The 115343-nt window shown below is 48.1% G+C and carries 123 protein-coding genes (1 of these 123 running past the window's edge); 48 read left to right on the top strand and 75 right to left on the bottom strand.

Annotation, left to right across the window (positions count from 1 at the left end):
- The 26 genes from Mcas_RS03445 to Mcas_RS03325 form a co-directional block, all read left to right on the top strand.
- Positions 1-50 carry the end of a universal stress protein gene (locus Mcas_RS03445; RefSeq protein WP_040334093.1) on the top strand. It extends 802 nt beyond the left edge of the window, so only the last 50 of its 852 coding nucleotides appear in the window; its start codon lies beyond the left edge, outside the window; its stop codon occupies positions 48-50.
- Between the two features lie 109 nt (positions 51-159).
- Positions 160-1068 (top strand): RpnC/YadD family protein, encoded by a 909-nt coding sequence (locus tag Mcas_RS16170; protein ID WP_052566812.1) that lies wholly within the window; start codon positions 160-162, stop codon positions 1066-1068.
- 84 nt (positions 1069-1152) lie between these two features.
- Positions 1153-1314 (top strand): hypothetical protein, encoded by a 162-nt coding sequence (locus Mcas_RS17990; RefSeq protein ID WP_156033077.1) that lies wholly within the window; start codon positions 1153-1155, stop codon positions 1312-1314.
- 98 nt (positions 1315-1412) lie between these two features.
- Complete coding sequence (locus Mcas_RS03440; RefSeq protein ID WP_156033074.1) at positions 1413-1613, top strand: hypothetical protein; 201 nt, start codon at positions 1413-1415, stop codon at positions 1611-1613.
- A 184-nt stretch (positions 1614-1797) separates the two neighbouring features.
- Complete coding sequence (locus Mcas_RS03435) at positions 1798-2682, top strand: hypothetical protein (RefSeq protein ID WP_040334091.1); 885 nt, start codon at positions 1798-1800, stop codon at positions 2680-2682.
- 9 nt (positions 2683-2691) lie between these two features.
- Positions 2692-4260: a VCBS repeat-containing protein gene (locus Mcas_RS03425; RefSeq protein ID WP_156033072.1), complete on the top strand. Its 1569-nt coding sequence runs from the start codon at positions 2692-2694 to the stop codon at positions 4258-4260.
- Positions 4261-4448: 188 nt separating this feature from the next.
- Positions 4449-4988 (top strand): RpnC/YadD family protein, encoded by a 540-nt coding sequence (locus Mcas_RS03420; protein WP_040334088.1) that lies wholly within the window; start codon positions 4449-4451, stop codon positions 4986-4988.
- 38 nt (positions 4989-5026) lie between these two features.
- Positions 5027-5284, top strand: a complete 258-nt coding sequence (locus Mcas_RS03415) for a hypothetical protein (protein ID WP_156033070.1) — start codon at positions 5027-5029, stop codon at positions 5282-5284.
- Positions 5285-5683: 399 nt separating this feature from the next.
- The gene (rplI, locus tag Mcas_RS03410) at positions 5684-6127 is read left to right on the top strand and encodes a 50S ribosomal protein L9 (RefSeq protein ID WP_040334086.1); all 444 of its coding nucleotides are present in this window, start codon (positions 5684-5686) and stop codon (positions 6125-6127) included.
- Positions 6128-6210: 83 nt separating this feature from the next.
- Positions 6211-7590, top strand: coding sequence for a replicative DNA helicase (gene dnaB / locus Mcas_RS03405; RefSeq protein WP_040334085.1), 1380 nt, complete (start codon positions 6211-6213; stop codon positions 7588-7590).
- Between the two features lie 117 nt (positions 7591-7707).
- On the top strand, positions 7708-8541 hold the full coding sequence (gene amrB, locus Mcas_RS03400) for an AmmeMemoRadiSam system protein B (RefSeq protein ID WP_040334084.1): 834 nt from the start codon (positions 7708-7710) through the stop codon (positions 8539-8541).
- A gap of 332 nt (positions 8542-8873) precedes the next feature.
- Complete coding sequence (locus Mcas_RS03395) at positions 8874-10118, top strand: beta-ketoacyl-[acyl-carrier-protein] synthase family protein (protein ID WP_040334083.1); 1245 nt, start codon at positions 8874-8876, stop codon at positions 10116-10118.
- A gap of 38 nt (positions 10119-10156) precedes the next feature.
- Complete coding sequence (locus Mcas_RS03390) at positions 10157-10405, top strand: acyl carrier protein (protein ID WP_040334082.1); 249 nt, start codon at positions 10157-10159, stop codon at positions 10403-10405.
- Positions 10402-10836 carry a 3-hydroxyacyl-ACP dehydratase FabZ gene (gene fabZ / locus Mcas_RS03385; protein WP_040334081.1) on the top strand — a complete coding sequence of 145 codons (435 nt, stop codon included), beginning with the start codon at positions 10402-10404 and terminating at the stop codon, positions 10834-10836. Before Mcas_RS03390 ends, fabZ begins: the two co-directional genes overlap by 4 nt.
- Positions 10837-10838: 2 nt before the next feature.
- Complete coding sequence (locus tag Mcas_RS03380) at positions 10839-11663, top strand: enoyl-ACP reductase FabI (protein WP_040334080.1); 825 nt, start codon at positions 10839-10841, stop codon at positions 11661-11663.
- 31 nt (positions 11664-11694) lie between these two features.
- The gene (locus Mcas_RS03375) at positions 11695-12777 is read left to right on the top strand and encodes an NAD(P)H-dependent flavin oxidoreductase (protein WP_040334079.1); all 1083 of its coding nucleotides are present in this window, start codon (positions 11695-11697) and stop codon (positions 12775-12777) included.
- 357 nt (positions 12778-13134) lie between these two features.
- Entirely contained in the window at positions 13135-13452 is a 318-nt protein-coding gene (locus Mcas_RS03370) for a nucleotidyltransferase domain-containing protein (protein WP_040334186.1), read from the top strand.
- Positions 13453-13734: 282 nt separating this feature from the next.
- Positions 13735-15180 carry a sensor histidine kinase gene (locus Mcas_RS03365; RefSeq protein ID WP_081853570.1) on the top strand — a complete coding sequence of 482 codons (1446 nt, stop codon included), beginning with the start codon at positions 13735-13737 and terminating at the stop codon, positions 15178-15180.
- A gap of 3 nt (positions 15181-15183) precedes the next feature.
- Positions 15184-16551, top strand: coding sequence for a sigma-54-dependent transcriptional regulator (locus tag Mcas_RS03360; RefSeq protein ID WP_040334078.1), 1368 nt, complete (start codon positions 15184-15186; stop codon positions 16549-16551).
- Between the two features lie 99 nt (positions 16552-16650).
- Complete coding sequence (locus Mcas_RS03355; protein WP_052566810.1) at positions 16651-19146, top strand: TIGR03960 family B12-binding radical SAM protein; 2496 nt, start codon at positions 16651-16653, stop codon at positions 19144-19146.
- A gap of 2 nt (positions 19147-19148) precedes the next feature.
- Positions 19149-20657 (top strand): Rne/Rng family ribonuclease, encoded by a 1509-nt coding sequence (locus tag Mcas_RS03350; RefSeq protein ID WP_040334077.1) that lies wholly within the window; start codon positions 19149-19151, stop codon positions 20655-20657.
- 70 nt (positions 20658-20727) lie between these two features.
- The gene (locus tag Mcas_RS03345; RefSeq protein ID WP_052566809.1) at positions 20728-21192 is read left to right on the top strand and encodes a DUF29 domain-containing protein; all 465 of its coding nucleotides are present in this window, start codon (positions 20728-20730) and stop codon (positions 21190-21192) included.
- An 83-nt stretch (positions 21193-21275) separates the two neighbouring features.
- Positions 21276-21740: a DUF29 domain-containing protein gene (locus tag Mcas_RS03340; RefSeq protein ID WP_052566808.1), complete on the top strand. Its 465-nt coding sequence runs from the start codon at positions 21276-21278 to the stop codon at positions 21738-21740.
- Positions 21741-21823: 83 nt separating this feature from the next.
- The gene (locus tag Mcas_RS03335; RefSeq protein WP_052566807.1) at positions 21824-22288 is read left to right on the top strand and encodes a DUF29 domain-containing protein; all 465 of its coding nucleotides are present in this window, start codon (positions 21824-21826) and stop codon (positions 22286-22288) included.
- Between the two features lie 83 nt (positions 22289-22371).
- Positions 22372-22836: a DUF29 domain-containing protein gene (locus Mcas_RS03330; RefSeq protein ID WP_052566806.1), complete on the top strand. Its 465-nt coding sequence runs from the start codon at positions 22372-22374 to the stop codon at positions 22834-22836.
- A gap of 219 nt (positions 22837-23055) precedes the next feature.
- Positions 23056-23520 carry a DUF29 domain-containing protein gene (locus Mcas_RS03325; protein ID WP_040334179.1) on the top strand — a complete coding sequence of 155 codons (465 nt, stop codon included), beginning with the start codon at positions 23056-23058 and terminating at the stop codon, positions 23518-23520.
- A gap of 55 nt (positions 23521-23575) precedes the next feature.
- Here the strand turns inward: Mcas_RS03325 and Mcas_RS03320 are convergent, their stop codons facing one another.
- From Mcas_RS03320 to Mcas_RS18650, 16 genes are all read right to left on the bottom strand, one after another.
- A complete protein-coding gene (locus tag Mcas_RS03320) occupies positions 23576-25096 on the bottom strand; it encodes an FHA domain-containing serine/threonine-protein kinase (RefSeq protein WP_040334076.1) in 1521 nt (506 codons plus the stop codon).
- 65 nt (positions 25097-25161) lie between these two features.
- Positions 25162-25989 (bottom strand): flagellar motor protein MotB, encoded by an 828-nt coding sequence (locus Mcas_RS03315; protein ID WP_081853569.1) that lies wholly within the window; start codon positions 25987-25989, stop codon positions 25162-25164.
- A complete protein-coding gene (motA, locus tag Mcas_RS03310; protein WP_040334075.1) occupies positions 25986-26834 on the bottom strand; it encodes a flagellar motor stator protein MotA in 849 nt (282 codons plus the stop codon). The genes Mcas_RS03315 and motA overlap by 4 nt, the downstream gene beginning before the upstream one ends.
- Before the next feature lie 49 nt (positions 26835-26883).
- Complete coding sequence (locus Mcas_RS03305) at positions 26884-27663, bottom strand: PilZ domain-containing protein (RefSeq protein WP_040334074.1); 780 nt, start codon at positions 27661-27663, stop codon at positions 26884-26886.
- Positions 27664-27787: 124 nt separating this feature from the next.
- Positions 27788-28210, bottom strand: coding sequence for a flagellar export chaperone FliS (gene fliS, locus Mcas_RS03300; RefSeq protein WP_052566805.1), 423 nt, complete (start codon positions 28208-28210; stop codon positions 27788-27790).
- A gap of 20 nt (positions 28211-28230) precedes the next feature.
- Positions 28231-29553, bottom strand: coding sequence for a flagellar filament capping protein FliD (gene fliD / locus Mcas_RS03295; protein ID WP_040334073.1), 1323 nt, complete (start codon positions 29551-29553; stop codon positions 28231-28233).
- 2 nt (positions 29554-29555) lie between these two features.
- Complete coding sequence (locus tag Mcas_RS03290; RefSeq protein WP_040334072.1) at positions 29556-29990, bottom strand: flagellar protein FlaG; 435 nt, start codon at positions 29988-29990, stop codon at positions 29556-29558.
- A 106-nt stretch (positions 29991-30096) separates the two neighbouring features.
- Entirely contained in the window at positions 30097-31119 is a 1023-nt protein-coding gene (locus tag Mcas_RS03285; protein ID WP_040334071.1) for a flagellin N-terminal helical domain-containing protein, read from the bottom strand.
- Positions 31107-31256 (bottom strand): hypothetical protein, encoded by a 150-nt coding sequence (locus Mcas_RS17985; RefSeq protein WP_156033068.1) that lies wholly within the window; start codon positions 31254-31256, stop codon positions 31107-31109. The genes Mcas_RS03285 and Mcas_RS17985 overlap by 13 nt, the downstream gene beginning before the upstream one ends.
- Positions 31257-31381: 125 nt before the next feature.
- Positions 31382-32551, bottom strand: a complete 1170-nt coding sequence (locus tag Mcas_RS03280) for a glycosyltransferase family protein (RefSeq protein ID WP_040334070.1) — start codon at positions 32549-32551, stop codon at positions 31382-31384.
- A 19-nt stretch (positions 32552-32570) separates the two neighbouring features.
- A complete protein-coding gene (locus Mcas_RS03275; protein ID WP_040334069.1) occupies positions 32571-33134 on the bottom strand; it encodes a hypothetical protein in 564 nt (187 codons plus the stop codon).
- Positions 33135-33382: 248 nt separating this feature from the next.
- Positions 33383-34138 (bottom strand): glycosyltransferase family 2 protein, encoded by a 756-nt coding sequence (locus Mcas_RS03270; RefSeq protein WP_040334068.1) that lies wholly within the window; start codon positions 34136-34138, stop codon positions 33383-33385.
- Positions 34135-35127, bottom strand: a complete 993-nt coding sequence (locus Mcas_RS03265) for a class I SAM-dependent methyltransferase (RefSeq protein WP_162176245.1) — start codon at positions 35125-35127, stop codon at positions 34135-34137. The genes Mcas_RS03270 and Mcas_RS03265 overlap by 4 nt, the downstream gene beginning before the upstream one ends.
- 14 nt (positions 35128-35141) lie before the next feature.
- On the bottom strand, positions 35142-35423 hold the full coding sequence (locus Mcas_RS03260; RefSeq protein WP_040334067.1) for an acylphosphatase: 282 nt from the start codon (positions 35421-35423) through the stop codon (positions 35142-35144).
- A gap of 49 nt (positions 35424-35472) precedes the next feature.
- Positions 35473-35757: a hypothetical protein gene (locus Mcas_RS03255; RefSeq protein ID WP_040334066.1), complete on the bottom strand. Its 285-nt coding sequence runs from the start codon at positions 35755-35757 to the stop codon at positions 35473-35475.
- 38 nt (positions 35758-35795) lie between these two features.
- The gene (locus Mcas_RS18650; protein ID WP_052566803.1) at positions 35796-36599 is read right to left on the bottom strand and encodes a TM2 domain-containing protein; all 804 of its coding nucleotides are present in this window, start codon (positions 36597-36599) and stop codon (positions 35796-35798) included.
- A 102-nt stretch (positions 36600-36701) separates the two neighbouring features.
- Here Mcas_RS18650 and Mcas_RS03235 point away from each other — a divergent pair, with 102 nt between their 5' ends.
- Both Mcas_RS03235 and Mcas_RS03230 read left to right on the top strand, forming a co-directional pair.
- On the top strand, positions 36702-37418 hold the full coding sequence (locus Mcas_RS03235; protein WP_040334065.1) for an LA_3696 family protein: 717 nt from the start codon (positions 36702-36704) through the stop codon (positions 37416-37418).
- 154 nt (positions 37419-37572) lie between these two features.
- Positions 37573-37794: a type II toxin-antitoxin system HicB family antitoxin gene (locus Mcas_RS03230; RefSeq protein WP_040334064.1), complete on the top strand. Its 222-nt coding sequence runs from the start codon at positions 37573-37575 to the stop codon at positions 37792-37794.
- A gap of 81 nt (positions 37795-37875) precedes the next feature.
- Here Mcas_RS03230 and Mcas_RS03225 read toward each other — a convergent pair whose 3' ends face one another.
- The 5 genes from Mcas_RS03225 to Mcas_RS03205 form a co-directional block, all read right to left on the bottom strand.
- Positions 37876-38856 carry a sulfite exporter TauE/SafE family protein gene (locus Mcas_RS03225; protein WP_040334063.1) on the bottom strand — a complete coding sequence of 327 codons (981 nt, stop codon included), beginning with the start codon at positions 38854-38856 and terminating at the stop codon, positions 37876-37878.
- 135 nt (positions 38857-38991) lie between these two features.
- Complete coding sequence (locus Mcas_RS18645; RefSeq protein WP_200873620.1) at positions 38992-40290, bottom strand: VWA domain-containing protein; 1299 nt, start codon at positions 40288-40290, stop codon at positions 38992-38994.
- A 66-nt stretch (positions 40291-40356) separates the two neighbouring features.
- On the bottom strand, positions 40357-40512 hold the full coding sequence (locus Mcas_RS18585; protein ID WP_164468331.1) for a hypothetical protein: 156 nt from the start codon (positions 40510-40512) through the stop codon (positions 40357-40359).
- A gap of 77 nt (positions 40513-40589) precedes the next feature.
- Complete coding sequence (locus Mcas_RS18640; RefSeq protein ID WP_040334062.1) at positions 40590-40850, bottom strand: nucleotide-binding protein; 261 nt, start codon at positions 40848-40850, stop codon at positions 40590-40592.
- 20 nt (positions 40851-40870) lie between these two features.
- On the bottom strand, positions 40871-42439 hold the full coding sequence (locus Mcas_RS03205) for an HDOD domain-containing protein (RefSeq protein WP_162176244.1): 1569 nt from the start codon (positions 42437-42439) through the stop codon (positions 40871-40873).
- A gap of 143 nt (positions 42440-42582) precedes the next feature.
- Here Mcas_RS03205 and Mcas_RS03200 point away from each other — a divergent pair, with 143 nt between their 5' ends.
- Positions 42583-43116 carry a DUF4337 domain-containing protein gene (locus tag Mcas_RS03200; protein ID WP_040334060.1) on the top strand — a complete coding sequence of 178 codons (534 nt, stop codon included), beginning with the start codon at positions 42583-42585 and terminating at the stop codon, positions 43114-43116.
- 46 nt (positions 43117-43162) lie between these two features.
- Entirely contained in the window at positions 43163-43684 is a 522-nt protein-coding gene (locus Mcas_RS03195; RefSeq protein ID WP_040334059.1) for a Uma2 family endonuclease, read from the top strand.
- A gap of 45 nt (positions 43685-43729) precedes the next feature.
- Here the strand turns inward: Mcas_RS03195 and Mcas_RS03190 are convergent, their stop codons facing one another.
- From Mcas_RS03190 to Mcas_RS03165, 6 genes are all read right to left on the bottom strand, one after another.
- Positions 43730-44476 (bottom strand): SPOR domain-containing protein, encoded by a 747-nt coding sequence (locus tag Mcas_RS03190; RefSeq protein WP_040334058.1) that lies wholly within the window; start codon positions 44474-44476, stop codon positions 43730-43732.
- Positions 44473-45513, bottom strand: coding sequence for a tRNA preQ1(34) S-adenosylmethionine ribosyltransferase-isomerase QueA (gene queA, locus Mcas_RS03185; protein WP_052566802.1), 1041 nt, complete (start codon positions 45511-45513; stop codon positions 44473-44475). Before queA ends, Mcas_RS03190 begins: the two co-directional genes overlap by 4 nt.
- 53 nt (positions 45514-45566) lie before the next feature.
- Positions 45567-46124, bottom strand: coding sequence for an epoxyqueuosine reductase QueH (locus Mcas_RS03180; protein WP_040334057.1), 558 nt, complete (start codon positions 46122-46124; stop codon positions 45567-45569).
- Between the two features lie 103 nt (positions 46125-46227).
- A complete protein-coding gene (locus Mcas_RS03175; RefSeq protein ID WP_156033066.1) occupies positions 46228-47319 on the bottom strand; it encodes a ComEC/Rec2 family competence protein in 1092 nt (363 codons plus the stop codon).
- A 51-nt stretch (positions 47320-47370) separates the two neighbouring features.
- Positions 47371-47895, bottom strand: a complete 525-nt coding sequence (locus Mcas_RS03170; RefSeq protein ID WP_040334055.1) for a hypothetical protein — start codon at positions 47893-47895, stop codon at positions 47371-47373.
- The gene (locus Mcas_RS03165; protein ID WP_040334054.1) at positions 47892-48578 is read right to left on the bottom strand and encodes a hypothetical protein; all 687 of its coding nucleotides are present in this window, start codon (positions 48576-48578) and stop codon (positions 47892-47894) included. The genes Mcas_RS03170 and Mcas_RS03165 overlap by 4 nt, the downstream gene beginning before the upstream one ends.
- Positions 48579-49004: 426 nt before the next feature.
- Between Mcas_RS03165 and iolM the strand changes: the two genes are divergently transcribed.
- Together iolM and Mcas_RS03155 are read left to right on the top strand one after the other, a co-directional pair.
- A complete protein-coding gene (gene iolM, locus Mcas_RS03160; protein ID WP_052566800.1) occupies positions 49005-50171 on the top strand; it encodes a scyllo-inosose 3-dehydrogenase in 1167 nt (388 codons plus the stop codon).
- Positions 50172-50351: 180 nt separating this feature from the next.
- The gene (locus Mcas_RS03155) at positions 50352-52538 is read left to right on the top strand and encodes a GumC family protein (RefSeq protein WP_040334052.1); all 2187 of its coding nucleotides are present in this window, start codon (positions 50352-50354) and stop codon (positions 52536-52538) included.
- 45 nt (positions 52539-52583) lie between these two features.
- Here Mcas_RS03155 and Mcas_RS18635 read toward each other — a convergent pair whose 3' ends face one another.
- Both Mcas_RS18635 and Mcas_RS03145 read right to left on the bottom strand, forming a co-directional pair.
- On the bottom strand, positions 52584-53030 hold the full coding sequence (locus Mcas_RS18635; RefSeq protein WP_040334051.1) for a hypothetical protein: 447 nt from the start codon (positions 53028-53030) through the stop codon (positions 52584-52586).
- Positions 53027-53314 (bottom strand): nucleotidyltransferase domain-containing protein, encoded by a 288-nt coding sequence (locus Mcas_RS03145; RefSeq protein ID WP_040334050.1) that lies wholly within the window; start codon positions 53312-53314, stop codon positions 53027-53029. Before Mcas_RS03145 ends, Mcas_RS18635 begins: the two co-directional genes overlap by 4 nt.
- A gap of 240 nt (positions 53315-53554) precedes the next feature.
- On the opposite strand from Mcas_RS03145, the gene Mcas_RS03140 reads away from it, so the two are divergent.
- The 4 genes from Mcas_RS03140 to ppdK all read left to right on the top strand — a co-directional run bounded on the left by Mcas_RS03140 (position 53555) and on the right by ppdK (position 57091).
- The gene (locus Mcas_RS03140) at positions 53555-53749 is read left to right on the top strand and encodes a PD-(D/E)XK nuclease family transposase (RefSeq protein ID WP_052566797.1); all 195 of its coding nucleotides are present in this window, start codon (positions 53555-53557) and stop codon (positions 53747-53749) included.
- Positions 53746-53997 (top strand): hypothetical protein, encoded by a 252-nt coding sequence (locus tag Mcas_RS03135; protein ID WP_040334049.1) that lies wholly within the window; start codon positions 53746-53748, stop codon positions 53995-53997. Before Mcas_RS03140 ends, Mcas_RS03135 begins: the two co-directional genes overlap by 4 nt.
- Positions 53987-54322 (top strand): Lcl C-terminal domain-containing protein, encoded by a 336-nt coding sequence (locus tag Mcas_RS17355; RefSeq protein ID WP_081853567.1) that lies wholly within the window; start codon positions 53987-53989, stop codon positions 54320-54322. The genes Mcas_RS03135 and Mcas_RS17355 overlap by 11 nt, the downstream gene beginning before the upstream one ends.
- A gap of 114 nt (positions 54323-54436) precedes the next feature.
- Positions 54437-57091 carry a pyruvate, phosphate dikinase gene (gene ppdK / locus Mcas_RS03130; RefSeq protein ID WP_040334048.1) on the top strand — a complete coding sequence of 885 codons (2655 nt, stop codon included), beginning with the start codon at positions 54437-54439 and terminating at the stop codon, positions 57089-57091.
- 194 nt (positions 57092-57285) lie between these two features.
- Here the strand turns inward: ppdK and Mcas_RS03125 are convergent, their stop codons facing one another.
- From Mcas_RS03125 to Mcas_RS03115, 3 genes are all read right to left on the bottom strand, one after another.
- Positions 57286-58743: a menaquinone biosynthesis decarboxylase gene (locus Mcas_RS03125; RefSeq protein WP_040334047.1), complete on the bottom strand. Its 1458-nt coding sequence runs from the start codon at positions 58741-58743 to the stop codon at positions 57286-57288.
- A 212-nt stretch (positions 58744-58955) separates the two neighbouring features.
- Positions 58956-59438 carry a metallophosphoesterase gene (locus Mcas_RS03120; RefSeq protein WP_040334045.1) on the bottom strand — a complete coding sequence of 161 codons (483 nt, stop codon included), beginning with the start codon at positions 59436-59438 and terminating at the stop codon, positions 58956-58958.
- Complete coding sequence (locus Mcas_RS03115; RefSeq protein WP_040334044.1) at positions 59429-59857, bottom strand: Hsp20/alpha crystallin family protein; 429 nt, start codon at positions 59855-59857, stop codon at positions 59429-59431. The genes Mcas_RS03120 and Mcas_RS03115 overlap by 10 nt, the downstream gene beginning before the upstream one ends.
- 288 nt (positions 59858-60145) lie before the next feature.
- On the opposite strand from Mcas_RS03115, the gene Mcas_RS03110 reads away from it, so the two are divergent.
- Positions 60146-60454 (top strand): DUF8820 family protein, encoded by a 309-nt coding sequence (locus Mcas_RS03110; RefSeq protein ID WP_040334043.1) that lies wholly within the window; start codon positions 60146-60148, stop codon positions 60452-60454.
- Positions 60455-60570: 116 nt separating this feature from the next.
- Here Mcas_RS03110 and Mcas_RS03105 read toward each other — a convergent pair whose 3' ends face one another.
- The 4 genes from Mcas_RS03105 to Mcas_RS17970 all read right to left on the bottom strand — a co-directional run bounded on the left by Mcas_RS03105 (position 60571) and on the right by Mcas_RS17970 (position 63843).
- Complete coding sequence (locus Mcas_RS03105) at positions 60571-62070, bottom strand: HD domain-containing phosphohydrolase (RefSeq protein WP_040334042.1); 1500 nt, start codon at positions 62068-62070, stop codon at positions 60571-60573.
- Between the two features lie 215 nt (positions 62071-62285).
- Complete coding sequence (locus Mcas_RS03100; RefSeq protein ID WP_235203267.1) at positions 62286-63206, bottom strand: PLP-dependent cysteine synthase family protein; 921 nt, start codon at positions 63204-63206, stop codon at positions 62286-62288.
- Positions 63207-63254: 48 nt separating this feature from the next.
- Positions 63255-63662, bottom strand: a complete 408-nt coding sequence (locus Mcas_RS03095; protein ID WP_040334041.1) for an OsmC family protein — start codon at positions 63660-63662, stop codon at positions 63255-63257.
- Positions 63663-63699: 37 nt separating this feature from the next.
- Positions 63700-63843, bottom strand: a complete 144-nt coding sequence (locus tag Mcas_RS17970) for a hypothetical protein (RefSeq protein WP_156033064.1) — start codon at positions 63841-63843, stop codon at positions 63700-63702.
- A gap of 133 nt (positions 63844-63976) precedes the next feature.
- Here Mcas_RS17970 and Mcas_RS03090 point away from each other — a divergent pair, with 133 nt between their 5' ends.
- Positions 63977-64225 carry an LA_3696 family protein gene (locus Mcas_RS03090; protein WP_156033062.1) on the top strand — a complete coding sequence of 83 codons (249 nt, stop codon included), beginning with the start codon at positions 63977-63979 and terminating at the stop codon, positions 64223-64225.
- Between the two features lie 100 nt (positions 64226-64325).
- Here Mcas_RS03090 and Mcas_RS03085 read toward each other — a convergent pair whose 3' ends face one another.
- From Mcas_RS03085 to Mcas_RS17965, 8 genes are all read right to left on the bottom strand, one after another.
- On the bottom strand, positions 64326-64682 hold the full coding sequence (locus Mcas_RS03085; RefSeq protein WP_040334039.1) for an ATPase, T2SS/T4P/T4SS family: 357 nt from the start codon (positions 64680-64682) through the stop codon (positions 64326-64328).
- A 10-nt stretch (positions 64683-64692) separates the two neighbouring features.
- Positions 64693-65826, bottom strand: a complete 1134-nt coding sequence (locus tag Mcas_RS03080) for an ATP-binding protein (RefSeq protein WP_040334038.1) — start codon at positions 65824-65826, stop codon at positions 64693-64695.
- A gap of 142 nt (positions 65827-65968) precedes the next feature.
- Positions 65969-66589, bottom strand: a complete 621-nt coding sequence (locus Mcas_RS03075; RefSeq protein WP_040334037.1) for a PD-(D/E)XK nuclease family protein — start codon at positions 66587-66589, stop codon at positions 65969-65971.
- A gap of 539 nt (positions 66590-67128) precedes the next feature.
- On the bottom strand, positions 67129-67356 hold the full coding sequence (locus Mcas_RS03070) for a hypothetical protein (RefSeq protein ID WP_040334036.1): 228 nt from the start codon (positions 67354-67356) through the stop codon (positions 67129-67131).
- A gap of 291 nt (positions 67357-67647) precedes the next feature.
- Positions 67648-68223 carry a hypothetical protein gene (locus Mcas_RS03065; RefSeq protein WP_040334035.1) on the bottom strand — a complete coding sequence of 192 codons (576 nt, stop codon included), beginning with the start codon at positions 68221-68223 and terminating at the stop codon, positions 67648-67650.
- 255 nt (positions 68224-68478) lie between these two features.
- Positions 68479-68670 carry a hypothetical protein gene (locus Mcas_RS03055; protein ID WP_040334033.1) on the bottom strand — a complete coding sequence of 64 codons (192 nt, stop codon included), beginning with the start codon at positions 68668-68670 and terminating at the stop codon, positions 68479-68481.
- An 87-nt stretch (positions 68671-68757) separates the two neighbouring features.
- Positions 68758-68973: a hypothetical protein gene (locus tag Mcas_RS03050; protein WP_040334032.1), complete on the bottom strand. Its 216-nt coding sequence runs from the start codon at positions 68971-68973 to the stop codon at positions 68758-68760.
- 166 nt (positions 68974-69139) lie between these two features.
- A complete protein-coding gene (locus Mcas_RS17965; RefSeq protein ID WP_156033060.1) occupies positions 69140-69295 on the bottom strand; it encodes a hypothetical protein in 156 nt (51 codons plus the stop codon).
- A gap of 569 nt (positions 69296-69864) precedes the next feature.
- On the opposite strand from Mcas_RS17965, the gene Mcas_RS03040 reads away from it, so the two are divergent.
- A complete protein-coding gene (locus tag Mcas_RS03040; RefSeq protein WP_040334030.1) occupies positions 69865-70530 on the top strand; it encodes an NYN domain-containing protein in 666 nt (221 codons plus the stop codon).
- Here Mcas_RS03040 and Mcas_RS19130 read toward each other — a convergent pair.
- Together Mcas_RS19130 and Mcas_RS03035 are read right to left on the bottom strand one after the other, a co-directional pair.
- On the bottom strand, positions 70476-70694 hold the full coding sequence (locus Mcas_RS19130; protein ID WP_081853565.1) for a phage antirepressor N-terminal domain-containing protein: 219 nt from the start codon (positions 70692-70694) through the stop codon (positions 70476-70478). The genes Mcas_RS03040 and Mcas_RS19130 overlap by 55 nt on opposite strands.
- A 325-nt stretch (positions 70695-71019) precedes the next feature.
- The gene (locus Mcas_RS03035) at positions 71020-71406 is read right to left on the bottom strand and encodes a hypothetical protein (RefSeq protein WP_156033058.1); all 387 of its coding nucleotides are present in this window, start codon (positions 71404-71406) and stop codon (positions 71020-71022) included.
- 276 nt (positions 71407-71682) lie between these two features.
- Here Mcas_RS03035 and Mcas_RS03030 point away from each other — a divergent pair, with 276 nt between their 5' ends.
- Positions 71683-71874 carry a hypothetical protein gene (locus tag Mcas_RS03030; protein ID WP_040334028.1) on the top strand — a complete coding sequence of 64 codons (192 nt, stop codon included), beginning with the start codon at positions 71683-71685 and terminating at the stop codon, positions 71872-71874.
- Complete coding sequence (locus Mcas_RS19125; RefSeq protein WP_040334027.1) at positions 71864-72130, top strand: type II toxin-antitoxin system RelE/ParE family toxin; 267 nt, start codon at positions 71864-71866, stop codon at positions 72128-72130. The genes Mcas_RS03030 and Mcas_RS19125 overlap by 11 nt, the downstream gene beginning before the upstream one ends.
- A gap of 379 nt (positions 72131-72509) precedes the next feature.
- On the opposite strand, the gene Mcas_RS03020 is transcribed toward Mcas_RS19125, so the two are convergent.
- Positions 72510-72977 carry a CreA family protein gene (locus Mcas_RS03020; protein ID WP_040334026.1) on the bottom strand — a complete coding sequence of 156 codons (468 nt, stop codon included), beginning with the start codon at positions 72975-72977 and terminating at the stop codon, positions 72510-72512.
- Between the two features lie 131 nt (positions 72978-73108).
- Positions 73109-73975 carry an aminotransferase class IV gene (locus Mcas_RS03015; protein WP_040334025.1) on the bottom strand — a complete coding sequence of 289 codons (867 nt, stop codon included), beginning with the start codon at positions 73973-73975 and terminating at the stop codon, positions 73109-73111.
- A gap of 61 nt (positions 73976-74036) precedes the next feature.
- On the opposite strand from Mcas_RS03015, the gene Mcas_RS03010 reads away from it, so the two are divergent.
- The 3 genes from Mcas_RS03010 to ligA all read left to right on the top strand — a co-directional run bounded on the left by Mcas_RS03010 (position 74037) and on the right by ligA (position 76627).
- Positions 74037-74264, top strand: a complete 228-nt coding sequence (locus tag Mcas_RS03010) for a type II toxin-antitoxin system HicB family antitoxin (protein WP_040334024.1) — start codon at positions 74037-74039, stop codon at positions 74262-74264.
- On the top strand, positions 74257-74505 hold the full coding sequence (locus Mcas_RS03005; RefSeq protein ID WP_040334023.1) for a type II toxin-antitoxin system HicA family toxin: 249 nt from the start codon (positions 74257-74259) through the stop codon (positions 74503-74505). The genes Mcas_RS03010 and Mcas_RS03005 overlap by 8 nt, the downstream gene beginning before the upstream one ends.
- A 94-nt stretch (positions 74506-74599) precedes the next feature.
- Complete coding sequence (gene ligA, locus Mcas_RS03000) at positions 74600-76627, top strand: NAD-dependent DNA ligase LigA (protein ID WP_040334022.1); 2028 nt, start codon at positions 74600-74602, stop codon at positions 76625-76627.
- A 60-nt stretch (positions 76628-76687) separates the two neighbouring features.
- On the opposite strand, the gene Mcas_RS02995 is transcribed toward ligA, so the two are convergent.
- The 4 genes from Mcas_RS02995 to Mcas_RS02980 form a co-directional block, all read right to left on the bottom strand.
- Positions 76688-77140 carry a tetratricopeptide repeat protein gene (locus Mcas_RS02995; RefSeq protein ID WP_040334021.1) on the bottom strand — a complete coding sequence of 151 codons (453 nt, stop codon included), beginning with the start codon at positions 77138-77140 and terminating at the stop codon, positions 76688-76690.
- The gene (locus tag Mcas_RS02990) at positions 77115-78536 is read right to left on the bottom strand and encodes a tetratricopeptide repeat protein (protein ID WP_040334020.1); all 1422 of its coding nucleotides are present in this window, start codon (positions 78534-78536) and stop codon (positions 77115-77117) included. Before Mcas_RS02990 ends, Mcas_RS02995 begins: the two co-directional genes overlap by 26 nt.
- Positions 78533-79399, bottom strand: a complete 867-nt coding sequence (locus tag Mcas_RS02985) for a zinc ribbon domain-containing protein (protein WP_040334019.1) — start codon at positions 79397-79399, stop codon at positions 78533-78535. Before Mcas_RS02985 ends, Mcas_RS02990 begins: the two co-directional genes overlap by 4 nt.
- A 159-nt stretch (positions 79400-79558) precedes the next feature.
- Positions 79559-85900, bottom strand: a complete 6342-nt coding sequence (locus tag Mcas_RS02980) for an alpha-amylase C-terminal beta-sheet domain-containing protein (RefSeq protein ID WP_040334018.1) — start codon at positions 85898-85900, stop codon at positions 79559-79561.
- A gap of 174 nt (positions 85901-86074) precedes the next feature.
- Here Mcas_RS02980 and rbr point away from each other — a divergent pair, with 174 nt between their 5' ends.
- Together rbr and Mcas_RS02970 are read left to right on the top strand one after the other, a co-directional pair.
- Positions 86075-86650, top strand: coding sequence for a rubrerythrin (gene rbr / locus Mcas_RS02975; protein WP_040334017.1), 576 nt, complete (start codon positions 86075-86077; stop codon positions 86648-86650).
- Between the two features lie 19 nt (positions 86651-86669).
- Positions 86670-88574 (top strand): bifunctional acetyl-CoA hydrolase/transferase family protein/GNAT family N-acetyltransferase, encoded by a 1905-nt coding sequence (locus Mcas_RS02970; RefSeq protein ID WP_040334016.1) that lies wholly within the window; start codon positions 86670-86672, stop codon positions 88572-88574.
- On the opposite strand, the gene Mcas_RS02965 is transcribed toward Mcas_RS02970, so the two are convergent.
- The 3 genes from Mcas_RS02965 to Mcas_RS02955 form a co-directional block, all read right to left on the bottom strand.
- A complete protein-coding gene (locus Mcas_RS02965; protein ID WP_162176242.1) occupies positions 88564-88989 on the bottom strand; it encodes a response regulator transcription factor in 426 nt (141 codons plus the stop codon). The genes Mcas_RS02970 and Mcas_RS02965 overlap by 11 nt on opposite strands.
- Positions 88990-89226: 237 nt before the next feature.
- The gene (locus Mcas_RS02960) at positions 89227-90123 is read right to left on the bottom strand and encodes an RpnC/YadD family protein (protein ID WP_156033056.1); all 897 of its coding nucleotides are present in this window, start codon (positions 90121-90123) and stop codon (positions 89227-89229) included.
- A 118-nt stretch (positions 90124-90241) separates the two neighbouring features.
- Positions 90242-91294, bottom strand: coding sequence for a GGDEF domain-containing protein (locus Mcas_RS02955; protein WP_052566793.1), 1053 nt, complete (start codon positions 91292-91294; stop codon positions 90242-90244).
- Between the two features lie 222 nt (positions 91295-91516).
- Here Mcas_RS02955 and Mcas_RS02950 point away from each other — a divergent pair, with 222 nt between their 5' ends.
- Together Mcas_RS02950 and Mcas_RS02945 are read left to right on the top strand one after the other, a co-directional pair.
- The gene (locus tag Mcas_RS02950; RefSeq protein WP_200873619.1) at positions 91517-93976 is read left to right on the top strand and encodes a GAF domain-containing protein; all 2460 of its coding nucleotides are present in this window, start codon (positions 91517-91519) and stop codon (positions 93974-93976) included.
- 51 nt (positions 93977-94027) lie between these two features.
- The gene (locus Mcas_RS02945) at positions 94028-94249 is read left to right on the top strand and encodes an addiction module protein (protein ID WP_040334014.1); all 222 of its coding nucleotides are present in this window, start codon (positions 94028-94030) and stop codon (positions 94247-94249) included.
- Between the two features lie 89 nt (positions 94250-94338).
- On the opposite strand, the gene Mcas_RS02940 is transcribed toward Mcas_RS02945, so the two are convergent.
- From Mcas_RS02940 to Mcas_RS02845, 20 genes are all read right to left on the bottom strand, one after another.
- Positions 94339-96153 carry a KUP/HAK/KT family potassium transporter gene (locus Mcas_RS02940; protein ID WP_040334013.1) on the bottom strand — a complete coding sequence of 605 codons (1815 nt, stop codon included), beginning with the start codon at positions 96151-96153 and terminating at the stop codon, positions 94339-94341.
- Positions 96154-96234: 81 nt separating this feature from the next.
- Positions 96235-96903 (bottom strand): tRNA1(Val) (adenine(37)-N6)-methyltransferase, encoded by a 669-nt coding sequence (locus Mcas_RS02935; protein WP_052566787.1) that lies wholly within the window; start codon positions 96901-96903, stop codon positions 96235-96237.
- On the bottom strand, positions 96903-98600 hold the full coding sequence (locus Mcas_RS02930; RefSeq protein ID WP_040334012.1) for an AIPR family protein: 1698 nt from the start codon (positions 98598-98600) through the stop codon (positions 96903-96905). Before Mcas_RS02930 ends, Mcas_RS02935 begins: the two co-directional genes overlap by 1 nt.
- 31 nt (positions 98601-98631) lie before the next feature.
- Positions 98632-98988, bottom strand: coding sequence for a GAF domain-containing protein (locus tag Mcas_RS02925; RefSeq protein ID WP_040334011.1), 357 nt, complete (start codon positions 98986-98988; stop codon positions 98632-98634).
- A gap of 65 nt (positions 98989-99053) precedes the next feature.
- Positions 99054-100643, bottom strand: a complete 1590-nt coding sequence (locus tag Mcas_RS02920; protein ID WP_040334010.1) for an HDOD domain-containing protein — start codon at positions 100641-100643, stop codon at positions 99054-99056.
- Positions 100640-101359, bottom strand: a complete 720-nt coding sequence (locus tag Mcas_RS02915) for a hypothetical protein (protein ID WP_156033052.1) — start codon at positions 101357-101359, stop codon at positions 100640-100642. Before Mcas_RS02915 ends, Mcas_RS02920 begins: the two co-directional genes overlap by 4 nt.
- Positions 101360-101556: 197 nt before the next feature.
- Positions 101557-102573: a ketol-acid reductoisomerase gene (gene ilvC / locus Mcas_RS02910; RefSeq protein ID WP_040334008.1), complete on the bottom strand. Its 1017-nt coding sequence runs from the start codon at positions 102571-102573 to the stop codon at positions 101557-101559.
- Between the two features lie 52 nt (positions 102574-102625).
- Positions 102626-103561 carry an ACP S-malonyltransferase gene (gene fabD, locus Mcas_RS02905; RefSeq protein ID WP_040334007.1) on the bottom strand — a complete coding sequence of 312 codons (936 nt, stop codon included), beginning with the start codon at positions 103559-103561 and terminating at the stop codon, positions 102626-102628.
- On the bottom strand, positions 103561-104751 hold the full coding sequence (locus Mcas_RS02900) for an electron transfer flavoprotein subunit alpha (RefSeq protein WP_040334006.1): 1191 nt from the start codon (positions 104749-104751) through the stop codon (positions 103561-103563). The genes fabD and Mcas_RS02900 overlap by 1 nt, the downstream gene beginning before the upstream one ends.
- Before the next feature lie 451 nt (positions 104752-105202).
- Entirely contained in the window at positions 105203-105715 is a 513-nt protein-coding gene (locus Mcas_RS02895) for a CBS domain-containing protein (RefSeq protein WP_040334005.1), read from the bottom strand.
- Between the two features lie 50 nt (positions 105716-105765).
- Positions 105766-106566 (bottom strand): SCO family protein, encoded by an 801-nt coding sequence (locus Mcas_RS16160; RefSeq protein WP_052566784.1) that lies wholly within the window; start codon positions 106564-106566, stop codon positions 105766-105768.
- Positions 106567-106570: 4 nt separating this feature from the next.
- A complete protein-coding gene (locus tag Mcas_RS02885; protein ID WP_040334004.1) occupies positions 106571-108250 on the bottom strand; it encodes a cbb3-type cytochrome c oxidase subunit I in 1680 nt (559 codons plus the stop codon).
- A gap of 15 nt (positions 108251-108265) precedes the next feature.
- Positions 108266-108796 (bottom strand): cupredoxin domain-containing protein, encoded by a 531-nt coding sequence (locus tag Mcas_RS02880; RefSeq protein ID WP_040334003.1) that lies wholly within the window; start codon positions 108794-108796, stop codon positions 108266-108268.
- Complete coding sequence (locus Mcas_RS17960) at positions 108796-108969, bottom strand: hypothetical protein (RefSeq protein WP_156033050.1); 174 nt, start codon at positions 108967-108969, stop codon at positions 108796-108798. The genes Mcas_RS02880 and Mcas_RS17960 overlap by 1 nt, the downstream gene beginning before the upstream one ends.
- A 19-nt stretch (positions 108970-108988) precedes the next feature.
- Positions 108989-109750: a c-type cytochrome gene (locus tag Mcas_RS02875; protein WP_052566783.1), complete on the bottom strand. Its 762-nt coding sequence runs from the start codon at positions 109748-109750 to the stop codon at positions 108989-108991.
- A 438-nt stretch (positions 109751-110188) separates the two neighbouring features.
- Positions 110189-111589, bottom strand: a complete 1401-nt coding sequence (locus tag Mcas_RS02865; protein WP_040334001.1) for a cbb3-type cytochrome c oxidase subunit I — start codon at positions 111587-111589, stop codon at positions 110189-110191.
- A gap of 19 nt (positions 111590-111608) precedes the next feature.
- Positions 111609-112271, bottom strand: a complete 663-nt coding sequence (locus tag Mcas_RS16155) for a c-type cytochrome (protein ID WP_052566781.1) — start codon at positions 112269-112271, stop codon at positions 111609-111611.
- A gap of 680 nt (positions 112272-112951) precedes the next feature.
- Entirely contained in the window at positions 112952-113473 is a 522-nt protein-coding gene (locus tag Mcas_RS02855; RefSeq protein WP_040334000.1) for a GNAT family N-acetyltransferase, read from the bottom strand.
- A 176-nt stretch (positions 113474-113649) separates the two neighbouring features.
- A complete protein-coding gene (locus Mcas_RS16150) occupies positions 113650-114669 on the bottom strand; it encodes a D-alanine--D-alanine ligase family protein (RefSeq protein WP_052566779.1) in 1020 nt (339 codons plus the stop codon).
- Positions 114670-114856: 187 nt separating this feature from the next.
- The gene (locus Mcas_RS02845) at positions 114857-115324 is read right to left on the bottom strand and encodes a hypothetical protein (protein WP_156033048.1); all 468 of its coding nucleotides are present in this window, start codon (positions 115322-115324) and stop codon (positions 114857-114859) included.
- Positions 115325-115343 lie beyond the last annotated feature (19 nt).

The raw sequence follows: 115343 nt of genomic DNA, 5'->3' as shown, positions 1-115343 counted from the left end.
AAAGAGTGGTTGCCCTGTCCATGGGATCGGTAATCGTCTCCAAGATATAAGTTAAGAAGGGGGTGGTTTTCGACAGGGATATCCACCCCCTACGTCACTTTCTGATGTGCAAATATTAACTGTTGACAGGAACACTTCTGTGGTATTATCATAATAGTTATGCACCAGAAGTATGATATAGTATTAAAGGATATCGTTAAAGATGCGCCGCGGAGGTTTCTGAAGCTGCTGACGGGGTATGATACGGGCAAATTCATAGATATCCAGTTCCCGGATATTCAGATCAGGGAGGTTGATATCTTGATTGAGCTGCCGGATAGCAATATAGCCCACATTGAGATGCAATCGTCAAACGATAGCGATATGTTGGGGCGTATGTATCTCTACTCCGGGTTCATATACAACCAGTACAAGAAGTTACCGTTACAGATTGTCTTGTATATCGGTAATAAGCCGTTAAACATGAAAAGCAGTATGAAGTTTAAGCGAATAAAGTATTCCTACGAATTGATAGACGCCCGTACTCTTGATGGCAACCAACTCATTGACAGTGATGACCCTGATGATATTATATTGGCTATTCTGTGCAGGTTCGACGATGCCGATGTTATGATAAAGAGGATTCTTGCCAAACTCTATCGGTTACAACCCAGAAAAAGGGAGAATTATATAAGGAAATTTCTATATCTTGCCGGATTAAGAAATCTGGCCGCCAAGGTAAAACAGGAGGTACTGAACATGCCGATAACAATTGATTTGGATGAATACGAGTTCTTTAAGGATATATTTACAAAGGGTGAACTCAAAGGCAGACAGGAAGGTGAACTCAAAGGCAGACAGGAAGGCGAACTCAAAGGCAGACAGGAAGGCGAACTCAAAGGTGAACTCAAAGGCAAACTGGAAGGGATAGAAGGGATGCTTGAAATCAAGTATGGTCCGGAGGGACTGGAGCTTATGGATATGCTCAGGGGCATTGATAAGGTCGATAGACTTGATGAATTCAGGGCGCTTATCAAGAGGTCCACGTCAGTAGCCCAGTTGAGATTGTACCTGCAGGGTAACGCTTGAGCTTGCCGTTGAACAACGTCTGCCGCAGTTATAGGTTTAAATGCGACTCTAAATATAGTCCAGACTATAAGGAGGACACGTGTTATGAAGGTTAGCGATATGACAGTTGAAGAGTTTGAAAGGTCAATAGAAACCATTACGGAAATATATAGCTACGCCCAAGAGCTTGCCATTGATAAGGGATTTGAAAATCTAACCGATTCCGATATAGAGAAAATCATACATGAGTCAAGAGGTCTTTGCTGAAAAGGATAGTTCTGGATACCAATGTCCTTATATCCGCGTTGTTCTGGAAAGGCCCTCCACGGATTATATATGACATGGTACAGGAAAGGAGGGTTGTTATGATGTTTAGTCCGGATATGGGGCCTGTCCGTGCTCTTGACTTTTCTGAAACACTCGTTATATACTTGCGGTATGATGATGTCAGTAAAGAATGTGAAGAAGGAGGTTTTTTTATGCGGTTGAGAGATTATTTTCAGCCTGATATGCCGGGATATTCCAGTTTTGGCGCAAGTCTTGCTCTCTCTCTATCTATCCATTAACGCACCTTCAGCAACATTAACACCCCCAGATTTTTTCTTTTCCACGGTATTTTTGCGTTTAATTGGACTACCACTTATCAACGTCATTGTTGTATATTGTCCGGCCTTTTTCATCAACGAAGTAGCAATCAAAGGGCACTCACGCATTTTGCGTGCAAATTAAACACAGTTCGGAGGTACTAAGATGAGGTTTAGTAACACAGGTTTAAAGAAAGTAGTTGGGGTTAACGTAGCGATTGTTGCGTTGCTGTTTCTGACGTTGTCGGCATACGCAGGTTCGGTGCCAAACGTGTTCACGTCGGGGACGGTCGCCAAGTCCAGTGAGGTCAACGCAAACTTTACCTACCTGGGGGAGCGGTGCTGGGATAAGTCGGGGGGTAGTTTGTATTACAACGGTGGGAATGTTGGGATTGGAACAAGTAGTCCAAGTACTGAATTTCAAATTATAGATACAAACAATAATTTAGAAATCATGGCGGTTGTAGGTGGAGGTCCTACGTCAGGATGGCCACAGAATGGTAAGCACGTTGTGAGATTCGGATCTCAGAATAATGAGGGTGAAGGGGGACAAGTAATATTTTCTGGTTCAAGTGGTTATCAAAATTGGATGGTAGATACGTGGCAAGGCAATTTTCGTATCGCTGGGGATAATCCAAATTCACAAGCGACAGGTGATGTGCTTATAGGTAGCAAGGTGCTTATAAATCCTTCAGATATAACGGTTAGACCTGCAGGCACGCTTGATGTTAACGGTTCAATATATCAACGCGGCTCACAGTTACACGCAGATTACGTTTTCGAACCTGTTTACAAATTAGAAACAATAGAAGAGCATAAGAAATTCATGTTTGAGGAAAAGCACTTAAAGGCCATTCCAAAAGCTAAAAAGGATGAAATGGGACAAGACATTGTAGAATACGGTGTTCATGTGCGTGGTATTCTTGAAGAGTTAGAAAAAGCCCATGTATACATTGCCCAAATGAATGATACAATAAAATCTCAGCAGAAGATTATTGAAAAGTTGACTGATGAGGTTAAGACTTTCAACAGAAATTTATCAGAGAAGTGAGACGACAGGATGAGAAGAATTGTCTTAACACTAATGATAGGTCTGCTGCTAGCGTCATCAGTATGGGCAGTTAGCACGTGGGACGGCATGACGTGGGATACGGGCTATTGGGATGTTTCACCAACACCTACGCCCACCCCGACACCTACGTCTACACCGACGCCAACGCCAACTCCTACACCCACAGCGACACCGACTTCCACACCCACGGTAACTCCTACACCAACACCTACTCCAACGGCAACGCCCACTCCCACACCAACGGCTACAGCAACGCCGACACCTACTCCGTCGGCAACCCCAACACCTACACCGACTGTAACACCGACTCCAACTCCGACGGCAACAGCAACTCCTACGCCAACACCAACCCCGGTAACGCTGACAATCACAAAACAGGGCACCGGTGACGGCACTATAACAACGTCAACGGGCAGCCTCAACTGGAGTGGCAACACTGGCACGGCGCTGTATGCGCTTAACACACAGGTGATAGTCACTGCGGTGGCGGACAACGCCTCAATGTTTAACGGCTGGACGGGATGCGACGTAACCATCGGCAATCAGTGTACGGTAAATATGACGGCATCAAAGGGCATCACCGCTGAGTTCAACGGTGTATGCAAGAAGACAAAGAAGGACTTTGACGGCGACGGCAAGAGCGACGTCCTATGGCAGAACTCAAATAACGGCGACGTGGCAATCTGGCTGATGAACGGTGCTGCAAAGAAGTCCGCGGCCTTCGCTGCCAACGGGGTGCCAAAGAACTGGAAGGTCATAGCGTCGGATGATTTCGATGGCGACGGCAAGGCCGATATCATCTGGCAGAACACGGACACCGGCGACGTCTATGTCTGGCTCATGGACGGCACAAAACCAAACAGCGGGGACTACGTCTACCGTAGCATGACCTCGGAGTGGCAGATAAAGGCAATCGGTGACTTTAACGGCGATTGCAGAAACGACGTCCTCTGGCAAAACACAAGCACCAACGATGTTGTTGTCTGGCTCCTCGATGGCGTCAAGATAAAGTCCAGGGACTTCATAGTCAAGGGCGTTCCCGCCGACTGGGAGGTCAGGGGCGTTGGCGATTTCAATGGCGACGGCAAAACCGATATCCTCTGGCAGAGCAAGGACATCGGTGACGTCTATGCCTGGCTCATGGACGGTGTCAAGATACAGGGAAGCAGCGGTTTTGTGGCCAAGGGGATACCACATCAATGGCAGATCAGGTCAATTGCCGACTACGATGGCGACGGCAAGAGCGATGTACATCTCCAGGATATCGATACCGGCAAGATATACGTCTGGTTGATGGACGGCATAAAGATCAAGGGCGGTGATTTCGTCAGGCCCAAGGGCGGTGCCGATCAGTCAGCGGGTGTGTCAGTGCGTGGTTCCAGCGGTGATACCTGGGCCGTGAAGTCGGTCGGAGATTACAACGGCGATGGCATGAACGACATGCTTTGGCAGGATGGCTCAACTGGCGATGTCTACATCTGGTTTATGGACGGCACGACGATTAACTCCGGAGGTTATGCCGATCACGGCGTGCCAAACGACTGGAGTATCTACTAACAAAGAGAAAGAGAAAGAAGGGGAGCGGTTTACGGCAGGGGTGCCTCACCCCCTCCGCCCTCCCCTCAGACCCCTCCTGCAAGGGGACCAGTCCCCTTAACCCCTTTTATGGCTGTGTTGACATCTTTATCTGATGTGCAAAAATTAACTGTTGACAGGAACACTCCTTTGGTATTATCATAATAGTCATGCACCAGAAGTATGATATAGTATTGAAGGATATTGTTAAAGATGCGCCGCGGAGGTTTCTGAAGCTGCTGACGGGGTATGATACGGGCAAATTCATAGATATCCAGTTCCCCGATATTCAGATCAGGGAGGTCGATATCCTGATTGAGCTGCCGGATGGCAATATAGCCCACATTGAGATGCAATCGTCAAACGATAGTGATATGTTGGGGCGTATGTATCTCTATTCCGGGTTCATATACAACCAGTACAAGAAGTTACCGTTACAGGTTGTCTTGTATATCGGTAATAAGCCGCTAAACATGAAGAGCAGCATGGAGTTTAAGCGAATAAAGTATTCCTACGAATTGATAGACGCCCGTACTCTTGATGGCAACCAACTCATTGACAGTGATGACCCTGATGATATTATATTGGCTATTCTGTGCAGGTTCGACGATGCCGATGTTATGATAAAGAGGATTCTTGCCAAACTCTATCGGTTACAACCCAGAAAAAGGGAGAATTATATAAGGAATTTCTATATCTTGCCGGATTAAGAAATTTGGCCGCCAAGGTAAAACAGGAGGTACTGAACATGCCGATAACAATTGATTTGGATGAATACGAGTTTTTTAAGGATATATTTACAAAGGGCGAACTCAAAGGCGAACTCAAAGGCAAACTGGAAGGGATAGAAGGGATGCTTGAAATCAAGTATGGTCCGGAGGGACTGGAGCTTATGGATATGCTCAGGGGCATTGATAAGGTCGATAAACTTGATGAATTCAGGGCGCTTATCAAGAGGTCCACGTCGGTAGCCCAGTTGAGATTGTACCTGCAGGGTAACGCTTGAGCTTGCCGCTGAACAACGTCTGCCGCAGCTACAGGTTTAAATGCGATTCTGCGATGATCGTAAAGAATGTACACAAGGGGTCTTTTTTTAGTGCTCAGGAGAGATTACCTGTTGCCTGATAGACAGGAATATCTCAGTTCTGGAGCCATTCTTGCTCTCTTTCCTTTAACGTACCTTCAGCAACATTAACACCCCCGGCATTTTTTTATTTTCACTGGTTCATGGACGGTACGACAATCAACTCCTGAGGCTACGCGGCCCAGGGCATGCCAAGCAACTGGCGTATCTACGAACACGGCAAGGGAAAGAAAAATTCTCTGATGCGATAGTCCTGTCACATAGTATGGTTTTTTATGCTATACTATCAGGACTACAAAATTTCAGGAAGGAGTACGACAGATGAAGGTGATCTTAAAAGACGATATTGCCAACCTGGGCAATATGGGGTCAATTGTAAATGTAGCCAACGGCTATGCAAGGAACTATCTCTTGCCAAGAAACCTGGCAGTGGAGGCAAGCGAACGCAATTTGAAGGCCCTCAGGCACGAAAGCCGCAATATCGAAGAAAGAATCAAAAAGCTCAAGACAACGGCAGGTGACCTGGCCACCAGACTGTCATCCGTAACCATCACGCTTACGGCCAAGGCCGGTGAAGAGGGTAAGCTCTTTGGTTCGATTACCAGCAAGGACATATCGGAGGCCCTTGTGGGGGTAGGTTTTACGGTTGACAAGAGGAAGATACACCTGGACAGCCCGATAAAACGTATTGGTGAGCACGTGGTCAAGGTCAGGATTCATCCGGAGGTTTCGGCTGACCTTAAGGTTGAGGTTACGGCTGAATAGGGTAGTGTGTCACCGGCAGAGCCGAATGAATCGTTATGGAGCATTTATGATTGGGGTAACAGCGGATATCGCGTGGTGTATCTATGGCAGATGACACGGCGTTTGACAGGATACCCCCGCAGAACATAGAGGCCGAACAAGCCGTCCTGGGGGCAATACTCCTGGAGCAGGAGGCCATCTATAAGGCTATCGAGGTGATATCCGATGAGGACTTCTACAAGGACTCACACAAGCGTGTCTTCAGGGCTATGCTTGCCATACTAGACAAACACGAGCCTATTGACCTTGTCACCTTGACAGACCATCTGAAAAAAACGGGTGATATCGACAAAATAGGTGGACTGGCCTATCTTTCGACCTTGGTCAACGCAGTTGCCACCTCGGCCAACGTGGCATTTCACAGCAAGATCATACGGGAAAAGGCGCTTATGCGTGGCCTCGTCCAAGGCGCTACCACCATCATATCAACGGTATACGAACAGGGACAGGACGCCGATGACATGGTCGATATTGCCGAAAAGACCATCTTTGAGATAGCAGACAAGCGTGTGCGACAGTCCTTCACCTCCCTTGATGTTATCGTAAAGGAGAGTATCGAACTCGTAGAACATCTTTATGCAAAAAAAGAATCAATAACGGGTACTCCGTCGGGTTTTAAGGACCTTGACGAATTGACCTCCGGGTTTCAGGACAGCGACCTTATAATCATAGGTGGCAGGCCGTCGATGGGCAAGACCGCATTTTGTCTGAACATTGCCCAGTACGTGGGGGTTCACACCAAGAGACCTATTGCCATATTCAGCCTTGAGATGTCCAAGCGTTCGCTTGCGCTGAGGATGCTGTGTTCGGAGGCGATGGTGGACTCAAACAGGGTCAGGAAGGGGATTCTCCGCCGTGAGGAGTGGCCGGTATTGACAGCGGCGGCGGGCAGGCTGGCAGAGGCACCTATCTTCATAGATGACTCCTCCGATATCGGCGTGCTGGAGATGAGGTCAAAGGCTCGGAGGCTAAAGATGGAGCGAGACCTGGGCCTGGTGATCGTTGACTACCTGCAACTGGTGCGCGGCAGGGCAGGGGCGGAACGCAGGGAGCAGGAGATTTCCGAAATATCACGCTCTCTCAAAGGTCTGGCAAAGGAGCTGAATATCCCCGTCATTGCCCTCAGTCAGTTAAACAGGCTTGTGGAACAGCGAAGACCACCAATACCAACCCTGGCAGACCTCAGAGAGTCCGGCGCCATAGAGCAGGATGCCGACGTTATATTGTTTTTATACCGCGACGAGGTGTATAATAGAGACAATCAGGAGTCAAAGGGCAAGGCCGAAATACACATTGCAAAGCAGCGAAACGGTCCGGCCGGGGTAAAGGTAAATCTGACGTTTATGTCTGATTATACCCGCTTTGCCGACTATACGGATTCCCACGAGGGATACTCCGGCAATGGAGACGATAGCAGTTTTTGAGCACTAACCAGAGCTGACTGTTTGGGCATGGCATCGTGAGCCATTGCCGTGTGGTTGGCAGAGACCTCCCGGGGTGCTGGCCGGGGGGACGGAATTAATAACAAGGAGGGTTGGACAATGAAAAGGCAGGCGGCAGTGGCAGGGCACTTCTACAAGGGCATCAGTGAAGAGTTGCAGCTTCAGGTGAAGGGTTTTGTACGGGACGACGAGCAGAAGGACAAGGTCTTTGGCATTGTGAGTCCTCATGCCGGTCTGATATATTCCGGCAGGGTTGCCGGGGCGACATACTCCAGGGTCAGGTTGCCTGATAACATCATCCTGATTGGTCCTAATCACACCGGCATGGGGGAGCGGTTTGCCCTGATGTCGAGGGGGCAGTGGGAGATACCTGCACACACCTTTAGCATAAATGAGGGCATTGCGGATATGCTCCTTGAGCACTCCGTGTTTCTCAAGGACGACCCCATAGCACACTACTACGAGCACTCCCTGGAGGTGCAATTGCCGTTTATTGCGCATTTCTTGTCCACCGCACAATCCCCCGACGTCAGGATCGTACCAATTACGATGCTGCATGCCACCCTGCAGGAGTGCAACCAGGCAGGCATCACCATAGCACGGGTGATACGGATGGCAATAGCCGCAAAAATAGCAACAGACGTTGTCATCGTGGCAAGCTCCGACATGAGCCACTACGTCACCGAAGAACAGGCCCGCTACAAGGACAACCTCGCCATGGAAAAAATACTCGCCATGGACCCCGAGGGGCTGTACAAAGTGGTGCATGACGAAAACATCAGCATGTGTGGGGCCATGCCCGTAACGGTCATGCTCTATGCCTGCATGGAGCTGGGGGCCACAAGGGCAGAGCTGGTTAAGTACGAAACCTCCGCAGAGACAAGCGGCGACTACAACCACGTGGTCGGATACGCAGGCGTGCTTGTTAAGTAACTGGTGATATGCAAAAAACATATCTCTGCGATGTAATGCCCCTCATCGGAAACACAGCCTCTGTGCTTGCCGCAATTTATTGTTGACAAAGATTTGTCTTTAATGATATTCTTTTTATGCTGAAGATAAAAGTGTAAAATTCTATAGAGGTAAGTTAGTATATAAGATTGAGCATTATCAAGAACATATCCTTGCTTGAGGGATCAGACCAAGGGGATATAGAGTGACTTTCCGATGCAGGGAAATGACTTGCTCTGAAGTTCGGTGTTGTCTTTTTTTTGATATATTCACTGTGGATGCAGAAACATTAAGAGATAGGGGAAGTGGTATATATGGATAATTTAGCTAGTGCGAGGATCGTCATAACGGGCGTTGGTCTGACGGCCCCCAACGGAAACAACCTCACGGAGTTCAGGGCAAGCCTCCTGGAAGGTAAATCTGGCGTTACCGTCTTTCACGACCAGATCATGGGTGAGATATTGGCCGGGGTCTGCACTTATGACGACACGCGGTATCAGTCCAAAAAGGAACGCAGGCGTGGCACAAGGGCAGGTTCAATCGGTATCTATTGCACCCACGAGGCTATAACAGACTCCAGGCTCGACCTCAGCCTGTACGACAAATCCAGCATTGGTATCTATGTCGGCATCACGGAACACGGGTGCGCCGAAACAGTCGTGGAATGCTTTGCCATCAAGGAGTTTGACTATAACCCACGGTACGTCTCCCACAACTTCAACCCCAAGGGGATATCGAACAATCCCGCCGGCGAGATAGCCCTCAACCTCAAAATAACCGGGCCGCACTATACAATCGGTGCCGCCTGTGCCGCAGGCAACATGGGGATAATCCAGGGCCTGCAGATGCTCAGACTGGGTGAGGTCGATATCGCAATCGCCGGAGGAGTGTCGGAGACAATACACGCCTTCCCGATAATAGCCAGCTTCAAAAACGGCGGCGCCCTCGCCCACCACTCCGACCCCGCAAAGGCAAGCAGACCCTTTGACGCAGACCGAAACGGCATTGTCATCTCCGAAGGCGGCTGCATCTATATCCTCGAACGACTCGATGACGCACTCAACAGAAACGCCAAAATATACGCCGAAGTCGTGGGATATGCCATAAATACCGACGCATCCGACTATGTCGCCCCAAACTGTGTGCGACAGGCACAGTGCATGCAACTGGCACTCTATAAGGCCGGTATCCGTCCCCAGGATATAGACATAATAAACACACACGCCACCTCCACCCCACTGGGTGATGTGCAGGAGGGGATTTCCATAGACGACGTCTTCGGTATGCACAAGGACGTCCATATCACCAACACCAAGAGCTTCATTGGCCACACAATGGGTGCCGCAGGGGCACTGGAACTAGCCGGAGAACTGCCGTCCTTTGACGACGGCATGATACACCACACCCTGAACCTGGACAACCTCGACCCGGCATGCAAAATCACAAACATCGTCAGGGATAAACCAATGAAGGTCGATAATATCGAGTACATACTCAACAACGCCTTCGGAATGCTCGGTATTAATTCCACAGTAATCGTAAAGAAGTATGGTGCTTAAGCCCAAAACGAGGTAAATTAATGACAGAAGAGGTAGATATGACAAGAGAAGAAGTAAAAGGCAACTTGGTAAAGATTATCAGCGAGGTCCTCCCCGGCGAGGATGTCTCCGATATAGAAGATGATAACGTCCCCTTTGTAAACCGCGTGGAGATGGACTCTATGGACTTCCTCGATATAGTGCTCTCCCTGACAAAGGAGTACAAGATCGATATACCGGACTCCGATTTCAGCCACCTCCGGACAATGAAGGATACCCTGGACTACCTGATGCCCAAGATATCATGAACGATGTCAGGACATACATCCCGCACAGAGAACCGTTCCTGTTTGTCGATGAGATCGTTGAAATTGACGACAAAAGCATAAAAACCAAAAAGTACATCGGTAGCGGAGAATACTTTTTCAAGGGCCACTATCCCGGCTATCCCGTAATGCCGGGGGTACTGATGTGTGAGGCTATGATGCAGTCTGGCGCCATCCTCATCGCCCATTGCCAGAACAAAGACCTCCTGAGTGATGTCCCCGTTGTCTCAAAGATTAACAACGTGAAGTTTAAAAACATGGTGCTGCCTGATTCCACTATCGAAATGCACGTAGAACTTACCGATAAGATATCAAGCGCTTATTACCTCAAGGGCAAGGCATTTGTTAATTCAAAGGTGGTGGTGTCGATGGACTTTGCCTGCGCCCTGGTAAAGAAGGGAGAGAATACGTAAATATGAACTTTTTGGGACTTGAGAATAAGAAAATCATTGTATTTGGTGTGCGTAACAAGAAAAGCATTGCCTACCATACGGCGGCCCTCCTGCAACAAGAGGGTGCAGAGTGTCTATTTGTTGTCAGGGATGAGGACATTAAGGCCAAGGTGGCTGCACTCTTCCCGGGCAAGGAGATATTCACATGTAACGTGAAAGAACAAAAATCCATAGAGGACCTGTATACAAACATATCGGGTCGCTATCAGAAAATAGATGGCATGTTACATTCAATAGCGTTTGCTAATATCCCGGACAACTATGTCTCTTTCCATGAAATGAACAAGGCAGACTTCCTGGAGGCCATTGATATATCGTGTTTTTCGTTGACCAATCTTGCCAACACCTTTAAGGGTCTGTTTGCTACGGATGCCTCCGTGGTAACGCTTTCCGTGCCCTTTACGCGGATTGCCGTTGAGTGCTATGGGTACATGGCACCGGTGAAGGCTGCGCTTGAGTCGTCCGTTGTCTATCTGGCAAAGTCCTTCAGCAACTTCTCAAACGTGAGATTCAACGTGGTGGCCTCCGGATTCCTTAAAACCACATCGGCAGCCGGAATCCCGGGATTCGTCTCCAACTATATCTATTCGGAGAAGACGAATTTCAGAAAAAAGGCCCTGGAGGCAAGCGAAATAGCAGACGTAATTGTCTACCTGTTGAGCAAAAGGGCTGCCGTTATAAACGGACAGATTATCGTCTCGGATGCCGGCACGATGCTCAATCCCTATGACAAGGAAATACTTGACGCATTGATAAAAAACAAGAATCAAAGCGGTGTTAACGTATAAAGTTAATGCCTCTGCCAAGGAGTAATAAGAAATGACCTGTAAGGAACTACCATCCTTAAGAATAGGTAACATAGAGGCCAACCCGCCTATCATTCAGGGTGGAATGGGTGTGAGGGTGTCCATGTCGGGGCTTGCCTCCGCTGTTGCAAACGAGGGATGTATCGGCGTTATAGCCAGCGTGGGGATAGACTTCCCCAAAAAGAGTGACCTCACCCTCAACAAGCAGAGGTATGTTGACACCGGAGGTGAGGCGTTTCGTGCCGAAATCAGAAAGGCACGTCAGATGACAAAGGGGTTGATCGGCGTCAACATCATGTACGCAATATCAAACTATGAAAAGTTCTCCGCCATTGCAGTTGAGGAAGGTGTAGACTTGATCATCTCCGGTGCAGGGATGCCCGTGAATCTGCCCAAGTTCCTTAACGGCAAGGACGTCAAGTTGGTGCCGATAGTTTCCTCTGCGCGAGCATTTCGGCTGATCTGTGAGTTCTGGAGGAAGGACTACGACAAGCTCCCCGATGCCGTGATAGTCGAAGGAGTCAAGGCCGGTGGACATCTGGGATTTTCGTACAAGGAGGTGCTCAACGACAAGGCTCCGACCCTTGAGCAGATCGTGACAGAGGTCATAGATGTGGCCAACACTTTCGATCCGCCGATCCCCGTGGTGGCGGCAGGCGGCGTGTTTGACGGCAAGGATATAGCCAAATTCCTCAAGCTCGGTGCCTCCGGGGTACAGATGGCGAGTCGTTTTGTGTGTACGCATGAGTGCGACGCCCACGAAAACTTCAAAAAAGCCTGGATAAATGCCAAAAAAGAGGACATTACAATCATAAAGAGTCCCGTTGGGATGCCTGGTCGGGTGATCAACAGTGAGTTCGTCCAGCGTATCAAAAATGGTGAGACCATACCCTTTAGATGCACCTACAAGTGTCTCAAGAACTGCGACCCAAAGACGATCCCCTATTGCATCGCCGAAGTGCTGACAAACGCCGTTGAAGGCAACCTCGATGAGGGCTTTGCCTTTGCCGGTGAAAACGCATACCGCTGCAATGAAATCGTATCCGTTAAGGACCTGATAGCACAACTGAAACAGGAGACTTTGGCATATCTGTAAGCTGACATAGAGAAGGGGGACTCTCATCCCCCCTATGCAACCTCAACATCACGCTTGTTATTCCTTAGCTGCCGTTGCTCACATCTGCCGTAGATACCAAATAAAACATATCGCCTGATTTTGAGGCTGCATATATCCCCGTTATAACAACTGGAAAAGACGGCAAATGTCTTGTTAGACAAATGTACAACAGTTATGAGAAAATATAACCAAAGTACTTGGCTGAGAGACTGTTTACTTGATTGGTATAGACATGTTGAGAATATATTTCGGAATTTTATCGACGCGATGCAAAAACGGCGCATTGACGTAAATAAATGGTTTTTTTTGAGAAAAAAGTTAGAAAGTAAGGTTAGAATGGACATAGAAGCTCTATTAATGGAAATCACAAGGCGGATCGCCACTATGTTTGATCCGGAGCGGATAATCCTGTTTGGTTCTTATGCCGTCGGAACAGCGACATCGGACAGTGACATTGATCTCATGGTTGTTATGCGGACAAGCGAGATGCCCCACAAACGGGCAGTTTCTATAAGACGGATTCTAAGGGATATCGATATCCCCAAGGATATTGTTGTCAGGACGCCGGAGGAGTTTGAGCAGTTTAAGGACATTGTAGGTACGTTGATCTATCCCGCCGCACACAGAGGAAGGGTACTCTATGAAAGGCGATAAGCTTGATGTTGTCAGGGCATGGCTGCAGAAGGCCGAAAACGACCACGAGAGGATGCCGAAGAAGCAATCGTAATCGCTCTAAAAATAAGGGCTGTTATCTTAAATGCACTTCAAGGCAAATTATAAAAATTCCGTTTTTTACAACTGATATATAAGCGAGTATGCTGAGATTGACGAGGCAACTTGCAATGTATTTGGTGCTTGCCGCCAACGCGGGGTGTCCACACCGACATCATAACTGGCTCGCTGTGATTTCCGTTTTTTTAATGCTATAATAGTCGTATGATGTTACGGGGGTTGTCTTTCACGCCGTCGCTCAACGTTAAGTTGATAGCGATGATGCTGTCTCTGATGGCGATAATCATCACCTTGCTTGTCATCTTTAACTATCAACTGGAGCAAAGCCTCCTGATGGAGATAGAGCGCCAGACGGATGAACTCACCAAGGCCATCCAGATAGGAGTGGAGGAGGTCACAGGTTCCGGGGTTACAGATGAGGCAAGGCTTTCAAAGTACCTCAAAAAACTCAACAAGAAAGGCTTAAAGGAGATATCGATAATCAGCAACGACAGCGAAGTGCTTGCAAGCACCAATATATCGAAGGTGGGCGCACGCATTTCGCACAGGAAAAAAGAGCTCGTTATCAAGGCCGAACTCGGTGAGCACGTCACGGATGAGGGCAGGGCATATAACGTCATCATCCCGGTCATAGCCGACGGTATCCAGTACGGTTACATTCATCTGCAGATAAACAAGGACGACTTCTCCGATCTCATAAAGGCAAACACCATTAAGAGGACAATAACAACACTTGTCGTCTTTGGCATAGGGATGGGGATAATCATAATATTTTCCAGGCGCTATACGGACCCCATCAAGAGGCTGGCCGATGCCTCCCTGCGTGTCTCTGCCGGAGACCTCACACAGTCCATACCCGTGTTGAGCCGTGATGAGATCGGCAAACTCTCCGAGAGCTTTAACTACATGGTGCAGAGACTCAGGGAGAGTCGCTCCATCGAGGAACGCCTCAGAGAGGCCGAACACCTGTCTGGGTTGGGGCAGTTGTCGCGCAACATAGCGCACGAAATCCGCAATCCGTTGAATTTCATAAGCCTCAGTATCGGTTACATTGAGGACAAATACAGACCGGCAGAGACGGAGAGCGCCGCAAAGTTTGGCAGCCTCATCAGTGGCATCAAACATGAGGTACAGCGCCTTAATCAACTGGTAACCGATTTCCTGGAATACAGCAGGCCACTTAAATTCAGCATCCAGAAGGTCAGGGTCAACCCCATGCTGGAGGACGTGCTGGCCCTCGTGTGGGCCAAAGCGGAGGCAGACGGCATACAAATAATCAGGGAGTTCGACCACTGCGACGTCACGTTAGAAGTAGACCCCGCACTCTTTAAGTCCTGCATACTCAACGTCATCGTCAACGCCTTTAACGCGATGTCCGAAAGCAGGAAGGACAGTAGCACTCTGCTGCTATCCTCGGACCTGTCAGACAACGATTACCTGCTGACAATTACCGACAACGGCGTGGGATTGTCTCAGGACCTGATATCAAAGGTGTTTGAGCCTTTTTTTTCAACCAAACAGAACCATCCCGGTCTTGGTCTTCCGATGACCAGGCGGGTGATGGAGGAGCTTGGCGGGCGGGTCGAGTTTCACAGCGCAGAGGGAGAGGGATGCAGCGTCAGGTTATTTTTACCCTGCCCATGTGAATAGGTTATGGCGGTTATAGTAGTCATAGACGATGAGCCCCTGCAGCGGGACATCCTTAAAACAATCCTGGAGGATGAGGGTTATGAGGTCTACAGTGCATCATCTGCCGAAGAAGGTCTGCACATGATAACCACGCTCCTGCCCGATTTAGTGATCACGGACCTCAAGATGGGCGGCATGAGCGGCATACAACTGTTGGACGCCCTGCCCACCGGGTTGTCAAGGCCGGCGGTTATCGTGATCACTGCCTATGGGACGATTACCAGCGCCGTAGATGCCATAAAAAAAGGCGCCTTTGACTACCTCACAAAACCCCTGGACAAGGACGTCATCCTGCTGATAGTCAAAAAGGCCGTTGAACGTATAGACCTTCTGCGGGAAAACCAGAGGCTGCGTCATGAACTCTATGACAAGTTCAGCATAGAGGGCATCGTGGGCACTTCAAAGCGTATAAAGGATGTCATGGAGGTTGTCCGTAAGATAACAGCGGTAAACGTGACAGTCCTGGTATACGGCGAAAGTGGTACGGGAAAGGAGCTTATAGCCAGGGCGATTCACTACAACAGCCCCCGGCGCACGGCCCCCTTTACGGCCATTAACTGTGCCGCTCTGCCCGATAATCTCATCGAAAGCGAGTTGTTTGGTTACGAACCTGGCGCCTTCACGGGGGCAACCCACCGCAAGATTGGACTGTTTGAATCGACCTCCGGCGGGACGCTGTTTCTGGATGAGATCGGTGACATGCCCCTGATAACCCAGACAAAACTCCTGAGGGTGCTCCAGGACAAGGAGGTCAGGAGATTGGGCGGCAAGGACAGCATCAAGGTGGATGTCAGGATCATCGCCGCTACAAACAAAGACCTCGAACGGGAGATCGAAAAAGCCACCTTCAGGGACGACCTGTACTACAGGCTAAAGGTGGTCACCATACGCCTGCCTTCCCTGGCGCAGAGGAAGGATGACATCCCGCAGCTCATTCAGCATTTCCTTGACAAGTACAACAAGGAGTTTGACAGGCAGATCAGGGGCGTGGAACGCTCCGCCCTGAGGATGCTCATGGATTATCACTGGCCGGGCAACATCCGCCAACTGGGTTCCGTCGTTGAGCGGGCAGTCCTCATGGCCGACACGGAGCTTATAACCACCGATGACATCAAGGATGAGTTAAGTCTGCCAACAGCAGGCACGGCATTTAACATAGAGATTCCACAGGAGGGGATCAACTTCGAGGAACTGGAAAAAACCCTGCTAAAAAAGGCCATGGCTCAGGCAAACAACGTAGCAGCCAAGGCCGCCAGACTCCTTGGGATGAGCTACAAGACCTTCTGGTACAGGTTTGAGAAGTTTGGCCTCAATAACCCCGATAAGCAGTAGGCAGCCCGATTAAGGCATTCCTTTTAAGGAATCGGAATTTTTTTTATCTCCCCATTAACATGCTTGTCAAACAGTGTTTGGAACTGGTATAGTTAAGGAGTGAATTTTTCGCAATTCAGGAGACCGAGCAGGTACATAAACAGCGAACTTAATGCTGTATACAAGCGTGGGTTTATACGTGTGGCGCTGTGTTTCCCCGATGTCTATGAGATCGGGATGTCGCATCTCGGCCTTAAACTCCTCTACAAGATAATAAACGACCTGCCCTATGCCTCCTGTGAACGTGCCTTTGCCCCGTGGACAGACCTCGAAGAATACCTCAAGACAGAGGGCATACTGCTAACATCCCTTGAGAGTAAGACGCCCCTGCGGGAGTTTGATATCGTCGGATTCAGCCTCCAGTACGAGCTGTCGTATACGACCGTCCTTAACATGCTACACCTTGGCGGTATCCCGATAAGGGCGCAAATGCGTTCCGACACTGACCCCGTGGTCATAGCGGGCGGCCCCTGCACGGTCAATCCCTCGCCGGTGCTGCCATTTTTCGACGCCTTCGTAATAGGCGACGCCGAGGAGACCATCAGGGAGGTCATAGACGTTGGGGTCGCATACAAGAAGGACGGACACCTCAACCGGAAGGACTTCCTCAAAGGTCTCAGCGAAATAGAAGGCGTAATGGTACCGGCCTTTCCCAAGCCCTCCGTCAGACGCAGATATGTTACCAACCTTGATATTGCCGACTATCCCACGGCCCCCGTTGTGCCCTACACAGAGGTTGTCCACGACCGCATAAACATAGAGATCGCCAGGGGGTGTAGCTGTGGCTGCCGCTTCTGTCAGGCCGGGGTCATCTACAGACCCGTCAGAGAGCGTGACCCGGCAACCATCATTACCATAGCCGAGCAGGCCCTCAAAAACACCGGCTATACCGAGGTCTCTTTCACCTCACTCAGCGCCGGGGATTACACCAGACTACCCGAGGTACTGAGGCTGTTTAACAGGAAATTTTCGCACCGACGCATATCATTTTCCCTGCCCTCGCTGAGGATCAACTCGGTGACGGAGGACATCGTTATAATGACCAAGGCAGTCAAAAAAAGCGGCTTTACCATCGCCGCAGAGGCCGCCACTGCACGTCTGCGACAGGTCATAAACAAGGACTTCGAACAGGAAGATTATGACAGAACTATACACACGATATTCAGAGAGGGCTGGCTCAACCTCAAGCTCTATTTCATGATAGCCCTGCCAACGGAAAGGGACGAAGACGTTGAGGCCATCCCTGCAATGGTTTATAAGGCGCTAAAGACCGCCAACAGGTTCACAAAACACTCCGTCAACATCAACGTGGGTGTTTCGGCCTTCATACCCAAGTCGCATACGCCCTTTCAGTGGTGTCAACACGCCTCCCTGGACGAAATCATGAGAAAAAAGGACTACCTCAGACAGAACCTCAATAAAAAGGCAATCAAGTTTAAGCTCCAGGACGATCGCATGTCACTGCTTGAGGCACTGTTTGCCCGCGGGGACCAGGACATGGCTACGCTGATAGAGACGGCGTGGCAGGAGGGGGCAAGATTGGATGCCTGGTCGGACGTCTTTGACTACAACAAGTGGCTCACTGCCATGGATAAGACCGGCATAGATGGTGCGGCCATTGCCACGAGGGACTTCCACGGGGATGCCTCCACCCCCTTGCCCTGGGATACCGTGGATACCGGCGTAAGCAAGGACTACCTTTGGCGTGAACTGCAGCGGGCATTGGCCGAAAATCGAACCCCCGACTGCAAGAACACCTGTATGGCATGCGGACTTGGCTGTAAGAGCGGGGAGTATCTCTCCAAGTGTGACGGCTATGTCTTGCCCGATTCAGGGAGCAAGCCGGAGTTTCAGATGCGCCATAGCTTCTCTCCTGTAGGTGTGCGGGTCATGTTCTCCAAGGGCGGACAACTGCGATACCTTTCGCACCTGGAACTGATGTTGGCGCTCCTGAGGGGGTTGCTGCGGGCATCGGTGCCGCTGGTGTACTCAAAGGGGTTTAACCCCATGCCGGGGATTTCCTTTGGCCCTGCCTTGAGCGTTGGGGTTGCAGGGGAACGCGAGTTCTTTGACATTGAGGTCTATCCCCCGTGCGACATAGAGAAATTCACCAGGGAACTCAACATGACCTTACCGCAGGGGTTGAGCGTCTTGAAGATGTTCTTTATACCAAAGGGGGCACCGTCGCTGGGGAAGTTCGTCAACACTTACAGGTACGAAATAGCACTAAATAAAAAATTAACCAGAATCGACATAGAAAACGCCATACAATTGTTTCTGCAAACCCCTGAAAATAAATGGATGACTTCCAACCTTGTGGAGTTTGACACAGCGGACGACAAACTTGTCCTGCTCCTGAGAGACACCCCGGAGAAGGCCGTAAAGATAGCTGTTGTGGTCGAGGCGCTGTTGGGGTGCAAGATGGAGGAGGTTGAGGTGGTTAGAACGGCTATGTATGGATGGCAAGCGGGGTTGGCGGGCAAGGGGCAGGACGGCCAATTGAAAACAGGACGCCTGGTACAACCCGATGAGATCATCCCCAGGGGGCAACATTAGGGGTGTCAAGTGAGATAATCATAAACGTGACCCTCGATGAGGTACGTGTAGGGCTCCTGGAGAGGGGGCAGTTGGTGGAGTTCTACGTGGAGAGAAAGAAGGATGCAAGTCTCGTGGGCAACATCTATAAGGGCAAGGTGGTCAAGATACTGCCGGGGATGCAATCGGCCTTTATCGATATTGGTCTTGAGAAGGCGGCCTTTCTCTACGTTGATGACATAAAGACCGACGTGGAGGACTTCACGGAGTTCCTGGAAAACGGCGATGACCCCATAGAGTTGACGACGCAGCGTGGGCGTCCCGACAGACCCGATATCACCATCAACGAGCTGATACAGGAGGGGCAGGACGTCCTGCTTCAGGTGTCAAAGGACCCCATCGGGACAAAGGGTGCCCGTGGCACCTCCTACATCACCATACCGGGGAGATACCTGGTGCTGATGCCAACCATAGACCATGTAGGCATCTCCAGGCGCATCGTCAAGGCCGAAGAACGCCAGCGACTGCGCAATATTGTTGACGAACTCAAGCCCAAGGGCTACGGTCTCATCGTCAGGACTGCCAGCGAAAGCGAAGACATCGAAGAGTTAAGAAAGGACATGGAATTTCTCCTTCTCATCTGGGAAAACATCCTCAAGAAGAAGGAAAACGTCTCCTCTCCGTCGATGCTCTACAGCGACCTTGACCTGATCTACCGCAGCGTGCGCGACCTGTTAAACAACGAAGTCGAACGCCTTGTCATAGACTCCAGGGACGAGTTTGAACACATCCAGGATTTTGTCAAGCATTTTTTTCCAAAACTCTACAACAAGATAGAGTACTACGACCGACGTGAGACCATCTTTGACTTCTTTGGCATCGAACTTGACGTATACAAGGGGCTTGACAGGCGCGTCTGGTTAAAGTCCGGCGGCTACATTGTCATAGACCAGACCGAGGCCATGACCGTCATAGACGTCAACACCGGCAAGTACGTTGGCAAGGAAGACCTCGAAGACACCATACTCAAGGCCAACCTCGAGGCCGTCAAGGAGATCGCCTATCAGATCAGGTTGAGAAACCTCGGGGGCATTATCATTATTGACTTCATTGACATGGAGATACCCGAAAACAGGGAAAAACTCTACACCGCCTTTGTCGAAATCATGAAGCGGGACAGGGCCAAAAACACCATATTTAATGTCTCCGAAATCGGCCTGATCCAGATGACCAGAAAGCGCATCCGCGAGAGCCTTGGCCGGACCCTGTGTGAGACTTGTCCGATGTGTGAAGGCAAGGGTTTTGTGAAGTCCACAAAGACGGTCAGCTACGAAATATTCAGAAAGCTCCGCCGCATGCCCCTGCACAAGGGTGCCAAGGTGACCATAACGGCACACCCCATTGTCGCCGATTACCTCTCCGACGAGCAACGCCACGGGTTGGAGGAGTTTGAAGTCACCTTTGACGTTGTACTGATCATCAAGGCAGACTCCAAGTTGCAGCGAGAGAACTTCGATATATCCATAGCGTGAGAACGAAAGAAGTTCACTTGACAAATGCCTCAGATGTAATGTTACCATATCTCATATGGAGGTAATATCTATGGATACCTTGACTCATAACGATGCTCTCAGGGCTCATGACCTCTACGAGGTTGATTTTTACCAATGGGCGTTTCATAATGCCGACCTGTTGCGGCAAGGCAGATTCACGGAGATAGACCTTGAAAATATAGTAGAGGAGCTGGAGGGCATGGGCAAAAATAACAAACGAGAACTTGCAAGTCGATTAGCGGTATTAATAATGCACCTGCTAAAATGGCAGTACCAACCAAAACGGCGTAGTAGAAGTTGGCGTGAAACAATAAATAATCAAAGGAAAGATATCAAACTTTTACTTGAGGACAGTCCAAGCTTAAAATATAAGATAGAAGTCATTATAGCTAAAGGATTTATAGAAGCCAAACGCACATTTGAAGATGAAACGGGAATTAGTGCCAAGGAATTACCTGAGACCTGCCAGTACACCTTTGATCAATTGATGGATTACAGTTTCCGACCAGAGTAGTCCGTGTCAAAAACGACTTTCCTCCGCCTCTTGACAAATGCCTCATATGTAATGTTAGCATATTTAATATGGAGGTAATATATATGGATACCTTGACTCATAACGACGCTCTCAGGGCTCATGACCTATACGAGGTTGATTTTTATCAATGGGCGTTTCATAATGCCGACCTGTTGCGGCAAGGCAGATTCACGGAGATAGACCTTGAAAATATAGTAGAGGAGCTGGAGGGCATGGCCAGGAATAACAAGAGAGAGCTATTGAGTCGATTAAAGGTGCTAATAATGCACCTGCTAAAATGGCAGTACCAACCAAATCGGCGTAGTAGAAGTTGGCGTGAAACAATAAATAATCAAAGAGTAGAGATTAATTTTTTGCTTGATGACAATCCAAGCCTAAAATATAAGATAGAAGCCGTTATTGCTAAAGGATTTATAGAAGCTAAACTGTCATTTGAAGATGAAACAGGAATTAGCGCCAAGGAATTACCTGAGACCTGCCCCTATACCTTCGGACAGATAATGGAGCGTGGTTTTCGACCAGAGTAGTCCGTGTCAAAAACGACTTTCCTCCGCCTCTTGACAAATGCCTCATATGTAATGTTAGCATATTTAATATGGAGGTAATATATATGGATACCTTGACTCATAACGACGCTCTCAGGGCTCATGACCTATACGAGGTTGATTTTTATCAATGGGCGTTTCATAATGCCGACCTGTTGCGGCAAGGCAGATTCACAGAGATAGACCTTGAAAATATAGTAGAGGAGCTGGAGAGCATGGGCAAAAATAACAAACGAGAACTTGCAAGTCGATTAGCGGTGTTAATAATGCACCTGTTAAAATGGCAGTACCAACCAAAACGGCGTTGCAGAAGTTGGCGTGCAACAATGAGTAATCAACGAAAAGATATTAAACGTCTGCTTGCGGACAATCCCAGCTTAAAGCATAATATAGAAGCCGTTATAGATGAAGAATTTATAGAAGCCAAACGCACATTTGAAGATGAAACGGGAATTAGTGCCAAGGAATTACCTGAGACCTGCCAGTACACCTTTGACCAATTGATGGATTACAGTTTCCGACCAGAGTAGTCCGTGTCAAAAACGACTTTCCTCCGCCTCTTGACAAATGCCTCATATGTAATGTTAGCATATTTAATATGGAGGTAATATCTATGGATACCTTGACTCATAACGACGCTCTCAGGGCTCATGACCTATACGAGGTTGATTTTTATCAATGGGCGTTTCATAATGCCGACCTGTTGCGGCAAGGCAGATTCACGGAGATAGACCTTGAAAATATAGTAGAGGAGCTGGAGAGCATGGCCAGGAATAACAAGAGAGAGCTATTGAGTCGATTAAAGGTGTTAATAATGCACCTGCTAAAATGGCAGTACCAACCAAAACGGCGTAGTAGAAGTTGGCGTGAAACAATAAATAATCAAAGAGTAGAGATCAAACTTTTACTTGAGGACAGTCCAAGCTTGCAAAATAATATAGAAGCCGCTATAAATAAAGGATTTATATTAACCAAACGCACATTTGAAGATGAAACAGGAATTAGCGCCAAGGAATTACCTGAGACCTGCCTATACACATTTGAACAATTAATGGATTATGATTTCTGGCCCGAATAGTCCGGATCAAAAAAACTTTCCCCCCCGTGTTGCCTCACGTAAAAATCTATACGAAAGTAGTCTTAGGTGTGGTGGTGGTCTGTATTTGGCCAAGTCATGCTCGCTAATGTTTTTTTAAGGCAACGGGTATCGTTTCGTATAGATTTTAGATGAGGCAATTCGCCCCCTTGACAAGCGCCTAAGAGGTAATGCTACTATACCTGTATGGAGACTATATCTATGGAGGCTTTAACGCATAAAGACACGCTTACAGCGAGTTCTCTCTATGAGATTGATTTTTACCAATGGGCGTTCCATAATGCCGATCTGTTGCGACAAGGCAGATTCACGGAGATAGACCTTGAAAATATAGTAGAGGAGCTGGAGGGCATGGCCAGGAATAACAAGAGAGAGCTATTGAGTCGATTAAAGGTGTTAATAATGCACCTGCTAAAATGGCAGTATCAACCAAGACGACGTTGTAAAAGTTGGCGCACAACAATACGTAATCAAAGGGACGAAATTAAACATCTGCTTGGAGACAGCCCAAGCCTGAAGCATAACATAGAAATCGTTATAGCTAAAGGATTTATAGACGCTAAAGGCGGATTTGAAGATGAAACAGGCATTAGCGCCGATACATTACCTGAGACCTGTCCCTATACATTTGGGCAAATAATAGATTATAGTTTTCGCCCCGAATAATCCTCGCAACACTGCCATGGCAAGCGTGTTCACATGGCAGAAGCACGGCAGCGCATCAGAAGCTGTATTTTTTTGACACCTGCTTGAGGGCTTCGCGGAACTCATCGGCTGTTTGATATCGTTTGTCGGCCTCTTTCATGACGGCCTTGTCCACAACCTCAGCCAGTTGCGGCAAGAGGTCTGCTTTTCGCTGCATAATTGGGATGGGCGAGTCTTCGAGTATAATCTCCACGGGATGGCGCGTTCTTTGTTTGGCAGCCCCCGGAGCGTGTTTTTGTGCATCAGCCTTGGGGACGTCGATGGTGTACTTGCCGGTGAGCAGGAAGTAGAGACTGACTCCGATGGCATAGACGTCTGATGGGGGCTTGACGAACTTGTAGTTTGTTATCTGCTCGGGTGGCATAAACAACAACGAGCCGCCGAACTTTCCAGTCTGGGTGTAGTCATAGAGGGAGTTGCCGGCATCCTCGTAGGACTTTGCCAGGCCATAGTCGCTTATTTTGGCGACAAAGTCGGGGTCGTCATAGGGACGACTTAGGAGGAAGTTTGAGGGTTTGAGGTCCCTGTGTATGAACCCCCGACTGTGGAGTGAGCTTAACCCCTTGAGCAATTGAAGCGTGATCCTTACGGCAAGTGGCACTGGCAAAGGGCCACGGAATACCCTCCTCATCAACTGTGAGATGTCGCCACCTGGCAGGAACTCCGTGACAAAGAAAGGCACATTTCCCACCAGACCTTTTCCGAGATTTCTGACGAGGTTGGGATGTGCCACCATAGACTGCACCTCCATTTCACGTTCAAAGAGCTTGCGACTGTCCTCGTGTCTTACGGCATCGGCATGTATCTGCTTGATTGCACAGATGCGTCGCGTGTGATTATGCACGACCTTAAAGACAATCCCCATGGCGCCCTTGCCAAGCTCAGACAGGACGGTATAATCGCCCATCGTTTTATACGGGATGGGGGGTTTTTGCTGCTTTTGGGCACACTCATCGCAGAGGTACATCATATCGGGGAAGTCCGCAGCACAGCCATCGCTGTTGGCCGCCTCCGAGAGGTCGAGCTGACAACCAACGCATTTGAAGTTGAGTGTGACCTTAGCCTGTTCTGCCTGGAGAGTTGCGCGACGCTTTAGTTCCTGTTGTTGTTTTTGGCACTTATTGCAGGTGTAGACCATGGATTTGGATTGCTCCGGGGTGACGGTGCCCACTTCGTCTGTGACGTTTCTGCCGCAGACAGTGCACAAGACCACTGCTTGTTTTTCAGTTTCGTCCTCATCAATGTTGACCTGTATGAGCGTATTGCCTACCCTTATGAGGTCGCCATCAAACAGCTCCATTCTGTGGATGCGTTTGTCATTAACCAGGGTTCCGTTTGTGCTGTTGAGGTCTGTGATGATGCAGATGGTTGAGCGAATCTCGAGTATAAAGTGTGTACGTGACAGATAGCGGTCTGCCTCCGGACCCAGTCTCAGGTGCGCCCTCTTTGATCTGCCTACCAGGAAGGTGTCTGGTTCAGTGAAGAATAACTTTCTCCCTGCCCCTGGGCCTTCTAAAAGATTCAGCGTAACTTTCATTCACGGTATATCATGTGTGCTTATACGTTGTTGGCATACACGCTTAGTTATTGCCGACATAGTGGTTATTGGGATTTAAGTTGTGGTATTTCGTTTGTTACGTTTATTTTTTTCAGGTTGTCGCTCTTGGTTTCAGAGAAGACGAGTATGCTGATTCTTCTGTTTCTGGGGTCAGTCGGGCTTGTTTTAATGAGGAGGTCAGTTGCTGCAAAGCCTGCTACTTTGGAGAGACGGTCTGGGTTGAGGCCGTTGTTCTCTAGTTCTTTTCTTGCCGATGAGGCCCTATCGGTGGAGAGCTCCCAGTTGGTGTATTTGGTAGTGGCATAGTTGAGGGCATCGGTATGGCCCTCGACGGAGACCTTGGCATCCTGGATGTCCTTTATGTTTTCAGTGACGATTTTGATGATCGCCTTTGCGTCTGGAGTCAAGTCGGCCTTTCCCAGGGCGAACATAGGCTTTCCTCCCTCTTTATCGATCAACTGTATGCGCACGCCGTTTTCCACGACATCAACCATCACCTGGTCTTTTACGTCGGCCATCTTTTTTTCCACTTGCTCTTTTAATTTCTTCGTTAACTCATCTTTTATGGAGAAGAAGCTGCCAGATTGTCTGTCTGATGGCATAATCTCACTCTTTGGGATTTGGGTATCAAGGACGTCTGCTCCTTTGCCAAGGAAGGAGTATCCCATGCTGTCATATATGGAGAGTTGGTTAAAGTAGGATGCCAGTTTCAGGCGTTTGTCGGGGGAGACCATTGACAGCAGCCACATCAGGAGGAAGAAGGCCATCATAGCGGTGACGAAATCTGCATAGGCCACTTTCCAGGAGCCGCCATGTCCACCGCCGTGGCCGGCTTTTTTGACTTTTTTGATAATGATGCTTTGACCTTTCATTTTCTGATTGATTCCTCCAGTTCTGAGAATGTAGGTCTTTCGGAGTTGGGGATGGCTCTTCTGCCTGATTCCACGGCCATCTGCGGTGCCGCACCGCCGACAAAGGCAACCAGAGCTACACGTATGACGTGGAAGTAGACCTCTTCTTCCTTGGCCTTGAGTTCGAGGTTGCTGGCTATGGGACCAACGAATCCGTAGCACATGAGCACGCCCAGGAAGGTACCTACCAGTGCCGCCCCGATGCTATGCCCCAAGACTGAGGGGGGGCTGTCGATCTTTCCCATTGTCAGGACGACGCCCAAGACAGCCGCCACGATTCCGAATCCAGGCAGGGCATCGGCCACCTTTTGGATACTCATGGCAGGCAACATTTCTTCGTGTGAGTTAGCCTCTATATCGATATTGAGGAGTTCATCCAGTTCGTGTGTGGGCATGCTGGTGGTGATTATAACTTTGAGGTTGTCGCAGATAAAGCCGAGGGCGGTTTTGTTTGTGAAGAGGCTTTTGTACTTTGTAAAGACTGCACTTTTGCTGGGGTCTTCAACGTCCTGTTCGATAGAGATCAAGCCTTCTTTTCTGACCTTTGAAAAGATCAAGAACAGCAGGGAGAGGAGTTCCAGATAGGCTTCTTTATTGGCCGTACCTTCGCCAAATATATGTTTTAGTTTATCCAGGGTATGGAATATGACCTTCTTGGGTGTGGCTATAACAAATGCGCCAAAGGCCGATCCACCGATTATGAAGAATTCTGCCGGGTTTATCAGCAATGCCAGATTTCCGTGTTCCATCAGGTATCCGCCGATAACCGCTACAAGGACTATTGCAATGCCTACTGCTACTGTCATTTATCTTCCGTATTCATGTGTTTTAACATTCCCGTTTAAAGTTATTTTTCTATTGTATTCTGATCTCTCGTTGTCTTCTTAATATTTCTCTTTGCCGCTTTAGCGTATACTGCAAGAGTTCGTCTCTTACATCTTCTTCCATGTCGATGAAGGTTATTGCGATTTCAGAGTTAGCTATAGTTTTCAGGTCTCTTGCCCTGACCACTACACCATAGACAATAAGCCCTACAGGTGGTGAGGTTGGCAGGAGCATCTTGACTTCGACGCAGTCTCTCACGCTGTAACGTTCGTTGACATTGAGGCTCATTCCTGATGCGCTTATATTTACCTGGACTTCTTCTGCGTTCATAAGGCCTTCTCTACCGAAGGTAAGCATATCGAGTATTATACCTAGTTTGGCATTTATATCGACGAGCATTTTCCACACTGTCGGACTGACCGTATCGTCTGCGACATCTCCAGCGGATTTCCTGAGTCTTGACATATCTACGCCGACTTCGGATATTACCTTTGCACGTTTTATGTGGGCATCACCATCGATCTTTTTGACAATCACGGGCATTACATCTTCCACACGAAAGGAGTCACGTTCTTCGGCTCCAACGCTTTTCATGTAGATTTTGTTGTCTTCTACGTTGACTATTTCTGCAAAGTAACCTGAACCGCCAATCATAAAAAACACATTTTGGCCCTTGAACACATTTACCGGTACCAACTCAAGCTGTCTCACTACAATGTCTTCATCTTTTACGGACAATACCTCCGCTTTATACTGTTCATACCTCGGTTGATATTTGCAGACTATATTATCACCTACCTTAAGTGGCATGACTGTATATCATCTACTCTATTCGTTTATGCAACATCAGTATTCATTGGTTTATAGTATGCCACAACTCTCCATTGTTTGTCAACACTGATTACGCTGATCATACCACAGGGCTACTTTTTTTTTAGTGTGCCTTAGCCGCCATTTGTTGCCGTGCTATTTCTGATGCCGGCACTGTTGTTTTTATTTCGAACCATGCACTTCTGAGTGTTTTCAGCAGTTCCTGGATATGATATATCTTATCTACAGATTCGGATGCGTTTATCCGTGTAAGTTCCAGAAGTATGTACGTATAGAGGTCTTGCAGGTTTAGCGCCACTTCGCCGCCATCTTCGACGTTTAGTGAAAAGAGCAGTTCCTCTATGATCATTCTGCTTCTGTTGAGGTACTGGATTTTCTGCACCTTGTCCTTTTTGTTGATTGCCACCACTGCCTTGCTTAGGAAGCTGATTGCTCCGTCATACAGCTTGATGATGAGATCGAGCGGAGACAAACTGTTTATATCCATACTGATATAAGCAGCTTGTGCGTAGGTCGCGTTTGTCATAAAATTTCCTCCTTGCTGATTTATTTGTTAGTTGATGGCAACATATTTGCCATACTTGTGCTTTGACTCTGAAGATCCGCTATAGTTGCTTCCATAGCTGCAAATTTCTTCTGATACAACTCCCTGGTTTTTGCTAACGAGGCAGTCAAATCGAGCACATCGTCTTCAATATACCTTATCTTTTTGCTAAGGGTATTCGTTTTCTCAGGGATTAGGGACCTGACGATCTCTTGGAGTGTGGTATCGAATTCCGAGCTTAAGTTATCCATCATTGCATTGAATTCGGTTTTTTTGTCTGCCGATGTGGAATCCAGCTTGGAAGACTCCAACTCCATGACGCCATACTTGTCATGACTTATGCCAAACTGCGCAAGCGTTGAGCCGGCGTAGCTTGATGTTGTGACTCTCTGCAACTGCAGCATGATGCTTCTGGTTGTTCTATCTCCGGAGAGAGACTCTCCCTTGGCTGACAGTTCTTTCAGCTTGGACATTGCAGAGTTATAGGAGTCCACAAATGCCTTTATGTTTGTCGATTCTGACATTGCCCCAGTTTCAACCGAAAGAGCAACTTTGGTGCCGGGAGAGGCCTTTTTCAGGTTGATGGTCAACCCGCTTATCACGTCGGTTAGCGTATTTGAGCTACTGCTGATGCTCTGACCGTCAATCTTGACGATTGCATCCCGACCTTGTTGTGTAAGCGTCATACTACCAACCGAGAATTCGGCATCAAAGTCCAGCTCACCCAGACTCTTACCAGTTGGTCCGCCATCGTTGCCAACTATCGTGACCCCACCAGAGGCGCCGCTGTCCTTTGAGCTTACTACCAGTCTGTAGCCGGTACTATCTTTTATGATAGTGGCACTGGCGCCAATACCGGCACTGTTTATCGCATCTTTTATACCGGACAGTGTGTTGTTCTTGTAATTTATATCTATATCTACCGACGATGCCCCCAATCTGAGGGTAAGCGTCCCTGTCTTAAAGACTTCCTTGTCGCTGCTGTAGGCATTCGAACTGATCTTCTGGTCTTGCGCCAACTGTGTAACCTCTATGCTGTAGTTACCCGCAGAAGCCGAAACACCTGCTGTAGCCTGTAATATGGTCTCATCGGAGGAGGTCACATCAAAAGACGCTATCTTGGATGACGCCAATCCCTTTACCGCCGTGCGCAAAGCGGATACTACCGATGATATTTCACCGTAAGCACTTATTTCCGTCTGATAGTCTTCCTTTTTTTGGTTTAGCTTATCCAGCGGTTTCTGTTCGATAGCCATCAGCTTATCGATGATACCGGCCGTATCGATACCTGAAAATGCTCCGGTCGTTGTCGTCACTGTTGCCATGTCTAAACCTCCTTATGAAACAACTTATTATAGGCCTCTTCCAGACGACGCACTGACTTCTTATAGTCATCCGGCGGTATCTGCTTTAACAGCTTGCCTTCGGCATCAACCACCTTGATAATCACTTTTTCGTCCTCGTCGATCTCAAAATACGCCTTACTCTGATTTGCATCAACAGCCTTTGTGACATCAGTCTCTTTATTTACAAGTTTCTTTAAATCATTACCAGCTTCTTTTTCAACGTCAACAGTGTTACCACTGCCTTTTATGGCAACGCTGTCATTTTCATTCCATTTTACGCGCTGATCGGCGCCACCTCCAACCACGCCATTGTCCGCTTGACCGGAAATATTGCGCACCAACTCATCTCCGATACCGGAGACGTCAACCTTCATTGCCAAACCCACCGGCATTATGCTTGCTACTGCCTCAACCATATATCATCACCTCCATCTTTAAGATATTTTTTCTGGAGATTTTTTAAATAGAGAGAAGGAGAGGACAATGTCTCCCTCCCCACTCTCATAACTATCGTAACAGTTCTTACCTCAAAAGGGCAAGTATGTTCTGTTGTTGACTGTTTGCCTGTGCCAGGACAGAGATACCAGACTGCTGTAGTATCATTGCCTTTGTCATGTTCGCTGTCTCTGCCGCAAAGTCGGCATCCATGATTCGGCTGCGTGCTGAATACGTTGTCTCGATAACGTTTTCGACATTGCGTACTATAGCCTCCATCTGGTTTGCCCTTGCACCCATTCTCGCCTTCTCCGACAGAACAAAGTTGATTGCGCCATCTACTATAGCTATCGCGTTAGACGCCCTGGACGAATAACCCGATGCTGCGGTAGAATCTGCAACATAGAGTGAAGCAGTACCGGTATAGGTGATCTTTGCACTTGTAGTGTAACTCCACGTCGGAGCCGCACCTGTACTGGTTACCCATGAGGTATCACCAATACCGTCAACTGCCGATGACGTGGCTGTGTGTATGTCCTTGAGATACATCATTGCACCATCTTTACCGGTGGCCGTAAACGTATTGCCACCAATGGCATCGGTGTTGAGCGAATTAAGAACGAGCTGCACCTGGGCATCGCTGGCGGCATAACTTACGTGCAATCTTGTAGTGAACGCACCCGTACTTGTACCGGCCAAAAGCCTCTTGTCGTTAAACTTCGTCTGCTCGGTAATTCTGCCTATCTCCTCAACCAGAGCATTAACCTCTTGCTGCATGTAAGACACATCAGTGATACCATACTGACCACTCATAGCCTGGACTGCAAGCTCTCTGACACGTTGCAGGTTGTTGGTTATCTCGTCCATTGCACCCTCTGCCGTCTGGGCTATGGAGAGACCGTCGTTAGCGTTTCTCACCGATACCGTCAGACCACGCGTCTGGGTTGTCATCCTCGTTGAAATTGCCAATCCTGCCGCATCGTCCTTGGCCGAGTTGATCCTGTAACCAGATGATAACCTCTGCATTGCCTCAGTTAAGAGCGGCTGTGTCTTTCTCAGATTCCTCTGAGCGTTTAGTGACATCACGTTTGTTTGAATTACAAATGCCATTTTTTACCTCCATGTAAATTTAATAGTAACATCTTTATATAGCTTCCCGCTATTGCCTTAGATTCAGTACCTGCTCTTAGAAAAGGTCTTGCCCCTTTCTCTCTTACCCCTCCTTCCTTAATATTAGTCTTTTCCACTTTTCTCCTAATCTGCTGCATTCACTCTATTGGTTATATTTATCGGTCATCTTTTACAAAACTTTAACCATCGTTATTATTCTTTCCCCCCCGTGCAATCCAACGGTCTGCGCAGCGACAATGTATCAGATGCGTAGCTTGCCAACCATCGCAACGATATCAGAGATGGAGGTGACAGCACGCTTGTTTTCATAACCCTGGAGCACTGCCCTTTTCAGTGTCTCCTTGTCATTTATGAAGGTCACGCCCTTTTGAAAGACCTCCTTGTCATTGAGAGGATTATAGACTATCGACAGCTTGTTATAGTTGGAGGCAAACCCCAGCGTTGACAGATACGACGGCGAAATAATCACATCGGATATCATCAGCAGGTTGCTCTTGGCATCAGACTCCATTATGAAGGAACGCCCCTTGACTCGCTTGATGGCATCCATGAACAGGTCACGGATGATATCGTCCTCGGACAGCTCCCGGATGACGAACTTACGCTTTAGCAGAAACAGCGTCTTGGGTATATTTAACGCCCCCACGACTTCGATTATCTCCCTGATGCAAAAGCGCAGGCGAGGGTGATTTATCACCAGTATGGCCAGCTCCTCCTTTGGCACCTCCACGATGGGCTCAAGCAGGAAGTCCAGGTACTTGTCCTCGACGGTGTTGACAAAGTAGGCATCACTGTCGCAGTTGAGCACAAAGGCCCGTCCCGGATCAAAGCCATAACCTTTGAGAAACTCACGCTCGTACTCTTCCTTTATGATCAGGTAGTCAACCACCTTGAAAAATATGGGCGGCGTCTGGATAACAGGGAATACCTGCAGACCAATTATTGGAATGTTTTTGTCCCTGGCATAGAAGCACACGGTTGAGTAGAATATGTCACAGTCGTTGAGCGGTGGTATCTCTATGGAGGGTATCGGCAGCAGGACCATGTCGTAGGCCGAAAGGTCTATGGCCGGATAGGTGAAGCTGGAGATGTGTCCGCGGAAGTCGTCAAAGGCCGTCACCTTGTACAGCTTCAGGTCGGTCTGGGGCAGGTGCATGTCGTAGGTGAGCTTTATGAATGTATTGACCAGAGACGGGATGTGATAGTAGTTCAGGGGCTGACTGCCAACATGTATGGCCCGTATGCCCTTGTGGTCCTTCAGCACATCGCCGGCAAAATTAAACACCGACTTGCTGTACGTGATGACATCAATTGAGTGTCCCCTGGCGGCAAGGGCCTTGGCTATAAAGACCAGTCTGCCGTTGGTGGACTGCATTTCGCCCTCTCCGAGCGGTAACAGCAATTTTGACATAAATGTACAACGTCCCTTGCTAATTCGCCCTGTTGTCGATGTCGCGCATGATGTTCAGTGCGCTTTCTATATACTGCCCGGAGGTGACCTCTTTCATCTTTAACATTGTCCCTTCGATCACCTCCTGTATCTGGACATGGTTGGGCGTGTTGGTGTAGGCAAGGGGCAGGTACACGTCAAGCATCTCCTTTATGGCTGCTTCGTTTACAAAGTCATAACCGTAGTTATAGACATCGGGCAGGTCTATCGAAATCAGATAGCCGATGATGGAGGTCAGCATATCGCCATGCTGGTGCAGCACCTTGAAGATCAGCGTGTTGAGAAAGAGAAAGTCCGCATAGAATCTCTTGAGCTTCAACCCCTCACTTATATAGTAAGAGGCCTTTGTGTAGTCGCCGTCCTCGATAGTGAACCTCGCCGACATCGCAAGTATCTTGAGATAGGCGGTATTGTCGGCTATCTTGTCCTCCGGCGGTACCTGTGACAATGCCGTCTTTAACGACAACACGGCATCCCTCCTCTGGTCCTGTCTCATGTAGGCAATCGTTGTCTCTAAATTTGCCTCGTAGTCCTTCTGTACCATAATAAACCTCCTTACATATTCATCGTTTGTGACATCATTTGCATATTATAAACCCTATTCGTATCTTGTATCCTCTTTAAAAAGCATGGTAAATTAACATCATGGTTTAAAGACATGGATTCCTGCTTTCGCAGGAATGACAGTAATAGGCGTTTTCCAATTGTGTCATTCCTGGCTTGACCAGGAATCCAAGATGCGTAACAGTATAGTTACCATAGAAATATAAAGAAGATACCCGATTCTTTATTTCAGCGCACCTTCCATGAGTTGTCAAACATTGCGTAATGTCGTTTACCGGCCTTCTGCATGAGGTACTTAAAGGACGTCTGAAGGCACCCAACACCGTACCTGACGCTGCGCGGGAAGTTTATCGAGGAGGCGTCTTCAAAATACTTTGTCGGGCAGCTTATCTCACCGATTTGGAAGCCAAAGTGTACCGCCTGCACCAGGATTTCGTTGTCAAAGACAAAGTCGTCGGAGTTGTTTTCGTAGGGAATCGTCTCAAGAACCTTACGATTAAAGGCACGAAACCCCGTGTGGTACTCGGACAGCTTTATCCCCACCGCCATGTTTTCCGCAAAGGTGAGCAACCGGTTGGAGATGTACTTGTACAGCGGCATACCGCCATCCAGTGCCCTGCCACCCAATATTCGCGACCCCAGGGCTATGTCGTAGTGACCTGAGAGGATCATCGACGCCAGGGCCGTCACAAGGCGCGGCGAGTACTGGTAGTCGGGGTGGAGCATCACGATGATATCGGCGCCACTGTCGAGCGCATTACGGTAACAGGTCTTTTGGTTGGCGCCGTAGCCCATGTTCTTCTGGTGAACAAACACCTTTAGACCCAGATTTCTTGCCACTGTAATGGTGCTGTCGCGCGAGGCGTCATCCACCACGATGCACTCATCTATGTACTCGTGCGGAAGCTCATCGTAGGTCTGCCGGAGGGTCTTTTCTGCGTTGTATGCCGGCATCACCACTGCTATTTTTTTCTCCAAAATCATAACGTTTCCTCTGTTTTATTTTTAGTGTCCTTCACCGCTATTATCTCGATAGTCCCTCCAGTCTTTGCGATGAATGACTCGTATAACGTCAGGGCGACCGAAACGGTACCAAAAAACGGCAAAAGCATAAAGTTCAGCGCAAGGGCCTCCCGGCTGACGGAGGCGAGTTCCTGTTGTCTTGCCGCAGGATTCTTTAGCAGGTTGTACAGGAGGTTTTTCTTTATTCCGGTTAGATTCAACAGGGTCTGCAACCACCCAAACGGCGAGTACTCGGCATCAAAGCGATTGACGTCCCGGACCGTCATCGACGCCTCACTGAGCAGGAGCATCAGGGAGTCTTCCGAAAAATGATACAGGTGATACGGCATGTCAAGGTGAAACCAACACCCACCTCCAACCCGTGCCTGAAGGCTTGAAAAGTTTGGCACGGCAACGATCAGACATCCCCCCTCACGGAGCAGCCGGTGGCAGGTCTTTAGCAGTTGCAGGGGGTTTGCCACGTGTTCAAGCACGTGGTTTATCGTTATGACGTCAAAGGAGGCATCCGGCAATCCCCAGTGCTGAGGGTCGCCCCACTTGCACTCGATGTTGTAGGCGTCCGCGACGTTGCACGCCGTGGCATTGTCAAACTCCACGCCGGCCACCGACCAGCCATCCTGCTTCATCACGTGCAGGAACAACCCGCGCCCGCACCCCACATCCAGCAGACTCCCACACTCCCCCGACGTTGACGCATAACGCTTGACCTTGCGCTTTCTCAGTTGCCGGAAGAGATATATGACGGCCTCAACCAAAAAGGCAAAGCGTTTGCCGTCCTTTTCCCGGTAAGCGCCGGTTTCGTACAGGGCGGCAAGCGTCTGAGGCGATGGTCGTGGCACCGTTACACCTACGCCACAGTTGCCACATACGCGCACGGTGTATTGTCCGTTGGCGGCGCTGCATCGGCCTGAGTGCTTGTCAGGCAGAGGCGTGTGGCATATTTCGCACAAGGCGTCCACTTCTGCTAAAACCTTATTCCAAATGCGGTAAATTCCCCCGTGTAGTCCATCCAGGTGACATCAACGTTTGTGACGTGCGCCCCCGGAGGGCCCTGATAGCAGTACGCAACGGCAGTGCTTACGTCCTTGCCATCCCCCTCAAGAACGGCTTCAACGCTGCCGTCGTATAGGTTGCGCACCCAGCCGTTGACCCTGTACCTCATTGCTATCTCACGCACGAAGTACCGGAAGCCAACACCCTGGACCCTGCCCTCGATCCTCAGATGTGCCTTTCTCTGTTCATCCATAACTCATACACTCCATCCTCTTAACTGTTGCATATCGGCAAGGGGGCGCTTACTCCTCTACGATTTGTCCTCTGAGGCCGTCGCTGGTGTAGACGCATACGGTGTCCATATCTCCGGTTTCTGGGTAGCACATGCAGCGGTAGGAGGCCACTTTGCCGTAGTTGTTCATTATATGGGTCCAGCCTTGCACGTAGAAGCTGCACTCGTCGTTGAAGCATACATAGAGATACGGCGTACACCAGCCCAGGCCATCGCTGAGGTTAAAGCGTGGTGTTTCCGTTTTTTTCATCTTTTGTCCACAGTATGGGCAATTGGGTGCTTCCGTTAATTTCATCTATATTCTCCTTTGTTTATCACTGTTCGTAAATAATCTCACTTGTAATTTATAAGCGGTCTGCCCTGGGCATCTTTATTTATGGTCCCCGTAAGGATGAGAATCCCCTCGACCAACCCCCAGATGGCACCTAAACCGGTGGAAAACGTAAGAAGCAACTGGGCGATGCCAATGCCCGTATAACCAAGGTAGAAGCGATGTATCCCCAGGCTGCCAAGGAATACGCCAAGTATACCGGCGATGGTCTTGTTCTTGTAAGTGTATTCTTCGGATAAATTGGCCTCTGCCACTACGATCTCCACGTCCTTACCGAGCGGTCTGCCCTGTGCATCCTTGTCAATTTTTCCAGACAGGATGAGAAAACCCTCAAGCATACCCCACAAGGCGCCAAGTCCGCAGGTCAGAAAGGTGACAGCCACCTGTATAACCCCTATGGCTGTGTAGCCAAGGTAAAAGCGATGCACCCCAAAGGCGCCGAGAAAGACGCCATACATTGCGGCAGTGGCACGATTCTTTTGGCCGGCGACAGGCGTGTCATCCCCTGCCCCGGATTCCGTCGGTAGTGGCTCTGCGTACTTGACCAGGGGGTTACCGCGTGCGTCCTTGTCGAAGAAGCCGCCATCCCACAGGATGATCCAGCCTTCAATAATCCCCCACAGCGCCCCCACTCCACAGGTCAGCAGCGTCACAAGTATCTGGGCTATGCCTATGCCCGTATAGCCGAGGTAGAAGCGATGCACCCCCAGGGCGCCAAGCGTAACGCCATAGATACCGGCGACCGTTCGATTCTTGTAGCCATCCGTTGAGCCGGCGAATGGTTCTTCCTTTGTCCTCAGTTCCATACCCTATACCTTAACATATAGGATTTACTCTTGTCACCCTGACATTTTATCTGTCAAGTTCAAAACTTGTGCTTTTTTATACACGAGTTGTATAATAAAGGCATGAGTGTAATAACGATACCACGGGTGCTGAGAGATAAGCTCGGTGAAGAAGCCACAGACGCTTTTATAAGGGTTATCAGCGATGCCGGGCTTGACACGCGCCGAGACTTGGCTACCAAAGAAGATATGTTCAGACTGGAGGCCAGTCTCAAGGAAGACATGTCCAAGTTGGAAACCATCCTCAAAGAAAGTGTCTCCAAGGTCAAGGAAGGTGTCTCTAAGGGAGAAGTCGGTCTAAAAGGAGACATCGCTAAGGTCAAGGAAGACGTTGCTAAGTTGGCAAACAATCTGTTCAAGGTAGAAGCCGGCCTCAAAGGAGAAATAGCCAAGACAGAAGCCCGTCTCAAAGAAGACATCACCAAGACAGAAGCCCGTCTCAAAGAAAGCATCGCTGAGACAAAAACCGGCCTCAAAGAAGACATCGCTAAGACAGAAGCCAGTCTCAAAGGGGAAATATCTAAGGTAAAAGAAGACATCACCAAGACAGAAGCCAGTCTCAAAGGGGAAATATCTAAGGTAAAAGAAGACATCACCAAGACAGAAGCTCGTCTCACCGAAAACATAGCTGAGACAAAAGCCGGCCTTAAGGAAGATATCTCCAAGGTCAGAGAAGGCCTTGCTCAACTTAAAGGTGAGATGGTCTTGATGAAGTGGCTTATGGGGCTTATTTTAGCTACCCTCATGTCTCTTGTCATGAAGATATTTTTCATGCACTAGCCTTTTGCCCCCTCCCGTGATGCTCAGGGGCAAGGGGAGGGGGGCGACGCTTTAGGCGATACTTGAAATTAAGGCGTATCTACTTAAAAATCTGCCAATCGACGTCGGGGACTAGGCCTACCTGCTTGGAATGAAATAAGGAAGGAGTTGTTTAATGCAAGAGGCAATAGACAGGCACTTAACTTTTAGTGTACTAATAGAGATGGATGAGGACGACTATTATGTAGCGACTGTTCCCGCCTTGAAGAGCTGTTATACACAGGCCAAAACCCTTGAAGAATTATATCCACGCATAAGAGAGGTAATAGACCTCTGCCTTGAAGAAGAGACACCTCCTCAGCTAAAATTTGTAGCATTACAGCAAGTAAATGTTTAGGCAAATATAGTGGGTAAGCTGCCTGCAATTACAGCTCCTGACAACCATGATTGATTGTGGTGCGCTACCGGGTGCTCATGCCTAAAAGAAGAACTGTGTGATGTATCTCATGGCGAGCATAACGATAAGCAGTCCGATGAGGATTTTGATGTGTTTCTGTGGGACAAACTTTTGCAGTCGTGCTCCGATGTACATGCCCGCAAAGCCGCCAAGGCCAAAGAGTCCGCCCAACATCCAGTCCGGAGTTGCGGACACCCCTGCGGTTGCCATCGGAATGAGGGTGAAAAACACCGCCCCGACAAACGACGTTATAAACGTTCCCATCAGAGCCGCCCCCGCTATCGTGTATACGGGCAGGTGAAACACGGCCACGCAGAACGGGGCAATGATCGCCCCACCACCAATGCCATATGCCCCGCCGATTACCCCGACAACAAGGGCCAGGGCAAACATACTGAGCGGGTTAAACGAAAATCGCTCCGACCAGAACTCATATTCGATCCGCCGCAAGGATATCGACACGGTCTTTATGACGGCCTCCGGCGGCAACCCTGCTGCCATGCGCCGGCTCTGTTGCTGCCTGATCTGTTCCGCCTTGAGCTTAAACTTAGCCTCCAGGGGGTTTGCGGCAGTGACAGCGGGGTCTGTCTTGTCAGGAAAAATCCCCTTTAATAGTCTGCTGCCGATATACAGCAGCACGCATCCCACAAATAGCTTAAACGGTTTGGGGTCAGGCAGATAATGCACCCGCACGTAATATCCGATAAAAACCCCCGGCAGTGTCCCCAACACCACAACCCACGTCACAGGCCAGGCCATCCGTCCTTCCTTTATGTACTGCCATACACCGCTTGGTATGGCAACGATGTTGTAGACGTGGTTGGTCCCGCTGACCGATGGCGCCGTATACCCCAGGACGCTCATCTGAAACGGCAATAGCAAAAACGCCCCCGACACACCCCCCATCGACGTGAAAACCGATATCACCATCGCTACCAAAGGCGGCAACAGTACGTTGGTCTCTACCCCCGATACCGGAAATACAACGCTCAATAGTTCCATTACCGACATTATAGCAGATTTCGATGGATTAAATACAACAGACGTGGCATTTTTATGGGGTCAAGGGGACTGGTCCCCTTGCGGGGGGTTCTGAAGGGGGGCGGAGCCGCCCCTTTCTTTCTTTGTATCGCATGCTTAGAACAGTCCTTTGCCCTTGGCAAGTTTTAGCCATAACGGGAATTCTGCCAGGAGTCTGTCGTAGAGTTCGTCGTCAGAGATTGCGTCAAGGTCGTTGAGTTTGAAGAAGTTTGCGTTGTCAATGAAACGCCCCGGCATGGTATCCAAACGCTCCAGAAAGCTGAATGTGGACTTGCCGATGCCAACAAACTGCCAGAAGATGGCTTCTTTTGAGGCATCCGTGATGGCGCTTTCCGTGTCGTTTTTGTCGCCGTTGTCGCCGTCGGTCACAAACAGGACGTAGGCCGGCTCTTGCGGGAGCGGCTTTTTGCCGACAAGACTGCCCCAGAAGCCGGGTGTGGTGGTGTACTTTTTGGTTATACGTCGTATGACACCGGCATAGCTGGTTGCCCCCCATATTTTGCCCTGGAATTTCTTGAGTATTGCGTTTTCGACAAAGCCATAGAACTTGGACTGATGCAGCTCTCCCACCTCGTGGTCCCTGTGGTCGAAGATAAAGATATCGATGGCGCCGTTGTCGTCGAACTTCACGGCCAGGGCAAGCAGTCGCTCACACGCCCTCTGCACCACGCCGTTGTCAAACAGATGCTCCATCGAAGCTGAGACGTCTATTGCCATGGCCACCCTGGCCCTCTGTTGGTCGAGTCCGGCACGGGCAATAGCGGTATCGGCCTTCTTTCGGAGTTCCAGGAATCGCTTGACGGCCTTGATCTCCTCCGGACTCTTGGAGGATATGACAAGCGACATCGCCCCCGGGATGGTACGCTGCAACGAGGGCAGGTCGAGGATGTTGTTTTCGTTGATGAGCTTGGCGCCGATAAAGGATGTGTTGTCGATCCTGGCAATGACGGCGCACGTGCCGGTTTGTGTGGAGTTCAGCGGGACGGCGACGGTTTCGCCCTTGTCGCTGGTGATGCTGACAGAGGCGTCGTAGTTGCTGAAGGAGGTTGGATTATTCTTGAGGGCATCGGTGAAGTTGACGGCGCATATGTAGACCTCGGCCATGTCATCGAGCCTTGTGATGCGGATGGTTTCTTCGTTGTCCCCGCCCCGGGCGCCAACACCGGCATCGGCGCTCAGTGCAATGAACGGGAAGCCGTTGAGGTCGCCCATGGAGCCACCCTCGTAGTTGGAGGAGAACACCCCGCCGGTTCTGCCGTCCTTTGCCCTGTAGAAGGCCATCATGTCCAGGTCAACTGTGGCGCTCCACGTCAGAGCAATCTTCAACTGTTTGACCTCTATGTAGGCCTCATCACCCTTTGCACTGAGTACGGTCTTTGCCTTGAGTTCTGCCATGTCTGTTGCCTCCTTATTTGGTGTGGTATACAACAGGCGTCGTGCCTGAATTATGTTACTATTGTGTCATTTTTTGTCGTCCTTGGGTTTATCGTCTTTTATGGTGATATCCTGCGAGAATTCGTTACACCGCAGCATCTGTCCCGAAACGGTGAACTTCTTCTTGCAGTGCTCACGCCACGCACATATGGCACATATACTCTGTGTCTCAGTCAATGTCAAACACCCTCCTTTGCTGTATATTCTATTTTATATTTTTAATATCAGGTTATCAGTTTTTTGGGATGTATTGCACAAATTTAATGATGCTTTGGGTTGTTGTTCCATGGAGCGAAATAATGACTCAATCCTGGTGCTTCCAAATCCCAATCAATACACAGCACGCGATAGCCCCATTTAGACAGCAGGACACTGACATTGGCGAGGATAAAACTGCGTCCTACCCCGCCCTTATACGAATAGAATGTTATGACCATACCGCTGCTCATTTTGACCTTGGCCTTGGCATGGGCAACTTTTTTGCCTTGGGTAGTTTTGGGGGGACTGATGACGCCGGACATGCCTCCCTCACCGTATGGCATTACATTGAGTGTTTGATGGCCAACATGGCTTGATTTCGGAGCGTCTTGACGTATCTGAGGCGCTTGGGATGCAGTGCCTTGGGATCAACACTTACCCAGTCGCCATAGATTAGCGCTATCGGGGCCTTGCGCAGCGTGATCGGAATCACTATAAACGTGTTGGCATTAAACACTGTGCGCAACCACGTGGGTATACACGACTGCACCTCCACGTCATGGACGTTGTTGATCAGGACGATTGAGTCTCTGCTCAGGGATATGTTAAAGACGTCTTCGGAGGTCTTTTCAACCTGGAACCGAAACCCCTTAACCAGCTTGTCTATGCTCTGGCCAAAACCAAAGCGACCTTCCATGTAAGGTTCCTTAGGACTTCTGATGCTGATGACAACACGCGTAAACTCCATTCCGCGGTACAAGACCTCAAGGATCATTCGCAATATGTCATTTAGCGAAAAGCTCTCAAGCAGGGCATTGGCTATTTCCAGTATGCCCTTGGCAAGCACGTCCTCCGGGGTCATGACCTCGGAGCTTTCATCCTCGCCGTCAAGCAGACCGTCAAGTATCTGCATCGGGCTTCTTGCACCAGGCTCGGCATGTTTTTTACCCTTGCCTGCCGCATCCTGACCCTTTACTACAAACTCCAGGTTCTGCAGGAAGTGGCTGTGTCCCATGCTCAGATTGAAGTTGTCACAGTAGGACTTTACCTCGTTAAATGAGGCTTCTATCACATCGGTTATCATCTTCTCATCGGAGGTGAAGCAGGTATCAAAGCGATGTTTAAAGGTATCCAGGGCCTTTTTCCAATCTTCGGAATTGGGCTTTGTCTTGTTTATCAGCTCACACAGTTTGTTGGAGAACAGGACAAGACACCTGATGGTTTCCAGGTCGGTCTTGGGTTTGGTGAGCTTGTATAGTGGTATCTTGTGCATACAGTGGACAATGTTATCGGAGAAGTTCCAGTGTTTGGCAACCTCCATGCCGACGGTATCGTATGTGGCATTTATGACCGATGGTGCCGTCTCATCTTCGGTGGCGTTTTGGTTAACGGCAAGGTCTTTTATCTTTCTCTGCTCATCGGGCAGATAAAACCTGGTCAGCAGTTTTCCAAGGTCATGAAACATCGAGCAGATAAAAGCCTCCTCTACGTCCTGGACACCTAGCTTCTTACCCATCTCCTTTGCTATTACGCCACTCATAAAGGACATCACAAAAGATTCCCTCAGCTCCATGGCCAGGGCCTTGTTCTTTATTTGTTCAAAGAGCAGCAGCGACAACGCCGCATCCCTTACGTGGTGAAATCCAAGTATGTAGACGGCACGGGAGACCGTGGTGATCCTTCCGGCCCCGTGGTACTTGATATAGGCGGCTGTGTTGACCATCCTCAGCAGCTTGTTGGACAGGGCGAAGTCATCCAGGATGGTGTTGGTCAGTTCCGTTACCGAGGCATCGCTGCCGGCTGCGGTCTGCTTGCTCACAAGCGTGATTGTCCGCGACATGGCAGGGAATTCCCTGTGTGCATTTATTATGTCCAACAAACGCACTACTATGGGTATTTTCTTTATTGTCATTTTGTCCGTCATAACAACGATTACAGTTTAACATGTCTGTAGATATAAAGTAAACATAATTCTTATTCGCAAGTTATTTTTTTCTTTACGGGGCATGTGCAGCATTATTGCCGGATATGTTATAATGATATCACGGTAGCACTATGGCAGAAGAAAAAAAAGAACCCTGGTTAAATTACCTTGCACTTTCTACGGTCGTACTGGCCGTGTGTGCCACACTTTCAACGTTTAAGGGTGGGGGTTTTTCGACCCTCTCCGTCCTGACACAGTCTCAGGCATCAGACCAATGGGCGTATTATCAGGCAAAGAGCGTTAAACAATACCTCTACGAAACACAGAAGGAGCGCATAGAAATCGATCTCTCGGAAAAACGGCAAACACTCCCTGACGGCCTCGTCCAAGACTATGAAAAGAGGATAACCACCTACGACCAAAAGATCAAAAAGTACATCGAGGAAAAAAACAAGATAGAAAAAGATGCAAGAGACCTTGAGGCTATCAGAGACAACGCCAGGAGTCATTCAAAGGCCTTTGGCATGGCTGTGATATTCCTGCAGGTTGCAATACTGTTGTCGTCCATTTCGGCGCTATTGAAAAAGAAGCCGTTATGGATAGCCGGGATGCTGGTAGGCAGTATTGGGGTCTTCTATTTCGTAAGAGGTTGGTTAATGCCTTGACGGGGTATATTTGACAGGACACAATCTTTTATGACAGGATACGCATATGGAAACACAGGCAACAGACAGAGATATTGACCTGACAGAGATAATTAATGGGGTGGAAGTTATGGGGCCTAGTCCGTTTGGCAGGCATCAGGATGTTAGCTGGAATTTAAACGACATAATAAGCCGGCACATAAAGATACATAAATCCGGCAAGGTGTACTATGCACCACTTGACGTCATCCTCAAAGAGGGCGAGCAAAGATTACAGCCTGACTTGTTGTTTATCAGGAAAGAGAACATGTCTATTTTTCAGGATTGGGTCAGGGGGGTGCCTGATATGGTGTGTGAGATAGTCTCCAGGGGGACCATTGGCAAGGATACTATTACCAAGAGGGATATATACGAGCGCTACAGAGTGCCTGAGTATTGGATTGTCATACCGGATTTTCAGACCATTGAGATACTCACCATTGAAGGAGACAAGTACAAGATATTCTCCGAAGCTACAGATGAGGGCATAGTAAAGTCCAAGGTCATTGAGGGGCTGGAGATAGACATTAAGGATGTGTTCCAAGAGTAGCGAAACAGCCAACCGATACCGGGCTGCCTGCAATCGTTGTTGCCCCTATTGGTTTTCGCCCTTGATAAAGCCTGTAATGCCTTTTTTGTTTAACCGTGAGAGTGTTGCAATGGCCTCGTCCTTGGAGTTGGCGTAGTCGAGTCTGACCTTATACAGCGTCATGCCCTCCTTGATGGGATGTTTGGAGACGTTGGAATCAAACCCCTTCTGCTTTAACTCCTCCTGCAACCTCATGGCCTCACCGAGGCTCTTAAACGCCCCCACCTGGATGATGTAACGCTCTTTGCCGGGTGCATGTGTCTGTTTGGTTGGCGTCTTGGGTTCATGGGTCACGACCTGGAGTTGTTGATGCGGAGGCTCTGTCGGTTTGATTGCAGGTTTTGCAACGACCGGGGGAGCAGTGGGTTTTGCAACGGTCTTCTGGGGATGTGGAGTGGGTGTTGTAACGGGTGCAGTCTGCTCCGGTTCCTGGGGGGCCTGGTCCTCAACCGGCTGGTCAAGGGGGAAGTCCTTGGCTGCTTTCTTGTTCAGGTTCTCGACCGGTTGTGTGTCAGGGGCGACGGATGGGGCAGGTGTAGTGGTAAACAGATTTATCGGCGGCTGTGGCTTGTTGCCGGCCATCATCTCCGGGGTGCAGGTCGTTGAGGTATTGGTGAGCGCCGCTTTGTCGGAGAGTTTTTTCCCCGCAAAGAAACCAACCACAAAGCTGAATGACGAAAACACTATCATCATCACGATCAATAACCCCTTGCCCTCCATAAAGCTATGGCTGAACTTGTCAAACGTACTCATATAATAAGCATAGCATCACCGTAGGAGAGAAATCTATACCCCCTGGCAACGGCCTCCCTGTAGGCGTTTAAAATGTGCCCTCTGCCGGCAAAGGCGCAGGCCAGCACCAGCGTCGTTGAACGCGGCATGTGCAGGTTGGTCAGCAGGGCATCCGCCGCCTTAAAGGCAAACCCCGGTGTTATGAATATATCCGTAGCGCCACGTATGACGCCGTTGATACGCTCCTCCTCAGTCAGCCGATACCGGCCTGCCATATAGGCCTCCACTGCCCGTGTCGTTGTGGTGCCGACGACGATGATGCGATTGCCCCTGCCCTTGACCTGCCGTATCTGTTGAGCCAGGTGAGCGTCGATTTCAAAGTGTTCCTCGTCCATTTTGTGTGCCATAAGGTCATCGGTGGTGATCGGTCTGAACGTTCCGATGCCGACGTGCAGGGTGATGGGCTTTATGGTGACGCCCTTGTCCCTGATGCCTTGCAGGATGGCCTCGGTAAAGTGCAGTCCTGCCGTGGGGGCGGCTATGGAGCCGGCGGCCCTGGCGTAGACGGTCTGGTATCGTTCCCGGTCGATGCCGCCTGAGGGACGCTCTATGTAGGGGGGCAATGGCATCTGGCCGGTCTGCCAGAGTTTGTCGCTTAGGGTGCTGCCACTCAGCATCCCGGTGCCGTCGTAAAACACCGCCGTCAAACCCGAAGAGACCTCGGCATGGAAGTCATCCCCTATGCGGAGACTGCCTGTGTACCTGCCCTTGGAGAGTATCCGGCAACCACCGGTCTCAAGCTCCCTTACGATTACGATATCACGCACCTTGCCGGATTCGTCCGTGCCCGTCAGACGCACTGGCAACACCTTGGTGTCGTTCAGGAGCAGCAGGTCGCCGCTGTTGAGGTAGTCACCCAGTTGTTCAAAGCGTCTGTGTTGGATGCTGCCATCGCGACCAAGCACCAGCAGGCGAGAGTCCTGCCGACGTTGGCAAGGCTCCTGCGCTATTAGCTCCCTCGGAAGCTCATATGTGTAGTCTTCTGTCTTTATGACCACCTTTGTGTCCGTAGCGACCGTCCTATTTGTTCCATGCTATCCCATGTTGTCCCTTATCCACCTGGCACAACGATACCGGTGGCCTTTTTGCGGTATCGCTCCATCTCCGAGTATATGCACCCGCAATACTTCTGTCGGTACAGGGACAGTGCCTTGGACATCCCGATGCCCTCCTTCCAACCCTTGCGAAAGTCCTCGATGTAGAATTCTACGTCATAGCTTACTTGCATCAATCTCCCTACCTCCAGTATTGTATCATATCTCTGATATATGCTGTAAAGTAGGGTGGTGGAGAAGGCATCGTAGCCGTCTTGTCTTGCCTTTTGGGCGGTATCCTGGAGCCTCACCGTGTAGCAGTACATACAGCGGTCGTTTTCCTTGTTTACTACGTTTCTTATGAAGTCTACCAGGCCGTAGTGGTTATTGTAGTGTATGTTGAGATTCCAGGCCGACTGAAGGGTCTTGAGTGCGTCCAACCTTGCCATGTACTCAGTCAGGGGATGTATGTTGGGGTTAAACCACAGGCCATCGACTTCTATGCCGCGTTGAGTCATCGTCGTTATCGGGTAGAGGGCGCAGTTGGCACAGCATATGTGCAGCAGGGTCTTCATCGTGGCACGTCTTTACTGGTCATACTGTCTATTATGCCATAAACAACTAAAAAAGTCTGAGGGAGGGCAAATCCCTAAAGGGCAATCGCAAATCATGCACTTATCAAAGCAATACAGCAGGCGCTACAGCACGGGTTTCTGTTATATTGCCGTAAAGATCAAATCGAATTCTAAGAAGACCTGGAGTCTTAGATTTATTTAGAACCTTTATATTTCTAACACATGATTTAAAAACCTGGATGATATCTCTTTTATAATGTTTATTCAATTGATCATCAAATTGAACGGCAGAGACTATTCCCAAACTCTCACAATATTTATTTATTGTGCCAACCTCTTCCCCATCAGGTAATCTGTTACTACCGTAATAAAAGGGACAGATGAACGCATAAGGTTTCTTTTTAGAAGAATGTTCATCCCATGCAAATTCATGGAACCCATTTTTTGAGCCATGATGCGAGACCTTAACAAAATTGGCCCACAACGGAATATCACGATTAGATAAAACACCAATCCAGCCATTCTTATGAACTGCTGTTCCGGTTTCAAGATCACTTCCTAAGATTATCTGTAACTCTCCAATTTTTAGTAACAATGCAACCGATATTACATTATGTAAAGTATCATCTAACTCATGTACTGGTAAGCCTGGTTCAGGTATTGCCTTAAACAATTTATCAGTATACAAGTCTATACTGATTGCATTTGGTGATAGCGCCGTCATTGAAATGTCCGTGCTACCGTAATCTTTAATCAGGACATTTCTTTTATCAAAAACACTTGTCATCTCACTCAAATATCGTAAAGTTGCCCCACCATTTTTTATAATATCAACAGCTTTAAACACTTTCACAAGATTATCCATATTAGCTCCTGCAATTGTTTTTTTTGCAGTATACTTTTTCAACTCTCTCACTCCCTTACCTGCATATAGGCAGACCTTTGAGATATGTCCTGTATAATGCTTCAAGATAACGTCAAACCCCATATAATGATCCTCGTGAGGATGAGTTAGTATCATGAAAGATAAATTCTCAGGTGGTGTCTGTAATTCAGTAAGATAGGCAAGAGGAGGGACTATTTTACTTCCATTATCAGTTTCCATGATGCAGGAGTCAATTACTCCCCAGCCAATACCAGGGACGTGCATTACGATAGATTCTCCGTACCCCGTACCAAATACTGTAACCTCCAATTCATTATCTTTGGGTGGTGTAAGACAATCTATAGGAAAGTTGGGCATGAATTAATTAATTTCAGGATCGTCAGGGAATAACTCTCGATATTTTTCTGCTGCCTTTTTGCCATCATTCTTCTGCCAGATGTATGGAGGCTTAAACTCAAATTTAAACTCCATCTTAGGACTTCCATACCCATGTATTTGAGATATATAATATATAAATGTTGCGTTAGGATACAACGTTAATTTTTTATCGTCATCATCATCAAAAGCAGCATCAATACTGAATTCAGCAATAAGTTCCACTTTGTTTTTTATGTCTTTTAAAGATGCTTCGAAATACCCGTCTTTCTCATTTATCCTTATAACTTTTCCTATACACCAAAATTTTATTGTCTCTCTCTCTCTTTTAGTCCTTTGACTTTGGTTATAAGAATGTGGTGTTCTATCTCTATTTTCAAAGTTGGAGTCCGTTTTATTGTGTCTATGTATTATATCTTCCGTAGATGTGGTTCTCTCATGTTTTTGTTGAAGATCGACTAATAAATCATTAAAGTAATATTGCTCTCTTATTCTTTCAGTATTCATCATGTGATGTATTTTCCTAAAAGAGATTGAAGTATCCTTACCGTATACGCTAAACTGGAATCGTAATTGTTTGCTACAATATCGACAGCCTTGTTTGCACTAATAGATTCGTCCTTTTCAATATTTGAATGAAAATTTATTTGATAATCAATCATATAATCTTTAGCCAGTGAACTGTCAACTTTAAAACTGATTATTCTTGTATCTTCTTTTATAATGATGTTACTACCAACATTATAGTTATCTCCAAAAATACTGCCTAAGTCATTCTTCATAAATATAGATTTCAAAACTGTATCGGCCTTTTTTTTCACCTCAAGCGATCCGACAAAATTTATACCAACGGCATCTATTGGAGTATGTTCCAGTATAGAGAAAGTTTTTATAACAACTTCCTTCATAGTATCAAAAGAACCTCTTTCCTTAGTTTCACAAGAGAAACTATTATTAATTACTTTAAAACTCAATGATTGAAAGTTAAGCTGCGTTATTGCGTTGGTAACATATATTGCTGGATGCTTTACAATAGCACCTGAACCATCTTTAAGCTCTACTATTTCCGGACAATGTCCCTTTGCCCATTGGGTATCCTGAAGCGGCAATATCTTGTATCTTTCAAACCACTCAGGATGAAAGATCATAGGGATAAAACTTCCCAATAAAACTATTGAACTTGTGTCAACCATATCTAAGCCTTTATTATATCTTAATGCGAATAGAAATAGCAAGTACAATTTGGCAATGGTTGCATAAATTCTTAGTGGATAACAAGTGGTAATAAAAATGCATATAAAGGGGTCAAGGGGTCAGCGACTCCCGGCATAAAAGGGGGCTGGCCCCCCTATTCTTTTATCTTCCAACCAAATGCGATTGGCCTGTACCAAGGGTTGACTTTAGTGTGGAAATTGCGTTAATATTGAAAGATTAAAGACAATGGGCTGTAATCTCTTAAAGACTGAGCAGATGCTGCATGACCAGGCAATATTGGTCATTTTTTATATGGAGTTGAATTACATTACAACACATCAGGAGTACATCAGGGAGGGGGCAAGTGGACTGGCCACCTTGCAGCGGAGGTCTTGAGGATAGCGCGGTGATGTTAAGGATATAGTGTGAAGGCTTTAGTAGCAGACGGCCAGTGGCTACCCAGGGCGGACTATCCGGTAAGCGCCGTGGAGCGCCAACAGCGGCGGGCCGTCATTGGCAGCAAGGTCTGGCGTTATCCGACCTTTGAGGTCTGCGACGTGCTGGAGCCGGAGATCGATGACGACGAACTGCTTATCCGCGTTAGGAGTTGCGGCATCTGCGGGTCAGACCTGCACCTCTATGAGCAGGATGACGACGGCTACGTCCTCTTCTCCGGCCCAGTGAAACTACCTTGTATCATCGGACACGAGTACACGGGCGTGGTGCAACGTATTGGCAAACGGGTCACAAATTTCAGGGTAGGGCAGTGCGTGGCCGTAGAGAGCATCTACTGGTGTGGGGTATGTGTGGCCTGCAAAAGCGGTGCCTTTAACCAGTGCAAGAGCGTCGAACTGGTCGGCATCACGCGCAATGGCGCGATGGCAGAATTCGTCGCCGCAAAGGAACGCCATTGCTGGGACATAGATTGCCTTGCACTCAGGTACGACGGGCAGGAACTCTTCGACGTGGGGGCGCTGATCGAACCCATCGGGTGTGCGTATAACGGGATGTTTGTCAGCGGTGGTGGGTTTAAACCGGGGGCTACGGTAGTAGTCTACGGGGTGGGACCCATCGGGCTTGCAGCCGTTGCCCTGGCTCAACTGGCAGGGGCGGATATGATCATCGCCTTTGACTGCATCGACTCCAGGCTGGAGATAGCCACGACACTGGGCGCCGACTACACCTTCAACGTCAACTCCCTGAGCGACAACAACGTCACCGCTGCACAACAGGTCATGAATCTCACCCAAGGGGCAGGGGCTGAGGTGCAAGTTGAGGCAGCCGGAGCTGCGGCATATACTATTGCACAGATGCAGCAGTGTGTAGCAACCAACGGAAAGGTAATATATCTGGGCAGGGCCGCCTCAACGGCAACACTGACCCTGGACAGGCTAGTCACCGAGGCAAACAGCATCATCGGCAGTAGGGGACACGCAGGAGGCGGCATCTACCACTACGTAATAAGGCTACTGGCATCGGGAAGACTAAACGTCGGCCCCATAATCACCGCCAGATACCCGTTTAAGGATGTCCTGAGCGCATTTAAAAAATCCACGGACAGACAAGACGGCAAGTGCATGATTGCCATATAAATATATATGAATGAATATATAAACTTAGGTGTAACTATTATGGGGTCAAGGGGTCTGGACCCCTTGCGGGGGAGGTTTAAGGAGGGCCAGGTGCGACTTTTATGGCAGGGGTGCCTCACCCCCTGGAGCGGAAAAGAAGCTCCGCCGCCTTCCTTCTTTCTTCTTCACGATAGGTAGCAGTTGGAACTCAAGCGATTCTTAGACATCCTGTGGCGGAGACGTTGGACGGGCATTGTTGTGTTTCTGGTCTTTTTCCTGACTGTTGCGGTCTTGACCTTTGCGATCACGCCCTGGTATGATTCAAGCGCCAGGGTGATGCTGAAAAAGACCATTGCCGCTGCATCCCTGAACCAATCCATGGGCCTCAGCGCAGACCTGCTTCAGTTTAACGACACCGAAAGGGCGGATTACCTGGCATACGCAACGATAAGACCGGTCGTCCAGGGGGTCATCGACGACCTCCACCTGACCCGTGAGCGCGTGCGATACAAGGTGATGCGGCGTTTTCCGTTTACGAGACCGATATTTAAGCGTTTCGGTGTAAACGTAGACGACACACAAAAGGACATGACAGCCGAGGAACTGCTTGAGTCCTCGTTGGTTGCGCTGATTTTTCCGCGCCCGCACCTCAAGGTCAAACAGCATGAGGACACCAACGTCTACATAGTGACGGCTACATCCCCCGATGTGCAACAGGCCAAAGACATCGCCAATGCCATGGCAACGGCCATCAAGGAGGCCGAACGCAAGCGCATCCTCGACTCCTTTGATGAGGCCAGAGACGTCATGGCCGACATAGTCACGGATGTCAAGATTGACCACATGCGCAATCTCAGGGCCATCAAAAACTTCCAGGAGAAGGAGACCGCCATCTCCATCGACACACAGGTATCGGCCATCATCGACAACCTCGCCGCATGGAAGAAGAACCTCTACAGCACCAAGATAGCGGTACTGAAGTCCAATGCAGCAATCCGCCGCCTTCAGCAGCAGCTCAAGTGGGACAAACTGGAAAAGAACAACGAGCCTCAATCCCTGGTGACAACCGAAATGCTCAGTCACTATCAGCAGCGGTTGACTGCGTTGAACCTGTCCCTGGCTGAGACAAAAACCAAGTACACAAGTAATCATCCAAGTGTTATCGATATTGAAAACCAGATCGCCGCACTTAAAGAACTCATGCGCAAGGAGCTTGAAAAGGTCTTTGACACCAACAACCTCAACATGGACAGCCTCTACATCGACGTAAGGCGCAAGCTCGTAGACCAGTACATAGAGTTGACGCTGAACGAGTCTCACCTAAGCGCCTATCCGGAGATCATAAAGAAGTATGAGGACGAACTGCGTGACATGTCAGACAAGAACTACACGTTTAACCTCCTCAAGCTCGATGCCACGGTGACGGATTCGATCTACAAGACGCTCCTCCAGTATCAGTACCAGATGGGTCTGGCACAGAAGGCGGCTATGTCCAACTTCACGGTGATCGAGCCTGCCATCGTCCACACGACCTCCAAGCACCGGCATCCCTATCGGCCAATCGCTCTAACGTTGGCGCTGCTCCTTGCCGGCGTGTTTGGTGTTGCGGCGGCGCTGATGCACCAGTACGTGGATGACAGGGTTGCCACGGCAGAGGACATCAAGGGGTTTAGCGGCCTTGCGTTGCTTGGCATATTGCCGTATCTCAGGACGAAGCGTCGCGGGATAGGCTCGGACCTTATACATCCGTTTATGACCGTCGTCAACAGCATCACGTATCTCAACCGCACCAGTGCCCCCCTCAGGACGATCATCGTAACCAGCGCCCTGCGCCGTGAGGGCAAGGGCTTTGTTGCCTCCAACGTTGCCAGGGCCATGGCGGCCACCGACAAGAAGGTGCTCCTGATAGATGCCGCCGGTGCGTCGTCGTCGTTGCACACGTACTTTGGCGTCTCCGGGGAGCCGGGGTTGTCGGATTACTTGCCGGTGGTCGCTGAGGACATGGCGGTGGAGGACTTGTCGGGCGTGCCGATTCAGGGCGTTGAGGGCGTGGACTTGCTCGTTGCAGGCAGCGTGGTTGCCGACAACGTCCTGGCAGCCAACCTCGACAGGTTTAACAGGCTCATCGGTGTGTTTGAGGCGCATTACGATTACGTGGTGATAGACACCCCAGCAGTGCTCTTTGCCGATGGTGCCATGTTGCTCTCCGATATCGGCAGGCTTGTCCTGCTCGTCGTAGAGTCAGGTCGCTGTCCCAGGCATGTCATGGAAGATGTGTTGGTGAATCTGCAGAAGGCAAACTCAGCCTCCGTAGCGGTCGTGCTGAACAAGTACAGCGTCAGCAGCCTCTACGGCAAGCGTTACATGACATACAGGTATCTGCCATAAAAGAGAAGAAGAAAGAAAGGGAGCGGCTCCGCCCTCCCCTCAGACCTAATAATGAAGCCTTACGTATGCCCTTGTGTTTTCTATAACTTCTATCAACTTATCGCTGTATTCCATTACGGCCTCAAATATCTCCGTGATGTCATCCAGTCTGTACTCATGGGATATCTCGTTTCTCAGGTCTCTTATCAGTTTGATATCTTCCGCTTTGGCAATATCGAGTTTTTCAAACAGGTTTGCCCTGTCTATAAAGGTCTTTGCATCTTCCCTTAAGATGATGGTTATGCCCTTCATTATTTTTTGCGTATAGATGTCGCTGGTCCTTGCAAACCTGGCAGTAAGGCTCTCAAATCTATCAAGTTCATCCAGTGAATAGGCCCGCTTCAGTCCTATTTTCTTGCACTGCCGCAGTGAGTACTCCAGCATCTCAACGGCCTTGTTCAATCTGCCCAGGTCGTGTTCTAACTCCTTTAGCATCAGGGCCTCTGTCTTCACAGTCTTATACCCTGAGCCAGCACTATCTCTTTGAAAGGAGTCTCATCGTTGAAGTCAAAAGAGACGATATCAAGCCTTTGTTCACCAAACCTCCCGAAATAGCTCCACCTGATCGTGGCCTTGTCCTTCCACGTTAGTCTGTTGGCAGACAGTACCATGATGTCTATATCTCCGCCCTTTTTATCGTTATCCGCCCGTGAGCCAAAAAGATATATTATGGCATCGGGTACAATCGCCAGGATTTCACCCTTGAGGAAATCTATTTGGTCATCTGAGAGTCTCATTTCCTTAGACTACTATGTCCAACTCCATATAGTCAAGCGATAGCAGATGAAAAGATACTGATCAGGGCAATCGCATTAGAAAAAACTGTAGTTGTCGAACTAAATAGCACCGCAGACAAGCGTGTGTGTCAGTAGTCAGGGCTTTTGTTATAATATGGCATTGTTACTATAAATGCGATTGCCCTGTGTGTTCTGTGTGTGTCAGGGATATTTGCCAGGTGTTTATGCTATAATAAAGCTATGAAGTTTGTAGATGTAAGAAACGACGTAGCATTCAAGAAGATATTTGGCAATGAAAACAAGAAGGGGATATTGATATCTTTCTTGAATTCCGTGCTGGACTTAAACGGGGACAGGGCTATCGATGACATAACGATATTGAATCCGTATCAAGCGCCGGATATTACAACCTTAAAAGAGAGTATTGGCAGATGAGGTCCAATTATGAGACATGGGCATTTGTTGAGGGAAAAAACGAAGGACTGCTTGAGGGAGAGCGCAGAGGCAAACTTGAGGGATTGCTTGAGGGGATAGAGATGGTGCTTGAGGTTAAGTACGGAGACAGAGGGACTGCCCTCATGGGACGTGTCAGGGGGCTTGGAACCATAGAGGCATTGGAGAGGTTCAAGGGGCTGGTAAAGGCGTCTGCATCCGTAGAGGAGCTGGAGGGGTATTTCGAGTGAGGGTAAGGTCAAGAATTTTGGCTATACCGATTGGCGATTGCCTGGTATAGAGGAGTTTAGTCGCCTTGTTGAAGATATCAAGGGTATACCGCATATCTGGCTCAAATTACAGGGCTTTAATAATGTGCAGTCTAGCTACTACTGGTCGTCTACCTCCTTTGCTTACAGTACGTCCGGCGCGTGGGTCATCGGCATAGGCGTTGGCTACATCGCACCAGCGATAAGTCCAGCAGCTACTACGTTTGGCCGGTTCGTTCTGTACGTTGATTCTTTGACCATCTGCCTATCAGTGCTTTATGGAATATACCTGTCGAAATTTTTTTAGCAACCATTAAAATACCCATTGTAAAATAACTTGCAATTGTTGTATACTGTGATACTGAATATTTATGAAGGGATTAAGTAATAGATAATTTCAAACTAAACAGGAGGCTATACTATGGCGAAAAAGTACGTGTATTTTTTTGGTGCCGGTAAGGCAGACGGCGCCGGTGATATGAAGGACCTGCTGGGTGGTAAGGGTGCAGGATTGGCTGAAATGACCAATCTTGGCATACCCGTCCCCCCGGGCTTTACTATCACTACGGAGACATGCGCTCCGTACTTCGCAAACAACAACCAGTACCCCGAAGGTATGTGGGACCAGGCAATGGACGCCCTCAAGAGGGTCGAGGGGATCATGAACCTCAAGTTCGGTGACCCGCAGAGGCCGCTGTTGGTATCAGTTCGCTCCGGTGCAAAGTTCTCCATGCCGGGCATGATGGACACGGTACTCAACCTCGGTATCAACGACCAGACCATCAACGGCGTTATCGCAATGAGCGGCAACGAGTGGTTCGGCTACGATGCCTACAGGCGGTTTATAACCATGTACGGCTCCATCTGCAAGAACGTCAACAGGAACAAATTTGAACACCAACTCGAGCACAAAAAAACCAAGAGAGGCATTACGCACGACACCGAATTTACCGTTGACGAGCTGAAAGAGCTGGTTACCGAGTTCAAGGCGACCTACAAGAAAGAGACCGGTAGCGACTTCCCTCAGGACGTCTACGAGCAGCTCAAGGGCGCCATCAACGCCGTCTTCGATTCATGGAACGGTGAGAGGGCTATCACCTACAGAAAGATAAACCAGATTTCACACGACCTCGGTACCGCCGTAAACGTCCAGACGATGGTGTTTGGCAACATGGGTAACACCTCCGGCACGGGCGTGGCATTTACAAGGAATCCATCCACCGGTGAGAACAAGTTCTTCGGTGAGTGTCTGATCAATGCCCAGGGTGAGGACGTCGTCGCCGGTATCCGTACACCGATGCACGTTGACGAATTAGCCAAGGACATGCCCGATGCCTACAACGACCTGCTTGCCATCTATCGCAGGTTGGAAGACCACTACAAAGACATGCTCGACCTGGAGTTCACGATCCAGGAGAAGAAACTCTTCATGCTCCAGACGAGGGTTGGCAAGAGAACCGCAGCCGCAGCCCTGAAAATCGCAATGGACCTCGTAGCAGAGGGCAAGATAGACAAACAGACGGCAGTGCTCAGAGTAGAGCCGCCGCAATTAGACCAGTTCCTGCACCCGATGATCGACCCCAAGATGAAGCTCACCAAGCTGGCAAAGGGTCTTCCTGCATCCCCCGGGGCAGCAGTTGGTAAGGCCGTGTTCACGGCAAAGGCCGCCGAAGAGTGGGCAGGCAAAGGCGAAAAGGTCCTGCTTGTCAGACTTGAGACCTCCCCCGAGGACATCGGCGGAATGCACGCCGCCCAGGGAATCCTGACGGCACGTGGCGGCATGACCTCGCACGCAGCCGTTGTGGCAAGAGGTATGGGTAAGCCCTGCGTGGCAGGATGCGGAGACCTCGCAGTGGATGCCGATGGCAAGAAGTTCACCGCCAAGGGCACCACGGTCAACGAGGGCGATTGGGTAACAATTAACGGCTCCACAGGTGAGGTCATACTTGGCGAGACCAAGCTGATAGAGCCTCAGATATCGGGCGACTTTGCCACCTTTATGACGTGGGTGGACGAGTTCAGAGAGATGGGCGTCAGGGCCAATGCCGACAGCCCGCATGACTCAGAGGTTGCCATAAAGTTCGGCGCCGAGGGCATCGGACTCTGCAGGACGGAGCACATGTTCTTTGAGCCGGATAGAATCAAGGCCGTCAGGGAGATGATCCTCTCCGATGACGAGGCCGGAAGACGCAAGGCACTTGCCAAGATACTCCCGATGCAGAAAGAGGACTTTAAGGGCATCTTCAAGGTAATGGCCGGCAAGCCTGTCACAGTCAGGTTGCTTGACCCGCCGCTTCACGAGTTCCTGCCGCACACCGATGAGGACATCAACGCCCTCGCAAAAGAGATGGGCGTATCGAGCGAAAAGCTCCATGCCAAAAATGCCTCCCTGCACGAGTTCAACCCGATGCTCGGACACAGGGGCTGCCGTCTTGGCATCACCTATCCGGAGATATACGAAATCCAGGTAAGGGCCATCATGGAGGCCGCCGTGGAACTCAAAAAGGCCGGCGTAGATGCCAAACCCGAGATCATGATCCCGCTGGTAGCCCTGCGCGAAGAGCTCAGGATACTCAGAGACATGACCGTAAGGGTAGCCGATGAGATCGTCAAGGCCGGTGGCGTATCGGTAGATTACACCGTCGGAACGATGATCGAGCTTCCAAGAGCCGCTCTAAACGCCGATAAGATCGCAGAGCTTGCGGACTTCTTCTCGTTTGGTACAAACGACCTGACACAGACCACCTTTGGACTGAGTCGTGACGATGCCGGAATGTTCCTGCCGTTCTACGTTGACAAGAAGGTGCTGCCTGAGGACCCGTTTGTGAGCATCGATATTGAGGGCGTAGGTCAGCTCATAGAGATCGGTATCAATAAAGGTCGTTCGGTCAAGCCTAAGTTGAAGGTCGGAATCTGCGGAGAGCACGGCGGAGAGGCCAAGTCGGTTGAGTTCTGTTTCAGCGCCGGCATGGATTACGTCAGTTGTTCACCGTACAGGGTGCCGCTTGCAAGGTTGGCAGCCGCACAGGCCTCCCTCAAGAAAAAGACCGGCAAGGCAGCCACAACCACAAAGTAAGTAACGCTTAAACTCCAGTTAAATCCCCACGGGGGATTGACGGGGAAAGCACATGGAGGGGAGGGGAGGGCACAAGGTGGCTCTCCCCTTCTTCTTTTTGCTATCAGGATTCCGCACAATCGCAGCGGTACTTCTGCTACCGCTTCTTCAGCCAACACGGAGAAGCGGTAAGCTTTATGCACCTTGCCGTGCGATCAAATCCCGTACTCGTGCCACCTCTTTTCCACGAGCCTGACGATATCGGCTGACATCACGATGTCATCTGGCCATTGACGGGTAAAACCCTCCGAGGGCAGCTTCTTTGTGGCGTCTATGCCGAGCTTTCCCCCGTATGCCGGTAACGCGGAGGCGTGTTCAAGGACGTCCAGCGGCCCCTCAAGGATGACCAGGTCCCGCTTGGCATCGACGTTGTTGCCGATCCTCCAGATGACCTCACGGGGATTCTGTACGTCCACCCACTTGTCCACTACGACTATCATCTTGGTAAAGCTCATCTGTCCCATCCCCCACAGGGCATACATGATCTTGCGTGCCTGACCGGGATAACTCTTGTCTATCGAAACAATGGCAAGGTTGTGAAACACCCCCTCCATGGGCAGGTTCATGTCAACGATCTCCGGCAACTGCTTCTTTATCAGCGGCAGAAATATACGTTCCGTGGCCTTTGCAATGTAGCAGTCCTCCATCGGGGGTTTGCCAACTATCGTCGCCGGATATATGGCGTCCTTGCGGTGCGTGATGCACCTCAGATGAAACACCGGGAAGTTGTCCACCAAACAGTAGTACCCGGTATGGTCGCCAAATGGCCCCTCGGGACGCTGCTCGCCAGGGTCCACATACCCCTCAAGGACAATCTCCGCGTTGGCCGGCACCTCTAAGTCCACCGTTTCACACCGGACAAGCTCCACCGGCGACTTCCTCAGAAACCCCGCAAAGAGCATCTCATCAATCCCCTCGGGCAACGGCGCCGTCGCACTGTACATACATGCCGGGTCTGAGCCAATCACAACCGCTACCTCAAGCCTCCGACCAAGCTCACACGCCTTCCTGTAGTGAGCCGCTCCACCCTTGTGCATGTGCCAGTGCATACCCGTTGTGTGTTCATCATAGACCTGCATCCTGTACATGCCGCAGTTGCGCTGCCCGCTCTGAGGGTCCTTGGTAAACACCATCGGAAGCGTTATAAACCTCCCACCATCCCCGGGCCACGTCTGTAAGATCGGAAAATCAAGGAGCGTCGGAGACACCTTGCCTGCCACTTCGGTGTTGATTACCTCCTTGCACGGGCCGGTCTTTACGTACTTCGGGATAAAGTCGGCCAACCGCTTGAGCTTTGGCAACGCCTTGAGTTTTTCCATGAAATTGGTCGGAATATCAGGCTCCAGAAACTCCAGTATCTCCTGGCCAATTGCATCAATATTGTCAACCTGCAACGCCAACGCCATCCGCTCAAAAGACCCAAACAGATTGACCACACACGAAAACTTCGACCCCTTACAGTTGTCAAATAAAAGCGCAGGCCCCCCAGCCTTCACCACCCGATCATTGATCTGCGCTATCTCAAGCACGGGGTCTACCTCCGCCTTTACATACTTCAACAAATCCCTCTTCCTGAGCACTCTCAGAAAATCCCTTAAGTCATGATAAGCCATAAACCACCTTTTTTGTTTAGTATCTATCCGTGCTTAATTTTATGCGTGAAGAAAGAAAGGGGCGGTTTGTGGCAGGGGTGCCCCACCCCCTCCGCCCCCCTTCAGAACCCCCTGCAAGGAGGCCAGCCCCCTTGACCCCTTCATGTGCAGGTGTGCATATCGGAACTATCGCAAGAATCTTGCCACACATTTTGCATTTAATCCAATTTACATCATGCCAATTTTATAAAATGCGTCTCTGCCGTTGTTGTATCCAGCAACGCCACGGTTGGATTGCTATGGAGCCAGCCACAGGTTTCCCCCGGATTTAGGACTACGGTCCGGCCTATCTGCTCCACTTTGGGTTTGTGCGTGTGACCATAAATCAGAAAGTCGTATGAGCCGGTTTGGGTTAGCTTTGTGATATTGAAGTGCTCGTGGATCATTACAAACCGCTTTTGCTCTATTACGAATTCATAGGGTTGTATGTGCAGTTTTGCCCTGTACTCCTTGTCCAGGCGTGAGAGGTCGAAGTCGTTGTTGCCAAATATCCCGGAAAACTCCGCCTTTAAGTCCTTCAGCGCATCAAACATAAAGCACGACGTGAAGTCCCCCGCATGGATGACCCTTGATACGTTACAGTTGTTGAATATAGCCACGGCCAGACGTGTGTTTGTGAGGTTGTCGTGCGTATCTGACATCACGCCTATGAGCACGGCTCTGACAACACCCCCACCTCACGCTTAGGTATCTCAACCTTTAAGACGCCATCAGACAGCAACGCCCTTATCGTATTTATGCTCACCTCAGAGGGCAGCACAAACGACCTGGCAAACTTCCCAAAACATCTCTCCATGCAATGGTACGATTCACGTTCCATGCCTTTTCCCGGCAGTCGTTCGCCCTTTATTGTCAACAGTCCGTTGTCAACGGTCAAAGATATGTCCTTTTCGCTTACCCCAGGGACATCGGCCTTGATTACGAACTCCTTTTCCGTTTCGTATATGTCAAATGCCGGTGTCCACGTATAGGCATGTTGGGACGCCAGCTCACCCTGCTCATCCTGGAATAGCCTGTTAACACGCTCATGGAAGGATATCAGCTCCTCCATGTCACCCAATTCCTTGTTGCTCATCAAACCTCCTTAAATCGTAATGGTTGATTGCCTATTATTGTACTGCACTGTTGCGTTTTTTTTCCACCACATGGAAAGTAATGGGGGGTAAAATTCTTTTAAGGAGTCAAGGGGGCTGGCCCCATTGGAGGCATAAATATTGCACTGTTAATCGTAGTTAAAGTGCAACGCCAAGATGACAGATAATAGGGCAAGTAAAGATTTAAGGCACAGGAAAAAAGGCTTTATAGTAGACAAAATGTGTCAGTGGATGACAATATCTGACACTGACAGGGAAGGAGATTTGTTATGCTATTGGTACAAGGTGATGTTTTTTTAACACGGAAACAATACGTTCCTGAAGATGCACACAGGGTAAGCAGGACAAATATTGGCTATATCCTTGCAACAGCGCAGACTACCGGACATGCCTACGTAATCGAGGAAGACATCGAGTTGTATGAAAACCATGGAGTGCTGTACGTTAAAACCGACCGAAGCGTATACCTGAAAAATGACCAGTACAAGGCCGTTGAGGTTGATGAGGGCATCTGGGAGGTCTGTCGTTTCAGAGACGATAGCATACCGGATGAAGGTCAGTACTTCTTTCTTAACTAGCGATGCCTGCCTGAGCGCTGTATGGCGACGGCAGGGGCTGCAGATTCTCTGTCCTTATGTAGCGTTCTGCTAACCATGGATTGATCAGTTGGTGGATTGATCAGTTGGTGGATTGATCAGTTGGTAACGGAGGCCATCATTTTCTTTGAGTACAGGCGTATGATAGTACTGGTTTCCTCTGTCAGGTCTGTAAACAGGCCACCAACGAGTTGAGTGTCTTCGCTGATCTTGGAGTTTCTGACGGTGAATTTTATATTATCAACCGTTCGTTCCAGTATCCTAAAAGTCAGATAGTAGGTACTGTCTATTTTAAGCAGTGGTGGCTTTTTGGACTGATGTTTCATGGGGATTTTTATCAGACACCCACCCTTGCTGAGGTTCATGATGGAGACCTCCATGGAGGATATCGTGTTGAGATCAAAGACCTTTGCCGGGATGTTTGTTGGTACACGGTCGTAGCGTCTTTTTGCTGAGGCCATTTTTTTGAATGCCCCATATCCCCACAACTGATGGCGGTTGATGCTGAGGTTGACCTTGGAGGGGGGGATTACCTCTGTTATGGTGTGCTTGCCGTTTGCGGTGTCCCTCCTGAAGGGTGGGAGGTGTTCGCCGTTTGACTTTTGGATGCTGTGTACGATTGGACAATTGGCCTTCTCCGTCCTGTATGTGACCACGGCGATTTCGTTGTTGCTCAGGCGTACAAATGTCCCCGGGGGATAGATGCCGATGGTCTTGATAAAATACAGTCCGAGTTCCTCTTCAAAACGAGTGCCCTTGTCCAGGAATATGCTGCGCATGGCAGTGTTTGCGGGCATGGCAGGACGATAGCCCCTGCCCGATATCATGGCACTGTAGGCGTCGGCCAGGGATATGATGCGTGCCGTCTGGCAGATATCATCCCCCTTGAGGCCCCTGGGATAGCCGCTGCCATCAATTGCCTCGTGGTGCTGGAACACGCCCGTCAGCCACTGCTGTTGGGTCACTCCGAGGGACTGTAGCAGTTTAACGGTGCGGTGTTGGTGGGCAGATATCTGCTTTTTTTGTTCTTCGTTGGGGGCATCTTTTTGCCAGTACAGCGCCTCCTGGAGTTTGAGTGCAGAGAGGTTCATTGTCAGGGCTGCGGCAAGCATCTCCTGGCGTTTAGCGATAGACCACTCCAGGCGTTTTGCTATTATCTCCGATATGATGGCAGTGTGTACGGGATGCTTTATGGTATAGCGCATGTCATTGTCCGTCAGCATGATGCCAAGGGCCAGGTCCTCATCCTCGTAGCACACCTGTTGGATGGTGTTGCAGAGGGCCATGACCTTACCCTGGAAGTCATCTACGACGTTGTACTGGGTAAACAGGTGTTCCAGCCCCTCATAGACCTCATCTATGAGTTCAAATGGGGTATCGTTGTCCGGGTCTGCCAGGTGCCTTGCACGATTCAGCGGAGAAAAGCCTGCCGCATAGCCGAAAAAATTTGCCGGATTGTTCCCCATCAACTCCACAATACGCCGCAACTCATTTTTGTCCTTGATTACGTAGCCCTCCCTCAGCATCAGCTTGCCGTGTTGGTCGTACACTGGATATGTCAAAGGTTTGCCTATGGACAAATCGTCTTTGCCTATCAACCTTGCCTCCACTTAGTACCTGTCAAATTTTTGTCTGTTTATTTGCAACATAATCTAAACCAACGTAACCAGCGCGTATGAAACAAACTGCGCAGACAAATATACTTGCAAGAATTGAACCACCATATAACCAAAGACAAAACACACGGATAACGCATATGTACATGCAAAGGTGCAAGCAGACAATGGAGAGAGAGCGGTAAAATATTAAGGAGTTATGGTGGACACTTTGCGCAGATGGACTTAAATAGTGTTGTACTGAGATACCTGTCGCCTCTGTCTGGGAGTATGACGACAATGACGCCGTCTGTCATTTCCTGTGCCTTTTTGACGGCGACGTAGAGGGCGGCGCCACTGCTCATTCCCACAAAGATGCCCTCCTTCATGGCCAGCCATCTGGCGGTATTGTAGGCGTCGTCGTCGTTGACGATTCTCTTGTCGTCGAGTCTGGTGGGGTCGTAGATGCCCGGGACAATGGACTCGGACATGTTTTTCAGTCCCTGAATTTTGTGTCCCAGGACGGGCTCTACGCCTATAATTTCGATCGAGGAGTCATACTCCTTGAGTCTTTTGCTGACGCCCATCAGAGTACCCGTGGTGCCCATGCCGGCGATAAAAACGCTTATCTCACCGTTGGTTTGCTCGTAGACTTCCCTGCCTGTGGTTTCGTAGTGACTTCTGACGTTTGCGGGATTGTTGAACTGGTCTGGCATGAAGTAGGCATTTCTGTCCTGGTCGTATATTTTGTGAGCGAGTCTGATGGCACCATCGGTACCCTCATCCCCGGGACTAAGGACAAGCTCTGCACCGTAGACCATGAGGGTCATTCTGCGTTCAAGGCTAACGCACTCGGGCATCACGAGCTTGACCTTGTATCCCAGCGCTGCCCCTATCATGGCAAGTCCTATACCGGTGTTGCCGCTGGTAGGTTCAAGTATTACGTGGTGGTCTTTGAGCTTATGGCTCTGCTGCGCATCTCTGATCATGTAATAGGCAATCCGGTCCTTTACCGAGCCGCCAGGGTTATTGCCCTCGAGCTTTACGAGGAGTCTGACCTTTGGGTTTATGTCCAGACTACTGAGGCTCACCACGGGCGTCTGCCCTATGGCGTCAACTATGCCCATTGGTTGTACCATAGTTGGGTGTGCACTCCGCTCACAAATGGTTTTTTCTGCCTCACGGGGTTACTCACCAACCACTGTTTTTACGGCGAATTCCGGAGGCGACATGATGGCCTTTTTTACGGCGCACTGGTCGGCCACGCGGACTATGGCGTCATAGTATTTTTCCGGGAACCCCCTGGGCACGTGTATGTTTATAGACAGTTTGGCCATATATGGTTTTCCACTGGGGTCATTGGCGTACTCATGGTGTTGAGTCAGCGTAATGCCTTCGGTGGGGATACCGTTTTTCTGGCAGAAACTCAGCACATATATTCCGGCACACGTTCCCACTGAGGCCAGGAAGTACTTAAACGGCTCAGGGGCGCTGCCATCACCGCCATTTTTCACCGACTGATCGGTTGCTATCGTCATGCCATCGACTTCGGCATTTACACGCTTTCCACCGGGAAACGTAATCTTAATGTCCATTCTTACCCCTCTCTTACGCAGCGGCTATGGCAATTGTTTAGTGTGCCCCATGTATCAGGATCGGCATACAGTGAACACACACGGCCTTTTTCTGCGCCTCATGGTAGCACTCCAGATACACACGGTCCTTGTCCTCCGCGCCACACACAAAACACTTTATGTTTATACCTTCAGCAACCACTTATCTTAGTCCTCCTTATTAATTAGTTAAGTTCAATATACAGAAATAGTATACATTATTCTGCGATTAATTGCAACAGGATAATTTTTTACTGGGGGTTGCGTTTTTACATGTGGGATTGTACAATAAGTTCATGAGTGTAATAACGATACCAAAGGCCCTAAGAGACAAGCTCGGTGACGAGGGCACGGACGCCTTTATCAAGGTCATCAATGAGGCCGGTCTTGATACACGGAGAGACTTGGCGACGAAGGATGACATATCCAAGGTTAGAGATGATATTGCTATCATCAGGGGCGAACTGCTTTTACTTAAGTGGATGATGGGCATACTGATAGCTGGTGTTGTCTCTCTTGTTATGAGGGCCTTTTTCATGCACTAACCTAGTCGTTTCTGTTATCCTTCATGTCCAAGTTACACTGCCTGTAACTTGGCAGGTTTGACACCCTGTGATACTCTGTAGGTGGGCTTGGACACAGGATTTATTTGATGCAATGCGGAAATGCACCCCTTACTTCCACGGCATTATCGGTACGGTAATATGTGCTGTCTTTATGTCTATCTTCATAGGGGATGGTGCAGGCTTCTATCCCTGTTTGCTCATAGATACGTTTTGCCGCCTTACCTGTGGGGGCTGCAAGTATAACCTTTTGTGACTTAAACACCTCGATAATCTTTTTAAGCGTATAAGTCTTGCCTGTGCCAGGGGCACCGGTCAGAATAAATACCTTGTTTGCAAGTGCCTTGTTCAATGCCTCTTTTTGATCTTCCTCAAAACCGTCAACATTGACCTCAATCTCCTGGATATTGTCAATCTCTGAATCTGTTACGGCTTGCATGTTTTTCTCCTTATCTTTTATTCTTGATGGCATCCTCAAGTTTTTGTATGATGATGACCGCATTCTGCGACGTCAGGTCTTCAATGGTCTCTGCGTCGTAGGCAGACAGTCTTGTGCGTAACTGTTCCTCTGAGACGTTAAACATTTGAAGCAGTTCCTCTAACCTCTCCTTTTGTTCATCTGTGATGACACTGACAGACTTTGCAGCTCGATTAAGGCTATCCTTGCCAAATATTCTCTCAAAGAAAGCATACGATACCTCAAAGTCTCCTTTCGGCAACTTGTTACTTCGATCCTTGAGACATGTCCCGATGTGTCTGCCTGTCTCATCAAGATACAGACGAACAATCGTATCAAACATGTACGGCAAAGACTTTTCTCCGTCAAAAGTCTCACCAATGGCAACCATCATGGAGCCTTCTTTATACTTAGTTTTTTCTCTGGCCGTAACGATAACGTTCATATCAAGGGACATGAGCTTACGCAGGAAGCCTTTAAACTCTGATTTGATAGTTTGCCAGTCCTTGGGTTGCAGGTCGTAGAACTCGTACTTGTATCCCTTGCTTGTCTTGTTGAGGGTTATAAAGATGTCGCTCCACTTCTTTTGAAGCGAATCCCAAAACACGGTAATTGGATCAACTACAAGCGTTCTATAGTTGTGCTTACTTTTAAGCAGCCAATCCACAGCGGCTATTACTTCGTCGGGGGAATTTGATCGTAAGACGTCAAAACCCCAGCTATCGCCATACAGCGCCGTCCCTCCCTCGAAATCTATCACCACGGGATTGGGAAATTGTAACGCCAATGTTGTTTTCCCTGTTCCGCTATCCCCCCATAGAAAAAGTTTTACCCTGCGATCCAGTGTCGCCGCTCGTTTAAAGAACGGGTTTGGAACATAAGGGACAGTAGTCGGCTTCTTCTCTGTACTTTCCTTGGCTGACCTTGTTCTTGTTGTTGTGGCCAGTTTCTTTTCTGTGAAGTCCAGATTGACCTCGGTGTTTCCTTGAGACTGAAGGGGTATAACCTCTTGTTTTGTCTCTGTAACTTCTTGCTCAATAGGGACAGTCTTATTTAGTACCGGGTCCCACCTAAGTTTGATTTTTTTACCGTTATTCTCTTCCGGCAATGTAACATCTGTTCGCATGTTTTTCTCCTATTTCTTGCACATATCCCAATACCCACAAAACTTAGGACTGCAATGCCAGCCTGTGGGGTTAGGATAGAAATTTCCTTCGATGATCGCCATTACTATTTTTTCAATCAGTCCAAGTAACCATCGACATTCATCATTTGTACGTGTTGTCGATATTTGCACAGCCTTTCTGTTGTTGTGAAATGCGAAACCCCAGGGCATAAGCGGTAAGTTGCAGGTCTGTATCGATATCGTTTTGGGAAGGCGTCTTGCTGTAAGCCTTGTTATCAATAATAAGATTATCGGTAGTTACGACATCCCATATGCCTAACAGGTCAAATGGGAAATCATTTCCGAGGCTGATTAGGAATTTCTCTTCTACCAATGCAGGTTGTACTGTCGGTGCGATTTCTGCATGGTGTACCTTGACGATCTCGACACCTTGCTCTTTGAGTTTGTCTTGTGTGTGACCCTCATCAGAGACAACTTCCTCCAGTGCAAAGATTTCGTCAAACCTTTGAGAGAACGTATCCAGCATATCTGCAAGCGACATGTCTGTTTCAGAGAAGATTTTTTGTTTGTAGTTGACCTCTGCCGTCTCGTGAAAGGCACTCGATTGTTTCATGGCGCCCGACGGTGGCCGTTTAAGACCTTGCATATACCGGTATTCATATTGCCGTGGGCATTTAAGAAACATCGATATCTTTGAGTACGACAGATACGGTTTCTTTATGACCTCCGGCACGACCTCTTGTGTGTCAACTATATCTTGCATTGTTTCTCCTTTGCGCTATCTGTATCAGCATTCTGATTGATGCCTTATTTCCTATACCTATAAACAATAATCCCTTCATGTTCCCTCCAATGTTTTATTGTCGGCTAGGTCTCCCACCGGAGCGGGAGAGAGTCGGGCTGTCTGCGGTCGCTCTCCTTTCTCCGCCCGGCCTGTGGTGTTTGCTTTGCCGTTTAGTCTTCGGCTTCGGGGCCTTCTGTTTCCTTATCGCCTTCTACTTCTTCTATCGGCTCTTCTGTTGCCTCTACGACGTTTGTCTCTTCGCTCATGCTATCACCTCCTTTCTATGCCGCATAATTCCATACGGTATTCCACGGCCAACTCAGGAACCCTTTCCTGTTACGCTGACTTGCAAGGTACTGTCTTTTCCAACGACGGTAATTGTTTGTTATCTCCTTCGTGCAGCCCGGTATACTGCATCCGCACAATCTGTTCATGCCACTGCTTCCTTTACTTGTTCTTCTATCATTAAATGCCTCCTTTCGGGGGAGGGGTTGTCACCCTCGCCCCTGGTTTGATTGTTATATGTCGGGGCAGTACCCCATCTGTGACGCTATCATCTGTGCCTCCGGTGACAAGTCCCCGATTGCCAGATAGCCGTTGGTTAAACTCTCCACCTCTGACTCGATTACCTCCATCTCCGTCAGCCCGAGCGCCCTGGCTGTCTGGGCTATTGCTGTGGTCGGTGTTGCTATCGGTGCTGCTGTCATCGTCGTTGCCTTCTTTGTTGTCTCTGTCGTTTGTCTCATGGTTTTATCTTGGCGTAGAGATAAGAACATGTCAAGAGAAAAATTAGCTTTGTGGTAAGATTTTTCCCTTTCCTCAAAACCCGACACCACGTCTTGAGTTTACGGGTTGGTGGTGGGTGTGGTATAGTAGAGGTATGGAGACACGGGTATGGATATAATGGAAATAAAGTTTTCTGGAGAAGGTGTATCTCCGGAAACTCTAAAGATGGGGGAACTTGCCGATGTGTTGGAAGATTTTGATAAGTAATTAAGAATTTTAATTCTGTAGAATTCTACGGAATTAAAGTTGTTTCAAAAGCACCGAGGTTTAAACTTCTCATCGTTGAGTATCGTGACCGTATCGCCGCTCTGTCCGATAACAAACAGCCCTTTTTGATAAGCATATCGATCAACCCCTTTGTTTATGACAATGCCTGCTACGGCACCTATGACCTGCCGGTCAGCGTAAGTAGGAAATGCTTGTTTAAACTTGGACAGTCTGGTCAGGTGATCATTCACATCGTCTACCCCTAATGTACTCTTAACCTCTATTGCTACTACGTATTCACCATTAACAGCCAGGATATCTATTTCCATGTTAGCGTCTTCTTCGTCGCTTTCAGCGCCTTTAAAAATGTTTTTTAGAACAATCCCACGTTCCTTGAACATTTTCTTTGTTGCCGGTAAAACTAACCCTACCACAAAATTCCCCCATTTGCCAGTCAGTGCGTTCACGGTCTCCCGTGTTTCTCTAAGACCTGCGACTACATCTTTAAGCTCTTTTCCTCTTTCCTCAGAATCCTTCCTCATCCTCTCAAAGTCCTTCCCGATAGCCTCAAAGTCCTTCCCGATAGCCTCAAAGCCCATCATTACGTCTTCAAACGTCATGGTGTTACCTCCTGTAGCGTTTTTGCCTTTATTTCGTCCAGTATGGCCGGTATCGCCTCCAACGCCCATTGTGCCGTCTCCACCGATACCTCATTCCCATGTGAAGCCATATTCTCAAACTGTATATATACACGCAATACCTCAATTTGCGATGTATGAAGATACCGAATGTTTTGAAGTTCAAGAATTAGAGCGTTAAAGCTACACATCTCATTGTAAAATTGAGCCCTCTTATACTGCCTTAACATCTATCTCTTATAGTACACGCAACCCCATCACCGCTAAGAAAGGGTATTTTTCAGCTATCGACTTAAGATAATCAAGATAGGCTTCCTTGTCGGTCAGTTCCAAAGGTTTTCTTTCCATTAATTGCTCCTCTCTATACCCACTAAATTTTGTTCTCAACGCCGGTAGCGTTGCTTCTAATATACCTATATTATCATCCATGTCGCCTCCGTTTGTCAATGTTTGCGTTACCTCCTGCTTTGAGCTGTTTTACCGATAGGAAGTTGAGATGTTAATCGCAAGCTCGTTTTATTTTATTCTTCGTGGGGTTCGTTTGTTTTTAGCAAGACTTGTAATAATATCAAACAAAGGATTTGGTTCGCCATTGCTTGTTTGAACAAGTGGGAGCCATGTTTTTAACACATATTCCAGGACTTTGGGATCAGTTATTTTTGCACTCTTTAGGAAATCTAACATCTCCTGCTCCTGCGGAGTCTTGTGTACTGGCATCTCTTCAGGATTCATGTAAAACTCACGGTAGTCCTGTAGAGGTAGTGATACTATTCTTTGGTGGTTTTTCCTAATCAGGTATTTAATGCTGTTTTTAAAGATGGATTCTCACTTTCGTGGGAATGACATGGACTATTGAATAATGAGGGTTTAGTCTACATGCATCACTACTTGTACAGGACTACCCCTGAAAGAACATCATAGCAAGGCCAGACATGAACACGTTATGTATGGTGTATTTTACCTTGCCGGCTTGCCTGTAATCCTGTATCTTTTCCAGGATAGTGGAAAATACCTTCACTAAAGCTCCAAATGATAAATGCTTCTTTATCTTCATGTATACCGACCTAATTTTAGTTTGCAAGAAAAACAACAAATTAAACAGTATGGATAGCAAATCTTGCCTTGAAATCTGCTTTTCTTGGTGTATAAATTTAACATAATAATGGATAAAAAACATAGAGGCAAATTTTGTCATTCCATGTCTTTTCCTGGAACAAAATGCCAAACTTTTGGAGGCTAGTTGCAGGCAAAGGTGGAGAATCTTTACGAAAAATATTTTTTATGTCTACAGCAAAATACTTGTAAAAAGCCATTCTGCAAAATCACTGAGAATTGCTGCTGCTTTGTATCTTTCAGAAAATATCTTTGTTACTGCTTGCCTTTCGTTCCTCTTTAACGACATATAAACCTCCTGTAATGTTGTTATATGAGGTTTATTATAATTTCGTATAGATTTTTAAGTGAGGCAACGGGTATTGTTTCGTATAGATTTTAGATGAGGCAATTCGGGGGGTTGACAAAAATACCATCGTAGTTATAGACTAAACCATATTGACTATGATATTACTTCCCCTGTGGTTTCGACCCAGGGTACGAGGCATCGAAAGATGCCTCTGTGTTTTTATGCGTGTTTATGTATATATAGATGGTTTTAACCTTTATTACAGAGCCTTGAAGAACACAAGCTATAAGTGGCTTGATGTTAAAGATATGTGCAAAAGACTGTTAAAACCTGAAGATAACATTATTTCGATAAAGTATTTTACAGCTCTTGTAAATGGGATAAATGACCCAGGGCGCCCTATACGACAAAAAACTTATTTACGAGCGTTGCAGTCCTACATACCAGAAATAAAAATCTTTTATGGCTTTTTTTTGACAGACAAAAGAAAGTTGGTTTTACCAAAACCTATAGTTAAGCCTGCAAACATACAAAGACAATCCAATGTCACCAACTTAGAGTATATCCGTACAATTGAAATTAATGAGACAAAAGAAAAAGGCTCAAACGTAAATCTTGCGGTGCATTTATTAAATGACGCATGCCATGACAGATATGATTGTGCTGTGGTTATATCAAATGATAGTGATATAAAAGAAGCCTTGAATATTGTTAAAACTGAATTTAATAAACAGATAGGTTGGTTTATTCCTTATAATTGTACCCCTTCTGTAGAATTAAACAAAACGGCGGATTTCAGGAAAATGATTAGAAAGACAGTTTTAGCAAATAGTCAACTCCCTGACCCTATCCCAGGAACTAATTTATATAAACCCACCAAATGGTAAGGATATCTTTTAACCCGTATGATTTGTGCTTCCCAATTAAGCCCTAAAGATTCAACGATGGGTTTCATGGCAACATATACGTTGCCGTCCTGCTCGATTGCGGTTAGGGTGTCCTCATGAAAATTGACTTGGGTTATTGCTGGTAAGTTGTTTTGTACGTTCATAACGTACCTCCACGAGTTTTTGCATCTCCGGAATTAAAAATCCCGGCACTTGCAACTACCTCGTGAGTAGCCACCGCCTTACGGTTAGGTGGAGTGCCGGGCGTTTGAAGCCTCTTATAAACTAAAACTCCACTAATAAAGCCAGTGGACAGCTCACGAGTATTTCTTCCACTATTAAGATAACACGGGTGCGGGTTAGTTGTTAAGTGGGATTGACAAAAGCTTTTGAGAATACTATTATAGGCTTTGTTCCGTTCCTCTGTTGTACATGGTATTACCAAATTAGATTTGTCCCTAAATATGCCTGAAAGAACCATAAACACATCTATAAGCCACCATATGGACACGGCTTTTCGCTCGATGATACCTGTTGACTGATGCCGGTCTCTGTGATAATAGCTGTTTGTTTGATGCCTTCTGTTACTGTTGAATGGCTATTACTGTTTACCGTCTCTACCTTACTAAGGTAATCGGTTTCTTTTTCTAAATATTCTGCTATTGTTGCTTTATGCTCTTCCTGAATAGACAATGCAGCAATAACCTTACCCGCACGTATTGTGTTTTTGGTTAATAGCAATTCTGTCGGTATATTGAACACTTTTGCGATCTTAAACAATGTTTTTGTGTCCGGCTTTACATTTGTATCAGATATCAAGGCTATTGTACCCTGTTCTACCTCTGCAAACTTCTCAAGTTCTGCCTCATTCTTCATACCCTGTAAACTCATTAACATACGTATCCGCTGTGCTACATATAAATATTCCATATGTCCCCTCCTTACCATCATTTTTCTTAATGTGTCATCACCCTGCCGATAGTCTAACCGATGGCGGTACGGAAAATCCAGTTAAGTTTACTTCACATTACGAAATCAGCATGTGAACAAAACTTCATGTGGCGTTGAGGGGTAGGGGGACAGGGGGGGTTGACAAAGACTTTTTAGAAGACTACAATAAAATTAAGGTATCGTTTAATAAGGAGGTAAGATATGGCAGATGCAACTACAATAATAGACATGTTTAATGAGCTTTCTGATACAAAGAAATCGGAGGTAATTGATTTTATAAGATTCATGAAATATCAAGAGGCTAAAGATAGGATTTTAACCTCTAACCAAGAAGAGAGACTAACCTTTAACAGTGTTGAGGAGCTAATGCAGGCGATAGACGATGCAGATTAAGGCTACACCTGCTTTCTTAAAACAAGCCAACAAATTCCTTAAAAAGAATCCACAGTTACGAAAAGACTTTACAAAGACAATCAAAAACTTAACCTCTAATCCTTTTGACCAATCTCTAAAGACGCATAAACTATCAGGGGAGTTAAAAGATTTCTGGTCATGCCATGTAACTTACGACATAAGGATTAGATTCATCTTAAAGGCTAATATTATTGAGCTAATAGGCATAGGCAGCCATGATGAAATATATGATTGAGATTTTCAAGTGGACGTCCTTTTTCTCTGTAGCCCCTAGCTTGAGGCCAAGCATTTCATAGCACTTGTTGATGTCGGTCATATCACATCACCCTGCCGATAGGCTAACCGATGGCGGTACGGAAAATCCAGTGAAGTTTACTTCACATGTGGTGGATTGGGTGGGTGTTTTTTGGGTGCAGTGTCGTTATACCGTGGCACGAGGAAAAACAACGGTCTATGTCGGCCAAGGGGTGGGTGCTTTTTGGGCGCATTCCTGCATCGGGTGGGTGCAGTTTGCACCCAGTTTTGACACCCTGTGATACCGTATGACACCCTGTGATACTCTGTAGGTGGGCTTGGACACAGGATTTATTTGATGCAATGCGGACATGCACCCCTTATTTCCACGGCATTATCGGTACGGTAGAGATAGCGTTTTTGGGCGAACCTTCAACTATCTTGTCGCTATAGACGAGGTATACGAGCGTGTTGCGCTTCTTGTCATAGAAACGGACTACCTGGAGTTTCTTAAACAGTGCGGACGTCCGCTTTTCAAAGACATCTTCACCATCCTTCAGGGTGCCCTTAATCTTCACCGTGCCAATCTGACGACATGCTATGGAGGCATCCGAAGGGTTTTCGGCCAGTCCGACGGCGCCCTTCATTCCGCCAGTCTGCGCCCTGCTCAAATGGCACGTCACTCCCTCAACCTTTGGGTCGTCAAAGGCCTCTATGACTATCTTGTGATTAGGCGTAAGCAGGTTGAACTTTGTATCTACGCTGCCTATTTCCTCGGCACAAACCACCCCGATATTAATACTAATCATCGTAAACAGACACATTGCTACTACCACCAAAAACCTCATTGCAATACCTCCTTCAATCCATAAATCGTAATTCGTATCATTAATCTGAGTATAACACATATCTTGCGAATTCTGCTTGCCGTCAACGTAAATGGGACACATGCCAGAGTAAATAAATCGGCAACCGCACCTCAACGGGGTCTCCCACGCTTGACACAGGCGTCTCTGTATGCGGCAAAGCTGTTGCGCAGGGCAGCGGTCACCGGCCCGATGGGATATGTAACGTCATCAACTCTATGCACGGGCATGATCTCCATTGAGGTGTTTGTCACAAAGACCTCGCCGGCCCTGTACAAAGTGGCAGGAAAGTACTCCCCTTGTCGTGTTTCAATGCCCTCCTTCCTGGCCAGTTTCAGCACCAGCCCTCTGGTTACACCATCAAGGATGCCGCAACTCAATGAGGGCGTGTACAGAACGCTGTCCTTTGCAAAGAAGATGTTTGACACCGTACACTCCGATATATGACCACGGACATTCACCATCAGTGCCTCCTGGGCCATAGCGCCTTTGGCCTCAATCCTGGCGAGGATGTTGTTGAGGAAGTTCAACGACTTGATCCCAGGATTAATGGCAGTGGCGAGGTTTCTGTTCGTCTTAACAAGCGCTACCTTTATGGAGCTTTCGATGTGTGGTTTAAATGGGCGTGCCAACACTATTACCGTTGGTGTGCTGCACAGAGCCGGGTCGAGTCCCGGTTCGCCCACGCCCCTGGTCACGGTGACCCTGACGTATGCGTTGCTGAGGTTGTTGGCCTGCAACGTGGCATGGATGGCGGCGGTGAGGGCATCCTGTCCCAGACCGATATCCAGGCTGATATCCAGACCGATCAGCGACAGCGACCGATAAAGTCTCTTCAGGTGTTCCTCAAGCTCGAAGACCACGCCATCATAGACCCTCAGCGTCTCAAATACACCATCACCATACAAAAAACCGTGGTCAAGGATAGAGACAGTTGCACTCTCTATCGGCAACATCGCTCCGTTGAACCAAACCTTCATCCCTCTATATTAACAAAAAGTCATCGGTCATGTTAATATACTAAACATATGGAGTTGAAACATGAGAAAAGTTAAAGTTACAGCGGAATTAATACCGGCAGAGGAAGGTGGATACATAGTGTATTGCCCTGAACTGGATATTACAACAGAGGGAGATTCTATAGACGAGGCAATTGACATGCTCAAAGATGCGGCACAGGGATATATTGAGGTTGTTGGGGTTAATAACATTCCCTTCTTATCTGATTCGGTCATCAAAGAGGAACTGGAGTTATTTATAAATGGGTAAAGTGCCTCCCCTAAGCGGCAAAGAACTTTGCAGAGTACTTGAAAGAGAAGGGTTTAAATCAGTAAGACATACCGGTAGCCATAAAATATACCAGAAACCCACAGAGGATGGTACAATTACCATCCCGGTGCCAATCCACTCAAACAGGCCGCTTAGAAAAGGAACTTTATCGAATATTCTCAAAAAGGCCGGTATAACAAGCGAAAAGTTGTTATTGCTCTTATCTTTGCTTTTGGGGTAATTTAGACACCTTCCTTTTTTTCTCTAACCCGGTTATCTAAAGCCTGTGTACCATTAACAAAAAGTCACCGGTCATGTTAATATTCCTGTAGCATATGAAAACACCTGCTGAAGAAGATATAGCCAGGCTGGTCAGGGAACTAAACGACCACAGCTACAGATACCACGTCCTGGATGCACCGACAATCACGGACGCCCGGTACGACGACCTGTTTCACACGCTCCGGGGGCTTGAACAGACCTCCGGCATCATCCTTCCCGACTCCCCGACGCAGAGGGTTGGGGCGGCTCCGTCGGAGAAGTTCGGCAAGGTGACCCACAACGTGCCAATGCTTTCGCTGCAGGATACGTTTTCGTTTGACGAGGTGCGGGAGTTTGACCAACGCATCAGGCGTTTGCTGGACAACCCCGTTGCCGTCCAATACACCGTGGAGCCAAAGTACGACGGCCTTGCCATTGAGCTGACCTACCGCAATGGCCTCCTGTACAGGGCATCTACGCGCGGGGATGGCCATACCGGAGAGGACGTCACACTCAATATCAGGACGATCCGGTCAATCCCGCTGAGGCTCCTCACCGAAGACGTCCAGGAGATAGATGTCCGTGGCGAGGTCTTTATCAGCACGGCAGACTTTGATGCGCTCAACGCAGAGAGAGAGACCACCGGTGAATCACTCTTTGCCAACCCGCGCAATGCCGCAGCAGGCTCCATCAGGCAGTTGGACCCGGCGGTCACGGCCAAACGTAAGTTAAACGTTGCCTTCTACGGTATTGGTCTGCTCCGGGGGGCGGTGGAGATATCGTCGCAGAGTGCGCTGATGCAGTGGCTTGGGGGACAGCGGTTTGCAACACCGTTTATCTTTCGGCGGGTCGATGACATTGAGCAGGCCATCGAGGTCATAGCGCAGATAGGGCGTGAACGTGCCGACCTCCCGTTTGAGATTGACGGGGCCGTGATCAAGGTGGATGACTTTGCGTTGCGTGCACAGTTGGGGACAAAGACCCGTACACCGCGCTGGGCAATTGCGTACAAGTACAGGGGGGATCGGGGCGTGACGAAGGTGACATCCATAGAGGTGAGCGTTGGCCGGACGGGGATACTGACCCCTGTGGCGGTGCTGGAGCCGGTGCGTGTGGGGGGCGTGACCATGGCCAGGTGTTCGTTGCACAACTGGGACGAGGTCAATCGTAAGGACCTTCGCATTGGTGACACCGTGGTGGTTGAGCGTGCCGGGGATGTGATCCCGCACCTTGTTGCGGTTGACACGACCATGCGTGAGGCCGGGCGGGAGCCGTTTCCGCCGCCAACCGTTTGTCCGGAGTGCGGGGCGCACGTGGTGCAGGAAGAGGGGGCGGTGGCATGGCGGTGCATCAGGATAAACTGTCCTGCGCAGTTGCGTCAGAGGTTAATGCACTTTGTATGTCGCAATGCGTTGAACATCGACGGACTGGGTGAAAAAAACATCATCCTGTTGCACGAACACGGCCTGATAAAGAGCCTCACTGACGTCTTTTCACTGACCAAGGACGATCTTCTTAATTTGCCCAGGTTTGCCGAAAAGTCGGTGGTCAACCTCCTGGATGCCATCGAGGCCGCCAAGGAGACGACCCTTGCGCGTGTCATCTACGCACTTGGCATCCCGCACACGGGCACGTTTGTATCAAAGCTCCTGGCCGAACACTTCAGCGCAATCGATGACCTCTACCACGTAACGGTCACTCAGTTGCTATCCATTGACCAGGTGGGTGAAAAGATCGCACACAGCATCAGCGGATTTTTCAGCGACGACGAAAACATCAGGACGCTTGATGCGCTCAAGTCGCTGGGGCTGCGGATATCCAACCCCGACCACACCGCACAGCACTCCAGGCCGGCAATCCTGAGCGGTCTGACATTTGTGATAACGGGCACCCTGCCGGTAGGGCGCAGGGAGGTTGAGGAGTTGATCGCTGCAAACGGCGGCAAGTGTCTGGCAGCGGTATCAAAGGCCGTCAGTTATCTAATTGCCGGTGCCGGCGTCGGTTCAAAGCTCGAAAAAGCAAGAAAGCTCGGCGTCAGGATCATCTCCTATGAAGAATTCCTGGCGATGTTAAGTCCCCTCAAAAGTGTATTGACAAAGTAATCCCTGTTATCAGGCTACTTCACATTGTCTACTCCGCACTGCAAACGTCTGCTCGCTTCGTCATATGCGTTCAAGGCAATCATGAAGCCTGCCCAGTTCCCTCAAGACCTTAGCACGGTCATATCGGGCTACGGCATTCATCTGGAATAAGGCCACCGCTTCGTCATATGCGCTCAAGGCATAGTCTATCCTGTCCAGTTCCCTCAAGACCTCTGCACGGCCACAGCGGGCTGCTGCATCATTTGGGAATAGAGCCACCGTTTCGTCATATGCACTCAAGGCGTCGTCTATTCTGTCCAGTTCCCTCAAGACCTCCGCACGGCCATTTCGGGTCGTTGGATCATCCGGGAACAGCGCCACCGCTTCGTCATATGCGCTCAAGGCATAGTCTATCCTGTCCAGTTCCCTCAAGACCTCTGCACGGCCACAGTGGGCTGCTGCATCATTTGGGAACAGCGTCACCACTTCGTCATATGCGTTCAAGGCTTCAGGAAGTCTGCCCAGTTCCCTCAAGACCTCCGCACGGCCATTTCGGGGGGAACAGCGCCACCGCTTCGTCATATGCACTCAAGGCATAGTCTATCCTGTCCAGTTCCCTCAAGACCTCTGCACGGCCACAGCGGGCTGCTGCATCATTTGGGAATAGCGCCACCGCTTCGTCATATGCGCTCAAGGCTTCAGGAAGTCTGCCCAGTTCCCTCAAGACCTCCGCACGGCCACAGCAGACTGCTGCATCATTTTGGGATAAGGCTACCGTTTTGTCATATATGCTCAAGGTCTTTTCAAAAATATCCTTAATTTCAAAAAGTTTAGACTGTAAAGCCCAAATAACCGCATATTTTATATACGGAAGAGTTGCATAATCAAGCAACCTCTCTGCCATTCCCCATTTATGGATACGCATTGCATGAATAGCAAGATTACAATAAGTCATGACCAGGTACTGACTCCCTCCATTATTGAGATTGTAATAGCTTACATCGTAAAGACATCGTTCAAGGTTCTTGCTGTTTTTTTGCGATATGAGCTGTTTTATAGCATTTATTTTTTCATCAACGATATCTTTAACTTCACGTCGATAAATATTTCGATTTATATACTGTAGCGTATTGTCCTTATAATTCTTTATCAGTGCTTCAATCGGGTCGATATCATCAACCGCATCACCCACTGCACCTGCCTTGACCACCGGGATGAGGGCAGCCCTCATGTCATACAGCAAGACCACAATACCCTTGACCTGTTCATTCAATTTCCTGTTTTTGCGAACACTTGAAATCATATCGTCAATGACGCTAATGTCACGAGTCATCACGGCATACACGAAGTCGGCAAATATACCGTTTATAAACAAGACCCCTTCGGCGTGTTTAACCTCATCCTCACCGTCTATCCTGCGGGCGGCAACGTCATCCCAGATAGCACGCACCTGCCCGATGACAGGCTGTGAGCGCAAGACCTCTTCATATACTGATAGCGTCAACATGGCCCCCATGCGCCTTGATATCTCTATTGCCCGGTCTATATCGGTATCCGCCGGCAGGAGGCAAGACATAAGCCGCTTCCTGGCAAACGATAAACTGTCCTTGTTGGCAAGTATCTCTTGGGCCCTTCTTATCGCTTTCTCTTTTAAATCAACCTTATGCTCAACGTCCATCCCGATTATCAAAAAGGTCATCGCATTAAAGGCTGCACTCCGAAAAGACAGCTCATTCCTCAGTGTTTCAAGCGTAGTGTCGGCATACAGGATATGCTCATAGTCGCCGGCAACGCCAAAAAACAGCGAATAATCATGCCTGTCACACTCAACAGGTTTATTGTCCTTCTTGTTGTGTATGAGAAATAACTTACCGTTTTCCTTATATATGGCCTTCCCTAACTGGCCAGATATATATACTTCCGTAATCATCTCTCACTCCATTGCTTGCCTTTTATTTCAAGTTTATCTTTCACTGCTGACCACAATATATCCTCGTCTGGATCCGCCGGGGGCGGACCATACACTTTATCTACAGCCTCGTTCCTAAAGCCATCATATATGTGTACTTCTATAAAGTCATACTTATTCCTGCGTTCTCTGTTTACTACTAATATGTTAGCATATTCTAAATCAGTAAAGCTATTCTGGAGTTTATGGGCAAGCTTTGCAACAGCTAACTTGTGTCTGTCTGCCCATAATGCCCTGTATCCAGGAGGTATTTCGGTGTGTTCAGCAAGATTGTGTCTCTCTGTAAATTTAAACGAATCTTCTTCAAGAAGCGTAGTCCTTGTACTAATCTCCTTGTCAGACAGACAAATTGTGTAATTGCCATATTTCTTAACCCCGGTGCCATCAATGGAAATTGCAGCATAGCAGATATCACTACCATCTACACCGAAAAGCATTTTGTCCACCTTTCTTCTGAGCATATCCTGTTCAGCCTCTAATGGCCTCATCTCTCCTGCATTCACACGTCTGGCATATGGTAAGTATTTATCATCCTTCGTTGTTATAAAGCTGTGTAAACCTTCAAGCTCCATGTTAATCACAGCAAAGGACTTTTTAAGATGCCCTTCAAATATCATTGCGTTATCGTATGTGTCATTATTCTTTGCCGTCTGAAGAGCCTCGTCATATCTCCGCTGCAGGGCGTCCTGTTCGGTAGTCCGCTGTGCCTCCCTTACGTTTACGGGAGCAAGGGTTGTTTTGCAATCCGGACAATTTCTATCATCAGTAATTATGTCCCTTCCACAGTTAGGACATCTGTAGTGCTCCGTGCCTGTTGCCCCCATGTAACCTCCAAATTTAAAACTCGTTACCAATCTCAGTATTGAAACTCATAGTTCGCAATATTATACACATATCATCAAGCCCCCTTCGTATATGGCCTTCCCTAACTGACCCGATATGTAAGCCTCTGTAATCATCGCCCGAACCATCAAAGCTTGTCACTACTCCCCGTCTGTTGGCATAGGGAATGGCTGTTTATGGTGCTTCCTTAACACCCACACTTTCCATTTAGTTCCATCTACAGACAGCGTGGTATCTTTATAGTCGGAGTGATCATGATGCCAGTTGCTATCGTCTCCACCTATGCGAACGTATAGTTGGCCCAAATTGCCTTCGATCATTGCTGCATAGACACCGTTTTGGCAGGCATTGTTTTGGATGTGGAGCTTGCTGCCGGAGTGGACACCTGCTTCCTTGCGTGCGTTAATCAGTTGCTTGATTTTATTCTGCAGGGCGTCGCCTGAGTTAAAGTAGTGTTGCCAATGAACAGTTGGTATGCCAGGGTGCGTGAGAATATAGACATAGCCTTTTTCAATATTAGTGTTTTTTACACCGGTTTTGCTGCAGAGAGTGACAGCCTTATTTTTCCATGGTATTCCGTCGGTTGTATCACCAATCAGACCAGGCGCCTTATACCGTTTTTCCTTAGGAGCAGGCACCTTATCCGGTTCTTCTTCTATGTACAGTTTAAGACAATCTGTCATATTCGTTAAAATGTTACGTGTCTTGATATCAAAGATGCAACTGGCAGTTTCGATGTCCCAAGAGGGTGTTGCTGTTTTCCAGACCATATCACGGTGTTTGTCCTGTTCATTGTTATCGTACTCCAGTACGGAAAACGTTGGACGGGTTTTCTCGTTGTAGATTGCTATTTTTTCAGGAGTACTTCCTTGTTCCATTTTGTAGCACCACCCTCGGTATCCCATTGACTGCAAATGTAGCAGGTATTTGATAATATCGGTATCACTAGGAGGCTGCAGTTGCGTGTTGGCATAGTCTTTAAGTACAATGTCCGCTATTGGTTCAATCCCGTTTTCAAATAGTTTTTTTAAAATAGTTTTGTAATTCTCAAAATATTTGATATACTTAATATATTTATTATCGTTGTAAGCTCTTACGGCACTGTAATCTAATGACATTTGCAGCCATATCAGGTCAAACCGCCCATTCTTTAATGCTTCCAATTTATCATTGATAGAACATATTGTAGGACATTGGATCATTACCCTGCCATCGTCAAATCCTGAGTTTATACTTTTTTCTGGTTGCGGGTGGTAGTTTTTGGGATCATAGAGCTTATCCTTTTGAGTTCTTTCTCTGCTTATCGTGATCATTTGCTCAATCTGTTTGGTGTTTATCATAAATCTTTCCAGGGCTGCGTAAAAATGATAGAGACTGTCGTTAAAATCATCGTTTAAATAGTACATTGTTTCGATTATGTTTTTGTATGACTTTCTTTCGCTGTGGGTTTCAATTGCACACAAGCAGTGATATCTGGCCATTTCATATTGATATCTGGGATTTATAGTCTCCATTTCCGACATACCGATAAGTTTTTCAAGAGTTTTTTCAATACCCTTGTCATAATCTTTGTAGGCGGTATAGTAATCACACCAAATGGCAAGTTTCAGGTGAGCCGAAGCTATATCTGAATGGGTTCTATCATAAGAGAAGCCATAGGTTTTACATATTTTAATGACTTCACGCAGACAGAAAATAGAATCAGTTATTAAAAATTCTATGACAAATTCAGGGGATATAGTCTGAGGATAAGGTAAATCAAAAGTATTTCTTATTATTTCTTTCCGGTTATGCTTAATTTCATCAATCAGTTCACGAAACTTTATTGCTGCATTGTATGAAATTTTATTTATTGGATCATAATAATTTCCAATGAGTCTGTATGTTGAATCAAGACTAGTTGTATCACCGGTTAAATCAGCAAAGAGTTTTTCATTCATATTTACTTTAAAGTTAAGTTCTATAATTCTGTTTCTCATTGTATAGATGGTTGTATATGGCGAGATAAAATTGTCTTTTAATTTGACATCAGAGCACTTACACTTTAGCTTGATTTCGCTATAGCTGATTAGAATTTCCCGAATATCTCCGGATAAAGAAATATTGTTATAATCCGTTATGTCATTTGAGGTTTCAAGAATTTTTTCGATTTTTTCTATTTCCAATCTGTGAACGTTTTCATATGATCTGTAGATACCCTGAATGATTCTCTTAATTATTGTTTTTCCTATCATATATATCAAGTTGTTGCTGCATGTTATTATAGGGGTTTCTCGTTCACTAGGGGTTTCGCATTGTGTATTGAGGCATTGTTTTATCAAATGTAAAATCTTGGCAAACTGAAAGGAATAATCTTTGTGCATTCTCCCGGTTATAAAAAACAAAGCAGAGGCACAATAAAAAACTAACACACGGTACAGGCCATTTCCATCCTTATCGTAATAATCAGCAATAAAAGAGTTAAGAGTGTCTACATTGTTAGCAATATTGTCTTCTTGTGTGCTTTCCAGAAATTTAACGAGAGCAACATTGTCAATATGTTTGGGTTTTACACATGAGAGAAATGTATCTCCCATGTTTGACAATATATTGCCTATGGCGTTTGATGCGATAACATTTTTTTGTGAAAAATCAGCAGAATCGTCCCTGACAATCGTAGTCAGCATTTTCGGAAGATATTCTTTCGCATCCAATACGTCTCCTGTTATTTGTATCCCAAGGTGATCTCTGCACAGCACCTTCAGACTTCTTATGTAGTAATCACAGGCTCGACATGGATATCTGATTTTCTTGATATCTGTAGGGTTTAAAGGTAATAAGGCATTTAGACAAAACTTTCTTTTCATGCAAGATGGAATTCTTTGTAACTCTAAGCTATTATCTAATGTAGCAGAGTCATTGCCTGGAATTACCCCGTTTTTATAATATAGAATATCTCCAAGTTTACAAAAGAACTCTGACTCTATGATAAATTTTTCTGAAAAGTTTTTACCTATGAGCTTGTTGTGTTCCTCCTCAATCCTGACAAGATCGCTGAAGGTAATTCCATTTAAGCCTTTCTTTTCAATAATTTGCAGTTTAGCCAGTAATGGTTGGTAAAGATGGCGTTTATTTTCAAAAAGAGATATAGGAGAGTTTGGTTGATTATACACAACTTTGTCTTTATAGTCAAGAATTATAGATGTGGTTTTCCCATACGTAGTAAAAGCAGAATTAAAAGATTTTGCTTTTTCATATGCAAGACCAAGTAACATCATAGCCCTGATATAGATGTAAAATGTTGAAACATCCATTTTTTCTACTTCACTGATAGTGCTTAATTGTTGTATAGATTCCAGTAGCTCGACTATTGCATCATGATACTCTTCATCATAAAAATGCAGTTCTCCCAAGATCATACGAACAAAGCTAATAGATTTAATAACTAAAATGCTTTCTGGAGCAAAGGAATCGGCATATTTTTTTTCCAAGTCCATCTGATATGCCTTATAATGCCTTTTTAACGCAATTGACTCATCCAGGGTAAAGTTGAAGGCAGCAGACTCTCTTTCTGATATCTTTGACAGATATGAAATTTCATCTGCCGTCTTTTTAATAAATCTGAAGTGGTATGGGCCACTTAATATCTCATGGATATTGTTTTTGGATAAAAACTGCATAATTCTCTCTATATGTTCTCTCAATTCAGGCGCCTTGTTGATATCCAGTATCTCCGGAGTTACCTCAAGACTTCTCCATGTAAAGGCATGTCTGTGATACTTGTAGATATGATCAACTATAAATGACGTTGAAACCAGAATCTTATCACCAAAGTCCTTTATTGCCCTCTCTATGGCGAGAATAACAGGGGTGGCAATATATGAAACCAATCCCAACGTATACTGATCAAAAAATCCAAATTCCAGGTACAAATTATTAGAATTCCTGGCTACGCACAAGTTATCAGATTTTTTTAACTCTCTTTTATCAGCTTGTACAACGTGTTTTTCAAAATAACGTGTCAGCTTTTTGGGTGAACCGTTACTTCTATATGTCAGATAGGTTATAAAATTGTTGACGGTTACGAGTAACTTTTCAATTTTCAACTTTTTGATCTGATATTCTTCAGGTTTGTTTCTATCGATTTTAAATATCTCATCCTGCAAATACCCACGGTAGGTTTTAATTGAGTATTCACTGGAAGTTTTTTCTATATAGAAGTTTGGGATAAGATATTTACAGACATACTGTTCCGTCATGTTTGTGATATCATGCAATTTGTGCTCGGTTGAGTCAGTCAAAAAACTGTTTACATAAATAACGTCATGGAAAATACTACCCATAAAATAGTTCCTGTCAGATACATCGGCAAGTGAGGCATCATACATTTCCCTGCCGGCAATGAATATGAATTTAGCCTTTGCCGTGGTAAGAAAATACTTGAGATTTGACAATATCTTAAGTATGACCTGCTGACGTTTTCTGGTCTCATGATTAGAAAATGGCATACCATCACCACCGGTTGACGTCAGCACTTCTTCTTTTTCCAGTATATTTAACTGTGGCTCTATCTTGTCTAATTCATCAAATACGAAAATAAATTGAGGTCGCTTAATCAACCTGGGAATAGCGTCTATTTCGTTTAAAATATCTATAAGCTGCTTTTCAATTTCCCGAGCATCCGCTCTTGGGTACATCTTGTTTTGTTTTCCAAACATTCTGAAAAATGAAGCCCTGTACTTTCCTACCGCGGCTTCAGCCCCGCTTTCTCTTGTAACCTGTGCATTGATACTGTCGTTTAGCTCCGTTATGTTTTTACGGACACTACCAAACGTACTGAAACCAAACAACTTGTATCTGAAAATAACAGTGCCAAGAAACCACAGTAAAATGAAATATCCGATAAACAGGTAATCTACTTGGTGAGGAAAGAATTGATATCGTTTGTGAATAATAATAAAATGCTTGTATATTAGTTCATTAATTATAACCCATAATGGTTGAATACTAAGAATATCTACCGTTTTACAATATAAAGCATTAATAAACATATCGATGGCATTGGTTATCTTTTGGATTTCATTTCTCTCTGTTGTCTTACTTCCGATTTTAGTGTTTATTTTTATGCTGCTTGTAATTTCTACTTGCCCTCCAGATATAGATAGGTTGTCTGTTGTGCTTCTTGTTTCTTCTTGGTTTTTGTGTCTTGCATCATAGAATATATTATTTTCTAATCCATATTTATTCAACATACCGTCTTTATAGTTTTTTGTTTCATGGAAAATTGATATGTATTTCTCATAAATATTCTTATCTGTTTCATTGAGTAAAGTTGTTTTAAAATTACTTTGATTGTCATTGTTCAACATGAAAAGTGCCTGACTTGGAAAATATCTTACCAATCCACTCTTTATTTTTATCACATTATTGACGTAGATTATTGGTGGAATCAAATATATAATACTCAATATAGTGTAAATAATTAGTATCTTGAATAATAAACTTGGCATATCCGGCAAGGGAAATCGCAGTCTAATACTTGAAAATTCATTAAACTGAATTATAATATTTTTTGCTATCAGCCTCAAAATATCAATCTCTTTTAAATTATCATGTCCCAGATTAATTTTTACATATATCCGATGACTGTAATTAGAGCGTTTATTGATAAAACTCATAAAAGCAGACCAAATATTATCCCAAACATATTCCACTTTTTGTATAAAAGTGGATTCTTTCTTAAAGCTCATTAGCATTTGTAATACGAATTTTGCTATTATTGATAGCAAAACGACTATTAAATACACGTGCAATGCAAAATTGTAATCAGAAATATTTTCTAACGAAACAGAAGATTGAAATGTCGATTCATAAAAACGATAAAAAGGAAATATCACAAAAGTCGAACAGTATCGCAACATTAAAACTATCAAAAAGTCATGAATAGCTATTTTAAGTTTAAATTTTGAAGTTTCTTCTTTAGAAATTGTAGTAATATTTCTCAAATGAACCAAAAATAAATCTACTTTCCAGGAAGACTTATTTTTTGACAAATTATTCATTGTCAGGGCATTGCGATAAAGATAAAAGGCCAACAATACTATCAGGGCTGAATTTATAGATATAGTAACCCAATTTATCTCTATCAGCGGTAAAAAAAGCAGCAACAACATGATTCTAAAGTACCTTGCTGCTACATTGCCACTTCTTCCGGCGGTTGTTACGTTGGCAATAACATTATTTACCAGACTTGTCTTGCCCATGCCCCTGAAACCGGTAACCAGGTATGCCCCGGACTTTGACTCATCGTTGGTGAGAAGGCTTGTTAACCTATCTATTAACCGCTTGCGGCCTATAAATCTGCTGTCTGCGTTATCTACCTCCGATGGGCCATGAAAAAACGCATAACCATTCAGCTCAAGGTATATTCTCTTGATCTTCGACGAGTGCTCCGATAACGTCTCCATCTGTTTTTTTATTGTATCTTCTGCCCTTTCATCCATACGATAGCAAGTATAAATGATATGAAAAATAAAATCCAGTGAATTTTAATTCACATATTGAAATTGTTATATGTATTAGGTACCAATGCATTGAAACAATGTCCCGCCGATAAATGTTAGAATATAGACATTGCAACCATATCTTAATCTTAACAAGAGAAACGGAGGACAACAGTGAACAGCTTGAAGGGGTCACAGACCGAAAAGAACCTGCTGGCAGCCTTTGCCGGTGAGTCTCAGGCACGCAACCGCTACACCTATTTTGCCAAGGTGGCCAAGAAGGAGGGCTACGAGCAGATATCGGCCATCTTTCTCGAAACGGCAGACCACGAACAGGTACACGCCAAGAAGTTTTTCAGGTTCCTCGAAGGGGGCGACGTCGAAATGACCGCCACCTATCCCGCCGGTATAATCGGCAAGACCGTGGATAACCTCAGGCAGGCCGCAGAGGGCGAACTCCACGAACACTCAACGCTATACCCGTCCTTTGCACAGACCGCACAAGAGGAAGGGTTCAAGGAGGTGGCCGCAGCCTTCAGGGCAATATCAATCGTGGAGACCTACCACGAACGCAGATATCGCAAGCTCCTGGCAAACATACAAAACAACGAGGTCTTCACGCGCCAGGAAAAGGTTAAGTGGAAGTGCCGTCACTGTGGCTTCGTCGTTGAGGGAAAAACTGCCCCCGAACGGTGCGCAGCCTGCGACCACCCAACGGCACACTTCGAAATTCTGGCCGAAAACTACTAACCCACTCCGCACTACAACGATGAGTGACGACCACAGTCAGTCCGACGAGTTGCAGAGGCTGTACCGGCAAAAGATGGCCTTGGAGGACTATATCTTCAGCCACATCCGCCGTGGCGACAGGATATTTATCGGCACTGGCTGCGGGGAACCTCAGCACCTGCTGCGGGCCTTTGTCGGGTACGTCGGGGGACACCCAAAGGCGTTCTTTGACACCGAACTGTTTCAGGTCTGGAGCCTCGGCGTGGCCCCCTATGCCGATGAGAGGTTCAGGGCCAACTTCCGCCACAACTCGTTCTTTGTCGGCAACAACACGCGCAATGCCGTCAACACCGGTCTGGCCGATTATACGCCCGTGTTTTTGTCCCAGACACCCAAGCTCTTTTACCGGAGGCTCGTCCCCATTGACGTTGCGCTCGTTCAGACCTCCCACATGGACAGACACGGCTTTCTGAGCCTCGGCATAAGCGTCGATATCGTCAAGGCCGCCGTGGAATCGGCCAGACTTGTCATCGCCCAGGTCAACGCCAACATGCCCAGGATACACGGCGACGGATTCATACACATCAGGGACGTTGACTTTGTCATCCACGCCGACGAACCCCTCCTCCAGTACAAGTCCGATGCCGAGGATGACATCGTGCAGGCAATTGGCAGGTACGTCAGCGCCCTGGTACAGGATGGCGACACCATACAGGTGGGCTACGGCAGCATCCCCAATGCAGTGTTGGTCAACCTCGCCGGTAAAAAACACCTCGGCGTACACACGGAACTCCTCTCCGACGGTCTGGTGCAGTTGATAAGGCAGGGCGTCATAGACAACTCAAAAAAGACCCTCAATCACTACAAGACCGTGGCCTCCTTCTGCATGGGCAGCAACTCAACCTACGAGTTTCTAAACGACAACCCCGCCGTTGAGTTCCGCACCATAGACTACACCAATGACCCGATGGTCATTGCCCGACACGACAACATGACGGCCATCAACAGCGCACTGCAGATAGACCTCACCGGTCAGGCCTCTGCCGAGTCCATTGGACGGGTGTTCTACAGCGGCATCGGCGGACAGGCAGACTTCATGCGCGGGGCGATCATGGCCAAAAACGGCAAGACCATCCTGACCCTCCAGTCCACGGCACAAGAGGGGCAGATATCGAGGATTGTGCCGTTTCTGAATGAGGGAGCCGGGGTCACGCTCAACCGTGGCGACGTCCACTATGTCGTAACCGAGTACGGGATTGCCTACCTTTACGGGAAAAACATCCGGCAACGTGCCATGGAACTGATTGCCATTGCCCACCCGCACTTCCGGGCACAACTGATCGAAGAGGCCAGGGCACTCAACATCATCTACCATGACCAGGTCTACATACACACGGATAGGGCACCGGAGCAGGGACAATTGCAGGTGCGCAGGACCACCTCCAAGGGGGTTGACGTCCTCCTGCGTCCGGTGCGGATCAGCGATGAGGCGCTGTTGAAGGATTTCTTTTACAGTCTCTCCGACGAAACCCTCTACAGGCGGTTTATATCCGTCCGCAAGGACATGCCGCATGAGCGGTTGCAGAAGTATCTGACGGCGGATTACGTCAGAGTGGTGATTATCCTTGCAGTGCTCCCCAACGGGAGACATTTGGCAGAGACAGGCGAGTTTGTAGTCGGAATGGGGCAGTATGAGGTCAACGGCAGCACCCACTTTGCCGACGTGGCATTAGTTATCAGGGATGATTATCAGGGCAAGGGGATTGGGCGGGTATTGCTGGACCACCTGAGCGTTATAGCCAGACAACAGGGTCTGCTGGGCTTTACGGCAGAGACGCTCGCACACAACCGCTCAATGATCAGGTTGTTTGAGGGCATGGACTTTGACACGGAAATGCACCACGATGATAACATGTACGCCATCAAGATGGCATTTAAGCGGTAGATTGCCCTCGCAACTGGTAGGCCTCCATGGCTGCATCATAGATGACCGCAAAGAACTCCTCATCGCTGAACGGTTTTATAATGTGCCGCTTGATGCCAAGCTCCTTGACTCGTCTCATAAGCGGGCCATCGTTGATTGCACTCAGTGCGACGACAGGCGTACCGGGTTTTAGCTCAAGGATATTTCGGACCATTTCGAGGCCATCCATTACGGGCATCAGGATGTCGGTTATTACGATGTCTATGTCATGCTTTTTGAACAACGCGAGCCCTTTCTCACCATTTGAGGCCATGTAAATCCGATCGAACCGACGTTTGAGCACGAGCCTCAGACTCTCCATAATGATGAGTTCATCCTCAACGCAAAGCACCGTTATCTCTTTCTTTAATAACCCCGTATCTATCTCACAACCCATAAAGATATTATAGCACATATCATCGGAATAATAAAAGACAACGATTGCCTCATCTAAAATCTATACGAAACAACACCCGCTGCCTCGCATAAAATCTATGCTAAATTGTAATACACCTCAAATAACACCACTATAGGAGGCAGATATGTTGTCAGAGATGAGAGGGTATCACTGCATACAAGTGTGGCCATATTACTCAAACGTAGTAACAGTGCCACATTAGACAATTAGTACGGCTCAGGCATTACCCTGCAGGTACAATCTCAACTGGGCTACCGAAACGGATTGCTTGATACGCTCCCTGAACTCATCCAGTCTGTCTATCTTATCAATTCCCCTGACCATTCCCATAAGTTCAAGTCCCTCAGGGCCATACTTGATTTCAAGCATATCTTCTATCCCTTCCATTCTGCCTTCCATTCTGCCTTTGAGTTCACCTTCCATTCTGCCTTTGAGTTCACCTTCCATTCTGCCTTCCATTCTGCCTTTGAGTTCACCCTTTACGAAGACATCCTTAAAGATTTCGTACTCATCCAGATCAATTGTTATCGGCATGTTCAGTACCTCCTGTTTTACTTTATAGGCCAAATTTCCTAAGCCTGAAAGATATAGCAATTTTCTGATATAGTTCTCCATTTCCCTGTGCGATAGCAGGGAAAATTTACCAAGTATCCTCCTGATGGTGGCATCTGTATCTTTGGTTTTGCACAGAATAGCTAGCACGTTATCATTGGGGTTATTGCTGTCAATGAGCGGATCGCCGTCAAGATTGTGTATGTCTATCAATCTGTAGGCATACGTGGTTAATCCAGAGGCTATACTATGTTTCATGTTCAACGGCTTATTGCCAACATATAAGACGATTTGTATCGGTAACCTCTTGTGTTGGTTGTATATAAACGCAGAATAGAGATACATGCGCCCTAACATCGTGGCATCATTTGTCGATTGTATCTCTATATGGATTATCTCACCATCGGGTGCCTCAATTACGATATCGGCCTCTCTCAACTGAATATCAGGGAATTGAACGTCTATGAATTTGCCTGTTTCATACCCCGTCAGCAACTTCAAAAATGCCCCTGGCACATCTTTTATGATGTCCTTTAGTGCTATGTCAAACTTCTGGTGCATATTGTATAATAACAACCCCTGACTGTCTCTGTCAATATTTCGAATTGCCTTGTCTGAAAACGGATAGGGCACCGGAGCAGGGACAATTGCAGGTGCGCAGGAATCCACGTCTTTAAACTTAACACAGACACTCCAGGGTGTAATCATCCTTTATGTTTGCAATGACGGTGTTTCTGCCCAGTCGTTTGGCCTCATAGAGCATTGCGTCGGCCTCGCAGACGATTGAGTCCCGGTCGGAGCATTCCCGCAACTCGGCAACACCGAAACTCGACGTGATCGCTATGACATTGCCACAGATATCAAAGCGGTTGTGCTCGATACTCTGTCTCAACCTTTCGGCAATCTCTATGGCCTCCTTCAGCGGCGTATAGGGCAGGACGATCAGAAACTCCTCTCCGCCAAAGCGCGCCACGTAATCGCTCTTGCGTATTGCGGCTCCTACGATCCGTGAGACCTCCTGCAGCACCACGTCTCCGACAAAGTGACCGTAGGTGTCATTTACACGCTTGAAATGGTCAATGTCGTACATGATAATCGACAACCCCGTGTTATGCCGCCTTGCGTTGGCTATGTCGTGTTCGATGAACTTGTACAGCGCCCGCCTGTTCAGAAGACCGGTCAGGGGGTCAATGGTTGCCGCAATCTCCATCTCTCTGAGGTTCATGCTGTTGTTTAACGACACCCCGATTGACTTTGCAACGATATTTATAATTTCATCGTGATATTTAAACAGGCCTCGTCGGGGGATTACATACATTCTGGCCATGCACTTTTCGTTGGTGATTAGATACGACAGGACGTCATCGACATTAATACCGTCAATTTCTTGACTCCCTGTCGGATTTTCGGGATAAAAGTATTGGAATTCATACCTTGCGGGTTGCTCGCCAAAGTCGCGTTTTACGATGACCAGGAGTAGCTCCCTGTAACGGCGCGGGTCAACCCATATGTCTGTAAATTCCCCATTTCTTATTACAAAGCCGAAGAGTTCGTAGTCGAGGATATCCTTCAGGCACCTCGATGCCTCATAGAGGATGCCGCCAACGTTGGTTGTCTTGTTTATGTTGAGGATGTACTGGCTCAGGGTGTTGTAGTCCAGTCCCCTTGCCATCATATATGCCTTTTTGAATGTGTTGATCGTATACTTTATCATACTGCTCAAACCTGACATGTGATACCTCCTTCATTCAAGCGTAAGATTAAACCTGCATTTATCGTACCATAAACAAAACATCCCACTCCAAAATATAAAAACAATACGCCCACGGAAATGTTTTCCTGCAAAGAGCGTAGATAGCATGGAAAAAATGTCCTGCACTGATAGTCATACCAAAAGTTGCCCTCGATACCATTATGCTGGGGGGTTTGCAAAAACTCTGCTCCGGGGTGTAAAATGATACAACTGATGACCATGGATAGCTCGGACGACATTGTAAAACAGATATTCAGCTACGGACTGAAGCAAAGCGACGTCAAACGTATCATAAGCGCCGCTGGCACGGCGGGGCAGGATGCATTGATTGACAAGATAGCGGGGCTTATAACCAAGATAACTGCCATCATTGAGGTCTCCAACCGCGTCTCCTCCATCCTCGACCTTGACATGTTGCTGAAAAACCTCATTGAAATAACCACGCAGACCCTGGGAACCGACCGTGGAAGCCTGTTTCTCAATGATGACGAAACAGCGGAACTCTACTCACGAATTGCCATCGGAGACCTGACAAAGGAGATCAGATTCCCCAACAACCGCGGGATCGCCGGTGCGGTGTTCAGCTCAGGGACGGCACTTATCATCAACGATGCCTACAGCGACCCGCGCTTCAATCAGGAGATAGACAAACAAACCGGCTATAAAACACGAAACATACTCACCACCCCCATAAAGACCAGACAGGGCAAGTGCATCGGCGTCATGCAACTCATCAACAAGCAGGAGCGTCCTGCAGCGGAAAAGAAGCAGGAGCGTCCTGCAGCGGAAAAGAAGCAGGAGCGTCCTGCAGCGGAAAACAAGCACGACGGAGACTTCACCAACGAAGACCTGACACTGCTTGAGACCATCACCCTGCAGGCCTCTGCCGCCTTGCAAAACGCAAGCCTCTTTACCCAACTGCAGCGCATCAGGGACGAAGAATCCACGCTGCTTGAACTGACCAGGTCGCTTTCTACGGAGTTACAGCTAAAGCCCCTGCTGCTGAAGATCATGGATACGGCAACGTCCATCCTTGAGGCAGACCGCAGCACGCTGTTTCTGTATCTCGAAAAGACGGGCGAACTGTTGTCGCAGGTTGGTCAGGGACTTGAGGGCAAAGAGATCCGTATCCCCTGCAACATGGGCATAGCCGGGTCGGTGTTTACCACAGGGCAGACCGTAAACATCCCCGATGCCTACCAGGACAGTCGCTTTAACCAGGCCGTTGACAAGAAAACCGGCTACAGAACCAGGTCTATCCTATGCATGCCCATCGTCAACAAGGAGGGCAAAAGTATCGGCGTGATGCAGGTGCTCAACAAAAAGGGCGGCCCCTTTACCGTGATCGACGAAAAACGTCTGCGGGCGTTCTCCGCTCAGGCCTCCATTGCCATTGAAAACGCAAAGCTCTTTGACGACGTGATGAACACGAAAAACTACAGCGAAAGCATCCTGGAAAGCATGAGCAACGGCGTCATTAGTCTCAACGAAGACGGCCTGATAGTCAAGTGCAACGGGGTTGCACTGCACATGTTGGACGCCACCTTTGACCAACTGAAAAACAATCCCCTGAGTCACTTCTTTGCCGGTAAAAACGACTGGGTGCTGGAGAGTATCAGGCGGGTTGAAGACACCGGCAACCAGGACATCAACATGGAAATGGACATGGTAACGCTGAAAGACAATACGGCGTCTGTGAATCTGACCGTGCGGCAGCTCCTCAACACGCACGGCGCCAAGATAGGTACCCTGCTGGTCTTTGAGGACATCTCACGCGAAAAACGCCTGCGCAGCACAATGGCCCGGTACATGACCAAGGAGATAGCCGAGCGACTGCTTGACACTGGCGATGACCTCCTCGGCGGACAGATACAAGAGGCATCGGTGTTGTTCTCCGACATCAGGGACTTTACGGGCATATCGGAGAGGCTTGGCGCCGGACAAACCGTCAGTATGCTCAACGAGTACTTCACCCTGATGGTGGATATTATCTTCCGCTACGGCGGCATCCTGGACAAGTACATAGGAGATGCGATCCTGGCGGTCTTTGGCACCCCCTTTGTCACCCCCAGGGACACCGACAATTGCGTAACCGCAGCCATTGAGATGATCGAGGCCCTCAGGCACTTTAACGACAAGAGGAGCAAATCCGGTACGGAACAAATCGCCATAGGCATCGGCATCAACACCGACGAAGTACTATCGGGAAACATCGGCAGCCTCAAGCGGATGGACTACACGGTCATTGGCGATGGCGTCAATCTTGCCTCAAGGCTGGAGGGGGCCAACAAGTTCTTTGGCACCAACATCCTGATCAGCGAGTTCACAAAGAAGCGACTCAACAACAAGTATATGCTCAGGGAACTCGACCTTATCAGGGTCAAGGGCAAGCTCAAACCCGTATGTATATACGAGGTCATGGACTATCACAGGGCCGTCTCAAGGGAGATCGACATCATGGAGTGGATCGCCGCATTTGAAGACGCCTTGGGCCTGTACCGGCTAAGGAAATGGGAGGCGGCCATCGGGCAGTTTAACGACGTCCTCGCCATCAGCGGACAAGACAAGGCCGCCAGGATGTACATCGACAGGTGCAGGCACTTCATGCAGACCCCCCCGGAAGATGACTGGGACGGCGTCTGGGTCATGGAGTCAAAGTGATCTGAAGCCGACGATTGATAACATAATTTATCTATAAGGAGAAAAGAAGAAATGATAAAGTTGAAGGCGACAGACGTTCTTTCTTTACCGATTCAAGAAAGAATTCAGTTAGTTGAGGATATATGGGACACAATAGCCGTTGAGTCAGATTCTGTTGAATTAACAGAGCACGACAAAAGGATCCTTGATGAAAGGATAGATAATTATCTGAATAATCCTGCGCAATGTTCTTCATTTGATGACGTCTTTAAAAGGATAAAAAATATAGAGTGACATTACGCTATCGTAATCACACATAAGACTGACAATGACATTAAGGAGGCGTTGATGTGTTCAACTTTACAAAAACAGGCCTCTGCCGGCTACATATCTATGCGATAGATAACCCCGCGGAGCTTATGGGATGGCAGCTTGTAAAACTGAACATAAGACGGGGTCAGCTTCTTGATCAATGAGAAAATTTTCCAGATGAAGTTGTTTGTGGCGATGTCCTCCTGCCCGTAGAATATGGTCTTGATGTCAATACCGTTTGTCAGCAGCAGGCGTTCAACGTCCACGACCTCCATGTAGCCCATTTCGATGACAAACGTCCTCAGGCCATCGGTTATACTGCTACCCGTGTAGGCCTTGACACCAAAGGGTTCGTCTATCTTCTCCATGGAAACGATCAGGTTGTCCTCGTAGATTATGTTATCGGCAAACATGGTGCGTACTATGTATGGTGGCACCATGTTCATGTCCCTGGCAAAGAACAATCCCGTCCCCTGTATCTTGCTGAAACGCTTGAAGAACTCAACGTAGGTTGGGAGAAAGTTTCTCAGGGGCATGGGTTTGAGACGCATGTAGAGTCGCCTCTGGCCCTTGGTGTAGATCATAATAACAATGAACGGTATAGCGGCGATGATAATTGACCAATAACCACCATGGGGAATCTTAAACGTATTCGATGCAAAGTACACAACATCCACGAGGAACACGAAAAACGAAATCAGAGTAAGTGGCCAGTTTTTGCGCAGATAAAATATCCACGTCATAAACAGCCCCGTGAGGGACATAGTACCAGTAACGGCCAGTCCGTAGGCAGCGGCCAGGTTGCTTGAGGCCTTGAACTCGTACATGATAATCAACACACTGACAAGCAAGAACCAGTTGACAAAGCCGATATATATCTGACTCCTGAACTCGGTTGATGTGTAATCGACCTTAAACATGGGCATCAGGCGTGTGGTGATGCTCTGGTAGACGATGGAAAACATCCCGCTGATCATGGCCTGTGAGGCGATGACGGTTGCCAGGATGCTCAGAAACAGAAACGGTACATACAGGGACTTTGACTGTGCGAGGATCATCTCAAAGAGTACGTTTTTGGCTTCCGGGTGGGCTATCAGAAAGGCGCCCTGTCCCATGTAGTTAAGCAGCAGTGCCACAAAGACAAAGTACCACGCCTTAAGTATGGGGGTCCTGCCCAGGTGTCCCATGTCGGCATAGAGGGCCTCCCCGCCCGTGGCGCACAGGGTGACCTCGGATAGGATAAAGAATCCGCTTACGCCGTTGTCTATGAGGAACTTGACGCCATAATACGGATTGACCGCCTTAAGCACCATCGGCTCCTTCACTATGGACAGCACCCCGGAGACCGACAACACTATAAACCACAAGAGCATGATCGGTCCAAAGGCCTTGGCCACACGCTCGGTGCCCTTGTCCTGGAAAAAGAACAGGATAACGGCAATAATTCCCGCTATAAGGATCAAGGTGTTGTGGCCGGTTTTTTCAAGCCCCGGGACGAGCAACAATCCCTCTACGGCACTCAATATGCTTATGGCCGGAGTAATGACACCATCCCCGATGAGCAGCGATATGCCAATAATAGACAGCAGTGTGATAAATGCCACCTGTCTGCTAGACTTCAGCAATGGCCGCAGTATCTCCTTTAGGACGATGGTACCCCCCTCACCCTTCTTACCGAGGCTCATGGCCAGCCACCCGTACTCCAACGTTACCAGCACACACAGCGTCCACACGATCAGCGACAGCACGCCCGTTATGTTTTCACTGGTGGGTTTGGTCAGCAGGATGATGACGGTAAGGGTATAGATTGGGCTGGTACCAATGTCACCAAAGACCAGTCCCAAAGACTTTATTATGCCTCCAATGCCGGCGCCATCTCTGCTCATAACCAGGATACTTCCATCACTGCCTCATAGTATACTATAGCTATGTAAGAAAATGAAACGGGATATATTCTCTTCTTCTTCTCAGGCGTCCAGTAGGAGCGGAGGTTGGATGAGCAGTTGACTGTTGCCTTCCTTGACGGCCTCGATGAGGACCATGACGGCACCGGAGTTGGCGTCGGGGTGGATGAACCGGACGGTGGCCACGGAAAACCTGTGCCTTGCCAGGACATCGATGACCTCTATGAACCTGCCGGGGTGATGTATGAAACAGAACCGTCCCTTGCCCCTGAGCAGATAAAAGGCCGCATGTACGAGTTCGGGGAGGGTGAGCAGGATTTCGTGTCGGGCGATGGCCTTTTCCTCAGTGGGGTTGAGCTTGCCAGTGCCGACCTTTCTGAAGGGCGGGTTTGACACTACCAGGTCAAAGCTGTTGGCCTGCATGTCTCTGGAGACGTCTCTGATGTCAATATTGGCAACCGTTATGCGGTCGCTGAGTTCGTTGATGGTGACGTTTCTGAGGCAGAGGGCCGCCAGTTCTTCCTGTACCTCTATCAGCTCGACGTGGGAGTCGGCAAAGCGCCTGGCGAGGACAATCCCGATGATCCCTGAGCCTGCCCCGAGGTCTGCAATGCGTCGCGGGTATTTGACCCCAACGAAGTCCGTCAGCAGGAGGGCATCACACGAAAACCGATATCCGCTAACCCGCTGGTATATCTTAACGTCCCTTACGACGTCGAGGCTCAGGTCCATCAATCAGTGGATTGTTGCTCACGATCAACCTGGTTGAGTTTTTCAATGAGATCGCCGCGGCGAAACGTTGCCGAAAGCTGTTGAGCAGACAGTTGGGGGTCTGCATATAGCTTCTTTAATGCTTTGTCTGCTACGTCAACGGCATGATTGAAATACTGTTGCGCTTTCCGTTCAAATAATTGCCTGGAATCGTCAAAGTTTTTGTGCGTTAAGTCCTTTAGACCACACCCTAAGTCCCGTAACAGGTATTTACCCATCTGCATGGCGATAAAACATGAGGCATAGCGAACAAACAACGGAACATCCTCCGGTGGTCTCTTTCTTTTGTTTTCGGCGTAGCGATAGAGCAGGGTTGCGATGATCACCTGGGCGCCTGTTAGATCGTCCGTGAAAATTGTGTCATATAGTTTTCCGAAATGCTCCCTGGTAAAGAATTTCGCCTGATGGGGTCTCTGCCTCCAGACTGACAGGATGGCCTCAGCGGCGATACCGGAAGTTATCTCCGCTGACTTTGCCTGCGCCTCCATACGCTTGCGACGATAGGTAAACCCCAGTTGGCCGATATCCGTTTCAAGACGCCTTTGTATGTCATCGTTGGCCCGCAGATCACGGAGTTCAACAGGGTTTTGAGTATTGGTTGCCAATGTGATCCTGTCTACAAGGTCTTCGTTATCACTGGGGAGTTGATAGAGCCTGAGCAGTACGTAAGCGCCATAAGGCTGTTGCTCATGCGTTAAACCCTTCAAGGTATCGCGGATAGTCATACACGTCTGACCGCCGTTGATTATCTGAAGGTTTTCCACTTGTACCTTATAATCTCCTCGTTGCATCTTATTGTAGGAGAATTTGTCGCAGGTCAGCGTGATGCCGTTGTTATAGAAATAGAAATTGCCACTGTCTTGCGTCTTTATAATAGTATCCCGGATTGCCTCATTAACCCTGTTGCCGACAAGGCCGAGATAGCGTCGTATATTTCGTTCCAATAGACGTTCCCCATGCCTGTCTATGAGGTCGGCGATTTCCGTTATGTCAATCCTGCCCACCAGCACACGGACAAACTCAATATCTTCCGTAATAATACTGCCGGCAAGCTGAATATTTTCATTGACTTTCTTTGTACGTTGAAGGATATTTAAGAGGTAATCGTGATTGACATGTTCCCAACTAACCTGGTCTGCAAAGGCAGCTCTACGGATGTATTCCTCACCGGCTTGATTCCATCTGAGGCCGTTGTTGCAGACAAACACCCTAACCTGAGGGATGTAACCATCCTTAATCAGAGAACGAACCTCCTCCACCTTGGCGGTCAAAGAAGGATTGATATACTTAAGCGGTAAACTCGGATCAAAAAGACATCCGATGGCGTTGGTAAGTTTCAATATGCCGTTTTCTGGAAAATTTGCGTCTGCTTCAAGATTACGTTTGTATTTCCCCTGAAAAAGTCTGACGAGAAACTCACCTTTGTGCTCTTCAGAGATATGGATCGCATCTATACCAAAATCCCCCCCACCTTCGGTCAGACACTCAAACGCCTCGTCATCGGTCATGTCCAAAACCGTCTTAACACACAGGTAGACAAAGGCAAGTGAAGTAAGTCTTCCTTCATCAACAATCCCCAACTCCTCCCTTGCGCGTTCTCTGATCTCATTACATATGCCTGCTAGCCTTTGATCGATGATTGCCGCGCTGATATTCATTGTATTGCCTCCTTATGTTTATTATCTCAAGCTACTTGCGTTTGTACTTGATGGCGAGGATTGCCTGGTCGCGGAGGGTTTTGAGGTATCGCAGGGTTGTTGAACTTATGTTGAGGTCTCCGGGGTTGTCTTTGTCCATGTAGATTACCCCTATGGGCATCTTGCTTATTATGATCGGCATGAGGATAAACGTCTCCACATCAACAAGCCTCACAAACCATTGCGGAAGGCGCAGCTTTATGCGTCTGTCGTTGATGTCGTTTACGAGCAGGTCCATGTCCTTGTTTATCGCCGTGTTAAATACGTCATCCGAACTAACATCCATAATAAACCGGAAGTTCTTCATTATCACAAAGACGTTGTCACCAAAGCCAAACCTGGCCTCCATGATGTTATCACGCGCACTCTTGATACAGATGATGATTCGCTTAAAGCCAAGACCGCGATCTCAAGCTACTTGCGTTTGTACTTGATGGCGAGGATTGCCTGGTCGCGGAGGGTTTTGAGGTATCGCAGGGTTGTTGAACTTATGTTGAGGTCTCCGGGGTTGTCTTTGTCCATGTAGATTACCCCTATGGGCATCTTGCTTATTATGATCGGCATGAGGATAAACGTCTCCACATCAACAAGCCTCACAAACCATTGCGGAAGGCGCAGCTTTATGCGTCTGTCGTTGATGTCGTTTACGAGCAGGTCCATGTCCTTGTTTATCGCCGTGTTAAATACGTCATCCGAACTAACATCCATAATAAACCGGAAGTTCTTCATTATCACAAAGACGTTGTCACCAAAGCCAAACCTGGCCTCCATGATGTTATCACGCGCACTCTTGATACAGATGATGATTCGCTTAAAGCCAAGACCGCGAAACATAATCTCCAGGATCATTCTTAACATATCGTTGAGAGTAAACTCCTCGGTAAGGGTGTTTGCCACCTCCTGAATACCTCGCAGAAGCAAAGACTCTGAGGACTCTTTTACTCCCCCTACGTTTACACTACACTCTAACAGGTGTATGCCACCCAAGTCTTTATACTTTTCCTCTTTTGCTGGCATAGGGGGTTGTCCCTCCTCCGATTTATCAGCCTTCTCTGTCCTTGCAAAACTCAATAACTGCCTGGCCATCTTTATAAACGCAACATCACTGAGATCAATGTTATAGGCTGTTGCATATTCATGTATCTCCTTTAACGATGCCGTCAATATACTGTTGATATCCTCCGCTGCAAGCTTAAAACAGTTCCTGTAACGGTGCATCAGCGAGCCTAGCGCCTTAGTCCAATCCTCTGCCGAACCCGTTGAGTTGATGATCAGCGAGCAGAGGTCGTTTGAAAAGCCCACAAATGCCTTCAACATATCTTCGTCCTCGGCCGGCTTGGGGATGCTTGACTGTGGTGCCCTGTTCATGCTGTGTATGATCTGAGTGGGCAGGTGCCATTGTCTAGCAAGCTCTATGCCGAGATTTTCATATGATATCCCAAGCATCGTGTAGGATGCCCTCTTTTCATCATCACCGGTCTTTGCCATTAACTCCCTGACCCTTTTGCTCTCAACGGGCAGATAGTAGGTTGCCACGATCTTGCCAAGGTCAAAGAAGATGCCGCACAAAAATGCCTCCTCTACCTTTTTGTTATCCAGGGTTGAGGCCAGCTTTCTCGATACCACGGCACCAATGAAGTTGTTAATCAGCGCACCACGCAGCTCACGTGCGAGGTTCTTGTCTCTCAGGTTTTCAAACAGCATCAGGGAAAGGGCGGCATTGCGTATGTGGTCCAGGCCAAGTATATAGACCGCTCGTGAGATCGTCGTGATCTTACCGCTGTGCTGTGTGTTTATGTAGTACACCGTGTTGACCATCCTCAGAATCTTGTTTGTCAGGGCAAAGTCCTGCAGTATGGTGTCGGTAAGCTCCGTGATCGTTGCATCACTTTCACGCGATGCCTGCTTACTGACCAGGTTGATGGTGTGGGACATTACCGGAAGTTCATTGCCCTCCTGTATCTTCCTTCTCAATTCAACAAGCGTTTCTTCTTTTGTTCTCATTGTAATCCTTCAAACGTAAAGGTCCTCTTAGTGAGTCCTATGTCAAATTCCCTGACCTTTTTATCAAGGGCAGTGTTTTCCGTATCAAGTATGGTTACATACTTTTCAAGCTCCATTGCGCTGTGGGCAAACTCATTAAGCATACCCTGGAGTACCCTGGACTTTTGTGCCGCCGGCGTATAACGCTCTTGTACCCTGGTGTTGAGTTGCGTGATGGCCTTAAATCTGTTCAGGATACCCGATACCGTGTCCTTATAACCCATGAGAACTACGTTGTATCCCTTGAGATTGGCTATCATCTTACCGTGCTTTTGCAGTTCCTCACTGTAGAGCGAAATGAGTATCTTTTGCTTTTGTATAGTCGTATCGCAATCGTTTTCCTGGACTGTTATCTTGCCGTCCTGGTCTTTTATGACCCTGTTAAATCCCTCAAAGGCCTTATCCCACAGTTCCAGGTTACAAATGTCCTGGGTCCTGATGACCTTCATAATGGCATTGAGGTGGTCAATCATCAGCATGTGCAGTTCCTTTATCAGGATCATCCTGGGGTTTTGCTTTATTTTTTCATTGGTTGCATCCATATCTTTCTGGGCCTGCTGTAACATTTGAGACAGAAACTCCTGCAACGCCTCCATTTCCATCTCCTGCATCGCCTCTATCTCAAGGTAGCTTTTGTACTTAAAATAATAAAATACGCTCAGGCCTATAAATAACAATAGCATCTCTATAATATAAATAAACACTATAAGATTTAATTTTATCATCAGTCTACACAATCATTTGTGGGGAATGGGTTTCAGGGCAAATTTAGCCCTCGGAAGCGCCCTACCCCTCCCCCTGTCGCCCTCCCCCTGTTGCCCTCCCCTATCCCCTCCCACAAGGGGAGGGGTATTTTCAGGCTTTTTAAACGACACTAGGCCTTGGATTTGTCTACGAGGCGGTCCTTTTTGAGCCACGGCATCATAGCACGCAGTTGGGCACCTATTTCCTCTATCTGGTGCTGCTGTCCCCTCTTTGTAAGTGCGTTGAAGACGGGCTTGTTTGCCTTGCACTCAAGTATCCACTCCCTTGCAAACTGTCCTGATTGGATTTCATCGAGGATCGTTTTCATTTCTTCTTTGGTCTTGTTGGTGATGATGCGAGGCCCACGCGTGAGGTCGCCATACTGAGCGGTGTTGCTGATGGAGTAACGCATGTTTGATATACCACCTTCGTATATGAGGTCGGTTATCAGCTTGACCTCGTGCAGACACTCAAAGTATGCCATTTCGGGGGCATAGCCGGCCTCAACCAGGGTTTCAAAGGCAGCCTGAATAAGCGCAGTCAGTCCGCCGCACAACACCACCTGTTCACCAAACAGGTCCGTTTCGGTCTCTTCCCTGAAGGATGTTTCGATAATACCGGCCCGTCCACCGCCAATTGCACTGGCATAGGCCAGGGCGATGTCTCTGGCATTTCCGCCGGGGTCCTGATTGATGGCAATCAGACACGGCACCCCGCTACCCTTTACGTACTCACTGCGCACCAGATGACCGGGGCCCTTGGGCGCCACCATAAAGACACTGGTCTGCGACGGGGGGGTTATCTGACCAAAGTGGATGTTAAAGCCGTGGGCAAAGGCCAGATACACCGACTTCTGCATATACGGGGCTATCTCCTCGTTGTAGATGCCGGCCTGAAACTCATCGGGAAGCAACATCATGATAACATCGGCCTCTCTGGCCGCATCCGAAGGGGTCATAACCATAAAGCCTGCATCCTGGGCTTTTTTCCAACTGCCGCCCTTGCGCAACCCGATTGTGACGTCCATGCCGCTGTCTCTGAGGTTATTGGCATGGGCGTGTCCCTGACTACCGTAACCCATGATAACGATCTTCTTGTCCTTCAAAACACCCGTATTGGCGTCTTTATCATAAAAAATCTTGACCATCCTGCACTAAACCTCCATGATTTTTTTTATGTACACGTTAATGTTTCCGTCTTTAAGTCCCTGCCGATTCAATGACGCGTTGAACACTGACGGGGTCTGAGACAGAGTAAATTGCCACATTGGAATCTATCCGTTTAATGAGGCCGCTTAACACCGTCCCGGGTCCAACCTCTATAAACGTATCCACACCGGCCTGCCGCATGGTCCTGATGGAGTCCTCCCACAATAGCGGACTCTTCAACTGTCTCAGCAACGATGCCTTGATCCCTGCAACGTCACTGAGGACTGCGGCATCGGCGTTGTTGACTATCGGTATGGATGGTGCGTTAAAGGTGATATTATCAAAGAAGGCACTTAGTTTTTGTACGGCCTCCGTCATCAGCTCACAGTGTGATGGCACGCTTACGGCCAGGGGTTTGGCCATCCTGGCGCCGGCTGCCTTTGCCGCCTCTATGGCTTCCTCTACGGCCTTCTTCTGACCGGCGATGACTATCTGTTGCGGGCAGTTGTAGTTTGCCGGGGCAACGTAGCCACTTGTCACGCCCTGACACAAACCTTCCACCTGTTGTCTGTCAAGTCCCACGATGGCCGCCATCAGTCCCTGTCCCTCGGGGACAGCCTCCTGCATGAGTTTCCCGCGCTTTTGCGTCAACACCAGGGCGTCTCTCAGGCAGAGCACCCCCGCTGCCACCAGGGCGGTGTATTCGCCAAGGCTGTGGCCGGCTACCATTGACGGCGTAACTTGGCCACTGTCGCGCAGAACCCGATACAGGGCAATGCTCGTCAGCACAAGGGACGGTTGCGTGTTAACGCTCCTGTTGAGCGCCTCCTTGGGGCCGTTAAAGCACATGCTGCCGATATCATACCCAAGGACTTCGGCAGCCTCCTGATACAGCGATTTTACGCTATCGTACTGACTATAAAGGTCAAGCCCCATGCCAACGACCTGACTGCCCTGACCCGGAAAGACAAAGGCTATCTTACCCATCACGCCCTACCCTCTTTTATCCTTTTTATCAACATTGGGACTATCTCATAGACATTGCCGACGATCCCGTAGTTTGCGATGTTGAATATGGGGGCCTCGGGATTGTTGTTGATCGCTATGATGACATCTGAGGACTGCATACCCACCATGTGTTGGACGGCCCCCGATATGCCACAGGCTATATATATCTTTGGACAGACGGTCTTGCCGGTTTGTCCGACCTGATGACTGTAGGGCATCCAGCCCTCATCCACGGCTGCCCTTGAGGCGCCCACGGTACCATTGACCAGCGTGGCCAACTCCCTGAGCATATCAAAACCCTTTGCATTGCCCAAGCCGCGTCCGCCGGAGACAATGACCTCGGCCTCCTGGAGGTTGATTGTAAAGAGGCTGTCGTCCTTGATGCTATCGACGACCCTGGTGCTGGTGGCAGTTGTTGGGGGAGCGACGTTGACAATTTCACCGGTGCGGCAGGTGTCGTAGTTACCTTTTTTCATAACCTTTGGTCTGACAGTGGCCATCTGAGGTCTTGCCGTTGGGCATAGGATCGTGGCCATGATGTTTCCCCCAAAGGCGGGTCTTATAGCAAGGAGGTTTTTTGTGTCACTGTCGATATCGAGTGATGTGCAATCAGCGGTAAGCCCCGCCCTCAGCCGCGTTGCCACGCGCGGCAAAAACGACCGCCCAACTGCCGTTGCCCCGGCAAGGACGATCTCCGGACGGTGTTGCAGGATTAACCGGTGGAGCAGTTCCGTATAGGGTTCGTCATTAAATGGGCGCAGGGCTTCGTTGTTGCAGAGATACACCTTATCCGCACCCCATTTGACAAGCTCCCCGGCCTCTGCCTCGCCACAGCCAAAGAGCGCCGCACTGAGTTCAACGCCAAGTCTGTCGGCCAGTTGTCGTCCCACGCCCAAAAGCTCAAAGGCTACCTGTGAAAGTCGTCCGTCGCGCTGTTCGGCAAATACCATCACTCCCTTGCAGTTGGGTAGTGTTGCTGCCATCCTGCTGCTGCCCTCGTGGTACTCCTTGATCGCACCCTCGGGACAGACATTCAAACAGGCCTTGCACAACTGGCAGTACTCGTTGATGAAGGCCCTGCCGTCTATCATAACTATCGCATCATAGGGGCATGAGCTTACACAGCTCTCACAGCCGCTACAAAGATTCTTATCTACCTTGATTTGCATATTCGGGCATCTCCCTTTTCTTACGTATTTATGGCAACGATAAAGTCCATCGCCTCAAACTTGCTCTGATGCTCTTCATTAAACAAATAATCCATATAAAAAAATCTCCCTTTATATATAGGCAATATTAACATTTAACACATGAATTTTGCAAACATACGAGAAAACAGGGGCGCATAATTTTTTAGTTGGTGTCAGGGTATCCTCTTAAAAAAGCATGGTAAAATGGGGTCAAGGGGGCTGGCCCCTTTTATGCCAGTGCGGCTCGCACCTTGCAGGGGAGGTCTGAGGAGGGGGTGGAGCCACCCTCCTTCTTTCTTTTACTCTGCTATAATATTACACAAAATTCTGATACCAGCCAAATGATAAATTGGAGACTTAGAATTGTATCATATCTGAATAAACACAAGAAATTTGTCTGACTTTATTTTTCAATTTTTAGATTGTTTACTCAGATTGCGGCGGCTATGCCGTGAAAGATGTCGGCCATTCTGATGATTCCCAGGAGTTTTTTCTTACCTTCAAGTACGGGCAGTATCGGGGTATTGTGGCAAAACATCATGTATGCGGCCTTGGTCACGGGGTCGTCGTGGTTGACGAAGGTGCTTATGGGGGTCATGATTTCGCTGACGGGATGCTGCAAGACCTCCTTGCCCTTGACGTCAAAGAGTACCTCCCAATGGGTGGATGCCAACTGCCCATCGTCCTTAAAGGCGCCGGCAAGCATGGCAGGGCTTAGGAGTTCCGGCTCCAGCCCCCTGAGTATCTCCTGTATGGAGACGCTGCCAAGCAGGTGATACTTTTCATCAAAGACGAGTACCATCATCGAATACGGGTAGATCTTTACGTCGGGGTATGATTTCCTGAGCAATCGCAGGGCCTGCTTTATCGTAAACCAGTACGGGATATGAGGCATCTCAAAGATGTCAACCATCATATCCTGAACCTTCTTATCGCCTATCATATGCACTTACTCCTGTATGTTAAAAATCTTGACAGTGTTTATGTTCTTGTCTATCCGTGGCGAACGCTGAGTTTACCGGCAAAGGAGCGAATCGATGAGATTACCTGCCTGCCAAAGAAGAAAAATATCACAGATATGAAAAATAGTAATCCGCTGATAACCTCCAGGATAAGCGCCAAGTCGAGTTTGTAGGAGCCTGTTAGCGGGTCATACTGGTAGCACCAGATGAGTAACCCCTCTGTCAGACTTACCGAGGAGTAACCTTGTTTGGCTGCTATGATACTGAGTTTGAGGTCGCGGTCGTTGTAGTTGACCCCGTAGATGTACTTGGATATCTTACCGGTGGGGGTCAGTAAGACAAGGAGGTTGGGGTGAATGAAATCACCCGTCTCCTCGTCTAACCGATAAGAGAAATCTATTGCCTTTAGCAGTTTTTCGAGTTCCTTTTCCTCACCGGTTACGACGGTCCAGCCTGGTCTGTCAAGTTGCCAGGTAGTTGCGAACTTGGCCAGCATTTGCGGCGTATCGGTGTGGTCAAAGGAGAGAGTGAGGACGTTATAGCCTTTTCCGAGGTCTCCTACCTTCTCTACCGTTCCCATGAGACTATCCGTGATGAGCAGACAAGCGGTTTCGCATCTGATGTATATGAGGCTGATAACAAGCGGTTTATTGCCGATTATCTCCATCAAGGTGCGCTGCTTGCCGTGGGAATCTATTAGAGTCACATTGGGGACGTTCTTGCCCAGGGTCAGCGCTTCGTTTGGCGATGAGAGTTTTTTGCTTACTCCGGCGTCAACGGTAACTGTCCCTGCAATGGCAAGGAGTACAAAAGATAAGAGCAGTGTCCTCAAAGTGCTATTTGACCTCCCACATCATAGACAACCAACCCCAGTTGAGGGATATGAAGATCAAAAATGCAATCATCCACACGATAGTCAGAGTGAATGTCCCTGGTGCAACAAAGCGTGAGGCATGGTCTCCATGCGGGTCCTCCGGGGGCAGGCCGGACATGGTTAACTGCATGTCCTGCGGACCACGCACTGGCTGTCCAAAGAACACCGATACAACAACAACGAGACACCATGCCAGGCAAGCTAAAAAGAGAATGGTACCACCAATGACCGCTATAACCCAGAAGATATCGGATATTTGCGGGAAGTTGTAGGTGAACGGACCGCCTGAGAACGTTATATCCCAGTGTCTCCTTGGCACGCCGAGATAGCCAAGCGTAGAGAGTCCGGCAGACAACAGAACAAGACCCAGTGTAAATGCCCACGGTACGGCCTTGGCTACGCCATACATGGAAATCTTTTTCCTGAATATCAGCGGGATAAGGTAATAAGTTGCCCCCATAAACGTAAGCGTGGTACCGGCCACAACGGTTCCTTTAAAGTGACCCGGCAGGGCAAGTGTATTGTGTATAATCATGTTGGCCTGTTCCATACCGTTGATGACACCGGTGATACCACCTATGAATCCGAACATGACGATTGACAGGAATATCGATACGAATGCCGGGTTTTCCCATGGGCAGTTTTTGATCCAGTCAAACAGGCCTTTTGTGAAGCCTCTTTTTCTCTGTGCAACTTCAATAGCCGACGGTACGGCAAATGCGTGTATCATGGAGGCGAGGACGGCCAGGTACATGAAGTAACTGGTGTTTACGACCTTCCATGAAGGCGACGGGATCGGGTCAACGAGGAGGTGATGTGCAGAGGCGAGGTTGATACCGATCAAGTAGAACAGAAAGGCGGTTCTGCTAACTTTTTCGTTGATAGAGGTACCGCCGACGACGAGGAATGCACCGAGGTACCAGATTGATATCTGTGCGGCGACGTTGACCTGCTGTGCGGAGTGTCCAAAACCCCAGAAGACGAGTCTGTACATGAGGCTGTCAACAGTCTCTATGAGTCCCATAGACCAGAGGAACGTTGGGACATATATTGCGGCACCGGCCAGGAGCGTACCGATGGCGAGGATGACTGCCGTCAGGAGGCCGAAGCTGAACAGCGGCAGGGGGCCATCACCGTAGGTCTTTTCTTTTTTGGCCACGATGATATTGGCAATAAACAGTCCGCACACAATAAGAGCGCCCACGGCAAAGAGGATTATCCCCAGATAGTGTACCGGGGCGGCCTTGAGCGGTGTATAAGAGGTGAAGAGTACATCGGCTTGTCCTGTCAACACGGCATATGCCACAAGGGCCGTTCCCACTACCATGAGCACGAAGGCGAGCCATCCCACGCCCGGAGCAACTTGCCGGGCATTGAGGACAACCGTGGAGCCAAAGTACAAACCAGCCATTTCCCAAAAGACAATCCACACGACAAGGGCAACCAGTCCGTGGAACGTCAGTATCCTGTAGTACCAGTCAACAGGAAGCAGGTGAACGACCTGCCACCTTGTAAAAAGCACCAAGAGGGCTGCCGTAATGGCCAGGAGAAAAGCCACTACCGAGACGACGGCATTTGCCTTTATTAACGGCAATGCCCGCTTGTCTACATTAAACCCTGTAATGTCACATTTTAAAAACATCTTTTGATCCTCCGCTTAATCTTCAACTGTTATTTCGGTAATCATCGTATGATGACCAGGGCCGCAGTACTCGTTGCAGATAACATTGAACGTACCTGTGGATGTTGGTGTAAACGTCAGGACATAATCATAACCAGGATGTATCTTGAAGTTCATGTTTACCGGTTGAAGGGAAAAACCATGCAAGAGATCCATAGATGATATGTGAAACTTATACTTCGCCCCTTTTTTAAGAATCAAGGCCGGTTCCCATCGCCACGTTGACCCCATGACAAATATGTCGCCATCGGGTGGCGGTTTGACCACGGTCATACCGTTTTTTTCTCCGACCTTATACTTTTCCCAGTTTGCCTGAGCCAGCTTGTAGAACTCATCGGGCGATGTCTTATAGACCACGTAAGAGGGGTTTTGCTTTCCAACCACGTGCCATGCAACCATCAGCGAAAATAGCGCCAGGGCAACTACGGTTGCACAAGCAATCCATATCTTTTCATCTTTGGCGACACTTTTATGCCACCATCCTTTTTCAGGCGGGAGTAAAGCCATTATTTTGCACCTCCTAATATCGTTTCTATCAGCGCCTTAGGCATTGGGGGGATCGACTGTATCTTCACTATTCCCCACAGAAAGTACACAACAAAGAACACCACATTGGACATTATAAGAAGCCCTATGGGGTTATCAAGTAATTTCTCTATAGCACCTGGTTGTTGTTCCATGATAATTCACCTCCTTGATTTATTTAAGCTTTCCCATCAGTTTTTTTGTAAAAGACACCAAGTGCCAACGCTTTTCGTTATCCAGGGAATCCTCATAGGAAGGCATTCCGGAACCGTCAAGACCGGTTGTATAGGCCAGATAGATATCTTCGTCTGTTGTGCCTCTCTTCAGTGCCCCTACTGTAAAGTCAAACGGCAGGATAGCTCTTTTCTGGTCGTCCTTAAGCTCATCCGATTTTGTGCCATCCCCGCGACCTTTCTCTCCGTGACACTCCCAGCACTTCATCTCTTTCCATACTTGGGCGCCTTTTTCGACAGACTCCGGGCTGCCAACCCATTCCGGTTTCTGGCCTACCTCGATAGCCGTACCTGGTCCCTCGTCTTTCCATCTCGGCGAAAGCGATTTTATATACTCAATAACGGCCATTCTCTCTGCTTCGTTAAGGTCTCTCGTCGGGGGCATACTTGACCGTGGAATACCAACCTCCAGGAGATGAAGAAGGTCTTTATCTGTGGGAAGACTGCCTGTTGACGTTGACCTGAATCTGAAGACCCCTTGTGTGAAATCACGTGGGTACAACTTCCATATCTTGCCTTTTTCGTTTGTCTTGTAAACGAAGTCGGCATAACCTTTGCCGTCACCTTTTTGACCATGACAAAACGCACATCTTCTCTGAAAGACCTTCTTGCCTAACGCCAGATCAGCTCCATAGACCTCACCGGCAACAAAGGCAAAAAGCAGTGTGCATATTGTCGCTACCAACACCAAATTCTTTCTCATTGATTATCCTCCTTATCATACTGAACTGCTCTCACTTGACAATCATTCAGCACACACATGCGTTAAGGAACACATTGAAATTTGCCCCATCGCCCGTTGTCTTTGATAGATTGTCTTTGGTTGATTGTCTTTTGCGGGCATCATGTCTCTACCCAATCTTGGATCAGTTGTCTTATACTCTTCCTGTGCGCCCTCCTTTCTTAAATGTTTTTTTATTGTCACCTTCGTATATCTGCCTCCAGTAAAAAAATCCTTCGATACTATAACATAAACATCATATAAAAAATCTACATAATTTTTTATGACAAGAATCATATGATGATGTTAAGTACATGGGCAAAAGTTTTTATATAAACCATAGGATTGAGTATTATGGTGTCAAGGGGGTGAGGCATCCCTGCCATAAAAGGGTACCAGCCCCTTGACCCCATCAAATCGTTATCTGGAAACTGCCTCTGCCTCAAGTCTTATGGCCGAGTGTGCCTTGACAGGTTCCCTGCCGAGTTTGAAAAAGTCAAGCACCAGCAGCCACGTGCCATAGAGGAATCCTACGCCAAAGATGGCCCTCCAGACCCAGAACCAGAGATTGAAGTTGTTCTTGACCGATACGTAGTCAAGTCCCAGGAGCCTCTCCATGTATATCTGCACCATACCTGCTCCGGTTATTGTCAGGGCGATCATCACCATAGAAATAGTCATCCACCAGAATGACCGATAGCCCCGCGAAGAGTCGAATTCCTTAACCCCTCTGAGGTGTGGAAGCGTGATGTAGATCAGGGCGATAACCAGCAGCACGTATGCACCGTAGAAGGCCAGGTGTCCGTGTGCCGTGGTGAGCTGTGTGCCATGCGTCCACTTGTTGACGGAGGGCAGCGTGTGTATGACGCCCCAGAGGCCGGCCCCGACAAAGTTGAATATGGCATGGGCTACGGCATAGAACAACCCCAGTTTGTTGGATATGACCCTGTGCTGTCGTGTGGTTCTGAAGGCGTCCCAGACCATGATGAGCAGCGGGATAGGCTCAAGCGAACTGAATATGCCCCCTATCCAGAGCCAGTATCCGGGGGTGCCGATCCAGTAGTAGTGATGTCCGGTGCCAAGGATACCCGTAAAGAGCACCAGGAACACCTCTATGTACATCCACTTCTCCAGTGCTTCTCTGGGGGCGTTGGTCACCTTCAGGAGCATAAAGGCAAGGAGCGCTCCGGCTATGACCTCCCACGCACCCTCAACCCAAAGATGCACCACCCACCACCACCAGTACTGGTCCTTGACCATGCTCTTTACGTAAAACATCCCGGGCAGGTACATGAGCGTCAGAAATGCCAGTCCGCCCAACAGCGTACCATTGATGCCGGTCCACCTCTTGCCTTTGATCATCGTTATGGCGCAGTTTACCATAAACAGGATCGCCGACAGGGCTATCAGCCAGTCTGCCCAGCGTGGCGCCTCTATGTACTCGCGCCCCTCACTGAGCAGATGCGTCCCAAGCACGGTGATGTTGGCCTGCGGGAAAAGCCCCTGGATAATAAACCCCACCACTACGGCGCCAATGGCCCCCACGGTTGCCCAAAACTGAAACATGGCAAGTGGAACACTCCAAAGCTCCCTCTCCGACTCCTCGGGTACGACATAGTAGGTTGCCCCCATCAGACCAACAAGGAGCCACACCACAAGGGCGTTTATGTGAAGCGTGCGTGTAATGTTAAACTTCAGCGGCAGGATATCCGGCGCTATAAACTGCACTGCCGCTATAACACCAACAAGCACCTGCACTAAAAACAATACCACGGCAAACGTGAAAAAGTACTCTGCCACCTTCTGACTTTTATATTTCATTGCCTTGACCTCCTTATGCTTACTTCAGGGTAAGCAGATATTTTACGAGCTTGTCGAGCTCTTCCCCGCTCATCTGGGGGTAGGGCGGCATGGCCGAATCGGCAACCACCTCAACCGGGTTAATCAGATGTTGCTTATGCCACTGCGGATCTGGCTGTCTGGTTGCCACGTGCGAGAGGTCAGGGCCAGATGTCCCGCCCACTCCGTTTACCGTATGACAGATGGCGCACTCGTATTTGTGGTAGACCGACGCACTGTCATCGGACTTCATCGTTACGGTGTATATGGGCTTGGGAGGCCAGCCGTTTGTGTCCACCTGCGATATCCAGTCGAGAAACGAAATCAGGTGGTCGGCCTCCTCTGCGCTGACCCCAAGGACGGGCATGTTGCTGCCAAGGTTGACCTTCTTGGGGTTTACCAGGAACTTTTTAAGGTAACTGTGCGGTACGTGTTGCGTGATCTTGGTCATATCCGGGGCAAAGTACGAGCCATTGCCCAGGATAGTATGGCAGCCTATGCAGTCGTACTTGTGCCATGCGATTTTCCCTTTGTTTACCTCGTCGGTTATCTGTGGGGCCCTTGCATCAAGTTTGGCATAGGTGTCAAAGGTGATAACAACCAGGGCGGCAAAACACAGAAGACTCCCGTACACAAAGAGATTTCTGACGCCTCTGTTTTTCATGGGCATATACCTCCATTGGTTTTGATAGGAAACCGTAAAACGGCCTCTTACTTCTCAGTTATGTAATCAAAAAATTACAGGAGGTTTGGTGGTTTATTTGTTAAAGATGTCTCTAAAAAAACATACGCAGGCGTATCAATGTAGAAACATGAAACGATATCTCTGAAAATTTCTATAAAACGAATGTTCTCGCAATAGCAACTGTCTGAATTGCTGTTGCCAAAGGAATTTGGATTTTTTGCGGAACATACATCCAGATTGACCCAAGACTCCCCATAGCTGTTAACACTTATTGTGATAGTTTGTCCATCAACAAAGCTAACAGCTAAAACGATAAGCAAGGTTAGGGTGATTATTTTCTTTCTGCATCTCAAATATCGTATAAGCATATAACAAACTCCCTTCCCTCATGATCTATTGTAACATAATATTATTGTATCCAATACATGAATAATGTTCTATGACTAGTATCATAAGTCACAAAAAAATAATATTTATACTGAACACAATGCATAAGGCTCTCGCAATTTTCATGGGCGGGGGCGAATAGGGCACCCATTCATGAACGTTTCGATTGGATTAACTGCGAAAAATGTGCGGCATTTTCAGCGTAAAGCGATGAGCTATTCCGTTATAGCTACTTATGCTCTACTGCTTAGTAAGTACTCACTCAATCGTAACTATAACGAGATAGAGCGTTCCCCACCCAATGTGGTCATCAAGATCACCTTGTCGTCGCCATCGGCGTAGTAGTTTGGAACACGGGCGACTTCTATGTACCCATGCTTTTTGTAAAACCCCCGTGCCGGAAGATACTGCACCTTTGATGACGTCTCCACGAATATATACTTGCCACCAAGGGCGACGATATGCCCCTCCGCCTCACGCAACAACGTGGCTGCTATACCCCTGTTGTAATAACGCGGGTCGGTGGCTATCCAGTAGAGGTCAAATCCCGCTTCGGTCATACTGATTGCCCCGTAACAAATATATCCGGCGGTGATGCCATCGACGTCGGCGAATATGAACAGATACTCGCTCTCTGTGCCTTTTTCCAGTGCATCGATGACAAGCTCTTCAGCCACGTCTACTTCGCGTCGATGAAAGACCCCGGTGGCGCCAAGTATCCGCCCAACGTCATCACGGTCGGTATCCCTGACCTGGCGCCTCAACACCAAGGATAGCGCCTCTGCCGTCTGCATCCTAATTTGGTACCTGCCCATAATTAATTATATACGAATTATATACAAAAGAAGGTATCCTCTTTATATTTCTATGGTAACTATACTTTAAGGCAAGAAAGAAAGGGGCGGCTCCGCTTCTTGGCGCTCCAGGTCGCACCCGCCCCGGGCATGAAGGAGTCCCCTTGACCCCATTATTAACCCCGCAAGGCGGCGGCAATGATTGTCCGGATGACGTCCACCTCCGAGTACCCGCCCTCCCTGGCTGCGGCGATAAACCCCGACCAAGGCGCAATGCACGGATTGGCGTTGACCTCGATTACAAACAGGTCGCCGGCATCGTCCATCCGTATATCAACCCTGGCATACCCACGCAGCGCAAAGACGTCCCAGCACCTCAACGCCAAGGCCTTCACCCGCTCAACGGGTACGCCTTCAACGGCAAAGGACCGCGGTGTGTTTTCGTATTCAAACGACCCCTCCTCCCACTTGGCCTTGTAGGAGACAATCTTAGGCTTACCGACAGGCCATTGGTTAAACACAATTTCGGCAACCGGCAACACCTCCGCCCCACCCTCCTCACGCTCGATAACCGATACGTTAAGTTCCCTACCGGCAATGTAACGCTCCACCAGAAGCGGCTGCCCGCAGTGCCTCTGATACATGCCCGGAAGCAGCCTGTGCAGCCCTGCCACATCATGGACAACGCAATCATCCCCGATCCCGATGGAGCCATCCTCCAACGACGGTTTTACGATGCACGGAAAGCCAACGTCCACCTCGTCGCACCCTCCACCGGTGTAGACAACTCCGGCGGGGGTTTGTATGCCATTGGCCGCCATGATCGACCGAGCCAGGGCCTTGTCCGTCGTCGTCAGCAGGGATTCGTACCGCGCCCCCGTCACCGGCAGGCCGGTCAACTCCAGAAAACCCGCTATTGCCGGCAAGAGTCTTGGGGTATTCTTGTTGCCCTCGAGCATGTTAAAAATCACGTCGGGACAGTAGGCCCTAAACCCCTCCAGCAGGGAAGACAACTTCGATGTCAGGTCAAATGTCTCCCGGCCACTGCGCACACACCTGCAATCGCCTATCGTAAAGACCCTGTAGCTGTGGTTAAGCGTCTCAAGCGCTCCTGTAATGAGGCCAACCTCGTCAAGGACGTCCTCGGTGTCAGGACAGCCCCTGGTTGCCTCTTCGTGGATAATGGCTATCTTCATAGTAATATTGCCGTGTCTGTGATGAAATATTTTAATAGTTTCACTTTGTATATTCGAGGATATCTATTATGAATAAGTCAAACTGTCTCTTCAAAAATGGACGACCTCTTCCATTATAGAGCGTTTCGATTGTGTACAATACAGGATAAAGAAAGGGGCGGCTCCGCTTCTTTGTTTGAATGGAGTGCTACCCTATAGGTAGGGAAGTGTCTTTATCTCTGTTTTTTTCGTTTATGGCATCGAAATTAAGGATGTCCAGGTACTCCCACTGTCTGTATGCGACAACATGCAGCCCCTTCCTTGTTGCATATGCAATGATGTTATCATCAACAAAAGTACTTGCTAACATTGGGATTATTTGTTTATCGACGCACTCGCTGAAGAAGGTAGGTAATATCTCTGCCTTGGCGAGTATCTTCTTTACATCCCGGCCATCAGGCTTGGATTTTACCTCTATCATGAAGGCATTGTCCGTAGAGATGATCAATATGTCAACCTCACAGTTATTAGCGCCTCCTTGTTTACCGGCCCTTACACGAAAATCAATAGGTTCACATTTAAAATATTGCCTTATCAAGGGTTTTGCTCCAGGAGCTATTATGTTCTCAACAAGAGTGCCAAGTAGTTGGGCATTATCAGCGCTTGTTTTATTCATTTGTCGCTCGAACGCCTTA

This window comes from Candidatus Magnetobacterium casense, from assembly GCF_000714715.1.
Taxonomy (GTDB): Bacteria; Nitrospirota; Thermodesulfovibrionia; order Thermodesulfovibrionales; family Magnetobacteriaceae; genus Magnetobacterium; species Magnetobacterium casense.
Note: the sequence above shows the minus strand (reverse complement) of the source record. Positions and strands in the feature narration are given on the sequence as shown.

Bases quoted from the DNA above. Each gene is read 5' to 3' on its own strand.
- Mcas_RS16170 (WP_052566812.1), top strand. From the start codon at position 160: ATGCACCAGAAGTATGATATAGTATTAAAGGATATCGTTAAAGATGCG.
- Mcas_RS17990 (WP_156033077.1), top strand. From the start codon at position 1,153: ATGAAGGTTAGCGATATGACAGTTGAAGAGTTTGAAAGGTCAATAGAA.
- Mcas_RS03440 (WP_156033074.1), top strand. From the start codon at position 1,413: ATGATGTTTAGTCCGGATATGGGGCCTGTCCGTGCTCTTGACTTTTCT.
- Mcas_RS03435 (WP_040334091.1), top strand. From the start codon at position 1,798: ATGAGGTTTAGTAACACAGGTTTAAAGAAAGTAGTTGGGGTTAACGTA.
- Mcas_RS03425 (WP_156033072.1), top strand. From the start codon at position 2,692: ATGAGAAGAATTGTCTTAACACTAATGATAGGTCTGCTGCTAGCGTCA.
- Mcas_RS03420 (WP_040334088.1), top strand. From the start codon at position 4,449: ATGCACCAGAAGTATGATATAGTATTGAAGGATATTGTTAAAGATGCG.
- Mcas_RS03415 (WP_156033070.1), top strand. From the start codon at position 5,027: ATGCCGATAACAATTGATTTGGATGAATACGAGTTTTTTAAGGATATA.
- rplI (WP_040334086.1), top strand. From the start codon at position 5,684: ATGAAGGTGATCTTAAAAGACGATATTGCCAACCTGGGCAATATGGGG.
- dnaB (WP_040334085.1), top strand. From the start codon at position 6,211: ATGGCAGATGACACGGCGTTTGACAGGATACCCCCGCAGAACATAGAG.
- amrB (WP_040334084.1), top strand. From the start codon at position 7,708: ATGAAAAGGCAGGCGGCAGTGGCAGGGCACTTCTACAAGGGCATCAGT.
- Mcas_RS03395 (WP_040334083.1), top strand. From the start codon at position 8,874: ATGGATAATTTAGCTAGTGCGAGGATCGTCATAACGGGCGTTGGTCTG.
- Mcas_RS03390 (WP_040334082.1), top strand. From the start codon at position 10,157: ATGACAAGAGAAGAAGTAAAAGGCAACTTGGTAAAGATTATCAGCGAG.
- fabZ (WP_040334081.1), top strand. From the start codon at position 10,402: ATGAACGATGTCAGGACATACATCCCGCACAGAGAACCGTTCCTGTTT.
- Mcas_RS03380 (WP_040334080.1), top strand. From the start codon at position 10,839: ATGAACTTTTTGGGACTTGAGAATAAGAAAATCATTGTATTTGGTGTG.
- Mcas_RS03375 (WP_040334079.1), top strand. From the start codon at position 11,695: ATGACCTGTAAGGAACTACCATCCTTAAGAATAGGTAACATAGAGGCC.
- Mcas_RS03370 (WP_040334186.1), top strand. From the start codon at position 13,135: ATGGACATAGAAGCTCTATTAATGGAAATCACAAGGCGGATCGCCACT.
- Mcas_RS03365 (WP_081853570.1), top strand. From the start codon at position 13,735: ATGATGTTACGGGGGTTGTCTTTCACGCCGTCGCTCAACGTTAAGTTG.
- Mcas_RS03360 (WP_040334078.1), top strand. From the start codon at position 15,184: ATGGCGGTTATAGTAGTCATAGACGATGAGCCCCTGCAGCGGGACATC.
- Mcas_RS03345 (WP_052566809.1), top strand. From the start codon at position 20,728: ATGGATACCTTGACTCATAACGATGCTCTCAGGGCTCATGACCTCTAC.
- Mcas_RS03340 (WP_052566808.1), top strand. From the start codon at position 21,276: ATGGATACCTTGACTCATAACGACGCTCTCAGGGCTCATGACCTATAC.
- Mcas_RS03335 (WP_052566807.1), top strand. From the start codon at position 21,824: ATGGATACCTTGACTCATAACGACGCTCTCAGGGCTCATGACCTATAC.
- Mcas_RS03330 (WP_052566806.1), top strand. From the start codon at position 22,372: ATGGATACCTTGACTCATAACGACGCTCTCAGGGCTCATGACCTATAC.
- Mcas_RS03325 (WP_040334179.1), top strand. From the start codon at position 23,056: ATGGAGGCTTTAACGCATAAAGACACGCTTACAGCGAGTTCTCTCTAT.
- Mcas_RS03320 (WP_040334076.1), bottom strand. From the start codon at position 25,096: ATGAAAGTTACGCTGAATCTTTTAGAAGGCCCAGGGGCAGGGAGAAAG.
- Mcas_RS03315 (WP_081853569.1), bottom strand. From the start codon at position 25,989: ATGAAAGGTCAAAGCATCATTATCAAAAAAGTCAAAAAAGCCGGCCAC.
- motA (WP_040334075.1), bottom strand. From the start codon at position 26,834: ATGACAGTAGCAGTAGGCATTGCAATAGTCCTTGTAGCGGTTATCGGC.
- Mcas_RS03305 (WP_040334074.1), bottom strand. From the start codon at position 27,663: ATGCCACTTAAGGTAGGTGATAATATAGTCTGCAAATATCAACCGAGG.
- fliS (WP_052566805.1), bottom strand. From the start codon at position 28,210: ATGACAAACGCGACCTACGCACAAGCTGCTTATATCAGTATGGATATA.
- fliD (WP_040334073.1), bottom strand. From the start codon at position 29,553: ATGGCAACAGTGACGACAACGACCGGAGCATTTTCAGGTATCGATACG.
- Mcas_RS03290 (WP_040334072.1), bottom strand. From the start codon at position 29,990: ATGGTTGAGGCAGTAGCAAGCATAATGCCGGTGGGTTTGGCAATGAAG.
- Mcas_RS03285 (WP_040334071.1), bottom strand. From the start codon at position 31,119: ATGGCATTTGTAATTCAAACAAACGTGATGTCACTAAACGCTCAGAGG.
- Mcas_RS03280 (WP_040334070.1), bottom strand. From the start codon at position 32,551: ATGTCAAAATTGCTGTTACCGCTCGGAGAGGGCGAAATGCAGTCCACC.
- Mcas_RS03275 (WP_040334069.1), bottom strand. From the start codon at position 33,134: ATGGTACAGAAGGACTACGAGGCAAATTTAGAGACAACGATTGCCTAC.
- Mcas_RS03270 (WP_040334068.1), bottom strand. From the start codon at position 34,138: ATGATTTTGGAGAAAAAAATAGCAGTGGTGATGCCGGCATACAACGCA.
- Mcas_RS03260 (WP_040334067.1), bottom strand. From the start codon at position 35,423: ATGGATGAACAGAGAAAGGCACATCTGAGGATCGAGGGCAGGGTCCAG.
- Mcas_RS03255 (WP_040334066.1), bottom strand. From the start codon at position 35,757: ATGAAATTAACGGAAGCACCCAATTGCCCATACTGTGGACAAAAGATG.
- Mcas_RS18650 (WP_052566803.1), bottom strand. From the start codon at position 36,599: ATGGAACTGAGGACAAAGGAAGAACCATTCGCCGGCTCAACGGATGGC.
- Mcas_RS03235 (WP_040334065.1), top strand. From the start codon at position 36,702: ATGAGTGTAATAACGATACCACGGGTGCTGAGAGATAAGCTCGGTGAA.
- Mcas_RS03230 (WP_040334064.1), top strand. From the start codon at position 37,573: ATGCAAGAGGCAATAGACAGGCACTTAACTTTTAGTGTACTAATAGAG.
- Mcas_RS03225 (WP_040334063.1), bottom strand. From the start codon at position 38,856: ATGGAACTATTGAGCGTTGTATTTCCGGTATCGGGGGTAGAGACCAAC.
- Mcas_RS18645 (WP_200873620.1), bottom strand. From the start codon at position 40,290: ATGGCAGAACTCAAGGCAAAGACCGTACTCAGTGCAAAGGGTGATGAG.
- Mcas_RS18640 (WP_040334062.1), bottom strand. From the start codon at position 40,850: ATGTCCGGCGTCATCAGTCCCCCCAAAACTACCCAAGGCAAAAAAGTT.
- Mcas_RS03205 (WP_162176244.1), bottom strand. From the start codon at position 42,439: ATGACAATAAAGAAAATACCCATAGTAGTGCGTTTGTTGGACATAATA.
- Mcas_RS03200 (WP_040334060.1), top strand. From the start codon at position 42,583: ATGGCAGAAGAAAAAAAAGAACCCTGGTTAAATTACCTTGCACTTTCT.
- Mcas_RS03195 (WP_040334059.1), top strand. From the start codon at position 43,163: ATGGAAACACAGGCAACAGACAGAGATATTGACCTGACAGAGATAATT.
- Mcas_RS03190 (WP_040334058.1), bottom strand. From the start codon at position 44,476: ATGAGTACGTTTGACAAGTTCAGCCATAGCTTTATGGAGGGCAAGGGG.
- Mcas_RS03180 (WP_040334057.1), bottom strand. From the start codon at position 46,124: ATGAAGACCCTGCTGCACATATGCTGTGCCAACTGCGCCCTCTACCCG.
- Mcas_RS03170 (WP_040334055.1), bottom strand. From the start codon at position 47,895: ATGATGAATACTGAAAGAATAAGAGAGCAATATTACTTTAATGATTTA.
- Mcas_RS03165 (WP_040334054.1), bottom strand. From the start codon at position 48,578: ATGGTTGACACAAGTTCAATAGTTTTATTGGGAAGTTTTATCCCTATG.
- Mcas_RS03145 (WP_040334050.1), bottom strand. From the start codon at position 53,314: ATGAGACTCTCAGATGACCAAATAGATTTCCTCAAGGGTGAAATCCTG.
- Mcas_RS03140 (WP_052566797.1), top strand. From the start codon at position 53,555: ATGAAGTTTGTAGATGTAAGAAACGACGTAGCATTCAAGAAGATATTT.
- Mcas_RS03135 (WP_040334049.1), top strand. From the start codon at position 53,746: ATGAGGTCCAATTATGAGACATGGGCATTTGTTGAGGGAAAAAACGAA.
- ppdK (WP_040334048.1), top strand. From the start codon at position 54,437: ATGGCGAAAAAGTACGTGTATTTTTTTGGTGCCGGTAAGGCAGACGGC.
- Mcas_RS03125 (WP_040334047.1), bottom strand. From the start codon at position 58,743: ATGGCTTATCATGACTTAAGGGATTTTCTGAGAGTGCTCAGGAAGAGG.
- Mcas_RS03115 (WP_040334044.1), bottom strand. From the start codon at position 59,857: ATGAGCAACAAGGAATTGGGTGACATGGAGGAGCTGATATCCTTCCAT.
- Mcas_RS03110 (WP_040334043.1), top strand. From the start codon at position 60,146: ATGCTATTGGTACAAGGTGATGTTTTTTTAACACGGAAACAATACGTT.
- Mcas_RS03100 (WP_235203267.1), bottom strand. From the start codon at position 63,206: ATGGTACAACCAATGGGCATAGTTGACGCCATAGGGCAGACGCCCGTG.
- Mcas_RS03095 (WP_040334041.1), bottom strand. From the start codon at position 63,662: ATGGACATTAAGATTACGTTTCCCGGTGGAAAGCGTGTAAATGCCGAA.
- Mcas_RS03090 (WP_156033062.1), top strand. From the start codon at position 63,977: ATGAGTGTAATAACGATACCAAAGGCCCTAAGAGACAAGCTCGGTGAC.
- Mcas_RS03085 (WP_040334039.1), bottom strand. From the start codon at position 64,682: ATGCAAGCCGTAACAGATTCAGAGATTGACAATATCCAGGAGATTGAG.
- Mcas_RS03080 (WP_040334038.1), bottom strand. From the start codon at position 65,826: ATGCGAACAGATGTTACATTGCCGGAAGAGAATAACGGTAAAAAAATC.
- Mcas_RS03075 (WP_040334037.1), bottom strand. From the start codon at position 66,589: ATGCAAGATATAGTTGACACACAAGAGGTCGTGCCGGAGGTCATAAAG.
- Mcas_RS03070 (WP_040334036.1), bottom strand. From the start codon at position 67,356: ATGAGACAAACGACAGAGACAACAAAGAAGGCAACGACGATGACAGCA.
- Mcas_RS03065 (WP_040334035.1), bottom strand. From the start codon at position 68,223: ATGACGTTTGAAGACGTAATGATGGGCTTTGAGGCTATCGGGAAGGAC.
- Mcas_RS03055 (WP_040334033.1), bottom strand. From the start codon at position 68,670: ATGGATGATAATATAGGTATATTAGAAGCAACGCTACCGGCGTTGAGA.
- Mcas_RS03050 (WP_040334032.1), bottom strand. From the start codon at position 68,973: ATGAATCCTGAAGAGATGCCAGTACACAAGACTCCGCAGGAGCAGGAG.
- Mcas_RS17965 (WP_156033060.1), bottom strand. From the start codon at position 69,295: ATGAAGATAAAGAAGCATTTATCATTTGGAGCTTTAGTGAAGGTATTT.
- Mcas_RS03040 (WP_040334030.1), top strand. From the start codon at position 69,865: ATGCGTGTTTATGTATATATAGATGGTTTTAACCTTTATTACAGAGCC.
- Mcas_RS19130 (WP_081853565.1), bottom strand. From the start codon at position 70,694: ATGAACGTACAAAACAACTTACCAGCAATAACCCAAGTCAATTTTCAT.
- Mcas_RS03035 (WP_156033058.1), bottom strand. From the start codon at position 71,406: ATGAAGAATGAGGCAGAACTTGAGAAGTTTGCAGAGGTAGAACAGGGT.
- Mcas_RS03030 (WP_040334028.1), top strand. From the start codon at position 71,683: ATGGCAGATGCAACTACAATAATAGACATGTTTAATGAGCTTTCTGAT.
- Mcas_RS19125 (WP_040334027.1), top strand. From the start codon at position 71,864: ATGCAGATTAAGGCTACACCTGCTTTCTTAAAACAAGCCAACAAATTC.
- Mcas_RS03020 (WP_040334026.1), bottom strand. From the start codon at position 72,977: ATGAGGTTTTTGGTGGTAGTAGCAATGTGTCTGTTTACGATGATTAGT.
- Mcas_RS03015 (WP_040334025.1), bottom strand. From the start codon at position 73,975: ATGAAGGTTTGGTTCAACGGAGCGATGTTGCCGATAGAGAGTGCAACT.
- Mcas_RS03010 (WP_040334024.1), top strand. From the start codon at position 74,037: ATGAGAAAAGTTAAAGTTACAGCGGAATTAATACCGGCAGAGGAAGGT.
- Mcas_RS03005 (WP_040334023.1), top strand. From the start codon at position 74,257: ATGGGTAAAGTGCCTCCCCTAAGCGGCAAAGAACTTTGCAGAGTACTT.
- ligA (WP_040334022.1), top strand. From the start codon at position 74,600: ATGAAAACACCTGCTGAAGAAGATATAGCCAGGCTGGTCAGGGAACTA.
- Mcas_RS02990 (WP_040334020.1), bottom strand. From the start codon at position 78,536: ATGATTACGGAAGTATATATATCTGGCCAGTTAGGGAAGGCCATATAT.
- Mcas_RS02985 (WP_040334019.1), bottom strand. From the start codon at position 79,399: ATGGGGGCAACAGGCACGGAGCACTACAGATGTCCTAACTGTGGAAGG.
- Mcas_RS02980 (WP_040334018.1), bottom strand. From the start codon at position 85,900: ATGGATGAAAGGGCAGAAGATACAATAAAAAAACAGATGGAGACGTTA.
- Mcas_RS02970 (WP_040334016.1), top strand. From the start codon at position 86,670: ATGAGTGACGACCACAGTCAGTCCGACGAGTTGCAGAGGCTGTACCGG.
- Mcas_RS02965 (WP_162176242.1), bottom strand. From the start codon at position 88,989: ATGGGTTGTGAGATAGATACGGGGTTATTAAAGAAAGAGATAACGGTG.
- Mcas_RS02960 (WP_156033056.1), bottom strand. From the start codon at position 90,123: ATGCACCAGAAGTTTGACATAGCACTAAAGGACATCATAAAAGATGTG.
- Mcas_RS02955 (WP_052566793.1), bottom strand. From the start codon at position 91,294: ATGTCAGGTTTGAGCAGTATGATAAAGTATACGATCAACACATTCAAA.
- Mcas_RS02950 (WP_200873619.1), top strand. From the start codon at position 91,517: ATGATACAACTGATGACCATGGATAGCTCGGACGACATTGTAAAACAG.
- Mcas_RS02945 (WP_040334014.1), top strand. From the start codon at position 94,028: ATGATAAAGTTGAAGGCGACAGACGTTCTTTCTTTACCGATTCAAGAA.
- Mcas_RS02940 (WP_040334013.1), bottom strand. From the start codon at position 96,153: ATGAGCAGAGATGGCGCCGGCATTGGAGGCATAATAAAGTCTTTGGGA.
- Mcas_RS02935 (WP_052566787.1), bottom strand. From the start codon at position 96,903: ATGGACCTGAGCCTCGACGTCGTAAGGGACGTTAAGATATACCAGCGG.
- Mcas_RS02930 (WP_040334012.1), bottom strand. From the start codon at position 98,600: ATGAATATCAGCGCGGCAATCATCGATCAAAGGCTAGCAGGCATATGT.
- Mcas_RS02925 (WP_040334011.1), bottom strand. From the start codon at position 98,988: ATGGAGGCCAGGTTTGGCTTTGGTGACAACGTCTTTGTGATAATGAAG.
- Mcas_RS02920 (WP_040334010.1), bottom strand. From the start codon at position 100,643: ATGAGAACAAAAGAAGAAACGCTTGTTGAATTGAGAAGGAAGATACAG.
- ilvC (WP_040334008.1), bottom strand. From the start codon at position 102,573: ATGGTCAAGATTTTTTATGATAAAGACGCCAATACGGGTGTTTTGAAG.
- fabD (WP_040334007.1), bottom strand. From the start codon at position 103,561: ATGGGTAAGATAGCCTTTGTCTTTCCGGGTCAGGGCAGTCAGGTCGTT.
- Mcas_RS02900 (WP_040334006.1), bottom strand. From the start codon at position 104,751: ATGCAAATCAAGGTAGATAAGAATCTTTGTAGCGGCTGTGAGAGCTGT.
- Mcas_RS02895 (WP_040334005.1), bottom strand. From the start codon at position 105,715: ATGATAGGCGATAAGAAGGTTCAGGATATGATGGTTGACATCTTTGAG.
- Mcas_RS02885 (WP_040334004.1), bottom strand. From the start codon at position 108,250: ATGTTTTTAAAATGTGACATTACAGGGTTTAATGTAGACAAGCGGGCA.
- Mcas_RS02880 (WP_040334003.1), bottom strand. From the start codon at position 108,796: ATGGCTTTACTCCCGCCTGAAAAAGGATGGTGGCATAAAAGTGTCGCC.
- Mcas_RS17960 (WP_156033050.1), bottom strand. From the start codon at position 108,969: ATGGAACAACAACCAGGTGCTATAGAGAAATTACTTGATAACCCCATA.
- Mcas_RS02875 (WP_052566783.1), bottom strand. From the start codon at position 109,750: ATGAGAAAGAATTTGGTGTTGGTAGCGACAATATGCACACTGCTTTTT.
- Mcas_RS02865 (WP_040334001.1), bottom strand. From the start codon at position 111,589: ATGAAATATAAAAGTCAGAAGGTGGCAGAGTACTTTTTCACGTTTGCC.
- Mcas_RS16155 (WP_052566781.1), bottom strand. From the start codon at position 112,271: ATGAAAAACAGAGGCGTCAGAAATCTCTTTGTGTACGGGAGTCTTCTG.
- Mcas_RS02855 (WP_040334000.1), bottom strand. From the start codon at position 113,473: ATGCAGACGGCAGAGGCGCTATCCTTGGTGTTGAGGCGCCAGGTCAGG.
- Mcas_RS16150 (WP_052566779.1), bottom strand. From the start codon at position 114,669: ATGAAGATAGCCATTATCCACGAAGAGGCAACCAGGGGCTGTCCTGAC.
- Mcas_RS02845 (WP_156033048.1), bottom strand. From the start codon at position 115,324: ATGAATAAAACAAGCGCTGATAATGCCCAACTACTTGGCACTCTTGTT.